This window comes from Vibrio sp. 1CM8B (genome assembly GCF_023161685.1).
In the GTDB taxonomy this organism is placed as follows: Bacteria; Pseudomonadota; Gammaproteobacteria; order Enterobacterales; family Vibrionaceae; genus Vibrio; species Vibrio coralliirubri.
This window is the reverse complement of sequence record NZ_JALNTU010000012.1, coordinates 57,672-145,933: the sequence shown is the minus strand read 5'-3', so window position 1 is coordinate 145,933 and position 88,262 is coordinate 57,672. Positions and strand designations below refer to the sequence as shown.

75 protein-coding genes and 1 pseudogene (1 of these 76 only partly in view) are annotated in these 88,262 nt (G+C 46.0%); 30 read left to right on the top strand and 46 right to left on the bottom strand.

Features of this window, described 5'->3' with window-relative positions:
* The 9 genes and pseudogenes from tuf to rpoC all read left to right on the top strand — a co-directional run.
* A pseudogene (gene tuf, locus MSG36_RS19450) lies at nt 1-291 on the top strand (elongation factor Tu); the annotation flags it as partial.
* 223 nt (nt 292-514) lie between these two features.
* Complete coding sequence (gene secE / locus MSG36_RS19445) at nt 515-892, top strand: preprotein translocase subunit SecE (protein WP_010435558.1); 378 nt, start codon at nt 515-517, stop codon at nt 890-892.
* 13 nt (nt 893-905) lie between these two features.
* Entirely contained in the window at nt 906-1,454 is a 549-nt protein-coding gene (nusG, locus tag MSG36_RS19440) for a transcription termination/antitermination protein NusG (RefSeq protein WP_010435556.1), read from the top strand.
* 213 nt (nt 1,455-1,667) lie between these two features.
* Complete coding sequence (rplK, locus tag MSG36_RS19435; RefSeq protein WP_010435555.1) at nt 1,668-2,096, top strand: 50S ribosomal protein L11; 429 nt, start codon at nt 1,668-1,670, stop codon at nt 2,094-2,096.
* Nucleotides 2,097-2,100: 4 nt separating this feature from the next.
* A complete protein-coding gene (gene rplA, locus MSG36_RS19430; RefSeq protein ID WP_017060523.1) occupies nt 2,101-2,805 on the top strand; it encodes a 50S ribosomal protein L1 in 705 nt (234 codons plus the stop codon).
* A gap of 250 nt (nt 2,806-3,055) precedes the next feature.
* Complete coding sequence (rplJ, locus tag MSG36_RS19425; protein ID WP_010435550.1) at nt 3,056-3,550, top strand: 50S ribosomal protein L10; 495 nt, start codon at nt 3,056-3,058, stop codon at nt 3,548-3,550.
* Between the two features lie 57 nt (nt 3,551-3,607).
* Nucleotides 3,608-3,976 carry a 50S ribosomal protein L7/L12 gene (gene rplL / locus MSG36_RS19420; RefSeq protein WP_017631516.1) on the top strand — a complete coding sequence of 123 codons (369 nt, stop codon included), beginning with the start codon at nt 3,608-3,610 and terminating at the stop codon, nt 3,974-3,976.
* A 235-nt stretch (nt 3,977-4,211) separates the two neighbouring features.
* The gene (gene rpoB, locus MSG36_RS19415; RefSeq protein WP_017060526.1) at nt 4,212-8,240 is read left to right on the top strand and encodes a DNA-directed RNA polymerase subunit beta; all 4,029 of its coding nucleotides are present in this window, start codon (nt 4,212-4,214) and stop codon (nt 8,238-8,240) included.
* Nucleotides 8,241-8,331: 91 nt separating this feature from the next.
* Nucleotides 8,332-12,534, top strand: a complete 4,203-nt coding sequence (gene rpoC / locus MSG36_RS19410; protein ID WP_017060527.1) for a DNA-directed RNA polymerase subunit beta' — start codon at nt 8,332-8,334, stop codon at nt 12,532-12,534.
* A gap of 331 nt (nt 12,535-12,865) precedes the next feature.
* Here rpoC and MSG36_RS19405 read toward each other — a convergent pair whose 3' ends face one another.
* Nucleotides 12,866-13,363: an Rsd/AlgQ family anti-sigma factor gene (locus MSG36_RS19405; protein WP_017096512.1), complete on the bottom strand. Its 498-nt coding sequence runs from the start codon at nt 13,361-13,363 to the stop codon at nt 12,866-12,868.
* Nucleotides 13,364-13,528: 165 nt separating this feature from the next.
* On the opposite strand from MSG36_RS19405, the gene nudC reads away from it, so the two are divergent.
* Complete coding sequence (gene nudC, locus MSG36_RS19400; RefSeq protein WP_122082771.1) at nt 13,529-14,338, top strand: NAD(+) diphosphatase; 810 nt, start codon at nt 13,529-13,531, stop codon at nt 14,336-14,338.
* Between the two features lie 299 nt (nt 14,339-14,637).
* Nucleotides 14,638-15,705 carry a uroporphyrinogen decarboxylase gene (gene hemE, locus MSG36_RS19395; RefSeq protein WP_017060530.1) on the top strand — a complete coding sequence of 356 codons (1,068 nt, stop codon included), beginning with the start codon at nt 14,638-14,640 and terminating at the stop codon, nt 15,703-15,705.
* 103 nt (nt 15,706-15,808) lie between these two features.
* Here hemE and MSG36_RS19390 read toward each other — a convergent pair whose 3' ends face one another.
* Both MSG36_RS19390 and MSG36_RS19385 read right to left on the bottom strand, forming a co-directional pair.
* The gene (locus MSG36_RS19390) at nt 15,809-16,402 is read right to left on the bottom strand and encodes a uracil-DNA glycosylase family protein (protein WP_248369335.1); all 594 of its coding nucleotides are present in this window, start codon (nt 16,400-16,402) and stop codon (nt 15,809-15,811) included.
* Nucleotides 16,402-17,328, bottom strand: coding sequence for a D-2-hydroxyacid dehydrogenase (locus tag MSG36_RS19385; protein WP_050647076.1), 927 nt, complete (start codon nt 17,326-17,328; stop codon nt 16,402-16,404). Before MSG36_RS19385 ends, MSG36_RS19390 begins: the two co-directional genes overlap by 1 nt.
* 71 nt (nt 17,329-17,399) lie before the next feature.
* On the opposite strand from MSG36_RS19385, the gene MSG36_RS19380 reads away from it, so the two are divergent.
* Nucleotides 17,400-17,987, top strand: a complete 588-nt coding sequence (locus MSG36_RS19380) for a DUF416 family protein (RefSeq protein ID WP_017062699.1) — start codon at nt 17,400-17,402, stop codon at nt 17,985-17,987.
* 80 nt (nt 17,988-18,067) lie between these two features.
* On the opposite strand, the gene MSG36_RS19375 is transcribed toward MSG36_RS19380, so the two are convergent.
* On the bottom strand, nt 18,068-19,246 hold the full coding sequence (locus MSG36_RS19375; protein ID WP_048612398.1) for a hemolysin family protein: 1,179 nt from the start codon (nt 19,244-19,246) through the stop codon (nt 18,068-18,070).
* 270 nt (nt 19,247-19,516) lie between these two features.
* Between MSG36_RS19375 and hupA the strand changes: the two genes are divergently transcribed.
* Both hupA and MSG36_RS19365 read left to right on the top strand, forming a co-directional pair.
* Nucleotides 19,517-19,789: a nucleoid-associated protein HU-alpha gene (gene hupA / locus MSG36_RS19370; RefSeq protein ID WP_004729753.1), complete on the top strand. Its 273-nt coding sequence runs from the start codon at nt 19,517-19,519 to the stop codon at nt 19,787-19,789.
* 47 nt (nt 19,790-19,836) lie between these two features.
* The gene (locus tag MSG36_RS19365; protein ID WP_048605466.1) at nt 19,837-20,535 is read left to right on the top strand and encodes a DUF1481 domain-containing protein; all 699 of its coding nucleotides are present in this window, start codon (nt 19,837-19,839) and stop codon (nt 20,533-20,535) included.
* A gap of 182 nt (nt 20,536-20,717) precedes the next feature.
* On the opposite strand, the gene purD is transcribed toward MSG36_RS19365, so the two are convergent.
* Both purD and purH read right to left on the bottom strand, forming a co-directional pair.
* A complete protein-coding gene (gene purD, locus MSG36_RS19360; protein WP_248369333.1) occupies nt 20,718-22,007 on the bottom strand; it encodes a phosphoribosylamine--glycine ligase in 1,290 nt (429 codons plus the stop codon).
* 181 nt (nt 22,008-22,188) lie between these two features.
* Entirely contained in the window at nt 22,189-23,781 is a 1,593-nt protein-coding gene (gene purH / locus MSG36_RS19355; protein ID WP_050642902.1) for a bifunctional phosphoribosylaminoimidazolecarboxamide formyltransferase/IMP cyclohydrolase, read from the bottom strand.
* Nucleotides 23,782-24,106: 325 nt separating this feature from the next.
* On the opposite strand from purH, the gene zntR reads away from it, so the two are divergent.
* Nucleotides 24,107-24,547, top strand: coding sequence for a Zn(2+)-responsive transcriptional regulator (gene zntR / locus MSG36_RS19350; RefSeq protein WP_048612394.1), 441 nt, complete (start codon nt 24,107-24,109; stop codon nt 24,545-24,547).
* Between the two features lie 89 nt (nt 24,548-24,636).
* Here zntR and fis read toward each other — a convergent pair whose 3' ends face one another.
* From fis to MSG36_RS19305, 9 genes are all read right to left on the bottom strand, one after another.
* Nucleotides 24,637-24,933 carry a DNA-binding transcriptional regulator Fis gene (gene fis / locus MSG36_RS19345; protein WP_004729744.1) on the bottom strand — a complete coding sequence of 99 codons (297 nt, stop codon included), beginning with the start codon at nt 24,931-24,933 and terminating at the stop codon, nt 24,637-24,639.
* Nucleotides 24,934-24,956: 23 nt separating this feature from the next.
* Nucleotides 24,957-25,925, bottom strand: coding sequence for a tRNA dihydrouridine synthase DusB (gene dusB, locus MSG36_RS19340; RefSeq protein WP_032546269.1), 969 nt, complete (start codon nt 25,923-25,925; stop codon nt 24,957-24,959).
* Between the two features lie 141 nt (nt 25,926-26,066).
* Nucleotides 26,067-26,954, bottom strand: a complete 888-nt coding sequence (prmA, locus tag MSG36_RS19335; RefSeq protein ID WP_017055901.1) for a 50S ribosomal protein L11 methyltransferase — start codon at nt 26,952-26,954, stop codon at nt 26,067-26,069.
* 169 nt (nt 26,955-27,123) lie between these two features.
* Nucleotides 27,124-28,467 (bottom strand): acetyl-CoA carboxylase biotin carboxylase subunit, encoded by a 1,344-nt coding sequence (accC, locus tag MSG36_RS19330; protein ID WP_017062706.1) that lies wholly within the window; start codon nt 28,465-28,467, stop codon nt 27,124-27,126.
* A gap of 15 nt (nt 28,468-28,482) precedes the next feature.
* On the bottom strand, nt 28,483-28,935 hold the full coding sequence (gene accB, locus MSG36_RS19325; protein ID WP_248369331.1) for an acetyl-CoA carboxylase biotin carboxyl carrier protein: 453 nt from the start codon (nt 28,933-28,935) through the stop codon (nt 28,483-28,485).
* Between the two features lie 74 nt (nt 28,936-29,009).
* Nucleotides 29,010-29,459 (bottom strand): type II 3-dehydroquinate dehydratase, encoded by a 450-nt coding sequence (aroQ, locus tag MSG36_RS19320; protein ID WP_010435475.1) that lies wholly within the window; start codon nt 29,457-29,459, stop codon nt 29,010-29,012.
* 322 nt (nt 29,460-29,781) lie between these two features.
* Nucleotides 29,782-31,731 carry an acetate--CoA ligase gene (gene acs, locus MSG36_RS19315; protein ID WP_248369329.1) on the bottom strand — a complete coding sequence of 650 codons (1,950 nt, stop codon included), beginning with the start codon at nt 31,729-31,731 and terminating at the stop codon, nt 29,782-29,784.
* Nucleotides 31,732-31,949: 218 nt separating this feature from the next.
* Nucleotides 31,950-32,582: a 3'-5' exonuclease gene (locus MSG36_RS19310; RefSeq protein WP_172380680.1), complete on the bottom strand. Its 633-nt coding sequence runs from the start codon at nt 32,580-32,582 to the stop codon at nt 31,950-31,952.
* Nucleotides 32,583-32,593: 11 nt separating this feature from the next.
* A complete protein-coding gene (locus tag MSG36_RS19305) occupies nt 32,594-34,426 on the bottom strand; it encodes a DUF294 nucleotidyltransferase-like domain-containing protein (RefSeq protein ID WP_172380709.1) in 1,833 nt (610 codons plus the stop codon).
* A 232-nt stretch (nt 34,427-34,658) separates the two neighbouring features.
* Between MSG36_RS19305 and MSG36_RS19300 the strand changes: the two genes are divergently transcribed.
* Entirely contained in the window at nt 34,659-35,855 is a 1,197-nt protein-coding gene (locus tag MSG36_RS19300; RefSeq protein ID WP_017062710.1) for a 3-phenylpropionate MFS transporter, read from the top strand.
* Nucleotides 35,856-35,973: 118 nt separating this feature from the next.
* Entirely contained in the window at nt 35,974-39,405 is a 3,432-nt protein-coding gene (locus tag MSG36_RS19295; RefSeq protein WP_061039573.1) for a PAS domain-containing hybrid sensor histidine kinase/response regulator, read from the top strand.
* 115 nt (nt 39,406-39,520) lie between these two features.
* Here the strand turns inward: MSG36_RS19295 and MSG36_RS19290 are convergent, their stop codons facing one another.
* The 4 genes from MSG36_RS19290 to MSG36_RS19275 form a co-directional block, all read right to left on the bottom strand.
* On the bottom strand, nt 39,521-40,906 hold the full coding sequence (locus tag MSG36_RS19290; RefSeq protein ID WP_248369327.1) for a class II fumarate hydratase: 1,386 nt from the start codon (nt 40,904-40,906) through the stop codon (nt 39,521-39,523).
* A 12-nt stretch (nt 40,907-40,918) separates the two neighbouring features.
* On the bottom strand, nt 40,919-41,305 hold the full coding sequence (locus tag MSG36_RS19285; protein WP_081090254.1) for a hypothetical protein: 387 nt from the start codon (nt 41,303-41,305) through the stop codon (nt 40,919-40,921).
* 187 nt (nt 41,306-41,492) lie between these two features.
* Nucleotides 41,493-43,196 carry a sodium:solute symporter family protein gene (locus MSG36_RS19280; RefSeq protein WP_017062715.1) on the bottom strand — a complete coding sequence of 568 codons (1,704 nt, stop codon included), beginning with the start codon at nt 43,194-43,196 and terminating at the stop codon, nt 41,493-41,495.
* 10 nt (nt 43,197-43,206) lie between these two features.
* Entirely contained in the window at nt 43,207-43,473 is a 267-nt protein-coding gene (locus MSG36_RS19275; RefSeq protein ID WP_010435433.1) for a DUF4212 domain-containing protein, read from the bottom strand.
* A gap of 413 nt (nt 43,474-43,886) precedes the next feature.
* Here MSG36_RS19275 and MSG36_RS19270 point away from each other — a divergent pair, with 413 nt between their 5' ends.
* Nucleotides 43,887-45,638, top strand: coding sequence for a potassium/proton antiporter (locus MSG36_RS19270; RefSeq protein WP_050642908.1), 1,752 nt, complete (start codon nt 43,887-43,889; stop codon nt 45,636-45,638).
* On the opposite strand, the gene MSG36_RS19265 is transcribed toward MSG36_RS19270, so the two are convergent.
* From MSG36_RS19265 to aspA, 11 genes are all read right to left on the bottom strand, one after another.
* Nucleotides 45,635-46,264, bottom strand: coding sequence for a response regulator transcription factor (locus MSG36_RS19265; protein WP_048605445.1), 630 nt, complete (start codon nt 46,262-46,264; stop codon nt 45,635-45,637). The two genes, MSG36_RS19270 and MSG36_RS19265, sit on opposite strands and share 4 nt — an antisense overlap.
* Nucleotides 46,265-46,476: 212 nt before the next feature.
* Nucleotides 46,477-48,324: a protein-disulfide reductase DsbD gene (locus MSG36_RS19260; protein WP_248369324.1), complete on the bottom strand. Its 1,848-nt coding sequence runs from the start codon at nt 48,322-48,324 to the stop codon at nt 46,477-46,479.
* Between the two features lie 175 nt (nt 48,325-48,499).
* Nucleotides 48,500-48,988, bottom strand: a complete 489-nt coding sequence (locus tag MSG36_RS19255; RefSeq protein WP_017063664.1) for an arginine repressor — start codon at nt 48,986-48,988, stop codon at nt 48,500-48,502.
* A gap of 327 nt (nt 48,989-49,315) precedes the next feature.
* On the bottom strand, nt 49,316-49,780 hold the full coding sequence (pyrI, locus tag MSG36_RS19250; RefSeq protein ID WP_048605441.1) for an aspartate carbamoyltransferase regulatory subunit: 465 nt from the start codon (nt 49,778-49,780) through the stop codon (nt 49,316-49,318).
* 15 nt (nt 49,781-49,795) lie between these two features.
* Nucleotides 49,796-50,725, bottom strand: coding sequence for an aspartate carbamoyltransferase (pyrB, locus tag MSG36_RS19245; RefSeq protein ID WP_004729720.1), 930 nt, complete (start codon nt 50,723-50,725; stop codon nt 49,796-49,798).
* A gap of 492 nt (nt 50,726-51,217) precedes the next feature.
* Nucleotides 51,218-52,228 carry an ornithine carbamoyltransferase gene (locus tag MSG36_RS19240; protein ID WP_017063666.1) on the bottom strand — a complete coding sequence of 337 codons (1,011 nt, stop codon included), beginning with the start codon at nt 52,226-52,228 and terminating at the stop codon, nt 51,218-51,220.
* Nucleotides 52,229-52,370: 142 nt separating this feature from the next.
* Nucleotides 52,371-53,282 (bottom strand): carbamate kinase, encoded by a 912-nt coding sequence (gene arcC, locus MSG36_RS19235; protein ID WP_019821541.1) that lies wholly within the window; start codon nt 53,280-53,282, stop codon nt 52,371-52,373.
* Between the two features lie 72 nt (nt 53,283-53,354).
* Entirely contained in the window at nt 53,355-54,578 is a 1,224-nt protein-coding gene (gene arcA / locus MSG36_RS19230) for an arginine deiminase (protein WP_017062724.1), read from the bottom strand.
* 809 nt (nt 54,579-55,387) lie between these two features.
* Nucleotides 55,388-56,836: a YfcC family protein gene (locus MSG36_RS19225; protein WP_017062726.1), complete on the bottom strand. Its 1,449-nt coding sequence runs from the start codon at nt 56,834-56,836 to the stop codon at nt 55,388-55,390.
* Between the two features lie 510 nt (nt 56,837-57,346).
* On the bottom strand, nt 57,347-58,654 hold the full coding sequence (locus MSG36_RS19220; RefSeq protein WP_017061168.1) for an anaerobic C4-dicarboxylate transporter: 1,308 nt from the start codon (nt 58,652-58,654) through the stop codon (nt 57,347-57,349).
* A 180-nt stretch (nt 58,655-58,834) separates the two neighbouring features.
* The gene (gene aspA / locus MSG36_RS19215) at nt 58,835-60,286 is read right to left on the bottom strand and encodes an aspartate ammonia-lyase (protein WP_019821539.1); all 1,452 of its coding nucleotides are present in this window, start codon (nt 60,284-60,286) and stop codon (nt 58,835-58,837) included.
* A 284-nt stretch (nt 60,287-60,570) separates the two neighbouring features.
* Here aspA and MSG36_RS19210 point away from each other — a divergent pair, with 284 nt between their 5' ends.
* Complete coding sequence (locus tag MSG36_RS19210; RefSeq protein ID WP_086971595.1) at nt 60,571-61,095, top strand: FxsA family protein; 525 nt, start codon at nt 60,571-60,573, stop codon at nt 61,093-61,095.
* 181 nt (nt 61,096-61,276) lie between these two features.
* Here MSG36_RS19210 and trmL read toward each other — a convergent pair whose 3' ends face one another.
* The 4 genes from trmL to MSG36_RS19190 form a co-directional block, all read right to left on the bottom strand.
* Nucleotides 61,277-61,756 carry a tRNA (uridine(34)/cytosine(34)/5-carboxymethylaminomethyluridine(34)-2'-O)-methyltransferase TrmL gene (gene trmL / locus MSG36_RS19205; RefSeq protein WP_009844716.1) on the bottom strand — a complete coding sequence of 160 codons (480 nt, stop codon included), beginning with the start codon at nt 61,754-61,756 and terminating at the stop codon, nt 61,277-61,279.
* Between the two features lie 77 nt (nt 61,757-61,833).
* Nucleotides 61,834-62,451: a superoxide dismutase gene (locus tag MSG36_RS19200; RefSeq protein WP_248369321.1), complete on the bottom strand. Its 618-nt coding sequence runs from the start codon at nt 62,449-62,451 to the stop codon at nt 61,834-61,836.
* Between the two features lie 76 nt (nt 62,452-62,527).
* Nucleotides 62,528-63,907 (bottom strand): envelope stress sensor histidine kinase CpxA, encoded by a 1,380-nt coding sequence (gene cpxA, locus MSG36_RS19195; RefSeq protein ID WP_017061164.1) that lies wholly within the window; start codon nt 63,905-63,907, stop codon nt 62,528-62,530.
* Complete coding sequence (locus MSG36_RS19190; protein WP_017063670.1) at nt 63,907-64,596, bottom strand: response regulator; 690 nt, start codon at nt 64,594-64,596, stop codon at nt 63,907-63,909. The genes cpxA and MSG36_RS19190 overlap by 1 nt, the downstream gene beginning before the upstream one ends.
* Before the next feature lie 446 nt (nt 64,597-65,042).
* Between MSG36_RS19190 and MSG36_RS19185 the strand changes: the two genes are divergently transcribed.
* The 3 genes from MSG36_RS19185 to pfkA all read left to right on the top strand — a co-directional run bounded on the left by MSG36_RS19185 (nt 65,043) and on the right by pfkA (nt 67,905).
* Nucleotides 65,043-65,552, top strand: coding sequence for a CpxP family protein (locus MSG36_RS19185; RefSeq protein ID WP_017061162.1), 510 nt, complete (start codon nt 65,043-65,045; stop codon nt 65,550-65,552).
* 164 nt (nt 65,553-65,716) lie between these two features.
* The gene (gene fieF, locus MSG36_RS19180) at nt 65,717-66,625 is read left to right on the top strand and encodes a CDF family cation-efflux transporter FieF (RefSeq protein WP_029235400.1); all 909 of its coding nucleotides are present in this window, start codon (nt 65,717-65,719) and stop codon (nt 66,623-66,625) included.
* Between the two features lie 317 nt (nt 66,626-66,942).
* Nucleotides 66,943-67,905, top strand: a complete 963-nt coding sequence (gene pfkA, locus MSG36_RS19175) for a 6-phosphofructokinase (protein ID WP_017061160.1) — start codon at nt 66,943-66,945, stop codon at nt 67,903-67,905.
* 150 nt (nt 67,906-68,055) lie between these two features.
* On the opposite strand, the gene tpiA is transcribed toward pfkA, so the two are convergent.
* Nucleotides 68,056-68,826, bottom strand: a complete 771-nt coding sequence (tpiA, locus tag MSG36_RS19170) for a triose-phosphate isomerase (protein ID WP_017061158.1) — start codon at nt 68,824-68,826, stop codon at nt 68,056-68,058.
* A gap of 249 nt (nt 68,827-69,075) precedes the next feature.
* On the opposite strand from tpiA, the gene MSG36_RS19165 reads away from it, so the two are divergent.
* Together MSG36_RS19165 and MSG36_RS19160 are read left to right on the top strand one after the other, a co-directional pair.
* Entirely contained in the window at nt 69,076-69,423 is a 348-nt protein-coding gene (locus MSG36_RS19165) for a 5-carboxymethyl-2-hydroxymuconate isomerase (protein ID WP_050632402.1), read from the top strand.
* A gap of 45 nt (nt 69,424-69,468) precedes the next feature.
* Entirely contained in the window at nt 69,469-69,897 is a 429-nt protein-coding gene (locus MSG36_RS19160) for a DUF805 domain-containing protein (RefSeq protein WP_048605424.1), read from the top strand.
* A gap of 54 nt (nt 69,898-69,951) precedes the next feature.
* On the opposite strand, the gene MSG36_RS19155 is transcribed toward MSG36_RS19160, so the two are convergent.
* From MSG36_RS19155 to glpX, 3 genes are all read right to left on the bottom strand, one after another.
* On the bottom strand, nt 69,952-70,299 hold the full coding sequence (locus MSG36_RS19155) for a DUF3135 domain-containing protein (protein WP_048614960.1): 348 nt from the start codon (nt 70,297-70,299) through the stop codon (nt 69,952-69,954).
* A 122-nt stretch (nt 70,300-70,421) separates the two neighbouring features.
* The gene (locus MSG36_RS19150; protein ID WP_050619835.1) at nt 70,422-71,042 is read right to left on the bottom strand and encodes a metalloregulator ArsR/SmtB family transcription factor; all 621 of its coding nucleotides are present in this window, start codon (nt 71,040-71,042) and stop codon (nt 70,422-70,424) included.
* Between the two features lie 198 nt (nt 71,043-71,240).
* On the bottom strand, nt 71,241-72,248 hold the full coding sequence (glpX, locus tag MSG36_RS19145) for a class II fructose-bisphosphatase (RefSeq protein WP_048605418.1): 1,008 nt from the start codon (nt 72,246-72,248) through the stop codon (nt 71,241-71,243).
* Nucleotides 72,249-72,572: 324 nt separating this feature from the next.
* On the opposite strand from glpX, the gene zapB reads away from it, so the two are divergent.
* The gene (gene zapB / locus MSG36_RS19140; protein ID WP_008219652.1) at nt 72,573-72,815 is read left to right on the top strand and encodes a cell division protein ZapB; all 243 of its coding nucleotides are present in this window, start codon (nt 72,573-72,575) and stop codon (nt 72,813-72,815) included.
* 109 nt (nt 72,816-72,924) lie between these two features.
* On the opposite strand, the gene rraA is transcribed toward zapB, so the two are convergent.
* The 7 genes from rraA to priA form a co-directional block, all read right to left on the bottom strand.
* Complete coding sequence (gene rraA, locus MSG36_RS19135) at nt 72,925-73,443, bottom strand: ribonuclease E activity regulator RraA (protein ID WP_017071322.1); 519 nt, start codon at nt 73,441-73,443, stop codon at nt 72,925-72,927.
* A gap of 73 nt (nt 73,444-73,516) precedes the next feature.
* Complete coding sequence (locus MSG36_RS19130) at nt 73,517-74,434, bottom strand: 1,4-dihydroxy-2-naphthoate polyprenyltransferase (protein ID WP_248369318.1); 918 nt, start codon at nt 74,432-74,434, stop codon at nt 73,517-73,519.
* A gap of 155 nt (nt 74,435-74,589) precedes the next feature.
* Entirely contained in the window at nt 74,590-75,930 is a 1,341-nt protein-coding gene (gene hslU / locus MSG36_RS19125; protein ID WP_048605412.1) for an HslU--HslV peptidase ATPase subunit, read from the bottom strand.
* A gap of 58 nt (nt 75,931-75,988) precedes the next feature.
* The gene (gene hslV / locus MSG36_RS19120) at nt 75,989-76,537 is read right to left on the bottom strand and encodes an ATP-dependent protease subunit HslV (RefSeq protein WP_004729692.1); all 549 of its coding nucleotides are present in this window, start codon (nt 76,535-76,537) and stop codon (nt 75,989-75,991) included.
* A gap of 224 nt (nt 76,538-76,761) precedes the next feature.
* The gene (locus tag MSG36_RS19115; RefSeq protein WP_048605407.1) at nt 76,762-77,301 is read right to left on the bottom strand and encodes an SPOR domain-containing protein; all 540 of its coding nucleotides are present in this window, start codon (nt 77,299-77,301) and stop codon (nt 76,762-76,764) included.
* Between the two features lie 122 nt (nt 77,302-77,423).
* Nucleotides 77,424-78,428 (bottom strand): DNA-binding transcriptional regulator CytR, encoded by a 1,005-nt coding sequence (gene cytR / locus MSG36_RS19110; protein WP_017103629.1) that lies wholly within the window; start codon nt 78,426-78,428, stop codon nt 77,424-77,426.
* 240 nt (nt 78,429-78,668) lie between these two features.
* A complete protein-coding gene (priA, locus tag MSG36_RS19105; protein ID WP_248369316.1) occupies nt 78,669-80,870 on the bottom strand; it encodes a primosomal protein N' in 2,202 nt (733 codons plus the stop codon).
* A gap of 332 nt (nt 80,871-81,202) precedes the next feature.
* Here priA and rpmE point away from each other — a divergent pair, with 332 nt between their 5' ends.
* Both rpmE and MSG36_RS19095 read left to right on the top strand, forming a co-directional pair.
* Entirely contained in the window at nt 81,203-81,421 is a 219-nt protein-coding gene (gene rpmE / locus MSG36_RS19100) for a 50S ribosomal protein L31 (protein WP_004737142.1), read from the top strand.
* A 332-nt stretch (nt 81,422-81,753) separates the two neighbouring features.
* Entirely contained in the window at nt 81,754-83,043 is a 1,290-nt protein-coding gene (locus MSG36_RS19095) for a malic enzyme-like NAD(P)-binding protein (protein WP_017061144.1), read from the top strand.
* A gap of 167 nt (nt 83,044-83,210) precedes the next feature.
* Here the strand turns inward: MSG36_RS19095 and metJ are convergent, their stop codons facing one another.
* Nucleotides 83,211-83,531: a met regulon transcriptional regulator MetJ gene (metJ, locus tag MSG36_RS19090; protein ID WP_004415993.1), complete on the bottom strand. Its 321-nt coding sequence runs from the start codon at nt 83,529-83,531 to the stop codon at nt 83,211-83,213.
* A 208-nt stretch (nt 83,532-83,739) separates the two neighbouring features.
* Between metJ and MSG36_RS19085 the strand changes: the two genes are divergently transcribed.
* The 3 genes from MSG36_RS19085 to metF form a co-directional block, all read left to right on the top strand.
* A complete protein-coding gene (locus tag MSG36_RS19085) occupies nt 83,740-84,921 on the top strand; it encodes an O-succinylhomoserine (thiol)-lyase (protein ID WP_017061143.1) in 1,182 nt (393 codons plus the stop codon).
* A 2-nt stretch (nt 84,922-84,923) separates the two neighbouring features.
* Nucleotides 84,924-87,335, top strand: a complete 2,412-nt coding sequence (locus MSG36_RS19080; protein WP_248369314.1) for a bifunctional aspartate kinase/homoserine dehydrogenase II — start codon at nt 84,924-84,926, stop codon at nt 87,333-87,335.
* Between the two features lie 276 nt (nt 87,336-87,611).
* Nucleotides 87,612-88,262, top strand: the 5' portion of a protein-coding gene (gene metF, locus MSG36_RS19075; RefSeq protein WP_004729683.1) for a methylenetetrahydrofolate reductase. 249 nt of this gene lie beyond the right edge of the window; only the first 651 of its 900 coding nucleotides appear in the window; its start codon is at nt 87,612-87,614; its stop codon lies off the right edge, out of view.

The following is an 88,262-nucleotide window of genomic DNA, read 5'->3' as shown; positions in this document are numbered from 1 at the left end:
ATCAACCCACACACTAAGTTTGAGTCTGAAGTATACGTACTTTCTAAAGACGAAGGCGGCCGTCACACTCCTTTCTTTAAAGGTTACCGTCCACAGTTCTACTTCCGTACAACTGACGTAACAGGCGATATCACTCTACCTGAAGGCGTAGAAATGGTAATGCCAGGTGACAACGTTCAAATGACTGTTGAGCTAATCGCTCCAATCGCAATGGACGAAGGTCTACGTTTCGCAATCCGCGAAGGTGGCCGTACAGTTGGTGCTGGTGTTGTAGCTAAAATCTTTGCATAAGATTTGACGAACCACTAGTAAAAAGGGCATCATTTGATGCCCTTTTTCTGCGCTAAAAAAAGAGTTGGATGTTTTGACATCGATTTTTGCTCTTAGCAAAGAATTAAACGGTCTTTTTGACTAAAATGACTGTTAGATGTGTTGTTTTGCAACGCAAAGGAATGTGCCCTGCAACAGCGGGGTTATTGTCGTCTATATTTAAGACTTATCACAGGTTGGTTTTATGAAAGCAAACGCTGAAACTCCTGATAGCTCAGGTGCAGCAGATACAATGAAGTGGATTGTCGCTTTTGTTCTGTTGGCTGCTGCTGTTGTGGGTAATTACCTGTATGGTGAATTGTCTGTTGTAATTCGCGCTGCAGGTGTAGTTGTGCTGATTGCTGCCGCACTAGGCGTTGCAGCAACAACAACTAAAGGTAAAGCTGCGATCGATTTTGCAAAAGAATCTCGTATGGAGATTCGTAAAGTTGTTTGGCCTACTCGCCAAGAAACTATGCAAACTACATTGATCGTTTTAGCTGTATGTATTGTTATGTCTCTAGTGCTTTGGGGAATTGACGGCATTATGGTCCGTCTAGTTTCTCTAGCAACTGGGGTGTAGAGGGTTCTGATTCATGAGTGAAGCTCCAAAAAAACGTTGGTATGTAGTTCAAGCCTTTTCTGGCTTTGAAGGTCGTGTTGCACAGTCGCTACGCGAGCATATTAAAATGCACAACATGGAAGAACTATTTGGCGATGTGCTAGTACCTACTGAAGAAGTAGTGGAAATGCGTGCAGGCCAACGCCGTAAAAGTGAACGTAAATTCTTCCCTGGCTACGTATTAGTTCAAATGATCATGAATGATGAATCATGGCACTTAGTACGCAGCATTCCGCGTGTTATGGGCTTCATTGGTGGTACCTCTGATCGTCCTGCACCAATCACTGATAAAGAAGCTGATGCTATCTTGAACCGTCTAGAGAAAGCGAGCGAGTCTCCACGTCCTAAGACAATGTTCGAAGCGGGTGAAGTGGTTCGTGTGAACGATGGTCCATTTGCTGACTTCAACGGTACTGTTGAAGAAGTAGATTACGAGAAAAGCCGCATTAAGGTATCTGTATCGATCTTTGGTCGTGCAACACCGGTTGAGCTTGAATTTGGTCAGGTTGAAAAACTGGACTAAAACTCTAAGTTTTGAACAAGCTGTGGATAAATACTTCATAAGTTGTTCAAAATAAAAGAGTATAAAAAATCACCTTTTTAGGGTTGTTAAAGGCGCGAATTATGATTATAATTTCGCGCCTTTTTACTTCTGTGGAAGTAAAAAAGAGTTAATTGAATTTATGGGGAGCTCGCCTTGCGGCTAGCGCATGTACCCAAAATATTAGGAAATATCATGGCTAAGAAAGTTGAAGCTTATATCAAACTGCAAGTTGCAGCTGGTATGGCAAACCCAAGTCCACCGGTTGGTCCTGCTCTAGGTCAACACGGCGTGAACATCATGGAATTCTGTAAAGCGTTCAACGCAAAAACAGAATCTGTTGAGAAAGGTCTACCTACTCCAGTAGTTATTACTGTTTACAACGACCGTTCTTTCACGTTCGTAACTAAGACTCCACCTGCTGCTGTTCTTCTTAAGAAAGCTGCTGGCGTTAAGTCTGGTTCAGGTCGTCCAAACACTGAGAAAGTTGGTACTGTTACTGACGCTCAAGTTCAGGAAATCGCAGAAACTAAAGCTGCTGATATGACTGGTGCTGACATCGAAGCAATGAAACGTTCTATTGCTGGTACTGCTCGTTCAATGGGCCTAGTGGTAGAGGGATAAGATCATGGCTAAACTTACTAAGCGTATGCGCGTAATCCGCGACAAAGTTGACTCAACTAAAGAATACGAAATCAGCGAAGCTGTTGCTCTTCTTAAAGAACTAGCGACTGCTAAATTCGTTGAGTCTGTAGATGTTGCTGTTAACCTAGGCATCGATGCTCGTAAATCTGACCAAAACGTTCGTGGCGCAACAGTGCTACCTCACGGTACTGGCCGTGACATCCGCGTTGCTGTTTTCACTCAAGGTGCAAACGCAGAAGCTGCTAAAGCTGCTGGCGCAGATATCGTTGGTATGGAAGATCTTGCTGAGCAAGTGAAAAAAGGCGAAATGAACTTCGACGTAGTTGTTGCTTCTCCAGATGCAATGCGTGTTGTTGGTCAACTAGGTACAATCCTAGGTCCACGCGGCCTTATGCCAAACCCTAAAGTTGGTACTGTAACTCCTAACGTTGCTGAAGCGGTTAAGAACGCTAAAGCTGGTCAGGTTCGTTACCGTAACGACAAGAACGGCATCATCCACACTACTATCGGTAAAGCATCTTTCGAAGCTAGCCAGCTTCAAGAGAACCTAGAAGCTCTTCTAGTTGCTCTTAAGAAAGCTAAGCCTTCTTCAGCTAAGGGTTCTTACCTGAAGAAAGTAAGCATCTCTACTACGATGGGTGCTGGTGTTGCTGTTGATCAAGCTAGTCTTGACACTCAAGCAAACTAATTTGCTTAGGCGCAGATTTAGTGTATACTTCTGCGCCTAATATTTGTGGTTGGGTGGTTTTAAAGCAATTTGAAATCATCTATCCCAAGACCGTAGGCGCTGTCGATTTTCATTAGATTATTGATAGCTTAATAAAACCTACGTAGGCGATGTTGTGGTTTAAAATGAATTTATTCATTTTTAAATAACATCGTAAACGCTCATTACATTTTGTATTGAGTGCTGTAATCACAACCAGAGGTTAATCCAAATGGCTTTAAATCTTCAAGACAAAAAAGCAATTGTTGCTGAAGTCAACGAAGCTGCCAGTGGTGCACTTTCTGCAGTTGTAGCTGATTCTCGTGGCGTTGAAGTTGGCGCAATGACTTCTCTACGTAAACAAGCTCGCGAAGCGGGTGTTTACATGAAAGTTGTTCGTAACACACTAGCACGCCGTGCGGTTCAGGGTACAGACTACGAGTGTCTAGTAGACACTTTCACTGGTCCAACTCTGATCGCATTCTCTAATGAGCACCCAGGTGCTGCAGCGCGTCTTTTCAAAGACTTCGCTAAAGAGAATAAAGATTTCGAGATCAAAGCTGCTGCATTTGAAGGCGCAGTTACTGATGCTGAAGTACTAGCGACACTACCAACTTACGACGAAGCTATCGCACGCCTAATGATGTGCATGAAAGAAGCTTCTGCTGGCAAGCTGGTTCGTACTATCGCTGCTGTTCGCGACCAAAAAGAAGAAGCTGCGGCATAAGCCTTGCTTTTCACTGGTTGCTATTTAAACTTATTGTTGACTTAAAAGAGAATTGTTATGTCTATTACTAACGAGCAAATCCTAGACGCAGTTGCAGAAATGTCTGTAATGCAAGTTGTTGAGCTTATCGAAGCTATGGAAGAGAAATTCGGCGTTACTGCAGCTGCTGCTGTTGTAGCTGGCGGCGCAGCTGGCGGCGACGCTGCTGCTGAGCAAACTGAATTCGACGTTATCCTAACTGCTGCTGGCGCTAACAAAGTACAAGTTATCAAAGCTGTACGTGGCGCAACTGGCCTAGGTCTTAAAGAAGCTAAAGGTCTTGTAGACTCAGCTCCTGCAGCGCTTAAAGAAGGCGTTGACAAAGCTGAAGCTGAAGCTCTTAAAGCACAGCTAGAAGAAGCTGGCGCTTCTGTTGAAATCAAGTAATTATTACTTAATTTCTTAGCCGCAAGGCTAATGGCTGGTGGTTTATTAACCACCGGCCTTTTTGCGCTGTAGGGCTATGACGAATTTTCCGCTGTTTAACCGTCATAATCCGAGCAAAAAAACAGTCATTTTTTCGAAATGATTGTTCACTACAGTAAACAGCTGTTTGTCACCGCCCCCTCTTGAAGAGTGTTTTGGGTGGTTTGGGTCACTTATCAGCGAGCTGAGGAACCCCATGGTTTACTCTTATACCGAGAAAAAGCGCATCCGTAAGGATTTTGGTACTCGTCCACAAGTTTTGGACATTCCATACCTGTTATCGATCCAGCTTGATTCTTTCGACAAATTCATCGAACAGGATCCAGAAGGTCAATACGGTCTTGAAGCTGCTTTCCGTTCTGTATTTCCAATTCAGAGCTACAACGGCAATTCTGAGCTGCAATACGTTAGCTACCGTCTTGGTGAGCCAGTTTTTGACGTTAAAGAATGTCAAATCCGCGGTGTTACTTACTCAAAGCCACTACGCGTAAAACTACGTCTAGTTATCTTTGATCGAGATGCACCAGCAGGTACTGTAAAAGACATTAAAGAACAAGAAGTCTACATGGGCGAAATTCCGCTTATGACAGACAATGGTACTTTCGTAATTAATGGTACCGAGAGGGTTATCGTATCCCAGCTGCACCGAAGCCCAGGCGTGTTCTTCGACAGTGATAAGGGTAAGACCCACTCATCAGGTAAAGTTCTTTATAACGCACGTGTAATTCCTTACCGTGGCTCATGGTTAGACTTTGAGTTCGATCCTAAGGATAACTTATTCGTACGAATCGACCGTCGTCGTAAGCTACCAGCATCGATTATTCTTCGTGCACTTGGTAAATCGACTGAAGAGATCCTAGATCTGTTCTTCGACAAAGTGAACTTCGAAGTTAAAGACCAAACTCTTCTTATGGAGTTGGTTCCTGATCGTCTACGTGGTGAAACTGCGTCATTCGACATCGAAGCAAACGGCAAAACTTACGTTGAGACTGGTCGTCGTGTTACTGCTCGTCATATCCGTCAACTTGAAAAAGATGGCGTTGAGCACATCGAAGTACCAGTAGAGTACATCGTTGGTAAAGTTGCATCTAAAGATTACATCAATGAAGCAACTGGCGAGATCATCGTTGGCGCGAACCAAGAGATTAGCCTAGAAGCACTTGCTAACCTGTCTCAAGCAGGTCACAAGGCTCTACAAACTCTGTTCACGAATGACCTAGATCACGGTCCATTCATGTCAGACACTCTACGTGCAGATAGCACAGTAGATCGCATCTCTGCATTGGTAGAAATCTACCGCATGATGCGTCCTGGCGAGCCACCAACGAAAGAAGCTGCAGAGTCTCTATTCGAAAGCCTATTCTTCTCTGAAGAACGTTACGACCTATCAACTGTAGGCCGTATGAAGTTCAACAGCTCTATCGAGCGTGAAGAAGAAGAAGAGCGCGGTACTCTGGATGAATCAGACATCATCGAAGTGATGAAGAAACTGATTGGTATCCGTAACGGTATTGGTGAAGTGGACGATATCGACCACCTTGGCAACCGTCGTATCCGTTCTGTAGGTGAAATGGCAGAAAACCAATTCCGTGTTGGTCTAGTTCGTGTAGAACGCGCCGTTAAAGAGCGCCTAAGCCTTGGTGACCTTGATGCAATCATGCCTCAAGATCTTATCAACGCTAAGCCGATCTCTGCTGCAGTTAAAGAATTTTTTGGCTCTTCACAGCTTTCACAGTTCATGGACCAAAACAACCCATTGTCAGAAGTTACGCACAAACGTCGTATCTCTGCTTTAGGTCCTGGTGGTCTTACTCGTGAGCGCGCAGGCTTCGAAGTACGTGACGTTCACGTAACTCACTACGGTCGTCTATGTCCGATCGAAACGCCTGAAGGTCCAAACATCGGTCTAATTAACTCGCTATCTGCGTTTGCACGTTGTAACGATTACGGTTTCCTAGAAACTCCTTACCGTCGTGTAGTAGATGGTGTAGTAACAGAAGAAGTTGATTACCTGTCTGCAATCCAGGAAGGTCAATTCGTAATCGCGCAAGCAAACACCATTCTTACTGAAGAAGGTACGTTTGCAGATGAGCTAATCACAGCTCGTCAAAAAGGTGAATCTGGTCTTCACCCACGCGATCACGTTGACTACATGGACGTTGCGACAAACCAAGTAGTATCTATCGCTGCTTCGCTTATCCCGTTCCTAGAACACGATGATGCGAACCGTGCATTGATGGGTGCCAACATGCAACGTCAAGCTGTACCAACACTTAAGGCTGATAAGCCTCTAGTCGGTACTGGTATCGAACGTAACATCGCAGTTGACTCTGGTGTTACAGCGGTTGCTAAACGTGGTGGTCAAGTTCAGTCTGTAGACGCTTCTCGTATCGTAGTTAAGGTTAACGAAGATGAATTGGTACCTGGCGAAGCTGGTATCGATATTTACAACCTAACTAAGTACACGCGTTCGAACCAAAACACATGTATTAACCAACGTCCAACTGTACTTCCTGGTGAACCAGTTGCACGCGGCGATGTTCTTGCTGATGGTCCTTCAACAGACCTTGGTGAACTAGCTCTTGGCCAAAACATGCGTATCGCATTCATGCCTTGGAACGGTTACAACTTCGAAGACTCGATCTTAGTATCTGAGCGCGTAGTTCAAGAAGACCGTTTCACGACAATCCACATTCAAGAACTATCTTGTGTGGCTCGTGATACTAAGCTGGGTTCTGAAGAGATCACAGCTGATATTCCAAACGTAGGTGAGTCTGCTCTGTCTAAACTAGACGAGTCAGGTATCGTTTACATTGGTGCTGAAGTTAAGGGTGGCGACATCCTAGTTGGTAAAGTAACCCCTAAAGGTGAAACTCAACTGACTCCTGAAGAGAAGCTACTACGTGCTATCTTCGGTGAGAAAGCATCTGATGTTAAAGATACTTCTCTACGTGTACCAAACTCTGTTTCGGGTACTATCATCGATGTACAAGTCTTCACTCGCGATGGCGTAGAGAAAGACAAGCGTGCACTTGAAATCGAACAGATGCAGCTTAAAGAAGCTAAGAAAGACCTAACTGAAGAGTTCCAAATTCTTGAGGGTGGCCTTCTTAACCGTGTTAAAGCTGTACTTCTGTCTGGTGGTTACTCTGAAGCTAAGCTTGATACTATCGGTCGTAAGCAATGGCTAGAGCAAGTTCTAGAAGACGATGCGCTACAAACACAGCTTGAGCAACTTGCTGAGCAGTGGGATGAGCTAAAAGCAGACTTCGATAAGAAGTTTGAAACTAAGCGTCGTAAAATCACTCAAGGTGATGATCTAGCGCCTGGCGTTCTTAAGATTGTTAAAGTTTACCTAGCGGTTAAACGTCGTATCCAGCCTGGTGATAAGATGGCCGGTCGTCACGGTAACAAAGGTGTAATCTCTAAGATTAACCCTGTTGAAGACATGCCATACGATGAGAAAGGTCAGCCTGTAGACATCGTACTTAACCCGCTGGGTGTACCATCGCGTATGAACATCGGTCAGATCCTAGAAGTTCACTTAGGTTTGGCTGCGAAAGGTATCGGTGACAAGATCAACCAAATGGTTAAGGAACAACAAGAACTGCATAAGTTCCGTGAGTTCCTACAGAAGGTTTACGATCTTGGTGATACTCGTCAGAAAGTTGATATTGCTGAACTGTCTGATGATCAAGTTCGTACACTGATCAAGAACCTACGTGGCGGTCTACCGATTGCTACTCCTGTGTTCGACGGTGCTTCTGAGTCTCTAATCAAAGAACTACTTAAACTGGGTGATCTGCCAGAATCTGGTCAGCTTAAACTGTTTGATGGTCGTACTGGTGATTCGTTTGAGCGTCCTGTAACTGTTGGTTACATGTACATGCTGAAACTGAACCACTTGGTTGATGACAAGATGCATGCTCGTTCAACTGGTTCTTACAGCCTAGTAACTCAGCAACCACTTGGTGGTAAAGCTCAGTTCGGTGGTCAGCGTTTCGGTGAGATGGAAGTATGGGCACTAGAAGCATACGGTGCTGCATATACTCTACAAGAAATGCTAACCGTTAAGTCCGATGACGTTAACGGCCGTACTAAGATGTATAAGAACATCGTAGACGGTAACCATAGCATGGAACCTGGTATGCCTGAGTCGTTCAACGTACTGTTGAAAGAGATTCGCTCGCTAGGTATCAACATCGAGCTAGAAGACGAAGAGTAATCCCTCCTCTTTTTAAAAGAAGATAGGATTATTTGGTAAAAGGGAGCTTGCTACAGCAGTGAGCTCCTTTAACTCCTTACAGGAGCTGAATGTGAAAGACTTATTAAACTTTCTAAAAGCACAGCATAAGACCGAAGAATTTGATGCAATCAAAATCGGTCTATCTTCACCAGACATGATCCGTTCATGGTCTTTTGGTGAAGTTAAAAAGCCGGAAACAATTAACTATCGTACGTTCAAACCTGAACGTGATGGTCTGTTCTGTGCACGTATTTTTGGTCCAGTTAAAGACTACGAATGTCTTTGTGGCAAATACAAGCGCCTGAAGCACCGTGGTGTTATCTGTGAGAAGTGTGGCGTTGAAGTTACACAAACTAAAGTTCGTCGTGACCGCATGGGCCACATCGAGCTAGCTTCACCAGTTGCTCACATCTGGTTCCTAAAATCACTGCCGTCTCGTATCGGTCTACTAATGGATATCCCTCTACGTGATATCGAACGTGTTCTTTACTTCGAGATGTACGTAGTAACTGAACCAGGTATGACTGATCTAGAAAAATCTCAGATGCTTACTGAAGAAGAGTATCTGGATCGTCTAGAAGAGTGGGGTGACGAATTCACTGCTAAGATGGGTGCTGAAGCGATCAAAGATCTGCTTGCAACAATGGACCTTCATCAAGAAGTGGAAGAAATGCGCGAAGAGTTAGAAACTACTAACTCAGAAACTAAGCGTAAAAAAGTTACTAAGCGCCTGAAGCTAGTTGAAGCGTTCATTGCATCGGGTAACGATCCGCAATGGATGATTCTGACTGTACTTCCGGTTCTGCCGCCAGATCTACGACCTCTAGTACCACTAGATGGCGGTCGTTTTGCGACTTCAGATCTGAACGACCTTTACCGTCGTGTGATCAACCGTAACAACCGTTTGAAGCGTCTTCTAGAGCTAGCTGCTCCGGACATCATCGTACGTAACGAAAAGCGTATGCTGCAAGAGTCTGTTGATGCACTTCTAGATAACGGTCGTCGTGGTCGTGCTATCACTGGTTCTAACAAGCGTCCTCTGAAATCTCTTGCTGATATGATCAAGGGTAAACAAGGTCGTTTCCGTCAGAACCTTCTAGGTAAACGTGTAGACTACTCTGGCCGTTCTGTAATCACAGTAGGTCCATACCTTCGTCTACATCAGTGTGGTCTTCCTAAGAAGATGGCACTTGAGCTATTTAAGCCGTTCATCTACAGCAAGCTAGAAACTCGTGGCATGGCTACGACAATCAAAGCTGCTAAGAAGATGGTAGAGCGCGAAGAAGCTATCGTTTGGGATATCCTAGACGAAGTAATCCGCGAACACCCAGTACTACTTAACCGTGCACCTACACTTCACCGTCTAGGTATCCAAGCGTTTGAACCAGTACTAATCGAAGGTAAAGCGATTCAGCTTCACCCACTAGTGTGTGCGGCATACAACGCCGACTTCGATGGTGACCAAATGGCGGTACACGTGCCTCTAACTCTAGAAGCACAGCTTGAAGCACGTACACTGATGATGTCGACGAATAACATTCTGTCGCCAGCGTCAGGTGATCCGATCATCGTACCTTCTCAGGACGTTGTATTGGGTCTTTACTACATGACACGTGACAAGATCAACGTGAAAGGTGAAGGTATGTACCTTGCTGGCCCTGCTGAGGCTGAAAAGGCATACCGTACTAAGACTGCTGAGCTACACGCTCGCGTTAAAGTACGTATCACCGAGACTGTAGTAGACGAAGATGGTAACAGCACTACTGAAACGAAGATGGTTGATACAACTGTCGGCCGTGCAATGCTATGGCAAATCGTTCCAGCTGGCCTACCGTACAGCATCGTTAACCAAAAGTTAGGTAAGAAGCAGATCTCTACTCTTCTTAACGAGTGTTACCGTAAGCTTGGTCTAAAAGATACAGTAGTATTTGCTGACCAAATCATGTACGCAGGTTTTGCATACGCTGCACTTTCTGGTGTTTCTGTAGGTATCGACGATATGGTTGTACCTCAAGCGAAATACGATGAAATTGAATCTGCTGAAGAAGAAGTTCGCGAAATCCAAGAGCAATTCCAATCTGGTCTTGTTACTGCGGGTGAGCGTTACAACAAAGTTATCGATATCTGGGCATCTACGAATGACCGCGTTGCGAAAGCAATGATGGATAACCTATCTTCTGAAACAGTTATCAACCGTGACGGCGAAGAAGAACAGCAAGAATCGTTTAACAGCATCTACATGATGGCCGACTCGGGCGCACGTGGTTCTGCAGCTCAGATTCGTCAGCTAGCAGGTATGCGTGGTCTGATGGCGCGTCCAGATGGTTCAATCATCGAAACGCCGATCACCGCGAACTTTAAAGAAGGTCTAAACGTCCTTCAGTACTTTATCTCAACGCACGGTGCTCGTAAGGGTCTTGCGGATACAGCACTGAAAACAGCAAACTCGGGTTACCTAACTCGTCGTCTAGTAGACGTTGCTCAAGACGTTGTAGTACACGAACATGACTGTGGCACGCATGAAGGTATCGACATGATGCCTCACATCGAAGGTGGTGACGTTAAAGTTGCACTTTCTGAGCTTGCTCTAGGTCGTGTAGTAGCTGAAGACGTTCTTAAGCCTGGTACTGAAGATGTACTGATTCCACGTAATACTCTGATTGATGAGAAGTGGTGTCAAATCATGGAAGACAACTCAGTAGATAGCATGAAAGTGCGCTCTGTTGTTACCTGTGATGCAGACTTCGGTTGTTGTGCACAGTGTTACGGTCGTGACCTAGCACGTGGTCACCTAGTGAACCAAGGTGAAGCAGTTGGTGTTATCGCTGCACAATCTATCGGTGAACCGGGTACACAGCTAACGATGCGTACGTTCCACATCGGTGGTGCGGCATCTACTGCAGCAGCAGAGAACAGCATCCAAGCTAAGACAACTGGTACTGTGAAACTTCACAATGCTAAGTTCGTAGTTAACAAAGATAAGAAACTGGTTATCACTTCTCGTGCATCTGAGATGACGATTATTGATGAATTCGGCCGTACTAAAGAGAAGCACAAACTTCCTTACGGTTCGATGCTAACCAAAGGCGACAACGCAGCAGTTACTGCTGGTGAAGTTGTAGCTAACTGGGAAGCGCATACCATGCCAATCATCACTGAAGTGGCAGGTCGTATCCAATTCGTAGATATGATCGATGGTATTACAGTTTCTCGTCAAACTGACGATCTAACGGGTCTTTCTTCAAGTGAAGTTACAGACGCAGCAGCTCGCCCAGCAGCAGGTAAAGATATGCGTCCAGCTATCAAACTTGTTGATGAGCAAGGTAACGACGTAATGATCCCTGGTACTGATATGCCAGCTCACTACTTCCTACCTGGCAAAGCGATTGTAAACATCGAAGATGGCGCTGAAGTTGGCATCGGTGACACACTATCTCGTATCCCTCAAAAATCGAGCGGAAACAAAGATATCACCGGTGGTCTACCACGCGTAGCTGACCTATTCGAAGCTCGTAAGCCTAAAGAGCCTGCGATCCTTGCTGAGCACACAGGTACTGTGTCTTTCGGTAAAGAAACGAAAGGTAAGCGTCGTCTAGTAATCACTCGTGAAGGCGGTGACGCTTACGAAGAGATGATTCCTAAGCATCGTCAATTGAACGTGTTCGAAGGTGAGAAGATTGAACGTGGTGATGTAATCGCCGACGGTCCTGAAACTCCACACGATATCCTGCGTCTACGTGGTATCCACGCAGTAACTCAGTACATCGCGAACGAAGTTCAAGAAGTTTACCGCTTACAAGGCGTAAAGATTAACGATAAGCACATCGAGACTATCGTTCGTCAAATGCTACGTAAGTGTACAATCACTCATTCTGGTGACTCTCCGTTCCTACCTGGCGAACAAGTTGAGTACCACAATGTTAAGATTGCTAACCGTAAGCTAGAAGCTGAAGGTAAAGAACTAGTACGTTTCGAACGTGATCTACTAGGTATTACTAAAGCATCTCTTGCAACTGAGTCATTCATCTCAGCTGCATCGTTCCAAGAAACGACTCGCGTACTAACAGAAGCTGCGGTTTCTGGTAAGCGTGATGACCTTCGCGGTCTGAAAGAGAACGTAATTGTTGGTCGTCTGATCCCAGCTGGTACTGGTTTCGCATACCACCAAGAGCGTCAAAAACAACGTGAAGAAGAGCAAGAAGGTCCTTCAGCTGAACAAGCTACTGACAATCTAGCAGCACTTCTAAACGCTGGTTTCTCTTCAGAAGAGTAAGCTCTACGAGTAGTCTCTAAGAGATAAGAAAAAGGCACCTTCGGGTGCCTTTTTTGTATCTGGCGTATTGGTATTTAGCTATGAACTTATAAAGTGATAGGTGTGCTTATCTAGCTGGTGGAGTTGGATTTATGTCCTGAAGAGTGCTCTTTGAGGCCAGTAAGATAAAGGGTAGAGATGATTAGGCTGATTAGGGCTGTAACCATATGCTTATGGCTAAAGGTCAGGGCGAGCGAGTAAGCTCTGTCTGAAAGGTTCTGGGTAGTTTGGATAAGCTTACAGACAAAACAAAAAGCTTGCACAGAGGCAAGCTTATTAAGGATTCGGCTAACTAAGCGCCTGGTGGAATCGCTAAACTGTCTGCAATAAGCTGGATAAGATTATCTTCTACTTCAAAACGTACTTCGAGTAGTTCACCTACTTTTGACATATCTCCTTCGAAGTTAGGCAACTCATCGTCTGCATTTACTTTAACGTACTTATCATTGAACTCTAGAAGCGGCTCGGTTGTAAGTACGATCTTCGCGTAAGTTGTATCAATCTCGTCATTGGTTTTAAAGCCTGTTGCTTGCCATTTTTTCATGACCATATCGTAGATCTTAAAATGACCCTCTGAGATATAATCGACAACATGATCGCAGAATGAGCTTATTTCTTTGGGAGAAGGGAGTTCAACAACGTTTGATTGCCCGTTGCTAGCTGGCTGCAAGGCACCTAGCTTACAATACTCAACGATTAGAGACTGTCGAGTTTCGAGCCAATGATCGATGACCTCATTAGAGCCACCCCATTGTTCTTGTATTTGTTTGAATTTATTTAGCATGACCATGTCCTCATGATCTGATCACAACCTTGTGATCAAGTAATTGCCTAAGCAGGGTCCGTTTTATTGGTAGCTACTAAAAGTAATAGCTTGAAATATTCTCTGCTACAACTCTAGTATGAAATTAGATTGCCAGTAAAATGAACGAACTGCAAGCAATGAGGCATAGGGATGTTAAAAAAAAGTGATAACAAAATGACAGAGCAAGCTTATTGGTGCGTCGTTTCTGGTAGTGATATTTGGGTTAATAATGATCAGTTTCCGTTTGGCTCTGCTGAAGAGCTAGGGCTGAGTGTGGAGCATGCAATCTGTATTGGTCAGCATCAAGGTCGCAAGGTGTATTGGCTCAACGATTGTGATGTGGAGAATGAGCTGAGCATGGTTAGCCTAAGAGAGTTACTGCACTGGCCTGAAGTGAGTTTCTTGACTGCAAGCAAAGCCATCCAATATGGGCATATGACTCAAAGTATGCGTTTTTGCCCTCAGTGTGGTGGTCGAAATCATCTCAATCATAACCAGGTGGCGATGCAGTGTGGAGATTGCCGCACACTTCATTACCCTCGTATATTCCCGTGCATCATTGTCGCTGTACGAAACGACAACAAGATATTGCTTGCGCAGCACCCAAGACATAAAACAGGCATGTATACCGTGATAGCGGGCTTCCTAGAGGTCGGAGAAACCTTAGAGCAGTGTGTGGCAAGAGAAGTCAAAGAAGAAACGGGTATCGATGTCGATAATATTCGTTATTTTGGCAGCCAGCCATGGGCGTTTCCATCGAGTATGATGATGGGCTTTCTCGCAGATTATGCTGGTGGTACGCTTAAGCCTGACTACAGCGAGCTATCGGATGCTCAATGGTTTGACGTAACAAGCCTACCTGATGTTGCTCCTGTTGGAACCATTGCGAGACAGTTGATTGAGAAAACAGTTGATGACGTGATGAAAGATGGTGTGACGGAGCCGATGCTAGAGCACTAATCTGCCTGTGATAGTATTTGGCCTATGGGTGGTCAAAAGCTAAAAAAAACCCTCCACAAGTGGAGGGGGTAAGTAAGATGTCGTTATGAGATGCTGAGTAGTGACTACTCAGATGTTATAATTGTAATTTTCGCTAGCGAACAAATTTTTAACATGCTCCCGTAATTGGGTGCAAATTAAGCATTGATTTAAAAGTTAATAACTTGATCTAGGTTGCAAAGCACACAGCTTTTACCCTTCAATCAGTGTTAGAATACTTGCCATCAAAACTAGACAAGATTGAATTGGAATTTAACGGAATGACCGAATTAAAAAACGATCGCTATTTACGCGCACTTTTAAAACAGCCTGTTGATTACACACCGGTATGGATGATGCGCCAAGCTGGCCGCTATCTTCCTGAGTACAAAGCAACGCGCGCTGAAGCGGGCGATTTCATGTCTTTGTGCAAAAACGCGGAACTGGCATCAGAAGTAACACTTCAACCTTTACGTCGTTTCCCGCTTGATGCGGCAATCTTGTTCTCAGACATCCTAACTATCCCTGATGCAATGGGCTTAGGTTTGTACTTTGAAACAGGTGAAGGTCCTAAGTTTGAGCGTCCTATCACGTGTAAAGCTGACGTAGAGAAGATTGGCCTACCTGATCCAGAAGGTGAGCTTCAATACGTAATGAATGCCGTTCGTCAGATCCGTAAAGACCTGAAAGGCGAAGTGCCACTGATTGGTTTCTCTGGTAGCCCATGGACTCTAGCGACATACATGGTTGAAGGTGGAAGCTCTAAAGCATTCACTAAGATCAAGAAGATGATGTACGCAGAACCACAAACGCTGCACCTGCTTCTAGACAAGCTGGCTGACAGTGTTATCGAATACCTGAACGCGCAAATTAAAGCGGGTGCTCAATCGGTAATGGTATTTGATACATGGGGTGGTGTACTGACCCCTCGTGACTACAACCTATTCTCACTGCAATACATGCACAAAATCGTTGATGGCCTAATCCGTGAAAACGAAGGTCGTCGAGTACCGGTTACTCTGTTCACTAAGAACGGCGGCATGTGGCTTGAGTCTATCGCAGCAACAGGTTGTGATGCGGTTGGTCTAGACTGGACAATCAACATCGCAGATGCAAAAGCTCGCATCGGCGACAAAGTTGCTCTGCAAGGTAACATGGATCCTTCAATGCTTTACGCTCAGCCTGAACGTATTCGCGAAGAAGTGGGTAGCATCCTTGAAGGCTTCGGCGACGGTGGTACAGGTCATGTATTTAACCTAGGCCACGGTATCCACTTAGATGTACCGCCAGAGAACGCTGGTGTATTCGTTGACGCTGTTCACGAATTATCTAAGCCTTACCACAAGTAATTCTGAGTAAGATGATTGAAAGCGCTGTTGGGAAACCAACGGCGCTTTTTTATTGCCTGAAATTGGCATTTGATGGAGGTTTAATCTTGTTGTGTGCAGTTAATTAGGTATTTGGATCATGGTAGGCCAAATGCTCAGAGATGTGTTTCCTGATATAAGGAATGACTTCATTTTCAAACCAAGGGTTCTTCTTGAGCCAGATATTATTGCGTGGCGAAGGGTGGGGTAATGGCAAAAACTCAGGCGCCCACCTTTGCCAATCACGCACGGTTTCGGTCAATGTGCTGGTGGTTTTGTTTGTTAGGTAATGGTTTTGTGCGTACTGGCCAATCAGCAGTGTCATTTGAATATTGGGTAAAGATTGCAGCACTTTGTTGTGCCAAAGCCCCGCGCACTCTTTGCGTGGTGGGAGATCGCCACTTTTCCCTTTCCCCGGATAACAAAACCCCATAGGCACAATCGCGACTTTTTGCTCGTCGTAAAAAGTGTCGCTATCTATCCCTAACCATTCTCTTAATCGTTCGCCACTGGCGTCATTCCAAGGGATCGACGACTCATGCACCTTAATCCCCGGCGCTTGGCCTATGATCAGTAAGCGCGCGTTTGGGTGTGCTTGAATCACGGGGTTAGCACCGTGTGATAGGTGAGGCTCACAAGCTCGGCATTGTCGAATCTCTTTAAGTAACGAAGAGGACATCAGTAACCTTTATCAAAATCGATGACATGATTAAGTGTAAAGCCATCTCGCCACTGTTTGTAATTCTCTGCGAAGATCTCGACTACTTGTCTTGGCTCACTGAGTGCTGCGATGTGTGGAGTGATGGTGACTTGCGGTAGTTTCCAAAAAGGGTGTTCCTGAGAGAGGGGTTCACTTTCAAACACATCTAAAAATGCGTGTTCTACCCATCTGTTTTTTATGGCGAGCAACAAGGCTTTATTGTCGATGCTTTCCCCTCGACCGACATTAAACAGCAGTACATTCGAGCAGTAACCTAACGTGGTTTGGTTCAACAGCTGATAGGTTTCAGCGGTTGATGGCAAGGTGTTGACCACAATATCGGCCTGCTTAAGGGCAGCCTCTATCTCATTGATGTGGAAAGTCTCTTTAAAGGTTTCTTGTTTGGATGGGATGCCGGTACGGTTGACACCTATGGTATGAATACCAAAAGCCGCCGCGGTTTTTGCCAAATGACTGCCGATTGAACCTGTTCCTAAAATCACCATAGTTTTGTCAGTTAGGCTAGTATAAAGCTGTGGCTGCCAGTTTCGTTGTTGTTGATGCTGGTGGTAATGAGGGAAGTGTCTACAGTGACTGATTGTGTAACCCAATACGTATTCTGCGATAGCCGGGCCAAAGATGCCTTTGACGTTGGTTAGCGTATAGTCCTGACGCAGATCTGGCTGAGTGAGTTTATTGATTCCGGCATAGGTACTCTGTACCCAGTCTAGCTCTTTAAACTCGCCGAGGCGTTCTGCGATTAGAGGTGGTGACGCCAAGACAATCTGTGCTGATTCGGGGTTTTGAGTGATTTCTAGGTCGGGTAAATCCTGGTTTAGAATCAGTTGCGTATAGGTATCGTCATGCTCAGTAAGAATATAGAGCTTATTCGTAAAATTGTTCATCGGCTTACCTTTTCCCCCCAGGGTTTATCAAGTACACTTTCGCTGTCTTTTTCTGCAATTATTGAGTGACTATGCTTCAGAATCCACTGCAGGTTCGTCTAGAAAAGTTAGAACCTTGGCAACAAATTACCTTTATGGCGTGTCTATGTGAGCGTATGTACCCTAACTATGCCATGTTTTGTGAGAATACAGAATTTGCGGAAGCTCGAATCTATCGTGATGTTTTGGATAGCATTTGGGAAATCCTGACGGTTAAAACAGCAAAGGTGAACTTTGAGCGTCAACTTGAGAAGGTTGAAGAGCTATTCCCTAGCGGTGATGATTTTGATTTTTATGGTGTTTACCCAGCAATGGACGCATGCCAAGGCCTAGCAACGCTAATTCATGGTCTGCTTGACCGTGAACATATGTTGGAAGCGGTAATTAAAGTGAGTCAACAATCGGTGAAGACGGTTGCTGAGCTTGAGTTTGCTCAAGGCGCTGAAGAAGTGACGAACGAAAACCAGAAAGAAAACGAAGCGGTGTGTGAAGAGTGGGACGTTCAGTGGGCCATTTTCCGACCTCTACGTGAAACGACTGAGCGTGACTTAGAGCTGATCAAGGACCTACGCCACGAACTGCGTGAAGACCCAGTCAGTAACATTGGTGTTGCGCTATAATTCGCAATTGCACCAAGGTACGAATAAAAACAAAGGCTCCCTAGGGAGCCTTTGTTGTATCTGACGGTATCAAATTTAGATTAAGCGTCTTTTTTGTCTTCGTTCTGCACTTTGTCTTTTGATGCCTTATCTTTTGATGCGTCGTCATCCGTTGATTTTGCATCTGAAGAGTCGTTGTCTGCTGGAGTTTCTTCCTCTAGCTCGTCCTCGTCATCGCGGTTTTCGATAACGCCGTGTGTCTCTTTCCACTTTTCCCAGCGTTGGAACGCCAGTTCTTGCATGTCAGTCGTCTTGTCCGCTTCATCGACAATCTCTTCGCCTACTAGGTGCTCAAAGATGTCTTCTAGGGTGATGATGCCCTGAATAGTGCCGTATTCGTCCACAACTAAAGACAGTTGCAGGCGGTTTGCCATCATCTGGTCAAAGGCCTTAGCCAAGCCCATGTTGTTCAGCAATACATGGATAGGGCGCATTACCTCACCCAGAGCTTTTTCGCCACAACCGGCTTGCTGCAATCTAAACAGCTCTAAGCGGTGAACAAAACCGATGATGTTGTCACTCTGCTCGCTGTAAACCAGCGGACGTGAGAATGGCGTGTCTTTATGTTGCTCTAGGAACGTATTCACACTCATTTCCGCATCAACACGGAATACCACTGGGCGCGGCGTCATTACCTGAGTCACGGGTACATCTTGAATACCCAGTAGGTTGCTCAGGATTTTTGATTCGCCTTCTGCAAACTCGCCACTCTCTTTTGCCAAAATTGCCATTGCAGATAGCTCATCACGCATTTTTGGTGCTTGGTGACCACGAGCAAGACGTTTGGTGATCTGTTCTGAGAACCAGACAAACGGTGTTAGGAAGAACACCATCCAACGCAGTACGCTTGCCGAAGCAGGAGCAAGTTGACGCCAGTAGGTTGCACCAATGGTCTTTGGAACAATCTCAGACAAAACTAAGATACCCAGCGTTAGCACGGCAGAGAAGACACCTAACCATTGGCTACCAAAAACGACAGCCGCTTGTGCACCTGCTGTCGCAGCACCGATAGTATGCGCGATGGTGTTGAGCGTTAAAATTGACGCAAGCGGGCGGTCAATATCTGTTTTCAGTTTGTCTAAAGACTCTGCTGCAGGGTGCCCATTTTGTTTTAGTTGAGCAATGTAGCTCGGACTAATACTCAAAAGTACAGCTTCCAAAACAGAACAAATGAAAGAAACTCCAATAGCAATGGAGACATAAATAGTTAGCAGCAGCATGTTTGCCCTTAAATTAAATTGTACGCTTTAGCAGCGATTCAGCGTGGATTATAGTGAAAAAGTAGTAGCTAGGTCATCATTAATTTTGCCCTCAGCCCCTTTTAAACAAGGGCTTGCTTAATAAAATCAGTAACAAATTGTGAGTTATTACTCATATTATGGCTAAAACTACGGCATTAGAGCTAAAGATCGACGACAAACCTTTGCCAGATGGGGCATTTATGTTTTAGAGTGAATTGAATTCAAAAATACAAAGAAGGGAAACCTAAAATGAACAAGACTCAATTAATCGACTTTATTGCTGAAAAAGCGGACCTTTCTAAAGCACAAGCTAAAGCTGCTCTAGAAGCGACTCTTGGCGGTGTTACAGATGCTCTTAAAGATGGCGATCAAGTTCAGCTAATTGGTTTTGGTACTTTTAAAGTAAACCACCGTGCAGCTCGCACTGGTCGTAACCCAAAAACTGGTGATGAGATCCAAATCGCTGCTGCAAATGTTCCAGCATTTGTTGCAGGTAAAGCGCTGAAAGATTCAGTGAAATAATCTAAACTGTACCGAGGTAGTCGTATTCCACCTCGGTACAGGTTTTTATGAAAAAAGCATTTCTTCTCGTTTCACTATTATCTACATTTCTTATTGGCTGTTCTTCAACAAGCCCTCGCAAAAACCTAGAGCAATTTGAAACTCATACCGGCGGCCAAGTCATGGGCGACGCGACAAGTTTCTACTGGGTTACAAACAAGCTGACACAACCTCATACTTCAGCTGACTACGTCACTGTCGGCGATTACGGCTGGTACCAAACTGATTATGCTTGGTCAGAAGGCGTGCTTCGTGAATTCATTCGTGAAGGCGAGCAGCGTAACTCTTCTAATGAGCTGGTTCCTTATCGAGTCCATGTGCGTTTCAATAAGTCAGGCGAAGCTGTGTATCAACAGTATCGTATTGATAGCAAAATCTTACCTATCCAAGCTAAGCAACTCGAAAACTACCAGAAAGAAGCTAAGTCGGTTCTAGAGACTACGATGAAGCAAAATGACGAAGGGCTCAGACTAGTTCAGGGTTACTGGGATGGCAGTTCTTTTAAGACGTGCGCTGGTGGTGAATTTGATCGTATTGAATTTAACCAGACCTTACCAAGCTTCGTGATCGACCGATTGGCATCTGTGGAAAGCTATGCGGCGTTTCTTGGCAGTGATTCACTGGGTAAGATGAGCGTGGAAGAGTTACTGATGCTGGCTGAAGACAGCCATGATTGTGTCGTTAGGCCATCATTATTGAAAGAATAGCGAGTAATCAAAGGGTTGAGAGTATTTGGCCTACTGTAGGCCTGGTGCTGATTTGTCTGTACAGGCGTAGATTCCTAGAAAGATTGAGTAATAAAAAAGGCGCCTATCGAGGCGCCTTTTGCTGTTATTTGCTTACTGTCATTTGTTTACTGTTATGGAAAGTAAGCGAGTAACAAGATTGATTACTGCTCTTGCTCGCGCGCAATCGCACGGTAACCAATGTCATTGCGGTGGAACATACCATTCCAGCTAACTTGCTTCGTCAACGCGTAAGCGCGCTCTTGAGCTTCAGAAACCGTGTTACCCAGTGCCGTTGCACAAAGTACACGACCACCGTTTGTCACCACATCGCCAGCTTCGTTATTTGTCGTACCCGCGTGGAAAATCTTTTGGCCTTCAACTTCGCTTGTTGGTAGTGAAATAACGTCACCTTTTGCGTAGTCACCAGGGTAACCGCCAGCCGCAAGAACAACACCGATAGAAGCGCGTGGATCCCACTTTGATTCTGCTTCGTCTAGTTTCTCGTCGATAGCCATTAGGCAAAGTTCAACAAGGTCTGACTCCATACGCATCATGATAGGTTGCGTTTCTGGATCGCCGAAGCGGCAGTTGTATTCGATAACTTTAGGTGTGCCGTCAGCATCGATCATTAGGCCTGCGTAAAGGAAACCTGTGTAAGGTGCGCCTTCTGCGTCCATACCACGTACCGTTGGGTAGATAACTTCCTCAAGGATACGGTTGTGGATTTCAGGCGTCACAACTGGAGCTGGAGAGTAAGCACCCATACCGCCAGTATTAGGACCCGTGTCTTTGTCGCCAACACGTTTGTGATCTTGGCTGGTGGCCATAGGAAGAACACTAGAACCGTCAACCATTACGATGAAGCTTGCTTCTTCGCCTTCAAGAAACTCTTCGATAACCACGCGGCTGCCAGCTTCGCCAAATGCGTTGCCCGCTAGCATGTCTTTGATTGCGTCTTCAGCTTCTTCAAGGGTCATCGCAACGATAACGCCTTTACCCGCCGCAAGACCGTCAGCTTTTACTACGATTGGAGCGCCTTGCTCACGTACGTAAGCGATAGCTGGCTCAATCTCAGTGAAGTTTGCGTAGTAACCTGTTGGGATGTCATGACGAGCTAGGAAATCTTTAGTGAATGCTTTCGAACCTTCAAGCTGTGCTGCCGCTTGAGTTGGACCAAAGATAGGAAGACCCACTTCGCGGAATGCGTCAACCACACCAATAACTAATGGCGCTTCAGGGCCAACGATAGTCAGTTCGATTTTTTTCTCTTGAGCAAACGCGACTAAACCAGCGATGTCTTCAACGCCGATGTTTACGTTTTCAAGTTTCGGCTCAAGTGCAGTACCTGCGTTACCTGGAGCGATGAATACTGTTTCAACGTTTGGGTTCTGTGCTGCTTTCCAACCCAAAGCATGTTCTCTACCGCCAGCACCGATGATTAAAACTCGCATTGTAAAATCCTTAATCTCAAATATCTAAATATTTAAAAAAACAAAGTTATAAGTCTTGCTCAAAGTAGTTGGTGATGTGGCTAGGCAGCAATTGAGCCCATCCCCGGGAGCATAGTCCGCTATGTGACCGGGGTGGGCGAAAGCAGCTAACGACGCCACAGTGCCAAATACGAAGAGGAAATTAGTGGCGGAAGTGACGCATGCCTGTAAAGATCATCGCCATGCCGTGTTCGTCTGCTGCTGCAATAACTTCGTCATCACGCATAGAGCCGCCCGGTTGGATAACACACTTGATGCCAGCTTCTGCTGCCGCGTCGATACCGTCACGGAATGGGAAGAACGCGTCAGATGCCATTACACAACCTTCAACCTGTAGACCTTCGTCTGCAGCTTTGATGCCTGCGATTTTCGCCGAGTAAACGCGGCTCATTTGACCAGCGCCTACACCAATCGTCATATCGCCTTTCGAGTAAACGATAGCGTTAGATTTAACGTACTTCGCTACTTTCCAGCAGAATAGAGCATCTTTTAGCTCTTCAGCTGTAGGTTGGCGCTTAGAAACCACTTTAAGGTCATCTTCAGACACCATGCCTTGGTCGCGGTCTTGAACTAGCAAACCACCGTTAACGCGTTTCACGTCAAAGCCAGTTGTCTTCGTCGTCCACTCACCACACTCAAGTAGGCGAAGGTTTTTCTTAGCCGCTACGATTGCTACTGCTTCAGCAGAAACTGATGGTGCAATGATAACTTCAACGAATTGACGCTCAGTGATAGCCGTTGCTGTTGCAGCGTCTAGCTCACGGTTGAAAGCGATGATGCCGCCAAATGCAGACGTTGGGTCTGTTTTGAATGCACGGTCGTAAGCTTCTAGGATATCTTCACCTAGTGCTACACCACATGGGTTAGCGTGCTTAACAATTACACATGCTGGCTGGTCGAACTCTTTCACACACTCAAGTGCTGCGTCAGTGTCAGCGATGTTGTTGTAAGAAAGGGCTTTACCTTGAATTTGGCGAGCAGTAGAAACAGATGCTTCTTCAGGGTTTGCTTCAACGTAGAATGCTGCTGCTTGGTGGCTGTTCTCACCGTAGCGCATGTCTTGTTTTTTCTCGAACTGTTGGTTGAACGTACGAGGGAATTTAGACTCTTCGTCTCCTTCCTTGTTCTCGCCGTAGCTAGGAACCATAGTGCCGAAGTAGTTTGCGATCATGCCGTCGTAAGAAGCGGTGTGCTCGAATGCTGCGATAGCGAGGTCGAAGCGAGTCTCTAGCGTTAGAGATTGCTCGTTCGCGTCCATTTCAGCCACAACACGCTCGTAGTCGTGTGCGTTAACAACGATAGTCACGTCTTTGTGGTTTTTAGCAGCAGAGCGAACCATTGTTGGACCGCCGATGTCGATGTTCTCAACAGCGTCAGCAAGGGTACAACCTTCTTTAGCAACGGTTTCTGCGAATGGGTATAGGTTTACAACAACCATATCGATAGGGTTGATACCGTGAGTTTCCATCACGTCATCATCTTGACCACGACGGCCTAGAACACCACCATGAACTTTTGGGTGCAGAGTCTTAACACGGCCATCCATCATTTCTGGGAAACCAGTGTAGTCAGATACTTCTGTAACAGAGATGCCTTTTTCAGCAAGCAGGCGAGCAGTGCCACCGGTAGATAGGATATCTACACCACGGTTAGCAAGAGCTTGTGCAAATTCAACGATACCAGTTTTGTCTGATACGCTGATTAGAGCGCGGCGAATTGGACGAGCGTTATTCATGCTTCCATCTTCCTCAAATTCATGGGGTTAAAATAAAGATATTTGCCAAAAAAGAACTTGTTTCTATCTTCTTAGCGTGGATTATCTTAGATACCAGTAAGAGATAAAATATTGGCCAGTTTTGGTAAAGACCTTTTGGGTTAGTCTTATGATTAAGCTATAAGATAACCAACTCCAAATTTGATGGCGCAGATTCTAACTAATTTATTACAAAAAAGCTCGCGCAATCGTTTGGCATCTCAAAATTAATTATGAAAAGTGCCATTTCAGCCTGAAAAGTAACGATAAGGTTAATTGTGGAATGGACGAAACAGTAGGAAAAAACATGTTTCAGATCGGTGAATTAGCGAAGCGATGCGGTGTGACAGCCGATACCTTGCGATTTTATGAGAAGAATAACCTGATCGCGCCAGCCAGTCGCAGTGAGTCGGGCTATCGCCTATATGATGAAAATAACCAGAAACAGGTGACCTTTATTCTCAAATCTAAAGCGTTGGGGCTGAGTTTGGACGAGATTAAAGAATTGCTTGAGATTCGCCTCGAGGCCACACAGCACAGTTGCGCCGAAGTTAAGTCGATTACCTCAGCAAAATTAGAGATGATTGATGAGAAGATCACTGAGTTAACTAAGATTCGCACCGCACTTAAGAAGATTAATGATGCGTGTTGCGGCCACGTGGACGACGATGCAAGCCATTGTTCTATTCTGGCAGCCTTGGATTCCGCAAATGTCGACAAAGGGCGCTGTTGTCGCACAGGAGAGTAATCAGCCACCTATCACGGTTCGACAAGCCAAAAAAAAGCCAAACTCAACAATGAGCTTGGCTTTCAATTCAATAAATTACGAAAGAACGATTAGTTCATGCCGTATTTTTTAAGTTTCTTGCGAAGAGTACCGCGGTTAATACCCATCATGGTTGCTGCGCGAGTTTGGTTACCGCGAGTGTACTGCATGATAGTGTCTAGTAGTGGCTGTTCAACTTCAGCTAATACTAATTCGTATAACTCGCTGACTTCTTGACCGTTTAATTGAGCAAGGTAATTTTTCAATGATGCTTTAACTGAGTCACGTAGTGGCTTCTGCGTGATTTGGTCTTGTGATGTAACTGTAGTTACTGTCAATGCTTCTGAAGTCAGATTTTGTTCGAACATATTCGGTCTAGCTCTTCTCGTAATTATGGTGCAACGTTATCAAAAAAACCTTCTAGCGCTTCAAGCTGCAGATCACCTGCTTCGAATGCGTTGAAGGTACGGCGAAACTCACTCGCTTGTTCATGTTCTTTTAGATACCAACCCACATGCTTACGAGCGATGCGAGGGCCTAAAAACTCTCCATAAAATTCATGTAGAGCGTGCACATGACCAAGCATGATGTCTTTCACTTCCGAAATCGGGAGTGGGTCCATCGTGGTGCCGTTTTCCAAATAGTGTAGGATTTCGTTAAAAATCCAAGGACGTCCTTGGGCAGGTCGACCTATCATTAAAGCATCAGCGCCGGTGTACTCCAGCACAAACTTCGCTTTTTCCGGACTATCGATATCACCGTTAGCGATAACCGGAATAGATACTGCTTGTTTCGCTGCTTTAATGTGTTTGTATTCTGCCTCACCTTTGTACATACAAGCGCGAGTTCTTCCATGGAGCGCAAGAGCTTGTATGCCGCAGTCTTCGGCTATTTTCGCGATTTGGACACAGTTTCTATTGTCTGTATCCCAGCCCGTGCGCGTTTTCAACGTTACTGGAACGTCGACAGCATTTACCACCGCTTTCAGAATGTCTTCAATGAGTTCTGGATGCTGTAGTAAGGCTGAGCCCGCAAGCTTCTTATTCACTTTTTTGGCTGGACAACCCATGTTGATATCGATGATTTGCGCACCGTTATCGACATTAAATTGAGCAGCCTCGGCCATAAGCTGTGGATCTGCACCAGCGATTTGTACTGAACGAATGCCCGATTCGCCTTCATGTACCATGCGCTGCTGAGACTTTGACGTTTTCCAAACTTTCGGATTGGAGGACATCATTTCACTGACTGCCATCCCCGCACCGTAGCGAAGACACAACTCACGGAATGGTCTATCCGTTACGCCAGCCATAGGAGCGACGATTAGATTGTTCTTAAGTTGATAATTTCCGATTTTCAAAAAATGTCATCACAGTTCTGTACCAGCAAGGGCGCGCATTTTACGCATTTTTTCGCTGCGTGAAAAGACTAATATTTGAGCATTTACAATTTGTTTTTGTAATTTGTTTAAATTTCAGTCAATTAGCGCCCAAAGTCTTGTCTAGCCTTGCTTGCGACCTGAGATTCGACACCATTCTTGTTGTTCGATGATCGGATCAATGTGAAGCTCATCACGATAATAAGTCGCAACATCTTCTGCTTGTGTATCTAAAACACCCGACATCGCAAGTACACCATTTGGCTTAACTAGGCCTTTGATGATGCCAGAAAGGTCACGTAATGGACCCGCAAGAATGTTGGCTACAACAACGTCTGCTAGCAAACCTTCCGGTTGATCTTGTGGCAAGAACACCTCGAGTTGCTCAGCAACGCCATTGCGTTGTGCGTTGTCTTTTGATGCAAGCAGAGCTTGAGGATCAATGTCGATCCCGATAACTTTTGCCGCGCCTAGTTTGATCGCAGCGATCGCTAGGATGCCTGAGCCACAACCGAAGTCGATCACGGTTTTGCCTGCAAGGTCTAAGCCTTCAAGCCACTCAAGACACAATGCCGTTGTCGGGTGAGTACCTGTACCAAATGCAAGGCCTGGGTCTAGCATTACGTTAACAGCGTCAGGTTCAGGGATATCGCGCCAGCTAGGGCAGATCCATAAACGCTCACCAAACTTCATTGGGTGGAAGTTGTCCATCCATTCACGTTCCCAATCCTTGTCTTCAATTTGCTCTACTTTATGAGCAAAGTCTGCAGGGAACATGTTGCTTGCTTTAATCTGCGCTAGAACGACACCAGTATCAGTCTCAGCGTCGTAAAGCGCGAGAATGTCAGTATCACCCCAAAGGCGAGTTTCGCCCGGCAGAGGCTCAAATACAGGGGTATCTTGTGCATCCAGGAAAGTTACAGAAAGAGCACCAGTCTCTTCCATTAACATGTCGCCGATTTGTTCGGCATTTTCATTGGTAGCATTAAGCTTGATTTGAATCCAAGGCATGGCTGCATCTTCTATATGAGAAAAATTGGATGGCGAGTCTAGCAGAAAATATGAGCAAATTCACCAAAACCCCACGGAATATAATGGGGATTAAAGATTGAGTTTTTCGGCGGCTAAAAAACAAAAATGCCCACCGAAGTGAGCATTTGACTGTTCTTACACGAACGGATTATGACAAACCAAGTTTCTTCTCAAGGTAGTGGATGTTTGCACCACCGTGTTGGAAGTTTTCGTCGTTCATAATAGACAGTTGAAGCTCGGTATTAACGTTAATACCTTCAACAATCATTTCACCCAATGCGTTCTTCATACGAGCGATAGCAACATCACGGTTCTCACCGTAAGTGATCAGCTTACCAATCATTGAATCGTAGTGTGGTGGTACTGTGTAACCCGTGTAGATGTGAGATTCCCAACGTACGCCCATGCCGCCCGGTGCGTGGAAACGTTCAATCTTACCTGGTGAAGGTAGGAAACGAACTGGATCTTCAGCATTGATACGACATTCGATTGAGTGGCCGCGCAGCTTAATGTCATCCTGAGTGAATGATAGAGGCTGACCAGCTGCAATACGTAGCTGTTCTTTCACTAGGTCGATACCCGTTACCATTTCAGTAATCGTGTGTTCAACCTGGATACGAGTGTTCATCTCGATGAAGTAGAACTCACCGTTCTCGTATAGGAATTCAAATGTACCTGCACCGCGGTAACCGATCTCGATACATGCACGAGTACAGCGTTCGCCGATGTACTTACGCATCTCTTCAGTGATACCTGGAGCTGGCGCTTCTTCCACAACTTTCTGGTGACGACGCTGCATTGAACAGTCACGTTCACCTAGGTGGATAGCATTGCCTTGGCCATCTGCAAGCACTTGTACTTCAATGTGACGTGGGTTTTCTAGGAATTTCTCCATGTAAACCATGTCGTTGTTGAAACATGCTTTTGCTTCAGCACGAGTCATCGCGATAGCTTCTGTTAGTTCTGCTTCAGAACGAACAACACGCATACCACGACCGCCGCCGCCGCCAGAAGCCTTGATGATAACTGGGAAGCCAATGCGCTTAGCGTGCGCTTTGTTTTTTGCTTCGTCGTCGTCAAGAGGGCCGTCAGAACCTGGTACACAAGGTACGCCAGCTTTTTTCATTGACGTGATAGCTGACACTTTGTCACCCATCATGCGAATGGTTTCAGCTTTAGGGCCAACAAAGATAAAGCCACTGCGCTCTACCTGTTCTGCAAAGTCTGCATTTTCAGATAGGAAGCCGTAGCCAGGGTGAACAGCTACTGCACCTGTCACTTCAGCTGCGCTGATGATACGAGGGATGTTTAGGTAGCTATCGATACCACGAGCTGGACCGATACAAATGGTTTCGTCTGCAAGCAGTACGTGCTTAAGGTCACGGTCAGCTGTTGAGTGAACCGCTACCGTTTTAATACCAAGCTCTTTACATGCACGCAGAATACGCAGTGCAATCTCACCACGGTTCGCGATTACTAATTTATCTAACATAATGAGTGCTCTCTATTATTCGATAATTACTAGAGCTTGGTCGAATTCTACTGGTTGACCGTCTTCAACTAGGATAGCTGTTACAACACCAGATTTATCAGCTTCGATTTGGTTCATCATTTTCATTGCTTCAACGATACATAGCGTTTCGCCAGCAGTTACAGATTGACCAACTTTAACGAATGGTTTTGCGTCTGGGCTTGGAGCGCCGTAGAAAGTACCAACCATTGGAGAAAGAACTTGGTGACCAGCTGGAACTGCAGGAGCCGCTGCTTCTGCTGCCACAGGTACCGCCGCAGGAGCTGCTGCCGCTACAGGTGCTGGCGCAGCTGCATATTGAACAGGTGCTACAGGTGCAGTGCTGTTACGACTGATTCGTACTGACTCTTCACCTTCAGAGATTTCTAGCTCAGAAATACCAGACTCTTCAACCAATTCGATTAGCTTTTTGATTTTGCGAATATCCATTGTTTCTTTCTCTTTATCTGTTAATTGAACTTACTCTATGACTGAGTAGGTTAGTAATAGTTCGTTGTTTATGTTTACTTTGAGTTGAGCTTGCTGAGCGCAGCGGTCAAAGCAAATTGATAACCTTGGGCACCTAAGCCACAAATCACACCTTCTGCTTTATCAGATAGGTAAGAGTGGTGACGGAATGGTTCACGTGCGTGAACATTCGATAGATGAACCTCAATAAACGGGATGGCAACGCCAAGTAGTGCATCACGCAGTGCCACACTGGTATGTGTAAAGGCTGCTGGGTTGATAATAATAAAATCAACATTTTGATACGCACTATGGATCGCTTCAATCAGTTCATACTCACGATTTGACTGTAAGTGAGATAGCTCAACATCGTGTGCTTTCGCTTGCTCGGTCAGTGAGCTAATAATCTGGTCAAGTGTTTGAGAACCGTAATGTGCAGGCTCTCTAAGGCCTAACAGGTTAAGGTTTGGGCCATTTAAAACTAGAATGCGAAACTTTGTAGACATCGTGGGGCTATCTTCCTTTATCGTGTTTACGAACGTGAATGTTGCCATTTTATTGAAAATTTGCGGTTAATTTCTAGTGAGAAAAACCCAAATTTAAAAATTAGAACCAGATTATAGCTAATTCAGCGCAAATCGCAGCAATTTACTGGTCTAATCTCCTATTGATACAGCTTGGAATTGTTACCAACTTAACAAAAAAGCGTCTTAGCCTTAATTTGGGGCGGGATATTTGAGATCAAGATCAGCCATAAAAAAACCGCCACATAGGTGACGGTTTAGAAATTGCTGTTTTAAACAGTGATTAGCTGCTGTGACTGGTTGCTTATGCCAGTTCTGCTTTCTCGGCAATCAGCTTATCAACCACGCTTGGGTCGGCCAGTGTCGAGGTATCACCTAGGTTACCTGTATCGCCAGTCGCGATTTTACGCAGGATACGACGCATGATTTTACCCGAACGAGTTTTTGGTAGAGAGTCGGTCCAGTGCAATACATCTGGCGTTGCAATTGGGCCAATCTCTTTACGTACCCAGTCTTTCACTTCTTTATGAAGCTCTGCAGTTGGGAACTCACCATCATTCAGCGTGATGTAAGCGTAAATCGCTTGGCCTTTAATATCATGAGGGATACCCACAATCGCTGCTTCTGCAATCTTATCGAACGCGACTAGAGCCGATTCAATCTCAGCAGTACCCATACGGTGACCTGATACGTTAAGCACGTCATCGACACGCCCCGTAATCCAGTAGTAGCCGTCTTCATCACGACGAGCGCCGTCACTGGTGAAGTACATGCCTTTAAAGGTCGAGAAGTAAGTCTGTTCGAAGCGGTCATGATCGCCATGAACGGTACGCATTTGGCCTGGCCAAGAATCAAGAATCACTAGGTTGCCGTCTGTTGCACCCTCAATGATGTTACCCATGTTATCAACCAGCGCCGGTTGCACACCGAAGAATGGACGAGTTGCAGAGCCCGGTTTCAGGTCTGTTGCGCCTGGTAGCGGTGCAATCAAGATACCGCCCGTTTCTGTTTGCCACCATGTATCAACAATTGGAGATTGCTCATTACCGATTGTTTTGTAATACCACTCCCACGCCTCTGGGTTGATAGGTTCACCCACTGAGCCCATGATTCTTAGGCTGTCACGAGAAGTACCTTCAACGGCTTCATTGCCTTTCGCCATCAATGCACGAATAGCCGTTGGCGCCGTATAAAGAATATTAACTTGGTGCTTATCGACCACTTCGCTCATGCGGCTGGTGTTCGGGTAATTTGGCACGCCTTCAAACAGAATCGTTTTTGCGCCATTAGCAAGCGGCCCGTAAACAAGGTATGTGTGACCGGTAATCCAACCCACATCGGCTGTACACCAGAAAGTCTCGCCTTCTTGGTAATCGAATACGTATTTGAAGGTCATCGCTGCATAAACAAGGTAGCCACCTGTAGTATGCATAACGCCTTTAGGTTTACCTGTTGAGCCTGACGTATAAAGGATAAATAGTGGATCTTCTGCGTTCATCTCTTCTGGTGGGCAATCTGCAGATACGTTAGCAATAGCATCGTGCCACCACACATCGCGGTGTTCGTGCCATGCAACATCACCGCCAGTGCGTTTGAATACCACAACCTTCTCGATGTTTTTCACTTCAGGGTTCGTCAGTGCTTCATCAACATTCTTCTTCAGTGGCACCGCACGGCCGCCACGCACGCCTTCATCGGCAGTGATAACGACTTTAGAGTTTGAATCGATAATACGACCAGACAGTGCTTCTGGTGAGAAACCACCAAATACGACTGTGTGAACCGCCCCGATACGGGTACACGCCAGCATAGCTACTGCCGCTTCTGGCACCATTGGCATGTATAAACAAACCACATCACCTTTGCGCACGCCTTGCTCTTTTAGAGCATTCGAAAACAGGCACACTTCTTTGTACAGTTCATTAAAAGTTAGAGTTTTGTCATCTGCCGGGTCATCGCCTTCCCAGATGATAGCGACTTCATCACCGCGCTCAGCAAGGTGGCGGTCGATACAGTTAGCCGAAACGTTAAGCGTGCCATCTTCAAACCAGCGAATATCAATGTGGCCAGGATCGAAAGAGGTGTTTTTGACCTGTGTGAAAGGCTTGATCCAATCAACGATTTTTCCGTGTTCACCCCAAAAACCTTCAGGGTCAGAAACAGATTGCTGGTACATGGCTAGGTAAGTGTCATTATCCGCGTGTGTGGTTGATTTAATATTTTCTTTTACCGGATAAACGTGGGCTTCACTCATTGCATCTCTCCTTGTGCCTACATTCCTAATGAACTGGCAACTTCCTTTGTGTTCAGTTTCTAGGTCTATTACAGAACCGTCTGTGTGTTATCACTCTCGGCTAGGACGGCGATTTCCACAATTAGACTTTAGGATGAGACGCTGCTTTTCACTTACAAAATAGCGAGTTAAGTTCATTTTTGAGATGTTGCTCTTTATGTGAAGCGCCAGTGGTTGAATTAAGAATAAGAAGAGTTGAAACGGGGCAGGTCACCATGTTTCAGGCGAACAAAGATCAGCGCAGCGGAGATAGCGTCTTGTAATGCATCATGTTTATTGACCGGGATGGGTAAATCGAGCTGGCGACAGATGGCGTCCATGCTGAGATCAAAATAGGCATTGGGCAGCTGTCTTTCGAGTTTGTCTTGATAGAGTTGGCTCACTTCGACTAATCGGTTAGGCAGTGGAAATCCAAGCTGTTTTAAACAGGCGCGGTCGAGAATTTTTTTATCATAGCGGATGTGATAGCCGACTAAAGGACGATTTCCAATGAAGTTCAGTAGCTCGATTAAAGCCTGTTTTTCTTCGATGCCGTGCTTTAGATCTTGGTGACGAATGCGGTGGATTTTTATTGAATTGCAATCGAGCGATTGTGGGGCGCGCAATCGGACTTCAAAAGGTTGGCTGGTAATGATTCGATTGCCGATGATCTTGGTCGCGGCAATGGTGACTAATTCAGCCTGATTGGGGTCTAGGCTGGTGGTTTCACAATCGAGCGATACATATTCATGATCAATAGGCGCAGTAAACAAAGGCTGATACAGAGAGCCTTTGAGTTTGTGATGCCAGTAATAGAGAATCAACCTATTCATCGTTCAATCGCCTAATCCCGTATCTGATAGTGGTAGCCGAGCCATTGCTTGAATTTCTTCACCACGTGCAGGCTATGACGAAGCAGATCTCTGTCTGCTCGCTCCATCAGTTTAACGTTGATCTTGTTGCTGCTGTGCTGCTGAGAAAGTCTTTGGGCTAAGCGCCACTTAAAGAATTGCTTGAGTGCTTCACTGAGATTATCGGCAGTACTTTGCTCAAGCACTTTCTTGCTAACCAGTTGCTCAATGCGTTCGAAGGTGTTGTTTACGGTGACACCATGCTCTAGGCAAAGCGCTCTCACACCATGCACGATAGGGAAAATACCGCCTTGTTTGATATCGAGCCCTGACTTGGATTGCTTCACATTACCAAACAGGGTCAGGGGAACTGAGAAGTTAAGGGCAGGGCGGCAGAACTCCGTCAGAATCAATTCTTGTCCGAGCATTAAATCACTGAGGTGCTGCTTTACAGGTTTTAATAACTCTCTATTACCCGCTACTGCGTGTGCATCTGCCATGATCGCAATATCCATCACGGTGTCTGGCGTAGCTTTTTTTACCCAATGGGTAAGGGTTTGTTTCCACTCTTGTTCTGAATGCACCCATTTCGGATTGTTGACCATCACGTTGCCCGGGCACAGTGGGTAACCCAATTGTTGAAGGGTATGAGTGAGGTCGTTCATGGCACTTTGGCATTGATGCCACTCCAAGCCATCTTGAATTATTAGCGCGTTGTCTTGATCGGTTTTGAGAATTTGTTCCCCACGGCCTTCGGAACCCAACACGATTAGGCAGCAATGATTATGCAGTGCAGGTGGGATCACCAACTCAAAAGCCTTCTCTATGATCTGTTCGTTGACCGCAGAAATCAGCTCCATGATAAAGCGTGTGCGAATCCCATTACTGAGCAAGCTCTCGACCAGTTGACGTTGTTTGTTGGATGCCATTGCCAATTCTTCAACGCTGGTGGCGCGCGCAATACGCAAAGTAAGAACGTGGGAGTGTGTGGAGAATGCACTGAGAATCTGTGTCATATCCACCATGCCGACCGCATTTCTACCATCACAAACCATCAACCTTTTTACTCGATTTCTGGTCATGGTAATCATGGCGTTAAATAAGAAATCGCCTTGGTTCACGTGCATCACCGGAAACGTTGCGATCTCACCGACAGGCGCATCCAGTGGGAAATTATCGAGCATCACAGCATGCAATAAATTGGTTCGAGTGACGATTCCATACGGTAAGGAACATGATGATCCAAAAGCTTTTGGATCATCATGTTCCAAATGGACTAGGGCCGAGTCTAACCCTTGTTCTTTAAGGGTTTGAGTGACTTGGTTGATAGGTTGGTTTGGTTCAAGTATCAGTGGTGGGTGATAGATAGAGTCATCCACTTTGGTCAATATAAACTCGGCAAGGTTCTGTTGCTGCTGGGCGGCTTCTATCAAAGCTTTTCGTGTTGATAGGTTGCTATCAAAGTAGGCCGCGAATTGGCCATTGGCGTGGTAAAGCTCAAGAAAAATCTCGGTGGGCAGCAGATAACTTAATGTATCTTCGAGTGCGATATATTGGTGTTTGGTGTGAGGTTCAAACTGGCTGCGGACATCAAAAATATCGTCATTGGCATAGTGTGCGTAAATCTCGCCATCACTGCTCGCGCGCTCTTCAACTGCCCCTTTGATCAAAATATGCAGGTGTCGGCTCGGCCTTTCAGCTTCCAGTATCACTTCTTGAGAACGGTAATAGACCACGTCTAATGAAGAGCGCAGCTTCAACTGCTCAGAGTCAGACAGGCTATCGAAGGGTGGGTGCTGCATATTAAATTTGTCAGGCATAAGCATCACAAGAAGAAATGGGAGTCTTTAATCAGTCTGACAAAATACCAGCGAAGCTCCAGACGACTTTAGTCTAAATGCGAGTGTGGGGATTGATGAGCGTGAAATCTCTTGTTGAAATGCGATACCCAGACCCATTGAATATGGGAATACTATCCCAGTAATAATTCCCTTTTTCATCGTATGCGAGATAGGCATAATTGGTGCTGCCTTTTTCCGCACACTTTATAGGTCATTTATGTTTAGCCCTTCACCCTATGGCTGGATCTCTCAGTATTTTCTTGGTTTCTTTTTTGCGTATGGCGTGTATTTGCCATTTTGGGCGTTGTGGTTTGAAGACCAAGGCGTGTCTGCTGGTGATATTGGCGTATTGATTGGTATCGGCTTTGCGACTCGTTGTGTGGCTAACCTAGTGATTACGCCGCGTATCCATAAAGTGGAACACTTGATGCCAGCGCTACGCTGTTTGAGTTTCGCTGCGCTGCTGTTTGTCGGTTTCCACTTCTTCACCGGTGGCAGCTTTATACTGATGTTGTTGGCAACGGTACTGTTTAACCTCTGTTGTGGGCCGATCATTCCTCTTTCTGATGCGATGGCTAACCATTACAGTCGTTTGAAAATGCTCGACTACGGCCGAACTCGTCTTTGGGGTTCAATTGCCTTTATCGCAGGTTCAACGGTTGTTGGCTATTTGGTGGCACAATTTGGCACTGACATGATTTTGTATACTGCACTTGCGGGCGTGTTGTTGTCATTGATTCTGGCGATGAGAAATCCTAACGTGATGCCAGTAACGCAATCTGAGCAACAAGCGGCGCGACCAAAACTAGGTGAGCTGCTGCGTGAGTCGTCAGTGGTAAAATTTTTAGCCTTGATGGCGCTGCTGCAAGGCAGTCATGCGGCTTACTACAGTTTTAGTGCGATTTATTGGAAAGAAGCGGGTCACTCAGAAGCGATCATCGGTTACTTGTGGAGCCTAGGTGTTGTTGCTGAGGTGGCAGTATTTGCTCTGAGTAAGCGATTATTCTCAGGCTGGTCACTGCGTACTTTGTTTGTTGTCGCAGCTATTGGGGTGATGGCGCGTTGGGGTATTACCGCATCAACCACGGCGATTTTCGCTCTGGTTATGGTACAGCTACTGCACGGTGTGACCTTTGCCATGGCACACATCGCCGCGATTCAATACATCCAATCTGAAGAACAAAACAAGATGGTTGCGCTACAAGCCCTGTATAACGCGATTCCATTAGGTGCCTTTATTGCATTAATGACTACCTTAAGTGGTTGGGGTTATGAGCTTTGGGGCGCAAATATCTTCTGGGGTATGGCTGCAATGGGTGCACTTGCTCTGTTCATTAAGTTGGATGAAAGAAGTTCAGTGGTTGAGATTAATCAATCAGATTCGGAACAGTCAGAATCTCACAGCAAATGCTGATAATTAGAGTCTAAAGCACAGAATTTAAGCGATGCGATTGAGTTAATCACCCATCCTTAGTTAAATGAAACCTCTCCCTTATGGAGAGGTTTTTTTATGGATGAGAAAAGGGTTTTCAATGCAAGGATGGATAGTAATTCCAGTCTCTTTAGCCTACTTGGGCGTGTTATTTCTGATCGCTTGGTATGGAGACAGGCAGGTTCGTTGGCTATCGCGCTGGCGCCCGTGGATCTATAGCCTTTCGATTGCCGTGTATTGTACCTCTTGGACCTTCTATGGAACGGTCGGGCAGGCGAGCAATAACCCTTGGTCCTTTTTACCCATTTATCTCGCCCCGATTCTGGTCTTTACACTAGGCTGGCGGATCTTGGCGCGGCTGATCCTGATTGCGAAGCGGGAGCACATCACCTCCATTGCCGACTTTATCGCGGCTCGTTATGGAAAATCTCAGGGCTTAGCGGTGGCGGTGACGGTTATCGCCGTGGTCGGTATCCTTCCCTATATCGCTCTGCAACTACGTGGTATCACCATGGGGTTGGATATTGTTGCGCCCAACCTAGCGGCTGACTTTGGTTATCAGGACTATCACGTCTCTTGGTTTGTGGTCGGTGCTTTGGCCATTTTTACCATGTTGTTTGGTACTAGGCATATCGATAACACAGAACATCACCGTGGCATGATGATGGCGGTGGCGTTTGAATCCATCGTTAAGCTCGCGGCATTCCTGATCGTTGGCCTGTTCATCATGTATCTGGCGATGAGCAGCGACAAAATCGACCTGCTTGATGTGGCGGCTTCCACCTACGAATCACCCAATATTCCGACCTTAATTATTCATACCGTTTTGACCATGTTGGCGATTGTCTGTTTGCCACGCCAGTTCCATACCATGGTGGTAGAGAACGAACGTCCTCAAGACCTGCATACCGCTCGCTGGTTGTTTCCGCTTTACCTGATTTTGATGGGACTGTTCGTGCTGCCAATTGCTTGGGCAGGACAAGGGCTACTTACTGGCATGCCAGCGGATACCTATGTGATCAGTGTGCCAATGGCAGAAGGTGCGAATCACATTGCCTTGCTGGCTTTTCTTGGTGGTACGTCTGCGGCAAGTGGTATGGTGATAGTGTCGACCATCGCCTTGGCGATCATGGTGTCGAACGATTTAGTGATGCCACTGTTGCTGCGTCGCATGCGTTTAACCCAAAGAACCCATCGACACTTTTCTGGTCTGTTATTGGTGATTCGCCGTGGGCTAATTTTACTGCTGTTGCTGGGTGCTTGGCTGTTTTATCAGGCGCTCGATACCATTCATTCACTGTCAGCGATTGGCTTTCTTTCTTTTGCTGCGATTGCTCAATTCGCGCCAGCACTTATTGGTGGTTTGTACTGGCGCCCGGGTAACCGCAAGGGTGTGTATGTCGGCTTAATGGTGGGCTCGTTGATTTGGCTTATCACCCTAATGAGCCAAACCAGCATGTTGGCGGGCGATAGTGAAAGTAACCTTTTACTGTGGATTATTACGCCGCCAGAGTTACTCAGCAGTTGGGATATCAGCAGCTCAAACTGGGGCATTGTGCTGAGTATCGTGCTCAATACCTTGTGTTATGCCGTGGTTTCGATGACGACCAGACCAAGCCTAAGTGAGCGCTTACAATCAGCGGCATTTGTTGGCACACCACTGCCTGAGAACGAGAATATCAGCCTCTACCAGAACCGTGTGACAGTCGCTGAATTAGAGATGTTGGCGTCGCGTTTTGTGGGCCGTAAGCGTGCGAAAAGTGCCTTACACAGCTATTGGCAACAACACGGGCAGCCGCTGCTTCCTAATCAACAAGCACCTGCCAGTCTGATTCGACACGCAGAGCGCGTGCTCGCAGGTGTATTTGGTGCTTCGTCTGCTAAGTTAGTACTTACTTCCGCTTTGCAGGGAAGAAACATGCAGCTTGAAGAAGTCGCGACCATCGTTGATGAAGCCTCGGAGCTTTACGACTTCAGCCGCGGTTTACTGCAAGGCGCGATTGAACATATTGGCCAAGGCATCGCAGTAATAGACAAACAGATGAGGCTGGTGGCGTGGAATCAACGTTACTTAGAGCTGTTTGAATTTCCTGCTGGCTTGATTCAGGTTGGACGACCCATTTCAGACGTGATTCGTCATAATGCCGAGCAAGGGTTGTGTGGCCCGGGCGACCCCGAAGATCACGTTCGTCGCCGTGTTTATCACCTTGAACAAGGCACTCGACACACCTCTTCTCGTATTCGTCCTGATGGCCGAGTAATTGAGGTGCAAGGTAACCCAATGCCAAGTGGTGGCTTTGTGATGAGCTTTACCGACATCACGGTATTCCGACAAGCAGAGCAAGCGCTAAAAGATGCCAATGAAAGCTTGGAGTCGAGAGTGCATGAGCGAACTCAAGAGCTCGAAAAACTCAATCATCGCTTGGTAAAAGCCACGCAGATTTCGGATCAAGAGTCACAATCTAAGAGTCGTTTTCTAGCCGCGGTAAGCCACGATTTGATGCAGCCGCTCAACGCCGCACGCTTGTTTGCTTCGTCACTGTCTGAGGTAGCAAAAGAGCAAGAGGTGAAGCAACTTTCATCTCACATCGAGAGTGCACTTGGTGCCGCAGAAGATTTGATTGGTGACTTGCTGGATATATCTCGATTGGAGTCAGGAAAGTTAGAAACCAACATTCACGCGATTGCCGTGCACGATGTGCTAACCAACTTAAATGCGGAATTTAGTGCCTTAGCGAGACAACAGAAAATTGAGTTTAAGATGATTCCGTCGTCATTGTTTATTCACTCAGACCCTAAGCTGTTAAGGCGTGTGATTCAGAACTTTTTGACCAATGCGTTCCGCTATAACCCGGAAGGGAAAGTGGTACTGGGTGCGAGAAGAGTGAATGGACAGGTTCGAATCGATGTGTGGGATAACGGAACCGGTATCGATGAAGACAAGCAACAAGAGATCTTTGAAGAGTTTACTCGTGGCAGCCAAGTGCGAGCCGATCAAGGATTGGGATTAGGGCTGGCTATCTCGAAAGGTATTGCTCATGTGCTTGGCCATCAAATTTCGATGCGTTCGTGGCCGGGGCAAGGCAGTGTCTTTTCCATCACCTTGGCTAGAGCGGAAAAAGTGGCTCCAGTTGTGCAAGCTTCGACGCCAATGGCGACCAGCGACATCGAACATCTCAAGATATTGTGTGTCGACAATGAACGAGAAATCTTAGTCGGTATGGAGAACCTGATTGGCCGCTGGGGCTGTGAGGTTAAGACGGCGGTTGATCTGGTCGAAAGCTTGCAGTGCCTAGATGAGGGTTGGCTGCCAGATGTGATCTTCTCTGATTACCGTTTAGATAATGGCAGAACGGGGCTCGAAGTCTTACAGCAGTGCCGCTTGCGCCTTGGTGATTCTTTTGAAGGGGTCATCATCAGTGCCGATAGAACCGATGACATGCTGGCAGCGATAAAGGCCAACAGCTTTAGCTTTATTGCCAAGCCAGTGAAACCGTTAAAACTCAGAGCGGTATTGAATCGCGTGAGTTAGTTTGGGTTAACAGGTTCGGATTAGTACGTTCGTGAGCGGATAGTGAAAAGGCCTCAGATGAGGCCTTTTTTGTCTTTGTTTTTTGCGAACGCCGATTCGCTTGTTAATTCAATAACTAACCAGCAATACCACCTTGCGTCAGTGTAGTTGGATCAAGCAGTTTGCTGAGCTCTTCTCGGCTAAGATCGGTTTCTCTTTCTGCTACATCCAGAATTGGTAGGCCTTCTTTATAAGCTTTCTTGGCAATATCAGCCGCCTTCAAGTAGCCAATCACAGGGTTAAGTGCGGTCACTAGGATTGGGTTCTTTGACAAGGCTAAATCGAGGTTATCTTGGCGCACAGTGAAGGTCGCGATGGCTTTGTCCGCTAAAGCGACTGAGCTGTTTGCCAGAAGTTCAATACTCTCTAAGACGTTATGAGCAATCACTGGCAGCATCACATTCAGTTGGAAGTTACCTGATTGTCCAGCTACGGTAATGGTGGTGTCGTTGCCAATGACTTGCGCCGCCGCCATAGCTGCAGCTTCTGGAATCACAGGATTTACCTTGCCAGGCATGATCGATGAGCCTGGCTGTAGAGCCTGTAATTCAATCTCGCCTAAGCCAGCCAACGGCCCAGAATTCATCCAACGAAGATCGTTTGAGATCTTCATGATCGCAACTGCTGCCGTTTTGAGCTGACCAGAAAGTGCAACGATCGCGTCTTGACTGCTGAGGTTAAAAAAGAAGTTTTCACTGGAGCTAAAACTGATCTTTGTTGATTGAGACAGGTTACTCGCAAACTTATCGGCAAAGCGTGGGTCAGCATTGATCCCTGTTCCAACCGCAGTACCACCTTGAGCTAAAGCCTTGATAGCGGGCAGGGTGCTCTCTATTGCTTGCTTAGCGTGTTCTATCTGAAATTTCCAACCACCTAGCTCTTGAGCAAAGGTCATTGGCATCGCATCCATTAGATGAGTGCGACCTGTCTTCACTACCTCCGCAAGCTCCTGTTGCTTGACAGTGAGTGCTTCCGCAAGGTGAGTTAATGCAGGTAACAGCTTATTTTCAGCCATCAAAGCAACGCTCACTTGAATTGCGGTTGGCACCACATCGTTACTGCTTTGGCCCATGTTGACGTGATCATTGGGATTCACGTCGCCTTGCAAGCTTCTTGAAGCAAGCGTAGCAATCACTTCGTTGGCATTCATGTTGGAGCTGGTGCCAGAACCGGTTTGGTAAACGTCGATCGGGAATTGATCGAGATGTTTACCTTCAATGATCTCTTGGCTGGCTTCGGCTATCGCGTTGGCAATATCACCCTCCAGTAGACCTAACTGAGCATTGGTATCTGCCGCTGCCTGTTTAATTAACGCCAGTGCTTGAATAAAACTGGTCGGCATCTTGTGCGAGCTAAACGCGAAGTTATCCTCTGCACGCTGAGTTTGTGCTTGGTATAGCGCATCGGCAGGGACTTTCACTTCGCCCATGCTGTCTTTTTCAATCCGAAATTGTAGGGTCATGTTCTATCCTTGTTAGCCAAGTGGGGCTTGGACTTGTTGTAGTGTTTGGCTGAGATTCAAAAAACGCGCTTGGCCTTGAGGTTGCTGGCAGTAGTGGCGCTTCAAATAAAATAGTGGTGAGTGAATAGAGTCTAGGCAGATATGACGAAAGGCGAAACTGCGCTCAGGCGACTCAATCGCTTCAATCAAATGAAAGAAAACTTGGCGTAGATACAGCTCGCACAACAAGATGTTTTCTTGAGCGGCATGCTTTTCATAGTAAGCCGAAAGCGTCAGTGCACATTCGATATACTCTCGAATTACAAACGGCTCATGGCCTTGAACTTGTTCTAATGAAGCAAAGCGATCCTGTGCTTTGTAAAACCTCGAATAGAGAACCTGCTGCTCTTTCATCATCATCTGCATCTCTTTATTGGATGTTAATGATAATTATTATCAAATGAGATTTTAAAAACAACCCTTTGTTTCTCTTTTTATAAAGCGAGCAGAAAAAGAAAAAGCCGATACACGAAGTATCGGCTTTCTGGAGTCAGTACCTAATCCCTACAATGTAAGCACTGATTCATTTTTTGCTAAACATCTTTGTTTAGTGGTCGTGAGCTTCACCTGCACCTTTCGGGTAACGGATGTTCTCAACCATATCTTGTACATCTTGTGGTACTTCAGCAGTTACTTTGTTTACCGCAATCGATACTACGAAGTTTAGACACATACCTAGCGTACCGATGCCTTCTGGGCTGATACCAAACCACCAGTTTTCAGGTGTGCTTGCTGCTGGGTTAATGAACTTGAAGTAGATGATGTAGCTTGCTGTGAAGGCAATACCTGACAACATACCTGCAATTGCGCCTTCCTTGTTCATCTTCTTGTAGAAGATACCTAGGATAATCGCTGGGAAGAAGGATGCTGCGGCTAAGCCGAAGGCAAACGCTACTACCTGTGCTACAAAGCCTGGTGGGTTAATACCTAAGTAACCGGCACCGACAATCGCGACCATGGCTGCTAGACGAGCGGCTAACAGCTCCTGCTTGTCGGTCATGTTTGGTCTGAAGCCTTTCTTCAACAAGTCATGTGAAATCGACGTTGAGATTACCAATAGTAGACCCGCGGCTGTTGATAGTGCGGCTGCTAGGCCACCGGCTGCAAGCAGTGCTACAACCCAGTTTGGTAGTTTCGCTAGCTCTGGAGAAGCTAGTACGATGATGTCACGGTTAATCTTCATCTCGTTGCGCTCATCGCCCGAGTAGAACATTTTGCCATCGCCGTTCTTATCTTCCCAACCTACTAGGCCAGTGCTTTCCCAGTTTTTGTACCAGCTCGGTGCGTCTGCTGCTGCGACACCTTGCATGTCTGGGCCGTTGATTGTTTCGATCATGTTTACACGAGCGAATGCTGCAACGCCTGGTGCTGTTGTATATAGCAATGAGATGAACAGTAGTGCCCAACCTGCTGAGATACGAGCATCACGTACTTTTGGTACTGTGAAGAAACGAATGATTACGTGTGGAAGACCCGCAGTACCGACCATTAGAGCCGCACAGATGAAGAATACATCTACCATGCTCTTGTTACCTTCGGTATAAGCGGTAAATCCGAGTTCTTCAGTCAGTCCATCCAGTTTATCAAGAAGGTAAACATCTGTGCCTGATAGCGTAGAGCCCATACCAACTTGTGGAAGTGGGTTACCTGTCATCATGATTGAGGTAAAGATTGCTGGAACAAGGAAGGCGAAAATGAGGACACAGAATTGAGCTACCTGCGTATAAGTGATGCCTTTCATGCCACCCAGTACTGCGTAGAAGAACACAATACCCATACCAATGATGATGCCTAGGTTAATATCAACTTCTAGGAAACGAGAGAATACAACGCCCACACCACGCATCTGGCCTGCAACGTACGTAAACGATACGAAGATTGCACAGAATACCGCTACCATACGTGCCGTTTTCGAGTAGTAACGCTCACCGATGAAATCAGGAACCGTAAACTGACCGAACTTACGTAGGTAAGGTGCTAAACATAGCGCAAGTAGTACATAACCACCTGTCCAACCCATTAGGTAAACCGCACCGTCATAACCAACGAATGAGATGATACCTGCCATTGAGATGAATGATGCTGCCGACATCCAGTCAGCGGCGGTCGCCATGCCATTTGCTACTGGGTGTACACCACCGCCAGCAACGTAGAACTCACTAGTAGACCCTGCACGAGCCCAGATTGCGATGCCGATATATACCGCGAAAGTAATACCGACGAGAATAAACGTCCAAGTTTGAATATCCATGTTCTAGCCTCTAGTCTTCCTGTACGTTGTATTTTTTGTCGAGCGCATTCATGCGGACAACGTAAATAAATATCAGCGCCACGAAGGTGTATATCGAACCTTGCTGAGCGAACCAAAATCCTAGCTTGAACCCGCCAAACTGAACGGTATTGAGGGCATCCACAAATAAGATGCCAGCGCCGTAAGACACTGCAAACCAAACCGCGAGCAGTGTTCCCATAATTCCCAAGTTTTCCTTCCAGTAGGCTTGAGCATGTTCCGTAGATTCGAACGCCATTGCCTTCTCCTTTATTCCGTTTTCGTAGAAACCGTTTTTGTAAATGGCCGTGTTAACGTAATGTTACGATTTAGAATGTAGCAAGGATAAGTAAAGGGATCTGTGCAACTTTAGTCGGGACACTATTAGCGCTAATTCACTGAAATATGGGCGTTGGAAGGCATAACCATAGAAAAATGTGATGTTACAATGTTGTTAAATTAGCCTAAGGTCTAACAAAAACGCATGAATTAGTATGCGAGTCATAAAATTTAACAACTAAATGACCGAGAAACGGTATTTAGTCCTGCATATGACACGAAGCGAAACATAAGTTTGTTATAGTATCAGCGGCACTTTTACCGACCGCGCCTTGCTTAACGGCAGAAGATCAACATGCTTAAAGCTCGGGTTTTATTCTTTAGGGGGACGAATTGGACGCAATAACTATTAACCACTTATTTTTAACTGGTGCGGTGCTCATCGCTATCAGTGTGCTTTTTTCGCAAGTGTCTTCTCGCTTGGGCGTTCCTATTCTTTTGATCTTCCTTTTCGTTGGCATGCTAGCCGGTGAAGATGGACCCGGTGGCATTAATTTTGATGATTACTCACTCACTTACTTGGTGAGTAACCTTGCCCTTGCTGTGATCTTGCTTGATGGCGGTATGCGAACCAAGGTTGCGAGTTTCAAGGTCGCTTTTTGGCCTTCGCTCTCGCTCGCTACAATAGGCGTGGCATGTACCGCTACTCTCACTGGTTTAATGGCCGCGTGGCTGTTCGACTTGTCATTGATGCAGGGCATCTTGGTTGGCGCGATTGTGGGCTCGACCGATGCGGCTGCGGTATTTTCTTTGCTGAAAGGGCAGAGCCTCAATGAGCGTGTTGGCTCGACTCTAGAAATTGAATCCGGTACTAACGACCCAATGGCGGTGTTCCTGACGGTGACCTTAATTGCGCTGTTGGGCACGCCTGATGCTGAAATGGGGATGAACTTCCTACTGAAAAGCTTCGCGATGCAGTTTGGTATCGGTACCCTTGTCGGCATTGGCGGTGGCTGGCTTCTATGGAGTCTTATCAATCGAGTGCAACTGGCTGACGGCCTTTACTCTATTTTGGTGCTCAGCGGTGGTGTGGCGCTGTTTGCGTTCTCTAACATGCTTGGCGGCAGCGGTATCTTATCGATCTACCTTGTAGGCCTGTTCATTGGTAATCGTCCGACGCGCTCTCGACACTCTATTCTTAATGTTCTTGATGGTATGACGTGGCTAAGCCAGATCGTGATGTTCTTGGTGCTGGGTTTATTGGTGACGCCATCAACGCTGATGGACATTGCTCTGCCTGCGCTAGCACTGGCCTTCGGTATGATTTTGTTTGCTCGTCCGCTGTCGGTTTGGTTAGGTTTACTGCCATTTCGAAGCTTTACTACCAAGGAGCGCTGGTTTGTTTCTTGGGTAGGTTTGCGTGGTGCAGTACCGATCATCTTAGCGGTCTTCCCTATGATGGCTGGCCTGCCTAATGCTCAGCTGTATTTCAATATCGCCTTCTTCGTGGTTATGGTTTCGCTGATTGTTCAAGGCGGTAGCTTGATGAAAGTCGCAAGACTCGCTCAAGTGACTTTACCACCGACGCCAACACCGATTTCTCGTACCGGTATGGAGATTTATCCGACCAGTGAGTGGGAGATGTTTGTTTACAAGTTGAAAGACGAGAAGTGGTGTGTCGGTGAGCCGCTTAAGCGCTTATCTATGCCTGAAGGGACGCGCATTACGGCACTGTTTCGACAAGATGCGATGCTCCACCCATCAGGCAGCACTGTGTTGGAGGCGAACGATATCTTATGCGTGCTTGGCCAAGACAAAGATTTGGACAGCTTAAGTTCGTTATTCAGTGAGGCGCCTCTAGCAGAAGAAGCGGCACGATTCTTTGGTGACTTCTTCTTGGATGTTGAGCTATCAGTTGCGGCAGTGAGTGATTGTTATGGTATTGAACTTGGCTCGGAAGAAGAGCGAGAAATGACGCTAAAACAATTGGTTGCTCAAGAGCTTGGCGCACACTCTGTATTGGGCGATAGCTTTGAGTGGCATGGCATTACTTGGGTAGTTGCAGAGATCGATGATCATAAAGTCGTCAGGTTGGGTTTATGTTTACCTAAGACGACTTTAGAAGAGGATATCAGTGAAGCTTAATTGTGGACTTCTTGTAGCAAGATAACCGCTTGAGTACGATTTTTCACATCCAGTTTACGGAAGATGGCTGTCATATGTGCTTTGATGGTCGCTTCCGAAACATTCAATTCATACGCGATTTGCTTATTAAGCAAGCCGTCAGAAAGCATCCCTAATACCTTGTATTGCTGAGGCGTCAGTGTGGAAATCTTTTCTGCAAGGTCGCTACACGCTGCATTATTGGTGATAAGCCCTTCAGGGAAGAACGGGTCGCCATTCAGCACTTGATTCAGTGCACTCACCAACTCACGCATATCACTCGACTTAGGAATAAAGCCAAAGGCACCGTGGCTCTTCACCTGAGTGACCACGCTGGCATCTTCACTGGCAGAGACCACCACAATCGGTAGATCTGGGTATTCAGCGCGTAGTTGAATTAAGCCTGACATGCCATTGGCACCCGGCATTTTCAGGTCGAGCAGTAATAGATCCGGCTCGTCTTCTTTCTTTAGTAGAGTCAGTAAGGCATCGAGAGAATCGGCCTCAAGCAGGTTCGCACCACTGATCGCCATATGAACTGACTGAAACAGGGCGTTGCGAAAGAGAGGGTGGTCATCAGCAATGATGATGGTATAGGTCGAGTCCATGACGTTCATACTTTTAACAATTTAGTTAATATTTATTATCATCCTGATTGAGTATGTGGACAATATCTATGCATTAAAAGTCTGAACCATATCGACTTTTATCCCCGGAATAAGAAAGCGTTACTCTGAATAGCAAAAAAGCCGCACTGCCATCTCGTTACAGAGGGGCGGTGCGGCTTTCGATTCGGCTTATATTTTAGTGAATATTGCCGTTATAGCTGGTGGTTTTGCATGTGTTTTAAGAATACATCAGCAGGCATAAAACCGGTTACACGAGCATTTGGAACATGGTTACCCTCGCCATCCCAGAACTCAATCGTCGGTAAGCCAAGTACTTGTAATTGTTTAAGCAGTTCAATGTCTTGAGGCATGTTTCTCGTTACATCGGCTTGTAGCAGTACGAAGTCAGAAAGCTTGTTTTCCACATCAGCTTGATGGAAGGTGTACTTCTCGAACTCTTTACACGCCACACACCAATCGGCGTAGAAGTCGAGCATCACAGGCTTACCGAGTTTCTTTGCTTCGATGAGTTGGATTTCTAATTCTTCAACCGTGTTGATGCGTGCAAATTGGATGTGTTGTTCTGCCACTACGCTCTTTTCTGCAAACCAGTAATTGAGCGCAGGTTGAGCTGATGCGAATAGGCCAAGCATCGCGATGATACCCACAGCGCTTTGCTTCCAGCCACCAAATGGCAGTGCATTCTTGCTGTGGTAAAGCCAGCCAAAGGCGATGAAGCCAAGGCCAGACCAAAGCACGGTTGCCCATAACTCAGGAATGATTCGCTCTAGCAGGAAGATAGGTGCTGCCAGCAAGATAAAGCCGAATACGATCTTCACCTTATCCATCCAGCTGCCCGCTTTAGGCAATAACTTATTACCAAATACCGCAACTAAAATCAGCGGAATACCCATACCCATCGCTAATGCATACAGAGCAATCGCCCCCGTTAATAGGTCGCCACTCTGAGCCACATACAGCAGCGCGCCTGACAATGGCGCCGTGGTACAAGGTGAACACACCAAGCCAGAGATAGCGCCCATCGCGAACACGCCCAAGGTATTGCCACCTTGCTGCTTATTGCTTTGATTGTTGAGCCAAGTTTGGATGCTGCTTGGCAATTGCAGGTTATAAACGCCAAACATCGACATTGCTAACGCCACGAACAGAACACTCAGCGCGATCAGCACGTAAGGGTGTTGCATTGCGGCTTGGAATTGCATGCCTGCTGAAGCAACCACTAAACCTAATAAGGTGTAGGTTAACGCCATGCCTTGCACGTAAATAAAGGACAGCATCAGCGCACGACCTTGGCTGAGCTTGCCACCACCTAAAACGATACCCGTTAGAATCGGATACATAGGCAGTACACACGGTGTAAAGGCTAAACCAACACCGAGTGCTAAGAATAATAGAGGGGTCCACCAACTGTCACCGAGCTTATCGGCTAAGCCTGCTTCTTTTGAAACTGGGGCATTTGGCTGTTGAGTCGTGTTACTTACAACGTCTGCTTTTGGAGACGTTGGTTGCGTAGAAACATCGGTCTCGTTGCTAGCAGAAGATGAAGCTTGTGAGTCACTACCTTGCGAATTAGGAGAACCTGTTGCTGTGAAAGGTTCAATGTCGATGACACGAATCTCTGGTGGGTAGCAGAAACCTGCGTCCGCACAGCCTTGATACTTAACGATCAGCTGTGAGCCATCTTGGTAACTCTGTAGAGGAACTTGCACGAATAAAGGTTGAGTATAAATGCTCACTTCACCGAAGAATTCATCTTGGTGTGGCTTACCATCTTCTAATTCAACATTACCGATAGCGAGATTTTGCCCGGTGAACGAGAGGCTATGTTGATAGAGGTAGTAGCCCTCTTTTACTTGCCAGTCGAGAAGGACTTTGTCGTCTTGCTGGTAGTAATTGAAAGGGAAAGCTTGGTCTACAGGGACAAAACCATTGTTATTGCCTCCGAAGCTTGGCTCGGCGTTGTCGTTCCCAAATAGCGCCCACGCAGGCTGGGTGAATAGGGAAACACAAACAAAAAGTAATGTGGCAAGTCGTCGCATACTATTTAGTCATCAAAATGGAGTTGAAGGTATCTTAACTCAATCAGACCGTAATAGTTTGCTATTAGTTTCATCGGCAAACAAATATCCCCTAAGGCGGGATAGCGACTTTACTGGGTAATCGAGAGGGGATCTGTAGTTCAACTTGAGTTGCTTGCGCTTGGCAAAGAGACATTTAGGCAACACCCAAGCGTGCTTTTACGACTTGTTCGCAAGCATCAATATTCATCGTATCTTTTGGAATAATAAGCACAGTATCATTGCCGCCAACGGTGCCGATAATCTCAGTATGTGGGTCGATATCGACTAATCTTGCGACTAATTGCGCACAACCTGGATGAGTTTTTACGATGACCATCGCTTGGTTATGAGTGATGAATTCGATTTGCGATGAGATGGATGCATCGACACGAACCGGTGCACTTTCAACCGTGATGCAGTAAACCTTTTTACCGCAAGCATTCTGAATTTTGACAACGCCAAGCTGTGACAAAATACGAGATACGGTCGATTGGCTGATACCGGTATAGCCAATATCGACGAGTTTCTCTCGCAGTTGATTTTGGGTCGAGAAGCTTTGTTGTTGTAGTAAGCGTTTGCACGCTGCAGTCAGTGTTTTATCTTCAGCTGAATACAAGCAACCGTGCTCAGTGATTGGGTTCATGAACAACTCCTTAAGGTCAACATGTGGTTATCGCTTGTCCATAGCGCCGAGCGTACTCCCAAAGCCGTAGAGTACGATTGTTAAATAGGGCTTACCGATGAATCCCGAAATAAAGAGGGAAGGTATGCGTGATATATGATCGTCTATCCATTGAGTCTACCACTAAAGGATAGTTATCTTTTTGAAGGGGATCACCAAATAAAATTCTAGTTAATTGCTTTTATTTTGGAGTTTTATTCTTTTGCTAAATGGATATTTATTCCAAGTTTGGCATAAATATCCATCGGTATTAGGGTGCTTTGGAGACCGTGATAATGGCGCTAAGGGTTAGCGAATTTCACTCATGATCTCGCGAGAGAATACTTTTTCACAGTAGTGACATTTTAGCTGCACGTTTTCCTGTTTTAGCTGCACTTTAAAGCTGCTTTCGACTGGCTCACCGTGTGAAATACAGTTGCTATTCGGGCAAGAGTAGACACTGTTGATTTGGTCTGGCAGTACTAATGTTAGCTTGTTCACCACCTTGTACTCTTCAATCTGATTGACCGTCGCTTGCGGGGCGTACAGAGCCAATTGGTTGGCTTGTTCCTTAGTCAGAAAGATGTTCTCAATCTTGATCAAATCTTTATGGCCAAGCGCTGACGATGGCAGATTTAATCCCATGGTGATGCGCTGCTCGGTCTTGTGCAATTTAAACAACTTGAGGATTTTGATCCCAAGGTGAGCAGGGATGTGGTCAATGACGCTGCCGTTACGAATGGCTTCTACTTGTAGCTGAGTTTGTTTAACCATGACTGTTTCTCCTGCTTATAAAGTGTCGTTTAGAACTAGGGCTAATAGGGCTTCGCGAGCATACACACCGTTTTCAGCTTGCTCGAAGTAGTAAGCGTGTGGCGTTTTATCTACGTCGGTTGTGATTTCATCGACACGTGGTAGTGGGTGAAGCACCTTCATGTTTTGGCGAGCGTCTTTCAGCGTATCAGCCGTTAGAATGTAAGCCGATTTCATGTGCGCGTATTCTGACGCATCAAAGCGCTCTTTCTGTACGCGAGTCATGTACAGAACATCAAGCTCAGGCACCACTTCTTCAATGCTGCTGTGGGTGCTGTATTGGATCCCCATCTCTTCCAGTTCTTCACAGATGTAATCCGGCATGGCTAACACTTCTGGCGCGATAAAGAAGAAACGCACGTTGTTGAATTTTGATAGTGCTTGCGTCAATGAGTGTACGGTACGGCCATATTTTAGGTCGCCGACGAACGCCACATTGAGATTATCAAGCGTGCCTTGAGTCTCGTAAATCGAGAACAGATCCAACAAGGTTTGCGTTGGGTGCTGATTGGCACCGTCGCCACCATTTACAATTGGCACACCGTTAGAGAACTCAGAGGCTAAACGTGCTGCGCCTTCTTGTGGGTGACGCATCACAAAGGCGTCAACGTAAGAAGAGATAACCTGCACCGAATCGGCAAGTGTTTCGCCTTTTTTCGCCAGCGATGTGTTACCGCCATTATCAAAACCGATGACCGTGCCACCTAGGCGTTGAACTGCGGTTTCAAATGAAAGGCGAGTTCGAGTTGAAGGTTCAAAGAAGCAACTCGCCACTACCTTATTTTTCAGCAGCTCTGGATTTGGTTCTGCTTTGAGTCTTGCGGCAGTATCGACGATAAGCTCCAGTTCATCACGAGAGAGTTCTGGAATGGAGATGATGTGCTTGTTAAATAACGAATGCGCCATAACGGGTCTTCCTTTTTCTATGCATACAGTCAAATTGCGGACAAAAAAAAGCCCCCTAAAAATAGGAGGCTTCGAAACGATCAATAGAGCAAAATAAAAATGACACCAACGCCACTCTTTGGCGTGTAGTTTGACAATTATGTGCGACAGAATTGCGGTTCATTTTTTGCTCTCTTTAGACAAATTGCGGAGGATTATACTCAGATAAAAATGCCATGCAATACTTTCTGTAAAGTATTCATTTAATGGATTTTTATGCGAAATAGCATCCATTTCTAGCTTCTATTTAAGCCTTTGTTGGAACTGAGAATCTCAGGCTTTTTCAGGTAATAATCTTTTCTAGTACATGAAAAAAAATGCGGGTTTTATCCAAGGTCAAAATCCCAAGAACGCCACCCGCATTTCCCTGTTATTGCACTTAGCTTGTCAATATCTTGCGAACAAGTGAGTGCTTAACTTCTTAACTTCTTAACTTCTTAACTTTCTAATTTATTAGCTGCCTAGTGTTGCAACCATTACTGCTTTGATGGTGTGCATGCGGTTTTCTGCTTCATCGAACACGATTGAGTATTCAGACTCGACCACTTCATCCGTCACTTCTACGCCATCTTTAAGCTGCGGATATTCAGCAGCAAGTTGTTTGCCGACGGTTGTATCTTCGCCGTGGAAAGCCGGTAGGCAGTGCATGAATTTCACATGTGGGTTGCCTGTTGCTTTGATCATTTCCATGTTCACTTGGTAAGGCATCATTAGGTTAATACGCTCAGCCCATGCTTCTTTTGCTTCGCCCATTGATACCCAAACGTCGGTGTATAGGAAGTCACAACCTTGCACGCCTTCTTGAACATCTTCTGTTAGCGTGATTTTGCCGCCAGTGTGTTCTGCGATTTCACGACATTGAGCTAATAGTTCTTCTTGCGGCCAGAATTGTTTTGGAGCAACAAGGCGAATGTCCATACCCATTTTCGCAGCGCCAACCATTAGAGAGTTACCCATGTTGTTGCGAGCATCACCTAGGTAAGCAAAGCTGATTTCATGCAGTTGTTTACCACGGCCGTATTCCGTCATGGTTAGGAAGTCAGCTAGGATTTGTGTTGGGTGGAATTCGTCAGTCAGACCATTCCATACTGGAACTCCAGCGTAAGCGCCGAGCTCTTCAACGATTTCTTGACCGAAGCCGCGGTATTCAATGCCATCGTACATACGGCCTAGAACGCGAGCGGTATCTTTCATTGATTCTTTGTGGCCAATTTGAGAGCCAGATGGGCCTAAGTAAGATACTCGAGCGCCTTGGTCGAATGCGGCAACTTCAAATGCGCAGCGAGTACGAGTTGAGGTTTTCTCAAAGATAAGCGCAATGTTTTTGCCAGTCAGTGTTGGCTGTTCGTAACCGTTGTACTTCGCTTTTTTTAGCTCCATAGAAAGATCTAACAAGTGTTGAATTTCGCGTGGAGTGAAATCTAGTAGTTTTAGGAAGTTACGATTGCGTAGGTTAAAAGCCATGATGTATTCCTTCTTAGATTTAGGCGCTTTCTTGTTACAGGGAAAGAAAATTCAAGAAAGCGCGATTCAATTTTTGTGTATTAATTTCAGTTCAAACGGTGATTCAGTTTTCTCGCAAGGTTTGAAAAGCTACGCGAGTAGATTAATCTTTGGTGATGTTGGTGCCCGCCAAGCCTTGCAGGATTTGCAAACCATCTTCGAGTGCACCAATACCGACGACCTTGCCGCCTTGCTGAATGAATTCGCACGATGCTTCAATTTTTGGCCCCATAGAGCCTGCATCAAATTCGAATTGCGCCAGTTCACTTGGTGTGGTGCTGCGCAGTGCGTGTTGAGTCGGTTTGCCCCAATCAAGGTAAACAGCGTCCGCGTCGGTCAAAATAAGCAGCGCATCCGCATCCAGTTGTTTCGCCAAGAAAGCCGCTGACATGTCCTTGTCGATAACTGCTTCAACACCGACTAATTTGCCGTTCTCTTTTTTCACTGGGATACCGCCGCCGCCAGTACAAATTACGAGGTGGCCTGCATCGATAAGTTGGGTGATCGCTTCGTGTTCAACAATGCCAGTAGGGCGTGGGCTTGGTACAACGCGACGGAAGTGTTGGCCGTCTGGTTTGACGATCCAGTGGAATTTCTCCGCTAATTCACGCGCTTCTGCTTCTTCGTAGATCGGGCCAATCGGCTTAGTTGGATCTGCGAATGCTGGATCGTTTGGATCAACCGTCATTTGCGTCAACATGCACGAGATGTTGCGGTTAGGCAGATAGTTCTTGAACTCTTGCATCAGCATGTAGCCGATCATGCCTTGAGTCTCACTGCCCAACACATCTAGCGGATATGGATTTACTTTTTTGTATTCCAAACCTTGCAGAGCCAGTAAACCAACTTGTGGGCCATTACCGTGTACTAGAACCACGTTGTACACTTTCGCGATTTCAGAGATGGTTTTAACCGCTGTTTCAATATTACGGCGTTGAACATCGGCTTCTAACGGCTCACCGCGACGAAGTAGGGCGTTACCGCCGAGTGCAACAACAACAGTTTGCTTAGTCATAATTGTGTTCTCTCATTTTGGCCAAGTTGAGATTATTTAAGATCGTTCAACTTGGCCGTTTCGTCTTAGTGATTAGATACCATCACGCTCAATTGGGCAGCTCATGCAGCGTGCGCCACCGCGACCGCGGCCAAGTTCGTCTCCTGGAATCGGAAGAACCGTGATGCCTGCTTTGTCGTATTTTTCATTGGTGTAGGTGTTGCCTTCGTAGCCAATCACGACGCCAGGTTTAACCGTTAGAACGTTGTTTGCATCGTTCCACTGCTCACGTTCTGCATGGAAGTTGTCACCACCGGTCGTGATTAGGTTTAACTTGTCTACGCCCAGTGCTTTTTCGATGGCCGTTACGAAGTAGCCTTCCTCTTTCACTTTCACTGCGCCAGACTCATCGCCAGTTAGGTTCCAGCACTGCACGTCTTTACTCACCACTTCAGGGTAAACAGAGAACGTATCTTCGTTCATGTGCGTCATCACGGTGTCTAAGTGCATGCAAGAGCGGTGTTTTGGTAGCTGCATTGCGATAACTTGTTTCGCTTGACCGTGTTTGAATAGGCTAGATGCTAAGTGCTCAACACCTTGTGCTGTTGTACGCTCAGACATACCGATAAGAACCGTGCCACGACCGATTACAAGAACGTCACCGCCTTCAATGGTTGAGTTGTCGTAGCTGATGTTTTCTTCATCGCCGAAGTATTTAATGAAGTCTTGGCCTGCGAATGTTGGGTGCCAGCGGTAAATAGCGCGAACGTGGTTGGTTTCACGTTGACGAGCAGGTTTCGCCATCGGGTTGATGGATACGCCACCGTATACCCAGCAAGATGTGTCACGAGTAAATAGGTGGTTTGGTAGCGGTTCGATAATGAAGTCGGTTGGTGCGTGCATGCCTTGCATCATTGAAGATGATTTCATTGGCATCTCAGCGTAAGACAGACCGCCCGTTAGGATTTTTGCTAGCTCTAGGTTTGGTAAGTCGCCCAAGTAGCAACGCACGTCGTTAGCAAAAGTTTTGCCTAAGCGGTAATCAGAAACTTGATGATTCAAAAGCCAATCTTTCGCTTCTGGCACTGCTAGCGTGTCTGCTAATAGGTCAGTAAGAAGAAGAACTTCAACACCTTGATCACGTAGCGTTTGAGTAAATGCGTCATGCTCTTTACCTGCACGCTCAACAGCCAGTACGTCATCAAATAGTAAATCGTGACAGTTAGAGGGTGTTAGGTGAGTCAGTGCGCGTCTTGGACGGTGAACTAGAACGCGGCGTAATTGACCTATTTCAGAACCTACATAGAACTTACTCATGATCGTCTCTCTCTTATATATTTGAATTACTTTTATCGCTAAGAGTAATTATTTATTTTCAGTTGAGAAGAATGAATTATTTTATTCATATCTCTTGTCTGGAATTAATATTACGCCTGCTAGTCAGGTATTCTTAGAGATCTATCACAAATCGTTTTTTATCCCACAGCCCTTTAAAATTAAGGGTTTTAACAAACTTTATGCACTTTCAGTCATGACTAATACATTCTAAATAGTTAGCCGTTAGGGAACTTTATGCACGCTTTTTTGACGAAACTTACTAGAATCTAATTTACGAGAGATTATATGCAGAATGGTTTTATTGATAAGAGTGTACTTAGCTTGGAAGTATGCAGTGTTTTTATTTAGATATTTAATTTTGGATGTGGAATTAATTATTTATTAACAAAGTAAATGCGAATAAAGCTGTTGTGATCACATTTTAAAATCGGCTGTTTAAGTGTGTTTTTTGATAAAAAAGGGCATTAAACCTCGTCTATTTATTAGGCTATAAATTACTTTAAATATAATTAACGCTAATAAGTGACTAACTATTTGTTTAAACATCACGGTTGAAAATAGAGTGTTATTTCATCAAGTTAATTTGATGTTTAAACCTAGGGTTGATTCTTCTCTTGCAAGCACTTTGAGTTTGGCTGAGCTTTACTACGAACAGAAGATACCTTGAATATCGCGTGTATGGCTTTGAGGAGCTGTTTCAGTAGCAGAGGGTTGCATTGGGAGAGGGAACAATAAAAAAGCCGCTGTGAGAAGCGGCTTTGGATGAGAAAGGAGTGAAGTGCTGTTAGTTAGATAAGCGCACCAATACTCAGTACAACAATACAGAACACCATCAAGATACCGACTAATGGCATCACCCATTTAACCCAGCGTACATAAGGGACGCGAGCAATCGCCAAACCACCCATCACCACCGCGGAGGTTGGGGTGATTAGGTTCACCAAGCCAGATGCTGATTGGTACGCAGTGATAACCAGGTCACGACCTACGCCAGCAAAATCAGCCAGTGGTGCCATGATTGGCATGGTCAGTACCGCTAAGCCAGAGGTCGATGGCACTAAGAACGACAGTAGAATCTCTAAGAAGAACATCACGTTAATGAAGATAACCGAAGAAAGCCCCGTTACCATCTGTTCTGCAGAGAACAGAATGGTATCGGTGATCATACCGCGGTCCATCACCACTACGATACCACGTGCAATACCTATGATGAGCGCAACACCAAGTAGGTCGCGGGCACCATCAATGAAGCTGGTGGTAAACTCTTCTTCGCTCATGCGAGCCACAATACCAACGATGATGGTTGCTGCTAGGAACATCGCTGAGATCTCAGCCATCCACCACCCTGCAACGGATACACCGTAAATCATTACAGCGAACGAGCCACCAAAAATGGTCAGAATCAGTTTGCGAGTCGCGGTGAATTCAAGTTTTTCGCCGCTCGCATTACCTAAGAAGTGCGCTTTGTTCTCTTCGTATTTGTCGTAGACAATTGATGTTGTTGGGTCTGCTTGAACCATTCTTGCATAACGCATTACGTAGGCAACACAAATACCCCAACCAATAATCAACATCGCAATGCGCAATACGATACCGTCTGTAAATGGAATACCAGAGGCGTTGGCAGCGATCACGGTTGCGAATGGGTTAATCGTTGAACCCAGCACCCCGATCCCTGCGCCAAGCAGCACGGTCGCAGCGGCAACAAGAGGGTCAAAGCGAGCTGCCATCATTACCGGCACTAGCAATGTATAGAAGGGCAGTGATTCTTCCGCCATGCCATAGACGGTACCACCTGCGGCAAACAGCGCCATCAGTATTGGTATCATCAACTCTTCTCGTCCTTCTAAGCGGGCGGTAACGCGCTCGATACCGGCATCAATGGCACCCGTTTTGGTTACTAGCCCTAAGAAGCCACCGATGATTAAGATGAACAGCGAAACGTCGATAGCCGCCGCTTCATAGCTATTGTGGTCGTAGAAGCCGTCAATAGGCGCTAGCAGTACATCAATCACGCCTTGAGGGTTACCTTCTACCGCTTGATAGGTTCCGGTTACGGGTACTTCTCGGCCTAGCTCTTCATTCATTGCACGGTCGTATTGGCCTGCTGGAACAATCCAGGTAAGCAGTGCGACGAACGCAATCAGAATAAATAGAATGGTGTAGGCAGAAGGGAATTTAAAGTTGGCAAAGAAGCCGCCCTTTTTTTTCTCGCTTGGTATCGTTTGAGTTGTCATGGCTATCTCCTTACATCATCTTAAATAGAAGTGATGTGAATTAGCGACTAATGATTTATAGATTGTAAATACACGGACACTTATAAAGCACTCAACGATATAAAGTTGCTGACTTTAAATTAAGGTTGTTTTTATATTTACTAATCCAAATGAAGTTAGATTTAATTTAGCTGCGGTTATTTTATTCCTTACTTTGGTATTTAAGTTTGGTGCTGTTCACAAAAATAATGGCTAATGAACGGGCTAAGAAATGGCAAAAAATCGTCTAGGTTTTTTGGTTAGTTAGCTTGGATTAATATTCGTTGTGGATTAACTGGAAGTGGGAGGAGATTGATTTGGTAGGTGTTGTTTATGATCGGTCTGAATAATCTTGGAATTTTATTCAAACTTTATTTTTAGGCGGTTTTTAAAGTTTATAATGGTTATTTGATGCGTATCAAATAACACATTGAGCAGAAAACAAAAAAGGAAGCCGAAGCTTCCTTTTTAATGTTCAATCACCAGCGAATGTTAGATAAACAGACCGCCGAATGCGAAGCCTAGTGCTACCGCAGTGCTGATTGTTACCACACCTGGAATGAAGAATGGGTGGTTGAATACGTAGTTACCGATACGCGTTGAGCCTGTGTCATCCATCTCAACCGCTGCTAGTAGCGTAGGGTAAGTTGGAAGTACGAACAGCGCACTTACCGCAGCAAAAGAAGCAACGGCTGTTAGTGGTGCTACGCCAATCGCTAGTGCTGCAGGCATCAGTGCAACCGTTGTTGCGCCTTGAGAGTAAAGCAGCATAGAAGCGAAGAACAGAACAAGAGCCAGCATCCAAGGGTAGTCAGCCAGTAGAGCGCCTGCTACGTCTTTGATTTCAGCTACGTGTGCGTTTACAAACGTTGAACCTAACCAAGCCACACCAAGTACACATACACATGCCGTCATACCAGAACGGAACGTTGGCGCTGAAGAAATCTTCGCTGCATCAATCTTAGTGAACATCACGATAGCCGCTGCTGCTGCTAGCATTACAGACATGATTGCTTCGTTACGACCTAGTGCTGGGTTTTCAATTAGGCCAACAGAGCTAGAAATAGCCGCTGCGTAACAAACCACAAAACCAATCGCAGCTAGGAAGATGTATGTTGCTTTCTTCGCTGTAGGTAGAATTTCGCGTTTCTCTTCTGTCGCCAGTTTGATTAGACCTTTCTCTAGACGCTCTTGGTAAACAGGATCGTCTTTCAGTTCGCTACCCATGTAGTTAGCAACAACCGCACCAACCATACAAGCGATGAAGGTGGTTGGGATACAAACCATCAATAGCGTTAGGTAATCAACACCAAATGGTGCCAGCATCGCTGCGAAAGCCACAACTGCAGCCGAGATTGGCGAAGCTGTGATAGCAATTTGAGAAGCGACAACTGCGATAGACAGTGGACGAGAAGGACGAACGCCTTGGCCTTTCGCTACTTCTGCAATAACAGGAAGCGTAGAGAATGCTGTGTGACCAGTACCCGCCATTAATGTCATTACAAAGGTCACAATCGGCGCGTAAAAGGTGATGCGTTCAGGGTGTTTACGCAAAAAGTTTTCGGCAATTTGTACCAACCAGTCCATACCGCCAGCAACCTGCATTGCAGCAATTGCGGTGATAACTGACATGATGATCAAGATTACGTCGATCGGGATGAAAGATTGGCTTGTTGGAACGCCAAGAATAAGTGAAAGGGCAATAACACCAGCACCACCGGCAAAACCAATACCGATACCGCCAATTCTGGCCCCCAAAAAGATAAAGAGCAGGACGACAAACAGTTCTACTGCAATCATAAGTAACACCTCATTTAGATTTTATTATGTGAACATTCGTCTCTGGAATGTTCACATAATAGTTCTATGGTTTAGATTCAATTTGGCAAAAGCGCAACCAACGGAAATCCACAAAATAATCATGGTTAACCGTATTGGAGCCTAAAAAAGGGCTCCGTTTGGAGCCCTTTCTCGCTAACTTTATTCGTAGCGCTTCGCTTTATACTGAGGATGCATCAAATTTTCAACAGAGAAAATGTCATCAAGTTCTTCTTCGGTTAATAAACCGCGCTCTAGAACCACATCACGCACGCTCTTACCTGTCTCAGCACAGATCTTACCAACAATGTCACCCTCGTGGTGGCCAATGTATGGGTTTAGGTAAGTTACGATACCGATAGAGTTAAATACGTGTGATTCACATACTTCTTTGTTCACCGTAATGCCGTCTACACACTTGTCGCGTAGGTTCACACAAGCGTTTGTTAGGATGTCTAGAGACTCAAACATGCTTTGTGCAATAACGGGTTCCATTACGTTCAGTTGCAGTTGACCGCCTTCCGCAGCGAAAGAAACCGTGTTGTCGTTACCTAGAACTTTGAAGCAAACTTGGTTTACTACTTCTGGCACAACTGGGTTTACTTTAGCAGGCATGATTGAAGAACCGGCTTGCAGTTCAGGTAGGTTTAGCTCGTTCAGACCAGTACGTGGGCCAGAAGAAAGCAGACGCAAATCGTTACAAATTTTAGACAGTTTCACAGCTAGACGCTTAAGTGCGCCGTGCGTCATTACGTATGCGCCACAGTCAGATGTTGCTTCGATTAAATCTTCAGCCGCTACACACTCTAGGCCAGTTACTTCTGCTAGGTGTTTCACTGCTAGGCCTTGGTAACCCGGTGCTGCGTTCAGACCTGTACCGATAGCCGTTGCGCCTAGGTTAACTTCAAGCAGTAGTTTTGAAGTGTATTCTAGGTTTTTGATTTCTTCATTGATGGTTACAGCCCAAGCGTGGAACTCTTGGCCAACCGTCATTGGAACTGCGTCTTGAAGCTGAGTACGACCCATCTTCAAAATCGTGTTGAATTCTTGGCTCTTAAGCTCGAATGCACCTTTTAGGTATTCGATCGCATCAATCAGTTTACGAACGCTGTTGTAAACAGAGATACGGAAGCCAGTTGGGTAAGCACAGTTTGTCGATTGGCTGCGGTTTACGTGGTCATTCGGGTTGATGAACTCGTATTGGCCTTTTTCTTTGCCCATAAGTTCAAGAGCCACGTTCGCAACAACTTCGTTTGCGTTCATGTTCACAGAAGTACCAGCACCACCTTGGAAAACGTCCGATGGGAACTGATCCATGCACTTGCCCGTGTCTAGAATTAGGTCACAAGCTTGGATGATGTATTTAGCCACTTCGCTTGGAATTACACCTAACTCTTTGTTTGCTAAAGCCGCCGCTTTCTTAGTCATCACCATACCGCGAACGAATTCAGGTACATCTGAGATGGTTACATTTGAGATGTTGAAGTTTTCAACTGCGCGTAGAGTGTGGATGCCGTAGTAAGCATCAGCCGGAACATGACGTTGACCTAATAGATCTTCTTCGAGACGAGTAGCTTGAGGAGCTTCAACTTGAGCTTCTGATTGAGTAGCCATAACAGGATCCTTAGAGAATTATTCTGATTATATAGTTAGTTATTAGCCTATTCTGTGTGCAAATACTCCGTTCGCTAGAATATTGGGCTGATAAATCCGTCCTGACTTATGTGGCACATGATACTGTACTTAGCGCATAAAAATATTAAGTGGATCACCTTTTTCGGTTTTGTTTAGTCAATATTTTGCAAAGTTATTCTTGGTCAATAAACACGCTTATTTACAGGATAAATTTGAGATTGTTAGGGCTTTCAGCGTAAACTGCAAGTAACAAAGGAGGGCGTGTGTTTCCTATCTTATTATTACTATTTATCTTCGTACCCATCATTGAGATTGGGCTATTTATTCAAGTTGGTGGCTTCTTAGGATTGTGGCCAACTATTGCGTTGGTTCTGATCACTGCATTTGTGGGTGCATCGCTGGTTCGTAGCCAAGGTATTCAGACACTTATGTCTGTGCAAGGTCGTTTGCAACAAGGCGAAATGCCAGCACAACAGATTCTTGAAGGCGTGATGCTTGCAGTTGCCGGTGTATTGCTGCTGACTCCGGGCTTTATGACGGACGCACTCGGTATGTTGGTATTATTGCCAGCACCAAGAGCGATGATTGCCAAGAAAATGATGGAAAAAATGGTGGTGACCAATATGTCTGGCGGTTTCCATGCGGGTGGACAAGCTGGTTTTGGCCAGAGTCCATTTGGACAAGACCCATTCAATCGCGATCCATCGGACCATTCAAAAGACGGTAACACCTTTGAAGGTGAGTTTGAGAAGAAAGACGACGACAACGATCGTAACCGCTTAAACTAATTAATTTTTCTCTCTTTATATAGAGGAAAAACAGAAAAGGCTCTTACCTTTATCCTTCGCAAGAAAGTGATAATGGTAAGAGCCTTTTTTATTGTCTGTCGCCTGCTATTACTTACTTTTTACTGTTGATAACAGATAACAGATAACAGATAACAAATAACAGATAAGTTTGAGCGTTCGGTTATACCGCGCCTTCAAAACCCATTTGTCGCCATGCTTCAAAAGCAATGATTGCCACTGCGTTAGACAGGTTCAGGCTGCGTGCGTCTGGCATCATTGGAATACGAATGCGTTGTTCCATTGGCATGCTCTCGATGAACTCAGCAGGCAGGCCGCGAGTCTCTGGGCCAAACATCAACACATCACCTTGTTGGAATTTCGCATCAACGTGGTGGCCTGTCGTTTTAGTGGTGCAAGCAAAGATGCGGAAGTCACCCTCGCGTTCATTCTCAAGATACTCAAGGAAAGCTTCTAGGTTCTTGTGACGCTTTACTCGTGCAAGGTCGTGGTAATCCAAGCCAGCACGACGAACCTTCTTCTCTTCAAAATCAAAGCCAAGCGGTTCAATCAGGTGCAGGTTTGCGCCGCAGTTAGCACATAGGCGGATGATGTTACCCGTATTGGGTGCAATTTCTGGTTCGTATAGAGCGATATCAAACATGTTGGTTCACAAGAATAATCAAAGATAGCCCGAGTATACGGTGGCAAGCTGAGTGAGTACAGTTCGCCACCCTCAGCTTAGGCTTGGTTCGTTAGGGCTTGCGCGTAGTTTTCAGATACGGCATTCCAATTCACCACGTTCCACCATGCATTGATGTAATCAGGACGACGGTTCTGGTAGCTGATGTAGTAGGCGTGTTCCCAAACGTCGAGCGCAAGAATCGGTTCGCCATTACTCGCCACGGTATCCATCCACGGATTATCTTGGTTCGAGGTTGAGATGATCTTCAGTTGTCCTTGCTCTACCACTAGCCAAGCAAAGCCGGAGCCAAAGGTATTGATCGCCGCTTGAGCGAACTGATCTTGGAAGGTCTCGAAATCTCCGAAGGAATTCTTGATAGCCTCGGCAAGCTCGCCCGTCGGTTCACCACCGCCGTCTTGCGACATGCAGTTCCAATATAAGATGTGATTGTAGTAGCCGCCGCCATTGTTACGAACAGCCGGGCTGTGCTGAGATATGTTGGCGAAGATCTCGGTCAGAGATTGCTGTTCTAGCTCGCTGCCAGACACCGCCGCAACAAACTTATCGTAGTAGGTTCTATGGTGCTTGCTGTAATGCACTTCCATCGTCTTAGCGTCAATGTAAGGCTCTAGGGCATCGTAAGCGTAGGGTAAAGCAGGGAAAGTGTGCGACATGGTAAATCCTCCATAATTAGAGGATTTACCATAATGATAATAACAATCATTATCAACTGCGATCTTTGTGGGGGTATTACACCGGTAAGATAGGCAGCGTGATTTCGAGCTGTAATCCACCTAACTGGCTACGGGTTGCTGTGATGGTTCCGCTGTGTTGGCGAATCGCACTCTCAGTAATGGTTAACCCAAGCCCAGTGCCGCCAGAATTACGATCACGAGCGGTTGATACACGGTAGAAAGGTCTGAAGATAGAATCCAGCTCATCCTCTGGTACACCATCGCCATTATCGTTGACGCAAATTGTTAGCTGATCTTGAACCACATGGAACTGTACATCCACTTGGTCTTTACCGTAGTAGATGGCATTACGTGTAATGTTATCTAACGCACTCATCAGCAGCTTAGGGTTGCCCGAAATAGAGCGTTCTGGGATCTCCGAGAACGTTAGTTGTTTGCCCATCTGTTCGGCTTCAAACTCTGCGTCTTTTAAGATCTCTTCCCATAGGCTCGAGATAGGTTGAACCTCACGAGTAATATGGCTGTCGACCTGCATACGAGATAGCGTCAGCAGCTCACTGATCATCTGTTCCAAACGCTGTGCTTCGGTATCAATACGTTCTAACTCTTGGCTCTCACCTTGTTTACGAATCGCCAGTGCATTGGCCATGCGAAGGCGTGTCAGTGGCGAGCGGAGCTCGTGTGAGATATCAGAGAGCAGGCGTTGTTGCCCCGAAATCATCTGATTCACGGCTTCGACCATTTGGTTAAAGCTTTCACCGGCTTGTCTAAACTCTGAAGTACCTTTTTCGAGTGTTGGATCGACCTCGAATTGACCTTTCGCCACGCGTTGCGCTGCGCGTTCTAGTCTGCGAGCGGGTTGACTCAGTGCCCAAGCTAGCCAAAGCAATAGCGGGGTACTCGCCAGCATAACCGCCAGCAGTAACTGCAGAGGTCTATCAAACAGGCGTAACAAGAATGGCGGTGGTTGAGTCCACTTTATTCCTGCGTACATCAACAACTCTTCACCCGCGAGTTTGATCGGTACTGGACCTGCCACCATGTAGTGTCCGTACAGTTTTTGTTTCGGCACTTCAGGGTTATCTATCGAGGTAACAAAGTTGCGAATCGCTTTAAGCTTGTAGTCTGAATGCCTTTTTGAGGTAAGGACTGCGCCCTCAAGGTCGGTCAGGTAGATGCGAGCTCGAGAATCCTTGCGGCTGCGTGGCGCCTCAAGTTGGAAGACAATTTTGCCCAGATTTGGTTCTTTGGCGTAGCGTTTCTCTGTGATTTTAGCGATACGCTCGAGTTTATCGAGGTGATCTGCGGGCACATCTCGCGCGACTCGAGGGTCTAAATGGGGAAGTGACAGCACCGACAAAAGCACCAGTAACATGGTGAACCAAAAGATAGCAAAGATACGTCCATATAAGCTGGTGATTTTAGGTATACGCATTAATCTTCCTCTACCAATAAGTAGCCACGGCCTCGTAAGGTTTTGATGCGTGATTTGCCGTCAGTGCGCTCGGGAATTTTTTTACGCAGGTTGGAGATGTGCATGTCTATCGCACGGTCAAACGCTGCGAGCCTTTTACCTAACACATCTAGGCTCAATGCTTCTTTGGTGATCACTTGCCCTGGGTTTTGGATAAGGTGACTCAGTAGTGCGAACTCGGTTGTGGTGAGGTCGATAAGCTCACCATTGCAGTAGGCTTCTTGTTTGCCAGGGAAAACTTCGATGTCTTGATATTGAACTCTATCACTGGCCGCTTTCGGCGCGGTGGCGGTTTGAGTTCGACGCAAGATAGCTCGAATACGCGCTAGCAACTCTCGGTCACTGAAAGGTTTAGGCAGGTAATCATCCGCGCCAAGTTCAAGACCAATCACACGGTCGATCTCTTCGCCTTTTGCGGTCAGCATTAGCACGGGTGTTTCCCAATTTTCTCTCAGTTTCTTTAGTGTTTCCATGCCATTAAGACGCGGCATCATCACATCTAAAAGAATCAGGTCAATCTCATCATTGATAGCTTCAAGTCCTGCATAGCCATCATTGGCTTCGGAAACAGTGAAGCCCTCAAAGCTCAGAATGTCTTTGAGTAAGCTGGTTAACTCGGTGTCGTCATCAATAAGAAGAATGTTCGCCATTGGGAAGCCTTAATTGGTTATTTACACTTTAGGGCATGTTGGCCTTTCGCGGTTAAATTTTGTTCGAGATAAAAGCGTTTTAATCGCGGCGAGGGGGAAGTAGCCTAGTCATTCTAAGCAAATTCCCCTCAACAAAGAGTAAACGCTTTTAGCCGAACCCTTCGGGCAGCATTTGCTGGTCATTTCTACTGCGTTATCGGCTTCTCATGTAGGCTAGCTACACATCAAAGCCTCTGTCTTGTAGAAATACCCAGGCAACTCGCTGCAAAAATCAGCTCGAAAGATCAACATGCCCTCATAATACTGCTAATTATTCGTCAACTTTCACTCTTTACGATTCTTTACGCTTTCTAAACGTCACTTTACGAGGGAAAGACTAATCTATATCTAAGCGCTGAGAAACAGACGCAACACATGACTTATTATACCGAATTGAGGCAACAATTATGAAAATGACTAAGAAACTTGTACTAGCAGCTGCGGCACTTCCACTAATGTTAGGTACAGCAAGCGCGTTCGCATATGGCGGCGGCGATAAAGGCGACCACAAAGGCATGCACGGTAAATGTGGTGGCTTCGATAAGAAAGTGATGCGTCAACTAGACCTGACTGATGCACAAAAAACAGAATTGAAAGAGATGCGCGAAGCGAATCGTGCAGAGATGAAAGAAAAACACGCTGGCAATAAAGCCGATAAAATGGCGAAAATGAAAGCGCACCAAGAGAAAGTTCAAGCATTGGTACTGGCTGACAACTTTGACGAAGCAGCAGCAAACGACCTAGCAAGCCAAATGGTTGAGAAGCAAACTGAGCGTCGCGTAGCAATGCTTAAGAAGCAACACGAAATGATGAGCGTACTAACGGCTGAGCAAAAGACTCAACTGAAAGAAATCCAACAAGAGCGCATGACTAAGTGTGCTGACAAAATGGAAAAACGCATGAACAAAGACAAGTAATTCATTGCTTGAGAAATCAGCGTTGAATGAAAGTGTTTAGAAAGAAGCGGCCGAGTGTCGCTTTTTTTGATCCTTAAAAATGAATGTTTTACATCATGGCTGTCATATTCAATTGGTGGTTTGCAGGTTATACTTTGTGCTATCAGTCACTTTATAGCCAAGTTATGAAACAAGAATACGCACGTTTAGTTACGCTCGCCGCTTGGGCAGCCACCACCATCGCCACTATTTTATTAATAGTGAAAGTCGCAGCGTGGTGGGTGACAGGTTCTGTGAGTCTGTTGGCTTCCGTTGTGGATTCAATGCTGGATATCGCGGCCTCTGTCGTTAACCTTATCGTGGTTCGTTATTCTCTGCAGCCTGCCGACAAAGAGCACACCTTTGGTCATGGTAAGGCTGAATCTCTCGCTGCATTAGCGCAGGCGATGTTTATTTCAGGCTCAGCGTGTTTCCTTATTCTCAATGGTATTGAGCGCTTCTTCCGACCTCATGAACTGAACTCTCCAGAGATTGGTATCTATGTCAGCTTATTTGCGATGGTGATGACCTTCGGTTTGGTTCGATTCCAAAAGCATGTGGTCAACAAAACAGGCAGCCAAGCTATTGCGGCCGATTCACTGCATTATCAATCAGACCTTTATATGAACGCCGCGATCATGTTGGCATTGGCATTGAGCTGGTTTGGGATTGGTCAGGCGGACTCAGTATTCGCGGTCGGTATCGGTATCTACATTCTGTACAGCGCTTATCAAATGGCGATGGAAGCGGTTCAGTCTCTGCTTGATCATAAGCTGCCAGATGATGAGCTGAAACAGATTAAAGAGACATCATTGAGCGTGGAAGGCGTGTTGGGTGTGCATCAATTACGAACACGTCGTTCGGGGCCAATTCGCTTCATTCAACTGCATCTAGAATTGGAAGATAATATCCCACTTATTGAAGCGCATCGCATTTCTGACGAAGTAGAGGCTAAGCTTATCTCCGTGTTCCCTGATGCTGATGTATTAATTCACCAAGACCCGTATTCGGTCGTATTTGGACCAGAGAAGCAGCAGAAATTCCACTCGTGGTAATGCGTGCTAAAAATCAGCGGGCAAATGGTAAGTGAGTGGCTTTTGAACTAAAGTGAGTAAAAATTATTAACTGTTAGGTGATTCAAAAACCACCTTAGTAACAATTAATGTTGATTCTGATGTGAATCAACAAAGTTATTGAGTAAAACTGTAATACTCTTACAGAAGTAGAAATGTTACATAATTTTACGCGATTTGAGTGCTATTCCTGTTGAGGAAATGTAACATAACGCACAAATATAGATTTAAAATCTTGTTGATATACAATCAGCAAGAACAAGAATTGAATAATAGATTCCCAAAAATCGAGGGTGAGCATGATTAAGAAGATCGGTGTTTTGACCAGTGGTGGTGACGCTCCAGGTATGAACGCAGCAGTTCGCGGCGTTGTTCGTACTGCGTTATCAGTTGGCATTGAAGTTTACGGTATTTACGATGGCTACCAAGGCCTTGTTGAAGACCGTATCGAAAAGCTTGACCGTTCAAGCGTATCTGACGTGATCAACCGTGGTGGTACTTTCTTAGGTTCTGCACGTTTCCCTGAATTTAAAGACGTTGCTGTTCGTGAGAAAGGCATTGAGAACCTTAAGAAGCACGGTATCGAAGCACTTGTTGTTATCGGTGGTGACGGTTCTTACATGGGTGCTAAGAAGCTGACTGAAATGGGTTACCCATGTATCGGTCTTCCAGGCACAATCGATAACGATATCGCGGGTACTGACTACACAATCGGTTACCTAACAGCGCTTAACACTGTTATTGATTCAATTGACCGTCTACGTGACACGTCTTCTTCTCACCAACGTATTTCTATTGTTGAAATCATGGGCCGTCACTGTGGTGACCTTACGCTTATGTCAGCAATCGCGGGTGGTTGTGAGTACATCATTACTCCAGAGACTGGCCTAGATAAAGAACAGCTTATCAGCAACATCCAAGATGGCATTGCTAAAGGTAAGAAGCACGCAATCATCGCTCTAACTGAGCTAATGATGGATGCTAACGAACTGGCTAAAGAGATCGAATCTTCAACAGGTCGTGAAACTCGTGCAACGGTTCTTGGTCACATCCAACGTGGTGGTCGTCCTACTGCATTTGACCGTGTACTTGCTTCTCGCATGGGTAACTACGCTGTTCACCTTCTTCAAGAAGGTCACGGTGGTCGTTGTGTTGGTATCGAGAAAGAAGAACTTGTTCACCACGACATCATCGACTGTATCGAGAACATGCAGAACCCAGACCGTTCTGAGCTGTTCCGCGTTGCAGAAGAGTTGTTCTAAGCCACGCTTAGCGTTCGCTTAAAGAATTTAAAAACCGCTGATTGTTCAGCGGTTTTTTTGTGCCTGCCGTTTGAGGTTTTTGGAATGACAGGCAATAAAAAAGGTCAACCTAAGTTGACCTTTCATCTAATCTAAACGGTGAAGTTTAAATTAAGCTTTTGCTTCAGCTGCTGCTTTAGCGATAGCTGCGAAGCTTTTCGCGTCTAGAGCTGCGCCGCCAACTAGAGCACCGTCGATGTCTGGTTGTGCGAAGTAAGCTGCTGCGTTTTCTGGCTTAACAGAACCGCCGTATTGGATTACAACTTTCTTAGCAACTTCTTCAGATTTCTCTGCGATGTGTGCACGGATTTGAGCGTGGATGCGTTGTGCATCTTCAGCTGTAGCTGCTTTACCAGTACCGATAGCCCAGATTGGTTCGTAAGCGATGATAGCGCCTTCAAGAGCTTCAACACCTTGAGTGTTGATAACAGCGTCAAGTTGACGAGCACATACTGCAACAGTTTCGCCTGCCTCGTTTTGTGCTTCAGATTCACCGATACAAAGAACTGGAGTTAGGCCGTTCTCTTTTAGGAATGCGAATTTCTTAGCTACGAACTCATCTGATTCGTTGTGGTATTCACGACGCTCAGAGTGACCGATGATGATGTGAGATGCGCCGAACTCTTTAAGCATTGCTGGAGACATGTCGCCAGTGAATGCACCGCTGTTGTTTAGGTCAGAGTTTTGAGCACCTAGGATGATCGCGCTGCCCGCTTCAGTAAGCGTACGCTCAGCAAGATCAACGAAAAGTGCTGGTGGAGCAACTGCTACGTCTACGCCTGTTACGCCTTCAAGTTCAGCGTTAAGACCGTTTAGTAGATCAACAACCATTTCTTTGCTGCCGTTTAGTTTCCAGTTACCCATAACTACAGGATGACGCATAGGAATATCTCCAAAGTATTTAAATAAATCGAATGTAAAAAAGTAAACTTTATTACGAAATAATATAACAGATTAATATCAACAGATCATGACTGTGGTCATGACTTTCTTGGATCTTACTCAATGGTCAGAGTAGATTTTGAGCATATATCAGTGATCCGGCAGACAGAATAATAGCTAACTTCTCGGATTTTTCATCGTTAGTTGTTATTAAGGGACAAACGATTGCGTTAACAACAGGAAGTAACAATGCCGAATCTAGTTCTAGAGTACTCCAATTCAGTGGATGAGCGAGTAAATATCCAAGGCTTACTGGAAGATCTCCACCAAGTCGCTCTCACATGTGGCTTGTTTGATGTGCCGTCAGTGAAGTCTCGTTCATTGCGTTGCCATAATTGGTTAGTCGGTGATGAGGAAGATAGTGTAGACTTTATTCATATCAGCTTTGAGTTACTTTCGGGACGAACGGAAGAGCAAAAGCGAGAACTGTCACGATCGTTAATGCAGGTCCTGCAAGAACAAGCGAGTCATGTAAGAAGCTTAACGGTGAATATTCGTGATATGGATAAAAGTTGCTTTCAAAAAGTAATAAACTAACCATTGCTGCTGACTTTTAGCGGCGTATAAATTTGAGTATTTAAGATGTCGATGAAAGAATTACTGCTCTCTTTCAAGGGGAGAATTGGTCGTAAGACTTACTGGATTTGGAATATTTTCTACTACATAGCGATTACCGGTTTTGCTTCTGGTATCTCTGTGTTGTTCCCTGCTTACTCTTATATCCTGCTACCAATCTTCCTATTGATGCTTGTGATTCCAGATCTGGCGGTAACCGCTAAGCGCTGGCACGACCGCAATAAGTCTAATTACTGGCTACTATTGAATGTGCCATTAGTATTGGGTCGTTTAGCTTCGCCAATGGCTGCAACGACGACAGAGCCGGTATCGCCAATTCATATGGCGGCAACCGTCGCGGCATTAGTGTGTGGTTTGTGGATTCTAATTGAGTGTGGCTTGTTGAAAGGCACAGAAGGCCGTAATGACTACGGCGAAGACCCATGTAAATATTGATCGATAAGAAGGGAGCATTACGCTCCCTTTTTTCTTTTTAATGCTTTGCTACTTTCAGTACATTTTAGGTTCGGTATTCGGCTTAAAAGGCACGACATTTTCAGGCAGAGATTCTTCAAAGCCGCAGCGCCCTTCGAGTGCATCTTGGAACTTACAGACCTGACAGCGTAGCTCTTGCATGAGTACGACATTAGCATGGTGTGGGTTTTTACAGCGGCTAACCACTAAGTCGATGTGACTTTGTTGTGCGCGAAGTCGGTCTTGCATCACGTCTGAAGCCGAGCAGATCATCTGTTCGCACATCTCGTGTTTGAATTGATTGAATGCTTTCGGATCGCTTTTCGCGAGTTGGACAAGTTCATCAAAGGGTGGCAGTTTTTGAGAGGGTTGTGGATGCGCCATCATTCCTTCCTTAGCATTAAGCGTGTTTCATATGCTCTAAGCTTAAGAAAGAAATCTGTACAAATTTTAATCTATTTGTATTTTCTCAATATTGAGACGGTATTAATCGCTTACCGTTAAAATCAAAGTGCGGGTGTTAAGGTGTAAGTACAGCGTCGTTCGCCAGCAATGATGTGCTCTGTACGGCTCACATGGCACTCATCTTTTAGTAACTCAGTAAACACATTGAGCTCAGATTGGCACAGGCTAGGGCAGCGAGTTGCAGCCTTACAGATAGGGCAATGGTTCTCAATCAAGATGTAGTGATCATCATGCTCTTGAAGCTCAGCCATGTAGCCTTCGTCTTCACGAAGCTGGGTAAGTTTTTTAAGCTTGCTGATGAGTGAATTACAGTCAGACAATGCAGTTTGATACTGCTTGAGTGTGTGTTGTTCACGCTCGGCAGCAACCTTAGCCAGTCCTTCTTTACCAAATAGATTCTCCACAGCATCAATCACTTGAATAGTGAGTTCACCATGTCGGTCTGAAAATTGGCTATGGCCTTGTTGGGTCAGGGACCAGTGGCGAGTCGGGCGACCCACTTTCACTTTCACGTCATGAAACGCAAGAATACCGTCATCTTCCAGGCTTTGCAGATGTTGCCTTGCACCCATTGTCGTCATGCCAAATTCTTCTGACAGTTGTTTCGCGGTTACCGCGCCTTGACGCTTAATGGTCTGTAAGATTTTGTCGCTTGTTTTCATACTATCCCTACCTCATGAACCTTACTATTATGAGGCAAGGTGTTTATAAAGCAAACCATTTACTATATTGATAGTAATTTACTCTATAGATAGCGTTTTACTCTATTGGCAGCCATGGGGAGATTCTGGTGCGCTAATAAAACAAAAGGCTGATACTTGGTATCAGCCTTCGAATATTCTGTTTCACCGAGTTTTGGCTTACAGGATATGACCTACCACTTCTGGATCTTTACGCTCTAGGTAGTGGATAGATTTGATGCGGCGAATCGTACGGCAGCGGCCACGGATAAGCAGAGTTTCTGTGGTTGCGATATTGCCTTGACGAGAAATGCCTTCTAGCAAGTCACCTTTAGTGATGCCTGTTGCAGAGAATACAACGTTGTCGCTGCGTGCCATGTCTTCCATCTTCAACACGATACCCGCCGTTACGCCCATTTCTGCGCAGCGCTCAAGTTCAAGTTCACCGTGCTTGCGGTTTTCTTCTGTGTCGCCTTTAACTTCATGACGAGGTAGAAGACGACCGTGCATGTCGCCGTCGAGTGCGCGAATTACCGCAGCTGAAACCACACCTTCAGGTGCGCCACCGATGCAGTACATGACGTCGACTTCGCTGTCTGGCATACAGGTTAAGATAGAAGCCGCAACATCACCGTCTGGCACAGCAAATACACGAACGCCCATAGCTTGCATGTCGGCGATGATTTGATCATGACGAGGCTTAGCAAGCGTGGTTACAACTAGAGTATCGAGTGTTTTACCTAGTGCTTTCGCGATGTTTTCTAGGTTTTCTGTTAGTGGCAGTTCTAGGTCAATCACGCCTTTAGCGCCAGGGCCAACAACCAACTTTTCCATGTACATATCAGGCGCTTTAAGGAAGCTGCCTTTTTCGCCTGCCGCCAATACAGCCAATGCATTTGATTGGCCCATTGCTGTCATGCGTGTCCCTTCAATTGGGTCAACTGCGATGTCGACAGCGTCGCCGCCCACACCTACGTTTTCGCCGATGTACAGCATAGGTGCATCATCGATTTCACCTTCGCCGATAACAATCTCACCGCTAATTTCGGTTTTGTTTAATAGGCTACGCATTACTTCTACAGCAGCGCCATCTGCAGCGTTTTTATCGCCACGGCCAAGCCACTTGTAACCAGCTAGTGCTGCACCTTCTGTGACACGAGAGAATGACATTGCTAAATCGCGTTTCATGCGGACTCCAAAATTTTCAAAGGGGGAATAGAAATTTCGCGGCGAATTTTACCATATCCAAAAGGAAACGTTTGCCTTTTTGTTTTTTGGAGATTGCTCTCGATCAATTCGCAGTGGAAAACAGTTATTATTCATCGAAATAATCGGTTTGCCGTTGTGGCGGTAATCGTTCACGTCAATATTCGGTAAAAAGCGCTGTTTTTTTCATCGAATGGCGCAAAATATCGAATATATTGAGTGTTTATCCTTGCTCTGCTGAGTAGAATGGGGAAATAAGTGGAGTGAACCTTCACCATCAAACGGATAACTTAAAGGTAGGCCAGAATGTCTTTTGAAGTACTAGAGCAGCTAGAAGCAAAAATTCAAACAGCAGTAGATACAATTGCACTTCTTCAAATGGAAGTGGAAGAGCTTAAAGAAGAGAAACAAGCACTAGCAACAGAAGCTGGTGAGCTTAAAGCAAGCCGTCACGAGCTAGAGCAAAAAACTCAGCAAATGCAGGAAGAGCATTCAGCATGGCAAGATCGCATCCGTAACCTTCTTGGTAAAATGGATGAAGTAGAGTAATCGACTCTTCAGATTTAAAAAACGCCCGCTACTCAGTAGCGGGCGTTTTTGTTTGCGTTCTAATACTTCGTATTCTTATGCTTTGTTGTCGTATTCAAAGCCGAGTGAGTTACTCGACCTCTTCTTCTTCAACATCCAAATCAAGTTCTACATCTAGAGGTTCGGCAGAAAGAATGATGCCGGTGTTATCTGCGTAGAGGTAATCTTCAGGTAAGAAGGTCACGCTGCCAAAATTCACTGGAACGTCTAATTCACCAACACCTTCTTGGCTCGCACCAACAGGGATAGAAGCTAAGGCTTGGATGCCTAGGTTCATGTCTTCAAGCTCATCGACTTCACGAACGCAGCCGTAAACCACAATCCCTTCCCACTCATTGTCTTCGGCAAGTAGGGCAATCTCAGCATCGATCAGCGCTTTACGTAGTGAGCCGCCACCATCAATTAACAACACACGTCCCAGACCGTCTTGCTCTAGTACAGAGCGAATCAAAGCGTTGTCTTCAAAACACTTTAATGTCGTGATCTGTCCTGCGAAGGATGCACGTCCACCGAAGTTGCTGAACATTGGCTCCACGACATCAACTTGATCCAAATATATGTCGCACAGTGCTGAAGTGTTGTATTCCATTAGTATACCTTTTGAACAATGAGCTTACTTTGAGTATATCGGCGCTTGATCCCTTTGCAATGATTAGTCTCATTTAACTCAATAGAGTTTGAGCTACGACAACCCCTGCAAACAATAGGTTAGTGACCAGTGAGCATTTCACAATCACGGGCATCATTGGTGCAATCTGCGCTGGTTTTTCGGTTTCCCAAACGGCCTTGCCATGTTTGTAAACAATAACAATGCTCAATAAAAACGGCAGGCTGATCCAGACCGGTTTTTCTTGAATCAGTAGGTAGATAGCGAAAGAAGCAAGGGCGAGACCAAGCAGTGCAAAATGATAGTGTTTGGCTTTGCGTTGTCCTAGGCGAACCGCCATGGTGCGCTTACCGCATTCGCTGTCGTTTTCGATATCACGCATGTTGTTGATATTGAGTACCGCAACCGCCATCAAGCCACAGCCCAATGCCGGAAGGAATAGGCTTGGTTCAACATGGCCAGTGTGCAAGAAGTAAGTCCCTGAAACACCTAACAAACCAAAGAAGATAAACACCGACAAGTCGCCAAGGCCGATATAGCCATAAGGCTTATTACCGACGGTGTAAGCGATAGCTGCAATAATGGCTAATACGCCTAACGCAATGAAAGATAAGATACTTTCAATCGAGGTTAAGGCATGAAAAATAAGAATCAGTCCAGCGACCATGGTAAACACGATGTTGAGGATGATCGCTTGCTTCATGGTTTTCGCCGTCACCGCACCAGATTGCATGGCACGTGTTGGCCCCAGACGATTTTCGTTGTCTGTGCCTTTTACTGCGTCGCCATAGTCATTGGCTAGGTTCGATAAAATCTGTAATAGGGTGGCGGTTAAAAATGCCAGTAGGGCTATCGATAAAGAAAACTGACCACCGGCGAACGCTAAACTACTTCCTGTAAGAATAGAGACAAGTGCGAGAGGCAGAGTTTTTGGTCGTGCGGCATCAAGCCAGATCAGTAGAGATTGTTTCATCGTAGGTCTAATTCTTTGTAAGTCTTCGTTTCATACTGTGATTTGAGTATACGCCCATTTTTCGGGTAATAAAAAGCCCACTCGAAAGTGGGCCTTGAATTCGCTTATTAGCTGCTATTTCTTTGAGATAGAGCAATAAGTTGGAGTTTCGTGTGCTACAGGATGAAGCGGCTTAGGTCTTCGTCTTCAACGAATTCGCCAAGTTTCGATGTTACGTAAGCTTCATCGATCACTAGCTTGCTGCCTGCTTTGTCTGTTGCTTCGAATGAAATCTCATCCATTAGACGCTCCATTACCGTGTGTAGACGACGCGCACCGATGTTCTCAGTGGTTTCGTTTACGCGCCATGCTGCGTCCGCAATTTGGTTGATGCCATCTTCAGTGAACTCAATGCTGACATCTTCTGTTTTCATTAGGGCAATGTATTGCTCTGTCAGCGATGCTTTTGGTTCAGTCAGGATACGTTTGAAGTCATGTGCTGAAAGCGCTTCAAGTTCTACGCGGATTGGTAGACGACCTTGTAGCTCAGGGATCAGGTCAGATGGCTTAGCCACTTGGAATGCGCCTGATGTGATAAACAAGATGTGGTCAGTTTTCACCATGCCGTGCTTGGTTGATACTGTGCTGCCTTCGATAAGAGGCAGTAGGTCACGCTGAACACCTTCGCGAGATACGTCTGGGCCTGAGCTGTCGCCACGCTTACAGATTTTGTCGATCTCATCGATGAATACGATGCCGTTGTTTTCAGCGTTGAAGATCGCATTCTCTTTTAGCTCTTCTTGATTCACAAGCTTTGAAGCTTCTTCTTCCGTCAGTGCTTTGAATGCGTCTTTGATTTTCATCTTACGCTTTTTCTTGGTGTCGCCTGCTAGGTTTTGGAACATGCCTTGCAGCTGGTTTGTCATCTCTTCCATGCCTGGAGGTGACATGATTTCAACGCCCATTTGCGGCGCGGCTACATCAACTTCGATCTCTTTGTCGTCTAGCTTACCTTCACGCAGTTTCTTGCGGAAAATCTGACGAGTGTTTGAAGATGTGGTGTCTTCAGTTGATTGCTCGTTCTGACCCCAAGCATCACGTGCTGGTGGTAGAAGGGCATCAAGAATGCGTTCTTCAGCTTGTTCTTCAGCGCGGTATTGTACTTTTTCCATCGCTTGTTGGTGTGTCATCTTGATTGCAACGTCCGTTAGATCACGGATGATGGTCTCAACTTCTTTACCAACGTAGCCAACTTCGGTGAACTTAGTCGCTTCTACCTTGATAAAAGGCGCGTTTGCTAGTTTCGCTAGACGGCGAGCAATCTCAGTTTTACCGACACCTGTTGGACCAATCATTAGGATGTTCTTTGGTGATACTTCAACACGCAGGCTTTCTTCAAGCTGCATACGACGCCAGCGGTTACGCAGAGCGATAGCCACTGAACGCTTAGCGTTGTCTTGGCCGATAATGTGGCGATTGAGTTCGTGAACAATTTCGCGAGGAGTCATCTCAGACATGGTTTTTCCTTAATTCTTTAATCACTGTTGAATACAACGTTATTGATGGAAGCGGTCGTTACTCTGGCTTTGGCAGCTCAACGGTGCTTTCTAGTTCTTCAATAGTGTGGTGATGGTTGGTGAATACACAGATATCGCCCGCAATGTTCAGCGACTTCTCTGCGATTTCACGCGCATCTAAATCAGTATTTTCTAATAGTGCAGTAGCGGCTGCTTGAGCGAAGTTACCGCCCGAACCGATCGCAATCAGGTCGTTCTCAGGTTGAACTACGTCACCGTTACCTGTGATGATCAGTGAAGCGGTCTCATCCGCTACTGCTAACAGTGCTTCTAACTTACGTAGAGCACGGTCGCTACGCCAATCCTTCGCTAGCTCAACGGCAGCTTTGGTCAGGTGGCCTTGGTGCATTTGTAGCTTGCTTTCAAATTTTTCGAATAGCGTGAAAGCATCAGCGGTACCGCCAGCAAAACCTGCCAGTACTTTGTTGTTGTATAGGCGACGTACTTTACGGGCATTGCCCTTCATTACAGTATTGCCTAGAGATACTTGTCCATCACCCGCGATGACGACTTTATTATTACGACGTACAGATACAATGGTAGTCACGAGTAGGGCCTCTTAATATTTCTTATCTTTGGGTATAAAAAGTATATGAGGATGGCGCTCGGATAATTCAAGGAAGGGGGAGTGATGTCGTGCAAACTTATCGGCGGAAGTTGTAAGGAAATTTGGTTAAAGGGGAGAGGGATAAAAGAAAACCTCCACAATGGGAGGCTTTCGGTGTTTGTTTTCGGCTTTTACTAAGACAGAGGTTGCCGCTGAACTTAAAACTAATCGGTGTCTTTCCAAATAGCACAAGGTTCGATTTTCGCTCGTTGCAGCTTATGGCGATCTCGTTCTGCGTCACGCTTTAACTTGTATGGTCCTAGAACCACACGGTACCAGCTACTGCCATCTTTCTTGCGGATCTCACTCGAGATACCTTGGAAGGCAATATCCAACTTACGTGCTTCTGCCTGCGACGAGGTTTTGTAAGCGCCACACTGCATGATGTAAGGGATCTTAGAGATCTGTTGCTCTTTGGCTTTTACTTCAATCTCGCGGCTTGGCAGCGTTTCAACGTAATCCCACTTCTCTTCAGGAGGCGGCGGAATCACTTTCGCTGGTTTTGGCTTAGGTTTTGGTTTGGTTGCCACAGGCGTTGGTGCTGGCGGCTCAGGATCATTACTCAATAGGTAAAGTCCGTAACCAAAACCACCGGCAAGGAGGATCGCCAAAAGACCACTGCGCCAAGGTTTACGGCGAGGGGCTTGTTTTTTGGTTGGTTTTTTCGTGCCACGACCACGCTTTACATAATCTCTATTAGCCACAAGACAATTCAATAGTTGCTGATTCTGCCCTCATGGTAATCCAGATTGCGCGAGGATAATAGTGCAGAAATGGAAGCGGCACATCAAAATGTGCCGCAGATTTATAAGGGTATTTCTGAGGGTTACATTCGAGGTGGCGCTGTACTGCCTCGAACTACCAATTTAGCTTCAAGCAGACGCGAACCTGCTTGCACATCGTTGCCCTTCAATAGATCAAGCATCATCAACATCGCTTGGCGTCCAATCTCATAACGAGGCTGAGAAATGGTGGTTAGCGGTGGATCGCAGTATTGAGCGAATTGGATGTCATCGAAGCCGACAATCGATAGGTCTTGAGGAACGCGCAAGCCCAGCTTCTTCGCTTCTTGAATCGCACCAATCGCCATCGCATCGTTGTGACAGAAGATAGCGGTTGGCTGTTCAGGCAGTGCCAGTAATTGACGAACCGCTTGAGCGCCCGCTTCAAAGGTGAAATCACCAACCGTACTGTAGGCTGGATTCATAGAGACACCGGCACGACGCAGCGCTTGTTGGTAGCCTTGTTGACGGAACTTACACAGCGTTGCCGATACGGGGCCTGAGATTTGAGCGATGCGTTTATGACCTAGCTGAGCTAGGTAGTTAACCGCTTCAAATGCAGAGGTCAGGTTATCGATGTGTACCGTAGGCAGTTCAAGCTCTGGTGCGAACTCACATGCCATTACCATCGGCGGTAAATTCTTTTGTTCAGGCTTGCTGACATCAAACGGATGGTCAGTGCCAAGCAGCAGCATGCCGTCGGCTTGTTTGGTGAACACTAAGTTAACAAATGAAGACTCGCGCTTCTTTTGCTGGCCGCTATCACCTAGCAGAACAAGGTAATCATTTTCTACTGCGGCATCTTCGATACCACGAATGATCTCGGCGAAATAAGGGTCACAGATATCAGGAACAATAGTGATGATGGTTTTTGATTCGTTGCGACGTAAGTTTCTAGCTAATGTATTGGGTGAGTATCCAGCTTCAAGTACTGCTGTTTCCACTCGTTTGCGAGTTGAAACTGAGACTTTCTCAGGGTTCATCAATGCACGTGATACCGTGGCTGTTGAGACGCCTGCTAGCTGGGCAACATCCTTCATTGTCGCCATAAATTAAACCCTCTTTTAAGTTCCTTTGTCGCCTAAGTATCTAAGGCGTGAATAATAAATGTAATCGAATAGATATTATGAAAGTGTTGCTAACACTTTTTTTATTGCAATATTTTATTCGTTTAATCCGTGTAAAGTTACGGCTAGATTAACAAAAATCACATGACTAGTGTGAAGTTGCTCACGAGAAATATGAAATATTTGTGAACAAACTTATCATTAGTTTTAACCCAAGTGGGTTTAGCTCAAATCTTGCGGCTCAATATCGAGTGACCAGCGGACTTTTTTCGCAGCAGGTAACATATTGATGGCCGGCTTGGCACTCATTAATAGCTTCTGCATTAACGAGCGCGTCTGAGTTTGTAAGATTAACTGCCAGCGCGATTTGCCCGCACGTTTTGCTAACGGAGCCGGAGTTGGCCCTAACACCATGCAATATTGGTCAAACAGTGGATGTGATTCCAATGTGTGACGAACCTGACGCAAGAACTCCTCCACCAAGCGAGTGTCATTCGCTTCTGCTCTAAACAGCGTCATAAAGGTATAGGGCGGTAACATTGCCTGCTTACGTTCTGCCAGTGCCGTCTGAGCAAAGTGGTTATAGTCTTTGTGCAGCAAGGCTTGCAGCAACCCATGTTCTGGATGGTGAGTCTGTAAGATCACTTCACCGGGTTTACTTGCTCGTCCTGCGCGTCCCGCTACTTGGATGAATAGCTGGGCAAGACGTTCAGACGCTCGGAAGTCACTGCTATATAAAGAGCCATCCACATCCAATAACGCCACAAGTGTCACGTCAGGGAAATGGTGACCCTTAGCAAGCATCTGCGTGCCGATAAGAATTTGGTATTCACCTTTACGAATCGACTCTAGTGCGCTTTCTAAGCTGCCTTTACGGCGGGTGCTGTCGCGGTCAATACGAATGGTTTTGTATTCAGGGAATAGTTGGCCAAGCTGAGCTTCTAACTGCTCGGTCCCGACACCCACTGTCACTAAGTTTGCAGATCCACAGCCTTGGCAATTGTGCACGATATGCTGCTGAGAGCCGCAGTGGTGGCAGCGCATCTCATTGCTGTATTGGTGATAGGTGTAGTAAGCATCGCAACGTTTACACTCGGCTGTCCAACCACAATCGTGACACATTAATGCCGGAGAAAACCCTCGACGATTGAGGAACAGCATCACTTGGTTGCCAGCTTTGAGGTGTCTTTGCATCTCTGCAATTAACGACGCAGACAAACCACTTTCTAGATATTCACCTTTAACATCCAACACCTTATTGGTGGTCGGCAGTGCGACACCCGCACGTGAAGTCAGGGTGAGATAACTGTATTTGCCGATCTGAGCGTTGTGCAGCGTCTCAAAGGCTGGAGTCGCCGAGCCTAACACAACCGGGATCTGCGCTTTATGAGCACGCATGATCGCCACATCTCGAGCGTGGTAGCGCAGGCTATCTTGCTGTTTATAAGAGGTATCGTGCTCTTCGTCGACAATGATAATGCCTAGGTCAGCAAACGGCGTGAACAGAGCTGAACGGGTACCAATCACGATGCCCGCTATTTTATCGCGCGCCGATAACCAAGCATTCAGTCGCTCAGAATCGTTTAAGCCCGAGTGGATAACCTCAACAGGTACATTAAAGCGTCGCTTAAAGCGGTTAATCGTTTGAGGGGTGAGACCAATCTCGGGCACGAGCACTAATGCTTGTTTACCTTGGTCGAGAATCGGCTTAATCATATTCAGGTAGACCTCGGTCTTACCTGAGCCAGTGACACCCTCTAGCAGGAAACAACCGAAGTCGGTCTGGCTATTTACGGTCGCAATCGCGATGGCTTGTTCGGCATTGATTTTAGGCTTGTCTTGGTCGTTTTCAAGATCAACTGGCCACGGCTGACGCTTTGGCTTTTTCTCTACCGATTCAATCCAGCCTTTCTCTTCTAGCGTTTTGAGTACGGCGCTGCCAACTTCTTCATCAATGAACTCTTGATGAGGAACAGGGCCGTGCTCAAGCATATGCATCACTTTGGCTTGCTTGACCGCGCGACCAAAACCTTGCATTAACTGATCTTTGCCTGATGGTGTTAACTGCCATTCAACCAGCGTCGCGAAGTCGGCGGCTTTGCCTTTTCTTAGAGCGCTCGGAAGGGCGTTAGCAAAGGTTTCACCAAGCGGGTACTGATAAAATTGGCTGCACCACATTAACAGTGAATAGACAGATTCCGGCCAAACAGGCTGATTGTCTAATAAGGCTTTAATGGGTTTGAGCTTGTCTAGCTCGAATTCAGATTCGTTAACCAGAGCAGTGACAATGCCGGTTAAGGTTTGTCGTCCAAAAGGCACAGAGACTCGTCCACCAATAATCGGAAATAGGTGGCTTGGAATCTTGTAATCGAACTGCTTGTCGAGTGGAACAGGCAGTGCCACGCGGGCAATCATTGGACGCATAAAGGGACGGCTTTATCTGAGTTGACGAGAGCGAACAGTCTAAAGGATAAGGCGGTTAAATTCGAGAAGCAGTTTGGATGAAGGCGTCGAGTTAGCGTATACCGACAACGACAGCCTGAAATCTCAGGCCGATAAAGGAAATAAAGAGAGAATTGGTGAAAAATGTATCAAATCGGTTGATCCTACCTTATAGATTCATTACTATACTGCGCCTTAAAGGTATGGCTTCATCACTCTTTTGTGTCGATGCGGTGTCTTTATTTCTTTTTTTAAACTACGTGTGGTGTGCGGCTTAGAATCGTATAGCGACACGGCCTACTTGAGGTTATCCCATGAAAGCTGGAATCCACCCAGAATACAAAGCAGTTACTGCAACTTGTTCTTGCGGCAACACATTTGAGTTCAACTCAACGCTAGCAAAAGAATCAATCCACCTAGACGTATGTGACAAATGTCACCCGTTCTACACTGGTAAGCAACGTATCGTAGATACTGGCGGCCGTGTTGATCGCTTCAACAAGCGTTTCGGTGCTCTTTCTAGCAAGAAGTAATTCTCGCTATTTAGACATGAAAAAGGACACTTCGGTGTCCTTTTTTGTTGCCTGTAATTTGAGAAAGCACTGACTTCTATTCAAGCATCACTCTCACCCAACGATAAGTTGCCTCTCTATTCTATTTCAGGGTAATTCCTTGCGTATCTCTGCACCAAAATTCCGCGCGAAAGTTCAACAAGCGATAGTAATTTCAACTGCTCACTGGTCTTATTAGTAGTGAAATCTCGTTTTTTAATGAGACAGAGGCTTCAACCACCTAGGAACTTTGAAGTACATCCATTAACATGAACAAGATCCCCCAAATAATAATATCCTAGGAACCTACACCTATGTCTGAAGACAGCAGCCAAGCTCAATCCTCTCAAGAATTATCACCCCAAGAACAATTCCGTCAGCAAGCTCTTGATTACCATGAGTTCCCAATTCCAGGCAAAATTGCCGTAGAACTGACGAAGCCTGCAAACTCTGCAGAAGACCTAGCACTTGCATACAGCCCAGGCGTGGCTGAGCCTGTTCGCGAGATCGCACAGAACGTTGATAACGTTTATAAGTACACAGGTAAAGGCAACATGGTTGCAGTTATCTCTAACGGTACAGCGATTCTTGGCCTAGGTAACCTTGGCCCTATTGCTTCTAAACCTGTTATGGAAGGTAAAGCGCTCCTGTTTAAGCGTTTTGCTGGTTTAGATTCTATCGATATTGAAGTAAAACACCGCACAATCGATGAGTTCGTTGATACGGTTGCGAATATCGCAGATACATTCGGCGGTATTAACCTGGAAGATATCAAAGCACCAGACTGTTTTGAGATTGAACGTCGCCTGATTGAACGTTGTGATGTTCCGGTATTCCACGATGACCAACACGGTACAGCGATTGTAACGGCAGCGGGTATGCTGAACGCGATCGAGCTTCAAGGTAAGAAACTTGAAGAGTGTAAGATCGTTTGTTTAGGTGCTGGCGCAGCAGCGGTTGCTTGTATGGAGCTACTGATTAAGTGTGGCGCTCAGCGTGAAAAAATCTACATGCTTGACCGTAAAGGTGTGATCCACACTCGTCGTGATGACCTAAACGAATACAAAGAGCTGTTCGCAAATAACACGGATAAGCGCACGCTTGAAGATGTTATCGAAGGCGCTGACCTGTTCTTGGGTGTATCGGGTCCTAACCTACTGCCTGCTGAAGCACTAACGCTGATGGCTGATAAGCCTGTTGTGTTTGCATGTTCAAACCCAGATCCAGAGATCAAGCCTGAGCTTGCACATGAAGTTCGTTCTGACCTAATCATGGGTACAGGCCGCAGTGATTACCCTAACCAGGTAAACAACGTACTTTGTTTCCCATTCATTTTCCGTGGTGCACTAGACGTGCGTGCGAGCGAAATCAATGATGAAATGAAGCTGGCGGCGGTTAAAGCGATTCGTGAACTAGCGAAAGAAGAAGTTCCAGCTGAAGTACTAGCAGCTGCGGGCGAGACTGCACTGGAGTTCGGTAAGGGTTACATCATTCCTAAGCCAATGGACCCACGTCTACTTCCTCGCGTAGCACGAGCAGTTGCGGAAGCGGCTGTTGAATCTGGCGTAGCTCGTATCGAGATGCCTGCTAACTATATGGCTTAATAGCTGTTGCTCTATTGAGCGAAAAAGAATAATAAAAAAACCGACTCATCTGGAGTCGGTTTTTTTATGTCTATCATTCACAGCGCAGTCATAAAAACGCAATGCGTGATGTGATAAATAGGGTCAGCTATAGCGAATCAATAATGAAGGCAGTGACTGAGTTGTCTTTATTCTTCGTCAAACGCTTCGAACTCGATACCCATTTCTGTCATCAGTTTTTTCACTTCAGCAGGGATATCGTCAGGACGATCTTTACGAAGGTCTTCATCCGTTGGTAGTGGTTGGCCTGTGTACGCATGTAGAAAGGCTTCGCACAGTAGCTCACTGTTTGTTGCATGGCGTAGGTTATTAATCTGGCGGCGAGTACGCTCGTCAGTAAGAACCTTTAACACTTTTAGAGGGATAGAAACTGTAATTTTCTTTACTTGTTCGCTTTTCTTTCCATGCTCAGCATATGGGCTTATGTATTCACCATTCCAGTCGGCCATTGCGTACCTTCATCACTTTAGTTGTTAGAATAAATTAATAGTGGTGATTTTAGCGGGATTTACTGCCATAAGCAAAGACATATAGACGTCTAGAAGTGTTGACGTCTCACGTTTATGAAAGTAAAGTGAATAACATATATCTAACACAGCCGCAAAATGCCGACAAGCAGCTGTGATTCTCAGACGCAAAACTTGTAAGGAAGCACCTATGAGCAGCCGGAAGCCAGCAACAATCGCAGTACGTACTGGTATCGAGTCAGACACGCAACACCATGCCGTTGTCCCACCCATTTATCTTTCGACTAACTATGGGTTTCCCGCTTTTGGTGAAGTGCCAAAGTACGATTACACCCGTTCTGGTAACCCAAACCGCGGTTTATTAGAAACGGCACTGTTTGAGCTTGAATCAGGCAAAGGCGCGGTTGTGACTAACTGCGGTACTTCGGCGCTTAACTTATGGGTTTCGGCTTTCTTAGGCGGCGATGATCTTATTATTGCACCGCACGACTGCTACGGCGGTACTTACCGCCTGTTTAACACTCGCTCGCTAAAAGGTGACTTCAAAGTTCTGTTCGTTGATCAATCGGATCAAGCCGCGCTGGATGCAGCGATCGCGCTTAAGCCAAAGTTGATCTTAATCGAAACCCCATCGAATCCACTGGTTCGTGTGGTTGATATTGCAGAAACTTGCCGCAAAGCGAAAGAGGTTGGTGCTCTGGTTGCTGTCGACAACACGTTTTTGACACCTGTGTTCCAAAAGCCTTTAGAGCTGGGTGCTGATTTTGTTATCCACTCTACAACCAAGTACATCAATGGACACTCAGATGTTATTGGTGGCGTTGTGGTCACTAAGACAGAAGAGCACGCTGAAGAGCTAGCATGGTGGGGTAACTGTATTGGTGCGACCGGCACACCATTTGATAGCTACATGACTTTACGTGGTATTCGTACGCTAGGTGCGCGTATGCGAGTTCACGAAGAAAGCTCGCGTGAGATTCTGGCGTCTCTGCAGCAACAAGATCTCGTCGGCACTATTTACCACCCAAGCCTTCCCGAACATCCGGGGCATGATATCGCGAAGAAACAGCAATCGGGCTTTGGCTCAATGCTCAGCTTTGAGTTTGCGGGCTCATTCGAGGCGCTTAAATACTTTGTTGATAAGTTAGAGCTATTCTCCTTGGCAGAATCATTGGGCGGTGTTGAAAGCCTGATTTGTCACCCTGCGTCGATGACTCACCGTGCGATGGGTGAAGAAGCATTAGCAGAAGCGGGTGTTTCTCAGCAACTACTGCGTCTATCTGTTGGCCTTGAAGATGCAGAAGACCTAATCGATGACCTCAAGCAAGCGTTTGAAAGAACACAGCGCTTTATTGCTGAAGGGGAGGGTTAATAATGGCAACCTTTCGCCAGCTACATAAATTTGGTGGCAGCAGTTTAGCAAATCCTGAATGTTACCAACGCGTGGTCAACATTCTTAGAGAATACTCATCAGCATCTGATTTGGTGGTGGTATCGGCAGCAGGCAAAACAACCAACCGTTTAATTGAATTTGTTGAAGCGCTCGACAAAGATGGTCGTATTGCCCATGAATGCCTACAAGCACTTCGTCAGTTCCAACTCGATCTGATTGAAGCACTGCTTGAGGGTGAATCAGCCGCACAACTTACTGCAACCATTCAACAAGAATTTACCGCTTTGGGTGAGCTAACGGCTCCATTGAGCGAAGCACAAAAAGCAAAAGTGCTTGGACACGGTGAGGTTTGGTCTTCACGTCTACTCGCTGCTTTGTTGTGCCAGCATGACTTACAAGCGGTTGCTCAAGATGCGCGTGCCTTTTTACGTGCAGAAGTGGGCGCTCAACCTGAAGTTGACCGCGCACGTTCTTACCCTCTGATTAAAGAAGCTCTGGCGCAGCATGCACATTGCCGTGTGGTGATTACGGGCTTTATGGCTCAGAACTGCGAGGGTGAAACGGTACTGCTTGGTCGCAATGGTTCGGATTACTCAGCGACCGTGATTGGTGCTTTGGCTGAAGTTGAACGCGTGACGATTTGGAGTGATGTGGCGGGCGTTTACAGCGCTGACCCTCGTTTGGTTTCAGATGCGTGTCTACTGCCTCTACTTCGCCTTGATGAAGCCAGTGAACTCGCTCGTCTAGCGGCTCCAGTGCTTCACAGCCGAACGCTACAGCCTGTGGCTCAAAGTGCTATGGATCTCAGCTTACGCTGCAGCTACCAGCCGGAGGCGGGCTCTACACAGATAGAGCGTGTACTGGCATCGGGTCGTGGCGCCAAAATCATTACCTCTCTGGATGAAGTGCTTATCGTGCAACTGACCTTTGGTCACGGCCATGATTTTGACCGTCTAGAGAGTGAAGTCCTTGAAGGACTTAAACGCGCTCAACTTGAGCCGCTGGCTTATGAGCTTGAACCGGATCAACACTGCTTGCGTCTTGCCTACACGGAAGAGATTGCTGGTGGTGCATTAGAATATCTCCAAGACCATGCGATTGAAGCCGAGATTAAGCTAAAAGAAGGTTTCTCTCTGATTGCTGCAGTGGGTGCAGGTGTGACTAAGAACCCGAACCATTGCTACGGTTTCTACCAGCAGCTTAAGAGCTCGCCGGTTGAGTTCATCTCAGAAGCTAACTCAGGCTTAAGCTTGGTGGCTGTGATTCGTAAGAGTGAAACATCAAGCTTAGTGAAAGGTATTCACTCTCAACTGTTCCAAGCGCAGAAGCGTGTTGCGATAGCCTTGTGTGGTAAGGGCAACATTGGTTCAAGTTGGTTAAGTCTGTTTGCTGAACAAAAAGCGGAACTTGAAAAGCGTCGTGGAATGAACTTTGAATTGGTTGCGGTGGTTGATAGCCAAACCTATTGGTTCAATGACCAAGGTATTGATGCGACTTCGGTAGGTAAGAGCTTTGACGATGAAGCGATTGCCAACAATGGTAACGACTGGTTAGAGCGTTTGGGTTCTATTCAGGGGTACGATGAAGCTGTGGTACTCGATGTCACCGCAAGCCCTGTGCTTGCAGCAAAGTACCTGCAAATCGCACAACAAGGTATCCACCTAATCTCGGCGAACAAGGTGGCAGGTTCTGCATCGAGCGAGTATTACCATCAAGTACAAGATGCTTTCGCGAAGATCAGCCGTCATTGGTTGTACAACGCGACAGTGGGTGCAGGCTTGCCGATTAACCACACGGTACGAGACCTGCGTGAAAGCGGCGATGACATTATTGCGTTGTCAGGCATCTTCTCAGGCACGCTGTCTTGGTTGTTCCAGCAGTTTGATGGCACGGTACCATTCAGTGAGTTGGTTGACTTAGCATGGCAACAAGGCCTGACTGAACCGGACCCGCGTGCTGACCTTGATGGCTCAGACGTGATGCGTAAGTTGGTGATTCTGGCGCGTGAATCTGGTTTGGATATCGAACCTGAAAACGTAAAAGTGGAATCGCTCGTACCTGCAGAGCTGCAAGATCTATCTGTGGATGACTTCTTCGACAAAGCTTCTGTTCTAAGCGAAGAGTTAGCTGAGCGTTTAGAGAAAGCGCACTCTCAACAAAAGGTCTTACGTTACGTAGCGCGTTTGGAGAAGAACGGTAAGGCAACCGTAGGCGTTGAAGCACTGTCCAAAGAACATGCTCTGGCGAACTTGTTGCCTTGCGATAATATCTTTGCGATTGAGAGCAAATGGTACAAAGATAATCCATTGGTGATCCGTGGCCCAGGTGCAGGACGTGAAGTCACAGCTGGTGCAATTCAATCTGACCTAAACAGAATGTCTAGCCTGTTCTGATACTCAGATCGGTTGGTTTAGTGTCTAAATGGCATACTATTCACTAAGATAAATAAGGCTGAAAGCACGATGTGTTTTTCAGCCTTTTTTCTACATTATTTCTGCTTTGCGACCCATCTAACGACTTGAGTTTTACTCACGATCTACTTGAGAAAAATTCATAATGGATCTGTTGACATTAAATCGTATTCAATACATCCTACAGACATATAGACGTCTAAACGTCGTTTAAGGATTTGAGTTTTTAGTGGTTGCTTTTGGCACAGGGAGAGTAAGATGGGATACACACACGCTAGTCATATCGACGCTTTAAATCAGAATATCGCTGAGCTTTCTGACAACATCAATGTGTCATTTGAGTTTTTTCCACCAAGCAGTGAGAAGATGGAAGAGACCCTGTGGAACTCTGTTCACCGTCTTAAAACACTTCAACCAAAATTTGTATCGGTAACTTACGGTGCAAACTCGGGCGAACGTGACCGTACCCACTCAATCATTAAAGAAATTAAGAACCAAACTGGTCTAGTAGCAGCACCGCACCTAACGTGTATTGATGCGAGCCGCGAAGAGCTGATTCAAATTGCCGACGATTACTGGGCAAATGGTATCGAGAGTATTGTTGCGCTGCGTGGTGATATTCCAGCAGGCGGCGGCGCGCCAGAGATGTACGCATCTGATTTAGTTGAGCTACTTAAATCTCGCCACGATTTTGATATCTCAGTAGCGGCATTCCCTGAGGTTCACCCTGAAGCAAAAAGCGCTCAATCTGATCTTATTAACCTAAAGCGTAAAGTGGATGCGGGTGCTAACCGTGCAATCACTCAGTTCTTCTTCGATGTAGAAAGCTACCTACGTTTTCGTGACCGTTGTGTAGCGGCAGGTGTGGATGTAGAGATTGTACCGGGCATCTTACCGGTTTCTAACTTC

Excerpts from the sequence above, each read along its gene's own strand:
- secE (WP_010435558.1), top strand. The coding sequence starts at position 515 with ATGAAAGCAAACGCTGAAACTCCTGATAGCTCAGGTGCAGCAGATACA.
- nusG (WP_010435556.1), top strand. The coding sequence starts at position 906 with ATGAGTGAAGCTCCAAAAAAACGTTGGTATGTAGTTCAAGCCTTTTCT.
- rplK (WP_010435555.1), top strand. The coding sequence starts at position 1,668 with ATGGCTAAGAAAGTTGAAGCTTATATCAAACTGCAAGTTGCAGCTGGT.
- rplA (WP_017060523.1), top strand. The coding sequence starts at position 2,101 with ATGGCTAAACTTACTAAGCGTATGCGCGTAATCCGCGACAAAGTTGAC.
- rplJ (WP_010435550.1), top strand. The coding sequence starts at position 3,056 with ATGGCTTTAAATCTTCAAGACAAAAAAGCAATTGTTGCTGAAGTCAAC.
- rplL (WP_017631516.1), top strand. The coding sequence starts at position 3,608 with ATGTCTATTACTAACGAGCAAATCCTAGACGCAGTTGCAGAAATGTCT.
- rpoB (WP_017060526.1), top strand. The coding sequence starts at position 4,212 with ATGGTTTACTCTTATACCGAGAAAAAGCGCATCCGTAAGGATTTTGGT.
- MSG36_RS19405 (WP_017096512.1), bottom strand. The coding sequence starts at position 13,363 with ATGGTCATGCTAAATAAATTCAAACAAATACAAGAACAATGGGGTGGC.
- nudC (WP_122082771.1), top strand. The coding sequence starts at position 13,529 with ATGTTAAAAAAAAGTGATAACAAAATGACAGAGCAAGCTTATTGGTGC.
- hemE (WP_017060530.1), top strand. The coding sequence starts at position 14,638 with ATGACCGAATTAAAAAACGATCGCTATTTACGCGCACTTTTAAAACAG.
- MSG36_RS19390 (WP_248369335.1), bottom strand. The coding sequence starts at position 16,402 with ATGTCCTCTTCGTTACTTAAAGAGATTCGACAATGCCGAGCTTGTGAG.
- MSG36_RS19385 (WP_050647076.1), bottom strand. The coding sequence starts at position 17,328 with ATGAACAATTTTACGAATAAGCTCTATATTCTTACTGAGCATGACGAT.
- MSG36_RS19380 (WP_017062699.1), top strand. The coding sequence starts at position 17,400 with ATGCTTCAGAATCCACTGCAGGTTCGTCTAGAAAAGTTAGAACCTTGG.
- MSG36_RS19375 (WP_048612398.1), bottom strand. The coding sequence starts at position 19,246 with ATGCTGCTGCTAACTATTTATGTCTCCATTGCTATTGGAGTTTCTTTC.
- hupA (WP_004729753.1), top strand. The coding sequence starts at position 19,517 with ATGAACAAGACTCAATTAATCGACTTTATTGCTGAAAAAGCGGACCTT.
- MSG36_RS19365 (WP_048605466.1), top strand. The coding sequence starts at position 19,837 with ATGAAAAAAGCATTTCTTCTCGTTTCACTATTATCTACATTTCTTATT.
- purD (WP_248369333.1), bottom strand. The coding sequence starts at position 22,007 with ATGCGAGTTTTAATCATCGGTGCTGGCGGTAGAGAACATGCTTTGGGT.
- purH (WP_050642902.1), bottom strand. The coding sequence starts at position 23,781 with ATGAATAACGCTCGTCCAATTCGCCGCGCTCTAATCAGCGTATCAGAC.
- zntR (WP_048612394.1), top strand. The coding sequence starts at position 24,107 with ATGTTTCAGATCGGTGAATTAGCGAAGCGATGCGGTGTGACAGCCGAT.
- fis (WP_004729744.1), bottom strand. The coding sequence starts at position 24,933 with ATGTTCGAACAAAATCTGACTTCAGAAGCATTGACAGTAACTACAGTT.
- prmA (WP_017055901.1), bottom strand. The coding sequence starts at position 26,954 with ATGCCTTGGATTCAAATCAAGCTTAATGCTACCAATGAAAATGCCGAA.
- accC (WP_017062706.1), bottom strand. The coding sequence starts at position 28,467 with ATGTTAGATAAATTAGTAATCGCGAACCGTGGTGAGATTGCACTGCGT.
- accB (WP_248369331.1), bottom strand. The coding sequence starts at position 28,935 with ATGGATATTCGCAAAATCAAAAAGCTAATCGAATTGGTTGAAGAGTCT.
- aroQ (WP_010435475.1), bottom strand. The coding sequence starts at position 29,459 with ATGTCTACAAAGTTTCGCATTCTAGTTTTAAATGGCCCAAACCTTAAC.
- acs (WP_248369329.1), bottom strand. The coding sequence starts at position 31,731 with ATGAGTGAAGCCCACGTTTATCCGGTAAAAGAAAATATTAAATCAACC.
- MSG36_RS19310 (WP_172380680.1), bottom strand. The coding sequence starts at position 32,582 with ATGAATAGGTTGATTCTCTATTACTGGCATCACAAACTCAAAGGCTCT.
- MSG36_RS19305 (WP_172380709.1), bottom strand. The coding sequence starts at position 34,426 with ATGCTTATGCCTGACAAATTTAATATGCAGCACCCACCCTTCGATAGC.
- MSG36_RS19300 (WP_017062710.1), top strand. The coding sequence starts at position 34,659 with ATGTTTAGCCCTTCACCCTATGGCTGGATCTCTCAGTATTTTCTTGGT.
- MSG36_RS19295 (WP_061039573.1), top strand. The coding sequence starts at position 35,974 with ATGCAAGGATGGATAGTAATTCCAGTCTCTTTAGCCTACTTGGGCGTG.
- MSG36_RS19290 (WP_248369327.1), bottom strand. The coding sequence starts at position 40,906 with ATGACCCTACAATTTCGGATTGAAAAAGACAGCATGGGCGAAGTGAAA.
- MSG36_RS19285 (WP_081090254.1), bottom strand. The coding sequence starts at position 41,305 with ATGATGATGAAAGAGCAGCAGGTTCTCTATTCGAGGTTTTACAAAGCA.
- MSG36_RS19280 (WP_017062715.1), bottom strand. The coding sequence starts at position 43,196 with ATGGATATTCAAACTTGGACGTTTATTCTCGTCGGTATTACTTTCGCG.
- MSG36_RS19275 (WP_010435433.1), bottom strand. The coding sequence starts at position 43,473 with ATGGCGTTCGAATCTACGGAACATGCTCAAGCCTACTGGAAGGAAAAC.
- MSG36_RS19265 (WP_048605445.1), bottom strand. The coding sequence starts at position 46,264 with ATGGACTCGACCTATACCATCATCATTGCTGATGACCACCCTCTCTTT.
- MSG36_RS19260 (WP_248369324.1), bottom strand. The coding sequence starts at position 48,324 with ATGCGACGACTTGCCACATTACTTTTTGTTTGTGTTTCCCTATTCACC.
- MSG36_RS19255 (WP_017063664.1), bottom strand. The coding sequence starts at position 48,988 with ATGAACCCAATCACTGAGCACGGTTGCTTGTATTCAGCTGAAGATAAA.
- pyrI (WP_048605441.1), bottom strand. The coding sequence starts at position 49,780 with ATGGTTAAACAAACTCAGCTACAAGTAGAAGCCATTCGTAACGGCAGC.
- pyrB (WP_004729720.1), bottom strand. The coding sequence starts at position 50,725 with ATGGCGCATTCGTTATTTAACAAGCACATCATCTCCATTCCAGAACTC.
- MSG36_RS19240 (WP_017063666.1), bottom strand. The coding sequence starts at position 52,228 with ATGGCTTTTAACCTACGCAATCGTAACTTCCTAAAACTACTAGATTTC.
- arcC (WP_019821541.1), bottom strand. The coding sequence starts at position 53,282 with ATGACTAAGCAAACTGTTGTTGTTGCACTCGGCGGTAACGCCCTACTT.
- arcA (WP_017062724.1), bottom strand. The coding sequence starts at position 54,578 with ATGAGTAAGTTCTATGTAGGTTCTGAAATAGGTCAATTACGCCGCGTT.
- MSG36_RS19225 (WP_017062726.1), bottom strand. The coding sequence starts at position 56,836 with ATGACAACTCAAACGATACCAAGCGAGAAAAAAAAGGGCGGCTTCTTT.
- MSG36_RS19220 (WP_017061168.1), bottom strand. The coding sequence starts at position 58,654 with ATGATTGCAGTAGAACTGTTTGTCGTCCTGCTCTTTATCTTTTTGGGG.
- aspA (WP_019821539.1), bottom strand. The coding sequence starts at position 60,286 with ATGGCTACTCAATCAGAAGCTCAAGTTGAAGCTCCTCAAGCTACTCGT.
- trmL (WP_009844716.1), bottom strand. The coding sequence starts at position 61,756 with ATGTTTGATATCGCTCTATACGAACCAGAAATTGCACCCAATACGGGT.
- MSG36_RS19200 (WP_248369321.1), bottom strand. The coding sequence starts at position 62,451 with ATGTCGCACACTTTCCCTGCTTTACCCTACGCTTACGATGCCCTAGAG.
- cpxA (WP_017061164.1), bottom strand. The coding sequence starts at position 63,907 with ATGCGTATACCTAAAATCACCAGCTTATATGGACGTATCTTTGCTATC.
- MSG36_RS19190 (WP_017063670.1), bottom strand. The coding sequence starts at position 64,596 with ATGGCGAACATTCTTCTTATTGATGACGACACCGAGTTAACCAGCTTA.
- MSG36_RS19185 (WP_017061162.1), top strand. The coding sequence starts at position 65,043 with ATGAAAATGACTAAGAAACTTGTACTAGCAGCTGCGGCACTTCCACTA.
- fieF (WP_029235400.1), top strand. The coding sequence starts at position 65,717 with ATGAAACAAGAATACGCACGTTTAGTTACGCTCGCCGCTTGGGCAGCC.
- pfkA (WP_017061160.1), top strand. The coding sequence starts at position 66,943 with ATGATTAAGAAGATCGGTGTTTTGACCAGTGGTGGTGACGCTCCAGGT.
- tpiA (WP_017061158.1), bottom strand. The coding sequence starts at position 68,826 with ATGCGTCATCCTGTAGTTATGGGTAACTGGAAACTAAACGGCAGCAAA.
- MSG36_RS19165 (WP_050632402.1), top strand. The coding sequence starts at position 69,076 with ATGCCGAATCTAGTTCTAGAGTACTCCAATTCAGTGGATGAGCGAGTA.
- MSG36_RS19160 (WP_048605424.1), top strand. The coding sequence starts at position 69,469 with ATGTCGATGAAAGAATTACTGCTCTCTTTCAAGGGGAGAATTGGTCGT.
- MSG36_RS19155 (WP_048614960.1), bottom strand. The coding sequence starts at position 70,299 with ATGGCGCATCCACAACCCTCTCAAAAACTGCCACCCTTTGATGAACTT.
- MSG36_RS19150 (WP_050619835.1), bottom strand. The coding sequence starts at position 71,042 with ATGAAAACAAGCGACAAAATCTTACAGACCATTAAGCGTCAAGGCGCG.
- glpX (WP_048605418.1), bottom strand. The coding sequence starts at position 72,248 with ATGAAACGCGATTTAGCAATGTCATTCTCTCGTGTCACAGAAGGTGCA.
- zapB (WP_008219652.1), top strand. The coding sequence starts at position 72,573 with ATGTCTTTTGAAGTACTAGAGCAGCTAGAAGCAAAAATTCAAACAGCA.
- rraA (WP_017071322.1), bottom strand. The coding sequence starts at position 73,443 with ATGGAATACAACACTTCAGCACTGTGCGACATATATTTGGATCAAGTT.
- MSG36_RS19130 (WP_248369318.1), bottom strand. The coding sequence starts at position 74,434 with ATGAAACAATCTCTACTGATCTGGCTTGATGCCGCACGACCAAAAACT.
- hslU (WP_048605412.1), bottom strand. The coding sequence starts at position 75,930 with ATGTCTGAGATGACTCCTCGCGAAATTGTTCACGAACTCAATCGCCAC.
- cytR (WP_017103629.1), bottom strand. The coding sequence starts at position 78,428 with ATGGCGACAATGAAGGATGTTGCCCAGCTAGCAGGCGTCTCAACAGCC.
- priA (WP_248369316.1), bottom strand. The coding sequence starts at position 80,870 with ATGCGTCCAATGATTGCCCGCGTGGCACTGCCTGTTCCACTCGACAAG.
- rpmE (WP_004737142.1), top strand. The coding sequence starts at position 81,203 with ATGAAAGCTGGAATCCACCCAGAATACAAAGCAGTTACTGCAACTTGT.
- MSG36_RS19095 (WP_017061144.1), top strand. The coding sequence starts at position 81,754 with ATGTCTGAAGACAGCAGCCAAGCTCAATCCTCTCAAGAATTATCACCC.
- metJ (WP_004415993.1), bottom strand. The coding sequence starts at position 83,531 with ATGGCCGACTGGAATGGTGAATACATAAGCCCATATGCTGAGCATGGA.
- MSG36_RS19085 (WP_017061143.1), top strand. The coding sequence starts at position 83,740 with ATGAGCAGCCGGAAGCCAGCAACAATCGCAGTACGTACTGGTATCGAG.
- MSG36_RS19080 (WP_248369314.1), top strand. The coding sequence starts at position 84,924 with ATGGCAACCTTTCGCCAGCTACATAAATTTGGTGGCAGCAGTTTAGCA.